Source organism: Rhizobium sp. Rhizsp82 (genome assembly GCF_047325115.1).
In the GTDB taxonomy this organism is placed as follows: domain Bacteria; phylum Pseudomonadota; class Alphaproteobacteria; order Rhizobiales; family Rhizobiaceae; genus Rhizobium.
In genome coordinates this window covers 1,452,659-1,565,788 of sequence record NZ_CP168571.1, presented here as the reverse complement: position 1 = coordinate 1,565,788, position 113,130 = coordinate 1,452,659, and the positions used below count along the sequence as shown (strand labels likewise).

Sequence of the window (113,130 nt, the reverse complement as noted above, 5' to 3'; positions counted from 1 at the left end):
CGAGGAGCTTTCATGCGCTTTGCGGCTTTGGCTTTCCTTTCCTTCGTCGCCACGGCGCCCCTTGCCGCTGCCGGCGAGGCCGTCACCTTTTCGGGCACGATCGGCAAGCTGCCGATCATCGTCGAGCTCGCCAATGGCGCCAGCGGCCAATACGAGGCCGGGCGTTATTCCTATATGGCGAAGGGCGCCGACATACCGCTGCATGTTTCCGCAAACGGTAAGGGCAGCGTGACCCTTGAGGAGGAAAAGCCCTGCACGCCGAAGCTCTGCAAGAAGGCGGATGACAGTCAGGTCGACGAGGCCCCGATCGGCGCCATCTGGAGCCTGAAGGCCGATGCCGCCGGCGGTCTTGCCGGAACCTGGAAGGACGCCGAGAGCGGCAAGGTGTTGCCCATAAAGCTGGAGCGGAAGGGCAGCCGTATCTTGCGCGATTCCGATGATCTCTTCGATGCGATGGATCCCGGCTACTATCCGTCCGGACATCCGGAGCCGCCGGTTTTCACCGCGAAGGACCTGCCCTACGACTTCCTCAAGGTCTCACGCCCGTTGAAGGAAGGGCCGGTCACCAATGCTGGTCAGCTGAGCTATCGGATGGATGAGGACAGCCGCGTCGGGCTCGCCTATCCCACCGTCGTCTCGCTTGGCGGCGAGGATATCGGGCCGATCAATGCCTATCTCGCCCAGCAGCGGCTGCAGTTCGAAATCCCGGCCTTCACCTGCCTGTCGCGCGCCTATCTCGGCTTTGCCTGGTCCGGTTTCGATGGCGAGGGGACGAGCGGCTTCGATGGTGGCGGCCAGGTGACGGTCGAGCATCTCAGCCCGCGTCTCATCGGTATCTCCGAGAGCGGCAGCTTCTATTGCGGTGGGGCGCATCCTGACAATTTCACCGATCACCGGCTTGCCGATGCGCGCACCGGCCAGGCGCTGGTGCCGGAAAAGCTGTTGAAGGGCTGGGTTGCCAAGGACGATAGCGGCAACATTATCGACCCCGCCACGGCGGCGAAGGATGCGATCATCACCTGGGGGCCGGATGATGAGCTTGCTGCCTATGTGAATAGCCATCGCGACAAGATGGATGCCGATAGCGAGCAGGATTGCGGCTATGACGATCTCGCCAAGCAGAACCTCGCCGTCTATTTCACGCAGGATAGCCTGGTCTTCACGCTGCAGGGCCTGCCGCATGTGATCTTCGCCTGCACCTACGACATGCTGAGTGTGCCGCTGAAGGACGCTCGGCCGCTTCTGACCGACGCGGGCGCGAAGTATTTTGCGGAGCTGGATAACTAGCTGCGCTAAGGCGAACCATCGTCGCCTATGGTCATCTCCGGCCCGCCCGCATCGGTACGGGCCGGATATTTCAAGGGATTAGAGAACCGAAACGTTCTCAGCCTTGGACTTGCCGGTCTTGCGATCCTGGCCGACTTCGTAGCTCACCTTGTCGCCTTCACGCAGCGAGCTGCCGCGCTGCAGAGCGGAGACGTGGACGAATACATCCTGGCCGCCGTTTTCCGGCGTGATGAATCCAAAGCCCTTGTCATCGTTGAAGAATTTTACGGTACCCGTAGCCATTGACGTTCCTTTTATGTCAGCTGGTCTGAAATCGACGGCAGACCCTATCGTCCGAGCCTTGATATATCAATGGCTTAGACAGCGCTGAATTGCTCTCTTTTGCGTTTCTTTCGCAATTTATCGGCAAAACCCAGGATTTGCGGGCATTTTCGGGGGATGGCATGGGCGCAAGAACCACCGTTGCACGACACCGCTGCTGCCAATATTGGACGAATTATGAGCCTTGCCAGTATCGCCATGTATGTCACGCCCGCACCTCTCGCCGAGGCGACGGAGGCCCTTTGGTCGTTCCTCCGCGAGCAGCTTCTGGAGGCCGGGCTCTCCGGCGTACCGGAGAGACTCAGCCGGGATATAGCCTACGACGAGGCGTGGCTGCGGCCGGATCTCCTGCTTTCTCAGACTTGCGGATATCCCTATGTGACGCGGCTGCGAGGCAAAGTCCGCCTGGTCGCCACGCCGGAATACAACCATCCGGGCTGCTCCGGTCCGCTGATGCGCAGCTTCATCATTGCCCGGCGCGACTCGCCGTTCGGCGGTATCGAGGACCTGCGCGGCAAGATCGCCGCCATCAATAGCCCGGACAGCAATTCCGGCGCCAATCTCTTCCGGGCGGCTGTCGCGCCGCTCGCCGGAGGGCGGCCGTTCTTTGCCGGCGCGGTTCAGACCGGCAGCCACGGCGCCAGTATCGACGCGGTTGCGGCCGGGCAGGCCGATTGCGCTTCGATCGACTGCATCACCTTCGGCAATATCAGGCGGTTCGATCCGGCGAGGCTGGAGATGATTCGTGTCATCGCCAAAACACCGGCGGGGCCGGGACTGCCGTTCATCACCGCTGGCGACGCAAGCGATGAGCAGGTCGCTCTCCTCAGAGACGCATTATCGGTAGCAATCGCCGATCCATCGCTTGCGGGCGTTCGCGAGACGCTGGGGCTTACGGATATCACCATCCTGTCCGATGCCGACTACGAGCCGCTGCTTGAATTTGCCCGCCAGGCCGAGGCGCTGGGTTTCCGGGATTTCGGCTAAGGATTCCCTTATTCGCTGACGCGGATGATCAGCTTTCCAAAGTTCTTGCCCTGCAGCAGGCCGATGAAAGCCTGGGGTGCATTCTCAAGCCCATCGACGATGTCCTCGCGGAATTTCAGGCGGCCGTCTGCGATCCATGCCGACGCCTCGGTGAGAAAGTCGGGCCTCTGGTCCACGAATTCGCGCTGGATGAAGCCGCGCACCGTCAGGCTCTTGCGCAGCACGGCTCGCATGAAGCCGGGGAGGCGGTCGAGGCCTTCCGCGGGCTCGTTGTTGTAATGGGCGATCAGGCCGCAGACCGGTATGCGCGCGAAATCGTTGAGGAGCGGAAAGACCGCCTCGGCGACAGCGCCGCCGACATTCTCGAAATAGACATCGATCCCATCGGGGCAAGCCGCCGCGAGCTGAGCGCCAAAATCCTTGGCTCGGTGATCGATCGCCACATCGAAGCCGAGCTCGTCGCGGATGAAGGCACATTTCTCCGGCCCGCCGGCAATGCCGACAGCTCTGGCGCCTCTCAGTTTGGCAATCTGTCCGACGACCGATCCAACGGCACCGCTCGCAGCCGCGACGACGACGGTTTCGCCGGGCTTCGGCTTGCCGATATTGCGAAGTCCGGCATAGGCGGTGAAGCCCGGCATGCCGAGCACGCCGAGCGCCGTCGTGACCGGGGCCTGTGCGGGATCGAGCTTCCGCAAGCCGTCGCCGTTGGACGTGGCATAAAGCTGCCATCCCGAATGGGAGAGCACGATATCGCCGGATGCGAAATTGCTGTTGCGGCTGCTGACGACGCGGGCGACCGTGCCGCCCTCCATGACGCCGCCGAGCGCGACCGGCGCCGAATAGGATTTGGCGTCGTCCATCCGCCCGCGCATATAGGGATCGAGCGACAGGTAGAGGATCTGCAGCAGCAGTTCGCCTTCGCCGGGTTCCGGCGCGGCGGCCCGCTCGAGGCGGAAGTTATCAGGCACCGGCGCGCCCGACGGCCGCGATGCCAAGGTGATCTTCACGTTTTCGACAGGCTCGGGCATCGCTTCCCTCTTTAATTCGAATCTGGCGTACCCGGCGCGATCGGCAATGCGCTAGGTCGCCGAATTGTTCGAGGCGGTCTCCTCGAGCACCTCTTGTGGGGTGCCAACGAGTTTGACCTAAAAACTAGAGAAACGCTGTCTTCTCATAACCAATATCCGCTTTAAAGTGACCTTATTGTCAGCTTGGATTGTCCCAACCGCCGGCGCAAGCCCCGAAATAACAATTTCGGGCATTCTGCCGCGGCCGTCCGGCAGCGAGTTGGCGTCGAGTAAGAGGAACCCGATCGCGTTCGCAGGCGCTCATGACCGACGAAGCGGCCTCATCCGATGGAGAGGTTCAGGGGCTGTTCGATGGATGATCGAGTACGTCTAAGCGAAGTGACTAATGGGCAGGATTGATGTGAACCAAGAGGCCGCAGCCGCTCCTTAGTCCCCATTTTACTTTCGTCGGCGCAAAGGGCGTTGCCTGTGACGCTCTCAGTAGATACAGGCATGAGGACGCAGGAAAGAACATTTACCGACGCACTCGAGGATTACGTCCATGGCATGCTGCTGACACAATCGAGCGGCAGAGCTTGGCGTAGTGTCTCAATGCAACTTCTGTTGCATCGCCCATCTGACAGCAGGCTGTTGGTCCCGGCCGTTGCCGAACCGCTTTTGGTCTGGATCATCTCGGGTTCCGCCCGAGTGGAAGAGAAACTCGGGGAGCATGGCAGGCAAATGAGGTCTCAGCTGGCGATTTCTATCTTTCCAACACGTCCTCGCCCTATGAAATGCGCTGGACCGTGCTGTCGCCCGAACCATTCCTGCCGCGCGTCGTGGGGACCGGCTTAACGGGCTCGTTTCGAAGATCAATCCGATGGAGGTCAGGCGATCGCCGACAAAGCCCCGGTCGCCAAGGGCGTCGAGACGTTCGCCAGAGAATTCGGCACGGTCGATATCGTATTCAATAACGCTGGACTAATGCTTCTGTCCGATATGGATCTGCTTCAAACTGACGATGGGACCGAATGATCGACATCAATACAAAGGCGTGCTCAACACAACTGCGGGGGTCTTGCCGTTCATGATCAAGCAGAAATCCGGCCATGTCGTGAACACGTCCTCAATTGCTGGACTAAAAGTCTTCCCGGGTTTATCGGTCTATTCCGCTACCAAGCATGCGGATACGGCGCTGTCCGACGGCATGCGCATGGAATTTTGCCAGCCGCGAAGATACGTGGGAAAGATATAAACTCACCGCGCCCTCATTTGCCGGATTTCCCTGCTGGAACCTTCTGCGCAAAGGACGCGTTAGATGACGGTAACGCCTATGACGGCGTGATTGAACCGCTGCGGCGCACGAAATAGCACGCCGCTGGCGTCAACCGATCCCGAGCTCATGATCGAGGCTAGCGCAAAGCGGCTTATCGCCGATGGAAGCTCAGACGTATTAGCAGGACAAAAAAAGTCACAAAACCGTTCCCGCCGACCAATCCGTATTACAGAATCGTATTGAGGCAAAAAGAGTGTAGCATATGAGTGAAAGCGAAGATAAAACTATTCGGGCAAGAATTGGTCCCACGACGTTCACGCAGGATGATTACCTCCGCTGTCTTCGCAGGGTAGCCAAGGCTTGGACAAAGCGTGATGAGGAAGGCCCTGAGATTACCCGCTGGCGTGAAGAGACCCATTCGTTATTGGAGCAATCATGCCGGAACGTCCCTAGCGCCACCGGCCTAGAATTACCATTCCGACCGGAGCGAAAGCCGGAACGAGATGCAAAATTGCTGTTCGTTGGTGGGATGCTTAACGAATGCGGTAAGTTGAGGCTCGCACTGTTGGCCGAACTCCTACATGGTGAATGCACAGATGCGCAGTTTGTAGAAGGCGGGAGCATACTCAAAAGCATAGGTGGGACGCTGCTGCAGTTGATGAACGTTTTTTCTGACGCACCGCGCAAATAAATGATCAGTAAGGCGCAAATTTAAGGAATGCGCGTTAGTAGTGCGGCTACTAACAGGAGCACTCTATGAGTTTCGAAGAAATCTATTTGCTGTTGGCCGGCTACGATGGCTCGAGAAAATCCGAGGCTATTGCGACGTACAACGATGTACGCGAGCTGGCCACCGCAAACGCACTCTCGCTATTGGGTGCGGCCGAATCAAAGGCACGAGACCAGCAGCTCGAGGATGCTTGCGAGCTGCTGAGAGCAACAGAAGCTCTCGGGTACGTATTTTTGCATTTCCACGGCCACGCCATCGATGCTGGCGGCTCGCAGGCTCAGTCGCTCGAAAATCAGTATGAGCCTAGCTGGTCCCGATCGAGTGCAATGAGCTTTGGCATCCCGGCCCAGGAAAGCGGCCCGCGCACACCGATCATTTTGGAAGAGCCAGACTGGGTCAGTATTATGCATGACCTGAAGATCCGCTTTCCGGACCTCGAGCAATGGATGCGACCCATGTGAAGACGTCCGAACCTGAAATCGTGTTGGCTAGATTAGCTGGTAACTTGCATGGACGTTCGCATCCTGAGGGCCCGTACCTAGCTCAACCCAAATTGCCCTACAAGCTTAAAGGTACTGGAAGAGTCGAGATGTCTGTTGCGTAATCACGATCGGCGTTTTCGAGTCGAGCGCGATAGCACGAGCACCGTAGACTCGCTCATCAGAATTGCTGCCAATTCAGAGGGTGTCGCCGCGGATTTCTCTAACGGGAGCGCAATGCCCATCGACCTGAGCGGTGTGATTTTCTTCAGGAACAATGACGGTCTCGATCTTGATTTCGATCGCCCAGGAGACCTTTCTTGGCTGTTGCAACATGGTACGAGTTTCAACTAACCGGGCGCCCAGCGCGGATCTTTCTGGGTAGCGAGCGCTGAACAAGCCTTCGGAGAGGAGCCAAAGGTTGAAAGGGTGGTCCCAATCTAAAAGACTGCCCGCGCCGTGAATGTGCTCGTGATCGATAGCCTTGATAACTCTGATCAAAAGGCAGCAAAGCCGGCGTAACTCATGATCATCAACGCCGGCGATAATATCACTGGCGAGTGTCTGGAGTAGAATTCTCATTGGTGAAAAGTCTCCGCGCTCTTCGCAATCCTCGATGGCCTGAATAGCGACCAAAACCATAGACCTATCTACGGGCCCCCTCGCGTCAATTGCGTGCGTCGCATTTTCTCTTCTGTCGACTCTCTATACTCGTCTGAATTTTTGTCGGCCGCAAACGAGGAAGCGCCATTTCCGTGGAATGAATGTAGGAGTGGCACGGCAAACTCCTTCAACAGTAAGGTTCACTGTCCTTGGGGAAGTGCGCACTCGGTCTCCTCGACTTTGCTCCCCTTTTTTCGTCACCTCGCTATCGAGGCTCGCCCACCCTCCCCAGACCTTCAGCGAGAGCCAACGATCCGGCAGTTGCATAACTCTGCGCTGAAATGGATTGACAACCCAACTGGCGCAGACAACCATATCGGCATCCTAATAGAGTTCCGACATTGCGTCACTTTTCGGTCCCGCTGGAGGTGGAAGCCAGCGTCTACATCCAAGCTCGCTCCCTCTCCGAAGCGCAATCCAAACTGAGCGCTGTAATCTCAAGAACCATCGACGTATGCGACATGCATTGGTTCACCAATGGGCCATTCGGTTCACGATACCTGCCTGAGTTGGCGTTCGGTACAGAGATTCGCGTGCGCCATGTTCAACCGGATGAGCGCTTAGAAGAGATCGAGGAACACGACCTTTGGGGTCTGGTGCGGTCGCGTGAGGAGAACTCCAAGCGCTGCGTCCTACCCACGTCGCGAGACTGGTTTGGTGAAGGAAAGCTGCCAATCTACGCCGCCGATGTTGCTTTGCGGACAGCATGCTACGTGAAAGCCAATTCGTTGGAAGCGGCGCAGGTTTTCGTGGAGCATCTGAAGAACAAGCGATTGGACCGCTACCAGGAGGATCGGATCTTTTGGGACTACGGTCTTTTGGGAGCGTCCCAGATAGTTCTGTCGCCAAACATGCTGGTCGACAGAGTGTTGGACTCTGACGTTTCCGGTGAAGAGCAGTTGAGATTGATTTCTATGGGAGACCCGAGCGCAGTCTTATCTAACTTCCCGGACGGCTCAAGCGCCCAGGACAGAGAGTTACACTCGGTTGCTGCCGTCGTACGTGGATTGCTCCGGCACATTGATGGCTTCGATATGATAGCTGACCAACACGCGCATGAGATTGCGTCGTTTTTGATCGACTACAGAGATAAGACGATTGGGATGCCATTGGTTTATGACTGGGATTATTGAGCCCGTCTCATCGAGGCACATCTTGGCGTTTTATGCCAGGTGCGTCCACCGAAGTCTCTTTATGTCCCGCAGGTAGAGCTCTCAATCTGGCCGGATTTAACAGCTCACTGTCTCGGTGGGGTTCGTACTGGAATGGTGAAAGACATCTCAATGGCGCGATTTATTAGATCAGGGCGCCACCAAACTGTCACGCTTTTTGCTGACACGGCGCATCTGACCAACCAGCCATTTAGATGTCCCAAGTCTATGGGATCAGACTCTTTCCACGCCAAAAAAAATGGCTCGTAACCGTCGCGAGCTGCCGAATGTAAGCATCAATTGACGGCGAGGAGTTTTACAGGGGAGACGATCTTCAAGCACTGCGAAACGGAGATCAGCAATATCCCAGAGCCCAAGTTCGGTCCATGATGCTATTCTCTTGAAACCGTTTTGCGTTCTCAATCTCCTCGAGACCGATATGCTTAGCTGGTGAGTGATTGAGGCGATGGCGATAATTTGTCAAACAGCCTTTGCCGTGCACATTTTCGATCTCTTTCCATCGTTCAAGAATGTATTCAGCTGCTTGGATAATGGCCTCGTCATCCCCGCTAAGATCGATATCTTCGCTCTGCCGCACTCTAGCGATCCAAAATTCTAGCGCTTTCGTATCTCCTGGCTCGACGCAGCAGACCACGGTAGCAACTCGGAACATTCGTTTTGACTGTTTCGCTGGATTTATAAGGCTTTCGGCCCTGTCGGAGATAGCATCTTCATTACTCGCAGATATTTCTCGCGCATGGTGATCTCAATAAAAGCACTGCGGTGATTCTTTATCTTAATTTTTGTCGGCGCAACCACCTCGCTTGTGTTGTACGTGAGTTCCAAAATTGTAACGCTTTCCGGCTATAGGATCCGTTAAAATGCGACGCGGTCCAATAGGCTTCGGCAAGATGGCCTTTGCTCGCAGGCTGCATCCCGTTCCGCGATTCCGAAATTTGATACCGAATCGGCCGGTGAAGTATGCAGTGGATCCTCGTGGATGGATAGAGGTCGCGCAAGGACTGCAAATTATCTCAAGTACAGCGGGATTGACTACCACGGGATCTCGTCACTAGGGGACACCATGACACCCTTTGGAGCAGTAGGCTCGTTTCGTTCGAGCGCGTTAATGAACGGATCGGAACGATAGGCAGATTGATACCCAACGCCTCGCACAGCGTATTCAACCAAAACACTTTTGAGCGATTCCCTGTGATGGCTGGCGATGGAGAAAAGCCATGCCAACGTGTCACCCTCCGAAAAGTCGTGCGCATAGGACGGCTCCGAGCGCTCACGCTCACCGATCCAATCCTCAATCGGGGCTGTCACGATCTCAAGTCCCCAATTCGAAATACGTAGCGACCAGGAACTAATCGACGAATTCGGATCACCCCCGACGAGGCTCAGCGTTTGTTCGAGAACGTCGTCTATCTCTTGGTCGGCAGCGGCGTAGACTTTATCGAGAGCACGGTGCAGAATATCGCCGCTCTGCCAGAACTTGAGACAACGGGTAGGCGCTTTCCGGGCATTGGTCTGGGGCATCATTTTGGATCTGATTGCGATAAAAATATGAGAGCTCCATTTTCGTTCACTGTAAAGCGGATCGAGTAAAAATCATCGATAGTAGGGGCGGGCGTCGAAAGTCGCGAAAGGCCACTAGCTTCGGCAATCAGTCGATTTCAGAGGGCCGAGTGAAAGAGGTCAGCCCTCTGCTGTTGCTGCCGCATAGCGCTTACGACATCGCCAATGTTTCGGCTCCGGACCGAACAGGTCCCTTTCGTGATAGAGAAAGGCTACCCCGCCATTCCGGGATCGCCGTCAACAATATTGTAAAGCCCAGTATGGGTCCGTGATGTCGCGCGGCCTATTGGACTGGAACCGGGTAGCGTTCTCGATCCTCGTAAGCCCAATGAGTTTCGATGGTGAATGAGTCAGGCAGTGCCGGTAGTTCAGCAATGCGCCTTCGCCATGTGTCCGTTCCACCGTTTTCCATGACGAAAAAATGTACTCGGCTGCGACGACGACGTTCATATCTTCATCGCTTAGTTCCAACCTTGAGTCGCTGCGAATTCTTTCAAGCCATGTCCCAAGACCCTTGGTGTCTCCAAGTTCGGCGCAACGAACAAGAATACCTATGCGAAACTCGGTTAGAGACCTGAACCTTTCTGTTTGACGAGCCGCCGCTATTGCGTCCGACATAATTGTGATGAAACGTTCTCGCAAAGAGTTCTTCTCACATTGAAGACCTTAATTGTCGACTCGTTTTCTGTCGGCGGCAAGACGCTACATGATGCGGTACGATCGGTCTTGCTCGCGCCATGGCCCCGCCTGTTCGAAATTCTCGACTTCTCCATTATTGGTGAAGCTCGCGACTTGCGCCGACCAGAATCACAATCAACAATACGCAGAGATTTTGGAGTTACAGAATGAAAAGCCGAATACCATTACAAGGCATCAAAACGATGTTTCCAGCTAAAGGAGGAGCAATCGTTGGGCCGACCGCGATGCTCGTCTTCGCCGGGTCATCCATTACCTTTTTTCTAAATACAACCGGGCGGTTTGCGTTGATTGCGCTAATTGCATGGGGGCTCGCGTGGTGCGGCTTGTTCTACGCAATGCATTTTAGGCGGAAAGCTCTGCCGAACCAAGGCACGGCAAAGCGGCTGCGTGGATATCGGACCTTCAATTGGCGGCCATTGCCAACGAGCGACTCAAAATCCTGAGATAGAACTCCACTTAAAGTATATGGCTAGATATGCGATGAGCAACGTTAAGCCAAGCCAAAAGAAGAAAGTGACAAACGTCGGCTCGTAGCCGACGTTGCGCTCCCCACGCCAAAAGCCGACCAGCAGCGAGACGAGAGGGATCGTGCTCGGGAGCGATGAGCTTCAATCGGCCAGCAGAATCTCACCGTCCAAGTTCAAAAAAGCAGATGCGTCCTCTCGTCGGTAAATTGCTTGCGACCCCTTTTCACTTGGATATGTCGGCAGAATACCATTCCGTCTCGCGATGTGGGTCAGAACCCTCACTGGTAGTCCGCTAATCTCATGGCACTCGAAAAGTGAGATGAAGTTTCGCCTGAACCTCTCAACGTCGCCGATATCTACGGCCCAATTCTTCGCTCGTGGGTAGGGCAATTTGAAAGCCTTGACGGCTCCTTGTTTCAGCAAGGCGACGATACCGTGACTGCTAAGATGCAGGGCACTGGCGGCGCGGAGCATTGGCATGGTGCCAGGCGGGAAGTAGCACGCATTGATTTCATCGACATCCACTCGAAGCGAAGGCAAGATCGGCATACCGGGTACTGAGCCGACTGAGCGGAGTTTGCCTTCCAGGATCAATCGGACAATTTCTGCGTACCCAGTCTTGCTTGTCCAAGCGGCTTTCTCGATCGGCACATGGGAGGCTGTTGGTTCGGTATTGGCAATGGAGCGCAGACGCAGCTCTAAATCTAGAATTTGCCGTTTGTCACACGTGTGGCAGGTGTGTCCCGGCCCTTTTTCGATAATACCAGCCCTACGCAGAGTGCCTGCTCTATGGGCATGGCATCCCAAATAATCGGCCGCCTCTGAAAGCAACCAGGCGGAATTCAGATGTTCCTCAATCTCATGCTTGAGATTGGTTCGAATGACACCCATTCGGTCAGCCAGCGCTTCGGCCTTGCCGCGCCGTTTAATTGTCGCTCTTACTTGGGCGGTCGAGACGCCAAGCTCGGACGCGACATCACGCAGCCGAACTGAATTTCCGGCCGTGAAAGAATCGAATAATTCAGTTCCTTCCAGAACGGTTCGCTGGAGCGCGTGCTTCTTGATGAGGTCTCTGAACTGATGGTATTCGGTTGACTGGTGGCTCGTATTTAGCGCTGCATAAAGCGTGCCATAGCTGCCACGCGCCGAGTATGCGGGCTTACCAGATTCCTTTGATAGCTTTTCCAGCACGGTGAACGCACCGCTCTCGCCGTTCCGCAGGTGCTGAAAGCCAACATTGCGAGCAAAATTCACTTGCTCTCGCTGGAGTTTTCGCGGGTTTGCCTTTCGGCCGTACATAGCGGCTAGACCGAAGCGCAAACACATGTTGAAGACTGCCTCAAGGCTGAGGTCGTCCAGAAATTTGCACGAACCAGTATCGCCTGCGAGCCTCGCCGCAATATACCTTTCGCATTCGGTAGGCAGCAAGTCGGTGGATAGAGCTGTCAGCGCAGGCACACCGTCGGGAAGATTGCCTAATAGGCTGCAGAAGTCATGGCTAGCATTCTCAAGACTTCCAAGTTGCTCGATCTCGATAATTTTCTTGTTGTGAACGAGGCAAGTTTCCACCTGCGGCAAGAACCAGATAGCTCGATAGTAAGTTTGGCTACCCGGAAACGGGGAGGGGGAGGCCAGATCGTCAACGAGGCAATGCGGGCATAGACGAAAGTATTCCCGTTTCAGATTGTGACTGTTGAACTTGTGCCCCCTCAATTGGACAGGTTTCCCTATGCGGGATACGACGGCAGCATCGAGGAGACGTTGAGCTGGCATCTCAACAAGCTCCGCAAGCTTGCGGACCTCATCCTCGTCGCCATATTTCAGCTTGCTGCCATTCAGACCAACGTCCCGGCAAAATGTCCGCATGCGATAAGTTCCATGAGCATACGCTAGGCGCGATACATAGCTGTTCAGGACTTCGTCATCGTGCAGAGGAATACTAAGCATGATTGTCACGCACCTTTCGACGCGCCTTTCTCTCTGCTGATGGCGATGGGCCGCTGATCGTCGCCAGCTTTTTGTCGGGTGTCACCTCGCGCTGAATCTCGTACCATCGGTCGCTGAGGAACACGTTGGTATCTGGCTTGCAGTTGGACAGCATCCGGTACCCGGTGACGAAGTGTTCGTACCGAAGCTCATGCAGGAAATCCGGGCTTTCGTATTCCTCGCTAAACAAGACGGATTCGATAGTTAATTTGATGAGCTGGATAGTCATGCCCCATCGGCTAGCGCCGCCGTGGATGAGGCGGTGAATAAACTCCCGCTCCAGAGCAATCGCGATCTTAAGTCCTGCGACGTCTGCCAACGTTTCCAACACCGCGATGACGCTTTCGACATCTCCTTCGCTATCGTTCGTCGCAAACTCGAGTGAATCGATATGCAGCACCGGCGCCCGCCTGCTCATTTGATCCCACTTGTCGCGCTCGATTAGATCCTGGACCTGGGGGACGCCGCTAGCGATCACCCAAATGGGCCACGAAGCGTCTTGCATCAGAGTTTTGACGGTATCTGTGACGTGGCCGACGCCCTTGCTCGTCGGGGCCGTGAGAGCGTGTTGGAATTCGTCAAAGATGATGACCTGATAGCGCTGCTTGAACAGCATCTCGGAGACCTGCCGCCAAATCGCAACATCTGAAAGCTCGCGTGCAAGTCGGTAGCCGGTGCGTGCGAGAATTGCTTCACCCAAGCTCTTCATAGTGCAGCCTGCGGGCGTCTGTACGAACAGAGCGCGGTTGATGTCTCTCCCATGCTCATCTTTGAAAGTTCGAAACGCCCGATGTTCGGAGACGTGATGCTTGATAATCGTTGTCTTGCCAGCGCCGGACAAACCCGTTACCACTAGGGCATATCCTTCCTGTACGTCTTCCACGCTGAGATGCGCCACAAGTCGGTCGAGCTCGTGCTTAAACTTTTCGTCGCTCGAAGTTTCGACATGAATGGCCCGAAGCTCTTCCAGAATACGTCCACGTCTCAGCAGCGTTTCGCCGGAGACAGAAATAAGTTGTGAGCGCATACTGGCCCGTACGGCTGCTCTTTGCTCGTCGATCATTTGTCAGTTTCCTTGTTCTTGCGGATGATCTTGATGCTCCGGCTCTTCGGTTGAGCTGGAGGCTGGACACTTGCAGTGGCGTCGGTTCGAGGAGGTGCTGGCGGCTTGTCCTTCGCCTCCGCAGCCTCCACCGCCGCCATGCGTGACTGCTGTTCAGGCGAGGGGTCCAGCGGATCGAAATCGTCGTCGATGTCGGAAGCCGCTTCGGTACGGTCCGGGGGAATGACTTCCTGGCCCGTATCCACGACTAGCTCGGCGCCGTCATCACCGACCAGGAAGTCAATTTCCTCGGGTTGCTCGCCGGTATCGAAGGGGATCTTCTTCGAGAATTGGATCTCCGCCGTCTCGTTTTCTTCGACGCGCCGTAAATCGGCTCCATTCATTGCATGGCTGCGGATACCATGTTCGAGCTCCGCAGCCTGTGCTGACTCCTTTACGACCTCGATGGCTTTACGGGCCACTTCCCAATCGAGGGCTCCTTCCGTCTTGAAACGACGCTTGATATAGCGAACAGCGGCAATCCACTCGGCGATCGTGACGCCTTCGAGACCCTCAAAGACTGCAGGAACTGTCATCCAGCGATCCAACCTCAAATGTTTCACGGAGATTTCGGAAAGGTCCTGATCATTCACGCGGATGAGCAGCGTGGACCGCCGCCACTGCTTCCTGAGGGCCCGGAGCTGCGGGCTGACGAAGGGTAGCCCGAGGATCTCGATGCCATTGTCGCCGATAACACGAGTATCGGTGATGCCAAAAATATCGCGGTACTTTGCCGCCGGGGGCACCGGTTTGATGGCCCCGTGCGCGAGCTGGCTACCACGATACCAAATCTGCAACGGCGTCGCTCCAAGGAGGGCGCGATGCGGGGTGTTGTGATAGCAGTCAACGATCAATCGAATCAGGAGGTCGTTCAGGAGCTCCGTGGTCATGCTCGCATGCGCTTCGGAATCGTACTGATCCCTTAGCAGGACGTTAGAGAAAGTTTGGCCGCTGAATAAATGCATGTACCTTTGGTTCAACGTGCGGAAGAAGCGTTCCACTCGTCCTCGAAGGTTTGGCCGCTTTGCAGGCAAAATCGCATGCCGCCCGGTTAGCGAATATGCGGCTGCCTGGAATTCGGCGCTGACGTAAGCGGAACCGGCGTCTGTGTGGATGATTTCAGGCGTCCCGGACTGAGGCCAGTCGGTGTTCGCGCCGAGAGACTTCGCGTATGCCGTTTTGCTGCGAGCCACCATTGCTAGCGTAGCCACGGCGGTGGAGGCATCGGGGGTGCCATAAATAAGTTTCGCTGCGCAGATCGATCGCGAGTAAACATCGATTGCAACGGAGAACCACGGGCGTCGGTTCTTCTCAATACGAGCCTGGATTTCTGGATGCAGATAATCCCAGATGCCATTTCTAACGAGCAATCGCACTAGGTCGACGCGGTGCTCGTCCATTTCGACGATTTCCAACGGCTTTGAGGCGAGAAGCCCCTTGCCCGCCATCGCGTACTTCCGTAGCACGCGCATCTTATTCTCGGTGCGGGCGTATTCGTTCTCAAAATCGCCGAAGCTTCGGATAATCCGCTGGAACGTTCTGAGTGAAGGAATTTTCAGCTCGGGCTGGCCTCGTTCCTTTCTTCTGGCTTGTTCCGCAAGCAGGTCTTCGTAGCAAGCCTTCTGCGTTGGTCGCTTGGTGGATTGGTAGGCTCTCGCGAACCGCAGATGGTATTGCATCTCCTCTGCGGTCCATTTCGTGTCGTCCGTTTTCCGACCTTTATACCGGGGCGTAAGGGACGCGGGGATGAATGCACCTTGCTCGAAGCGTTGCAGGAGGCGTCTGAACTGACGCGGACCCACCAGACCTTTGTCCCGGTAGCTGGGGACCTTTTTGCCGCCGCGGGGCTTGGGGAGCAGATCCGTGTTCTGCTTCTCGAAGCGCTCGATGAAATCGATAATGTTCTTGTCGGAACGCCCGAGTTTCTTTCCGCCGGATAGAGAGTTCTGCTCTTCCTCGATGAACTGGCCGACCATCCGCGACCGGAGGATCGTGTCTGCAGCGAGGTCAGTCGTCTGTAGCTTCTTGCCCCGCTCCAGAGCTTTCAGGCCGTCGTAATAACCGCTGTCGACTTCAAGCTTTCCGAGACCAATCAAGCGGTCCAGCTCCTGGAAGCTGATTGTGACCGTGCGTCGGGTTTCCTCTTCAGCGCAGGTTTTAATTGCGATGCCTTCGTCATCCATTTGCTCGACATCGAAGAACAGGTCCTGGTACCAGATTCGGTCTTCGAAACCGATGAGGTGTTTGGTGAAGCTCTGATTTTCGAGTGCGGTGTTAAGCTGCGCGTGCTGTGTCATGCTTCTGTCCTTTGGCAAAGCTCACCCATGACCGCGCTGCGATAGAAGCAGCCCCGCCTGAAGGGTGATCGTGATTGATGAGACCGGTTCCCATGAGCTGGTGGATCGCTGTCCACCCGTCTGCGTAGGTGTATCCGGCAGTGAGATCAGTTAGCAGCGTGTGCACGGTGGCACGGCCGCCATTGGCTTTAAGCTTGGTTACGATGGCATTGTTCAGCACCGAATTAGACACTTCGAGTGAACGCATGAATTCACGAGCCAGGTTAACCTGAGGTTTCGGAAGCATGTCGCTCGTCACGTATCGTGCAAAACAGCGTGAGGTTGCAAAAACTTGGTTATCAATTAGTTCAATCTCGTGCTCTACGAGATGCCCATCTCCCTCCTTCTTGATTGCGTAGTAGCCAGTGCGGCCGTCCGCATAGGTCAACACCAGGTCAAACCAGTGCTTCTTGTTCACGGAGCCAATTGTGTATTTGACGAGGACCTGCGTCTGGACGCGCACGACGGGAGAGCGTCCCTTCCGCATCGAACGGGCGACAAGGACGAGCAATGCATCGGCTTCGAGCATGCTCTCTGTTGCGTGCGCGGTCTTAGTCGTGGGAATAGTCTGGACGACACGAGCTGACGCTGTCGTCATGACGTGACCGTTCTCCGCCCCGTCCTTTTCGGCGCGGGCAGAAATATTACGGCCAGTCTCAATCTTCTCCGGCTGGCAGCGCCAGTGAACGGTCAGTCCGCTATGTGATAGCTCCGTCCCGTGGTGTCGACGACACCGCCCTCGCGTTCAGCGTCGATCGGTACCGCGACCACATCGGTGTTCGGATCGATCTTTGCGTAGTGGGTTTTGCGTTCCCACGGCATGCCGATGGTATCGATACCCTGACGGGTGTCATGGATCGCATTAATTACAAACTGAGCTACCTTCATATGCCCCTCCGTTGCGCATCGCGCTTACGTTTCCAGAGGCAGCCAAGCCTCAGGGATCAGACGGAAACCGGGGATCGCGCGGAAACGACCTCGGTTATGCTGGCAAGCATATGTCCAGGGGAGTGCAAAGATGATGAGGTGTAGCGAAGAGAAGCATAACTCGGATCCAAATGACGAATGACATGAAGCAGTCGGCAATGCCAACCTGGCACCTTTATAGGTGTATAACCCTGTCATAAGCTGTCATGATCAAGCTCCTGCGTTCGATCGTTAGACAACTGCCACTGTCGAAAAAGGTTGTCCAGCGACCGGCGAAAACTTTGTTAAAATATGGTTAACACGGGTGCGCGGCGAGCCTGATGGCACCGGTTTCCGCGTCTGGCAAAAGTCCCAAATATCCCTTTAAGGGTATAATCAAGGCGTGTTATATCGCATACGAGATAAGAGGATCTGCTATGATATTTTCGGTCGATCTGACAATGTTCAAGGTACTTCGGTTGGCGCGAAATAAGAGCCAGGCGGAAGTCGCTGACTTGGCGGGCACGACACAGGCGAAAGTGTCGGCCATTGAATCTGGTAGAGCGAACCCGGAAACGGCAACGCTGAGCGCGTTATGCGGCGCGTTGGATGCTGAACTTATACTCGTACCCAGGCGGATTGGCGGGGACGTTCGGCGGCTGGTGGATCTCCACCTCAATCGACGTCGCGAGATTAGCGGCAGCCCAATGTCGGTCCGAGACGAACTGTTCATTCCTGATGGCGACGATTAGAAGTGCGGCAGCGTGTAAAGCGTTTTTTGGGTTATGGGGACAGGTTAGAAAATCGCGAGATATCCGTTTGCTGGGACTGCCTGAGAGCTTAAACGCGGGCCAGTTTAGGTCTCCCGAAAAGGGACCCGCCAAGAGAATGATTACGGCGCTCTTGCAGGGCTAACGCAGTCGGCGCACACACATTTTCAGTCATTGGTTGAGCGCTCCAACGGCGCCGCAATCAACCTTGACTGCAGGAGCCCGCTCGCCTATCATTTTGCGATACTGGTGGAGACAGCACATGTTTTTTAAGATTTTCATGAAATCGACAAAACCGAAGGTGCGCCGGCAGCTTACGACAAGTTTCTTAAGCAGTCGAATTCCACAGCCAAAGCACAATCCATCGTGAAGCTGGCGCTGGCGGATGCGCTAATAGCTGTCAGTGCGAAAAATTCACTAAAATAAGTTGGTCACTCAGACGGCTTCAGACCCCATTCTTCCTCGAAGTCAGCCACCACTTCTTCGAGGGATGCCGCCTTTGTCAGACTGACGGCAGTCCGCTTTGGTCCTGTCACGCGCAACTCGAAATGCAAGCGGTCGCCAGATTTGAGAGTGGGCAGTTTCGATTGCTCGACTGCCCGAGCGGACAAGTAGATATCCGGCCCTCCGGCATCTGGGACTATGAAGCCATAGCCCTTGCCCGCATCAAAAAACTTTAATCTACCAGTTGGCACCCACGTTCCCTATCAGCGTACCTATTAATCTGTGTACCCAGATTAACTCGTGGTTTGTCCGGTGCAAGCCCACAGCCACCGCGTCAGCAGGTCATCAGGAACTTTAGTTCGCGGCGCGGCTCGTGGTTGCTGTTTGCAGGGCCTAGCTGCGGCGGCGTTATTTCGGTTCGTTCCAGATCGGCCTTTGCGTGCCAGATACCCGTTGCGGGATCGTAGATGCCGGGCAGGGGGTAGTGTTCGTTGATCAGGACGAAATCTCTAACGTTGAACGTAGCGATCGGGATGCCTGATGCCAACGACGCTGCGGCGATGTGCAGATCTTGGCCTCCCCGGGGCCGGCCTTGTGAATATTGATTAATCGTGAGTGTATGGAGCCGTGGATCTACGGCGAGCACAGCCCACTTGTCGGCAACATCCGGCCCGCTCGGCATGATTTCGATCTCGCCATTTGTGAGCTCGCTGTACCATATGCTTAGCTTCACGGCCTTAGTCGGGTTCGTCACTGCGACCTTCTGGATCCCCATCTGCATTTCGAGCAGCGTTCCAAGTGGAAGGATGAGTGTCTCTGCATCTTCCAGAAAGTGGATCACCTCAGGACGAGGATATTTCTTGCTGGTCTCACTAATGACGCTGGTATCAAGCAGAAATGCACCGTCCATCACTGCGCTCCTGTGCTGACAGGAGCGTGGAGCGGTTTGGTAAACGACTGGTTAATGCTTCCGATCTTTCGTGAGCAATCTGTCAGATAACCTGGTTCGCTGAGCATACACACGGTCACGCTCCCTTGAAAATGCCGTCTTGGACTACGGCAGGATCGACGAGATGCGGAAAAGCCACGCAACAAATGGCAAACCGCAAAAAAACGTCTTCCTTAAGGCTCCGCCAAGACGCAATATTTCTGCAACGATTCGATTAGATCCGATGCCTGGAAGCAGAATGACAGGACGAAACACGCGACAGAAACTTTCTGGCGCATACTTCACGCCGCCGCAGGTTGCCGCAAGCTTGGTGAAGTGGGCAGTTCACAAGGACGACGACAGGCTGCTTGACCCTTCCTGCGGTGACGGTGAGTTCATTTCACGTCACCGGAACTCCGTTGGCATTGAGCAAGACGCGGAGAGTGCACGCCTAGCAATAAACCGTGCGCCGTGGGCGCTGGTTCATGAAGGTGATTTCTTTGCCTGGGCCTCTGAGACGCAGGAACGATTCGACTGTGTAGCAGGTAATCCACCCTTCATTCGATACCAAACATTTACAGGCGATGTTCGGTCACGTGCGGCCAACCTATGCAGCAAACTAGGTGTCGAATTATCGGGACTGGCGTCTTCGTGGGCTCCCTTCGTGATTGCGGCAGCGAGCGTCTTGCAGCAGGGCGGACGCATGGCGTTTGTCGTCCCGGCGGAAATCGGGCACGCGACATACGCCAAGCCTCTTCTAAGATTCTTGACGGACAGCTTCGCGCTTGTACAAGTGGTGGCGATCCGGAAAAAGCTCTTCCCTCAGCTATCTGAAGATTGCTGGCTGCTCTACGCGGATGAGTACGGCTCATCGACGAACGAAATCGCCTTAAGTGTTGTCGAGCAGTTCGATGCAGGCGAAGTGCCGCCGCCCGTTACGCGAATGGTATCCGTGCAGGAGCTGCATTCCAGGTGGTCCGGAAGGTTGCGCCCGTATCTCCTGTCCGACGACGCACGCGATCTCTATCTCGACCTCAAGTCACTCTCAGACACAGTTTCGCTGGGGGATATCGCATCAGTCGGAATTGGTTACGTCACAGGGGCAAACGATTATTTCCACTTGCGGCCAAGTGAGGCGGCCAAGGCGAGCATCCCTTCTCAATTTCTTCAGACAACAGTCCGTAATGGACGCTCACTTCCCTCGGGGACCGTTTCCGATGAGGATGTTCGGCGTTGGTTTGAGAGCGACGAGCCATTCCTGCTGCTTCGTCTTCCAAAGACGTCGGATCTTCCCGCGGCGGTCAAATCCTACTTGGAAACCAGCGAAGCCAAGCAGGCAAGTTCCGCGTATAAGTGCAGAAGTCGCGATCCTTGGTACTCGGTACCAGATGTTAACATACCCGATTTTTTCTTGACATACATGTCTGGTGTAACACCGAATCTCGTTCGCAACGATGCCCAATGTTCTTGCACAAATTCGGTCCATGCTGTCCGCTTCAAGTCGAAGAATGCCGTTCGCTTTATGGATAGATGGAATTCGGATGCCGTGCAGCTGAGCGCCGAGCTGGAAGGCCATCCGCTCGGAGGTGGAATGCTAAAGCTCGAGCCAAGGGAAGCAGCTCGTTTGATTCTTCCGAATAAATCGAATGCGCAATGTGCGGTTCTAGAGGCGGCTACCCTCGAACTCAGGTCCTGGCGGCATCATGCCTAAGACAACGTCGCCAGTGTGTCAGTGGACTTCCGAGGCTGAGGCTTTCAAAGCTTTTGCTACACACACAGGGAAGACCCAATCCGCTGGACACATCAAGCCTATCCACTGGTATGTAGCATCGCGTCTTGTCCTGGAGGGAGGTTTTGACCCTGAGTGGATCACGCCAAGGCCGCCGTTCAGGCGGGTTTCGACAAAGAAGAAGGGCGTTTACAAACATTTCCTCGAGTTTGCGCCGGAATTGGCAACAGGAAACGAGCAGACAATTCTCGGCGGGCTTAAGACGAAGAACGTGGATGTTGTTGTGAGTGCTCCCGGCCTGGGTCCAGTTCTGGCGGTTTCGTGCAAAGGGGTTACGAAAGCTTTTCGGAACCTTTCCAATAGGTTGGAGGAGACCATAGGCGAGTGCACAAACCTCCATATTACGTATCCAGCGCTCGTGCTGGGATATCTGGCTGTTCTTCGCGCAAACCGCGATGATGTTGATGTTTCCAGCGCTCCAAGACTGCCCGCCAAAGATGATGCCGCCGCCGAGACCCCAGAATCTGCGGGTGATAAGGTCAGGGGCGGGATGCGAAAGAAGAACGATCTGGCGTTCAAAGGAAACAACGAAGTAAATGACGGGATCGAACGGTTCGCCCGCGCGTTGTCGGAAATGACCGGACGCCGAGGCGTACGCGATGAGATCAGCCGGTACGAAGCAATCACATTGGTGATGATCGAACCGCGCGGCACCGCTGCCGGTAGCGTTTTCGAAGCGTTTCCGGAACCGAACAGCGATCTCCACCTCTCTAAGTTTTTTAAAAGTCTTTATGATCAGTATTCGGAGCGGTTCGTGACAAGCGCTCCTCTTCTCAGCGACCAAACATTGAGAAAGGCCTGGGAGCGAGAGTCCCAAGTCTTCAAGGATTTTCAGGCAAAGATTGTTGGCGGTCTCGGGTATCAGCCTAACTTACAGCGATGATTTGCATGGGCGCGTCACGCCCAAGGGCATACAGATGGCGGATTTTTCACTATTCCGGGAAAACTGCCCGTGGTAAGGAAATCTCAGCCAAAATTGATCGTCTGACTGATGCGCTGCAACGACGTAATAAAGATAGACGCGAGCAACAAGGAGTTGACAAGTTTCCTTGAAAGGTTGCGCTTGGCTGGCGAGCTCCGCGTTGAGTTAAACGGCGAATTGTTCCGAATTTCCTTTGCTAAAGCGACGTCCGAGAAAGGCCGCAAGTTCCTTGCCAAGGGCGGCGTGCTCGACGACGAATAAATTTCTCCGCACGGCCGATCACGACTTGCGGTCCGGCGCGGTTGGCGCAACAATTCTCCTAGCGCAATTTAGCAGCACGCATGAGTACCTACACAGTCACTAGCCTCGATGGCACCTTGCGATCGAGTGCGGTCCACGTTGAAGACGCGGTCAATGAATTTGCCATGACGCACCTGGCTGCGAAGGATGTGGTGGTCTGGACGACCACGTCTAAAGCTCGGGAACCAAGCGACTACCCGGGGTCTTCCGAGGTCTTACTTTACGAGGCCAACGGTGACGTCGATCCCTATCATCTAGACGCGCCGCGTTTAATCAGGCTGTTTGATCCCAAGCGGCGCTACGAGAAAATCCTGACTTCAGTCAAACAAGACCAGCTCAGTGAGCGTGGGCTGAATGAAGCTTTATTAGAAATCGCGGTGCTCGTTCCTGTAATAAAACACCTCAGCTTTGCAGCTGCCGTTGCGCAGATCAATGACGTGCTCCCCGCCTATCTCAGATGCCATGTCAGCATGTGACAGTTATGGTCCCTTGCAACTAGCAACGCTTCACCTTGGGCATTATGTCTCCAGCCTTGCTTTGGGGAAGAGTCCCCACCCGGAAACCAATTAATGAAACAGCCTACAACTATCTCATCGCAGGAAATAAAAAATGATGCGGCATACCGCTTGGACATGACGATCCTTAAAGGGAAGGGCGTTTTGCGCAGGCCTCTCAAAGAGCTCCTGAAGGTAGTGTTGCACCGATTGGGCGTGGTTTACTCACTGGAAGCGGTGGGAGAGAAGTGGAAAGCACACGGCAAAATCCGTAAAGCGGGTCGGACTCTGGCACTGCCACCTTCACTTCACGACACCAAGGAGCAGGCCGAAGACGAGTTCTTCTTCGCCGTGAGCGGCACCCTTCCTCAAAAGATTCTGTCAGCCCTTGTAAGAGACTGAGTTTCGATCGTCGTCTCCCGCCAGCCCGCCTGCGCGAAGGGTCGCATACCTAGTATAACGCTGCTTTAAATTTTTGCTGGTCCTGAGCATCCATCCAGTTGAATGCGTTGCCGTCGGCGAAGCTTTTTAGAATTTCAATCTCGCCCTTATGGACCTCAGCCTCTTCGCTGGTCGCCGCGAATACACCTAGCGGCTTTACCTCATCGCCAAACCGCTGTTTTGCAAAGTAAAGCGTGGCGCCCTTTTCACATGCCTTTGCATGCACGGCACCCGAGATGCCCCTCAGTTCCAGCGTTGAGACAACTTTCAATTTGCCCGACTTGTAGGCGAAATCGGCTACGATATCTTTCTCTTCAGAGACCGTGAATCTCGTAATGACTTTGCCGTCTTCGAGCTTCTGTCCGCGTCGCGCAAGCACGCCTACCTGACGAAGCATTGCGGTTATTTCGGTATTGATCCTCTGTTGCCTCTCGGTGCGGGACAATGTTGGCTTTTCAACAAATGTTGTTAGGATACGCTTGACGGCGAGTTCATACTCATCTTCAGACTTAGCTCTGATCTCGCCCGGTCTGCCGAGAATGAAAACCTCGCTCTGGATAGAGCGCCGCGAAAGGCCGGTATCGCCCCGCAAGTCATCGATAACCTGATCAGCAGTCCTTTCCAGGCTGTGACGGTATGCGTCGGCAATCTTTTCCCAACGGTGGCCGGTCAAATGCGCAAGTTTACGAATTTCGGGCATGCGCACCTCCAGGCCACGAGGACCGTGCACTACGACGCCGACGTTCACACGCTCGCCACGCATTGCATCCGGGCGAGCCTGGATGACCGAAAATTTATAAGAAGTCGCCATTTTGAAGCCCAGCCCTAATTGTCTCAACCCTGGCTGTCGCCATTCCTGAAGTCCACCATTCGATGATCGCATCCTCGTTTGCTTGGGTCAACCAATCCCTGGGATGGTCGCCGATGATCCGCCTTATAGTGGCCTCATCGATCCCCGCGATCCTGTCCAGGATTACGTTCGCGACGTCCATGGAGATGAATGCTCCAAAGTTAGAAAGCAACCATGACTTGATGTTGACTGTCGCGATATTGGCATCGCTCATGATTGCGTCAGGAAGAGGAAAGCCGTTCACAAGCCAAGCTCGCGAGTAGTCGAAAGAGTACACGCGGTGACCTTGCCCTTCAGGGACGACCATAAAGTTATTAACGTGCCTATCTTCATTATTGATAAAGAGGTCAAACACGTAGATTTTGGCAAGATCGTCGGCAAGCGAGGCAAAGTCTATTGCTCCGGCGAGAGCAAGCGTCCACCAGTCAGGTGTTTTGCCCTTCATCCACAGAGAGCCGAAATGTAAGCTGCCATCTGTGTGCCGCACGAGACTATATGGGACCTGCGGCACACCAACTATCTGCGCGAGCGACGAGCAAAACCATTCGGAATGCGGGATGTGCGGATCTGTTGTGGCGCCCTTGATTACAAAGGCACCGGCGTCTCCACAAAAGCAGCCTTCTGAGGCATCCGCGCTCCCGAAATCTGCCGCGCCGCACCAGATGGCATCCAGCGGGACCAATTGAGGAACATTAACCTGTGTCGCGGGCGGTCCCATATAATTGCTCTGTGGGTGGATGACTGTTCAAAGCTTGTTACCATGTGAATTGCATAATGCAAGTCGATCGTTAATTTTGCTGTAGACGACGCCGTCATCCATGACAGATTCCATTACCGATTCCGACAGGCTTAAGTGCCGACTGCATAAAATGTTGCACTCTGACTTGACGGGGCAACAAAATCGGAACCACACTTGGGTATCGTATCGGACCGACAGCGTTGTCGGCATCTTCATGACATCCAGGAATTCAAAGGTAATCTCTCGTCGCCCCCGCACCGAGAAAAAGTCTCGTCGTCTTACAAAGAGCGAAAAGCGTCTAATTGACCTGCTGGAAAACGCTCCGGCATTTCCCCTGGCGAATTCCGGTGAGATCAGAGGCCAAGGCGTTTACGCACTCGTCTACAGAGGACAGTTTCCGACATATGCACCTATCTCTGTAGCAAACCGAGTTGGTGCGCGAGTCTACCCCATTTACCTTGGAAAAGCGTGGGCGTTGAAAGTTGGCGGGGAGGCGCGGGCCGGCGCCGAGCGCGTTGGCCGCCACCGTCGATCAATCACCGTCTTGCGCGACCTCGATGTAAACGACTTCGAAGTGCGCTTTATCAGACTGCCGTGGGGAAAGGTGGAGTCGGTCGAACAAGCGCTCATCAAACTCTATGCTCCCTTATGGAACGCTGCATTGCCTGGTTTTGGCAACAAACAGCCGGGCAATACGCGCGAGACGCAGCGGCGCTCAGCTTTCGACACCTTTCATCCGGGGCGGGCCTACACGGATGCTCTCCAGCCAACTGATCGCAGCCTGAGCGATCTCAAAGACGCCGTAATCAAGCATATCCTCAGCTGGGCGGAATGTGTCGTGGACAGGATCGCTGAGGAGAGCCGAAACACGAGCGCAAAAGCGCCAGCAGCGCCACGAGGGATCAAACCAATTCCTAAATTCGCAGGAAAGACGTACGGAGCGTCTGTTCTCAGATAGAAGGACCGCCCTGGGGGGCGTGGTCAAGCGACGCCGCCCAAAGTTCATCGAAAGCCCAGCCAATTCCATCCTCGCACACCAACAAGATCTTTCCGTCTCGCAGACGAGTTTCCTGAGTGACCCAATGGACTTCGGTATCTCCCAATATGTTGGAGTTCGGGTTCCCGGGTCGATGTCAGATATCCACGCCATGCTACGAATAGTTTCGGCCGTGCCGACGATTGGGGAATTGGTGGGCGAAAGGTATTTAATGTCACTGGTTCTAGACGCGATATCTAGAGCATGCGCTCAATTCGCCGTCAGCCGCAACTCACCGCCCCCCAAGCAAGGAACAGGCGAGAACGGCGATTTCGTGATTGACAAATTGATCGGTGTTCTTTATCTGTTCCGCCATGACCCAGATCGCTCGCACCTTCATACGAATAGCACGCTGACATCCCTTTTTGGGATCTAGTCACTGTGTCTTTTCAGAGGGTTCATGATGAGCATCCTTTCAACGCGCTCTCCAGCGCAGTCCACACCTATTCAAGTTCTTTACCCGCTGAGCACAGTTCGATGCGTCGGACCGGTGTTGTTTCGCGACCAGCTTGCTCGCGATATTGGGTGCCTGTTAGACGTCGATGACGACGTGGTTTCCTGGTCATGCCAGTCACATGCGCTGACGAACGGGAAGCTGTTGTATCGACCCGATTTCCTGGTGCGCCATGCAGATCGAGCATTTTTAGTTGACGGGTTTCGCGAAGAAGGTCTGCCAGATTGGGTACGCTCTAGCTCGGCCATGGACGGGCTGACCTACGAGATCATCGATCGCTCAGCGCTACCTTCAGTCCGCTTGAAGAACGCCAAAGATCTCCTGCGCTACGCCCGCCATGATGCGGCGTTGTCTGACCGCATTCGTTTGCTCGCAGCACTCGACGAGTATTCCAGCCTCACCGTTTCGGAAGCTCTCATGATCTTCCGCGAAACCAAGCCCGTCGCGGGCCTCGCCTCGCTTTTCCTCCAGCGATTTATCGCGATGGATCTCGACGATCGTCTGATTGGACCAGAGACGATAGTTCGTCGCCGCCGCGACTGATCGATCACAAATTTCCCTGCCTTTTTTGACGCTGCTCCCGGGCAGCGGAGGACACGTCATGCCTATCGGCACCAAAAATGAGAAGATCAATTCCTTCGTCAAGCATTATGCACTCTACCGGACATTTGAACGAGCACTCGACCAGACGCCTGTCTTCAAGGAAGGAGGATCTGGCGTCATCGCTCTAGTCGTACCGCCTGGCCGGAAGGCCGAAGAATATAAAGCCTGCGCAGTCGCATACCTCTTTGGGGAAGTTGATCGAGACGGTTGGGATAAAGTTGGCTATGCGATCGTCAGCGCGAGTGACAAGGCCGATCGTGTGAAAGCAGAGTTCTCGGAGAAATGCGCCGGGAGAGATAGAGCGATCGTTCTCACCGAGGTCAAAACGCTGCCATCGATTGTCTCGGTGACTCTGGACGCTGTCATCAAAATCGATCCCGTCACAGAAGATGACCTTCGAGAAGCGTGCTTGCACGTACTTAGGATCAGGGTCACCGCGAAGCAGGCTAACAGGCTGCTGAGCTTCCCGTGGGAGCTTATGCTCGCGGCTCTCCGACGCGCAGGCTCGGCCCCCGACGCCATCCGGCGACTGGAGGCAGTGTTGCCTGAAGCTCCTGAAAAGCGCCCAATCGTCGAGCGTGGCTTTCGGCTCGATGAACTTCATGGTTACGGTCCGGCCAAAGAGTGGGGCGTACAGCTGGCATCAGACCTAGAAGCGTGGAGAACTGGAAAGCTGAAATGGTCAGACGTTGATCGCGGACTTCTTCTCAGTGGGCCGCCCGGTGTGGGGAAGACGATCTTCGCCAGGGCCCTTGCCGATTACTGTGGCGTCAATTTTTTAGCGACGTCGGTCGTTCAATGGCAGGCAAAGGGTCATCTCGGCGACCTGCTTAAAGCGATGCGAGCAGATTTCTCTCTAGCCATCGACATGGCGCCTACGATCCTGCTGCTGGATGAACTCGATTCCATCGGAAATCGTGAAACGTTCTCCGGCGAGTACGCTTCTTACTCGATCCAGGTCGTGAACGCGCTGCTAGAGGCATTGGACGGGTCCGCACACCGTGACGGCCTAGTCGTCATCGGGGCTACAAACTACGTCGACAAGATCGATGCCGCAGTCCGCCGACCAGGGAGGCTCGATCGCCACGTTGCGATCGGGATGCCAAATGAGGCGGATCGCGTTGCCATCGTTACTCAGATGCTGGCTGATAACACACCCTCCGACCTTCATCTGATTGGTCCAGCCACGGAAGGAATGGTTGGAGCAGACCTTGCGCGTATGGTTCGAGATGCGAAGAAACTGGCCAGAAGAGAAGATCGCGCTTTGGGGCTCTCCGATCTTATGTCTGAACTGCCGCCGTTGATTCCTGTCGAAGGGGTCTTTCGGCGGAATGTCGCGATCCACGAGGCCGGTCACGCTCTAGTCGGCGTTGCCGTGAAGATCGGAGAGTTCGACAGTCTTTCAATCTCGCGCCAGGTTAACCCGCGTTTTGCAGTTCAGTCTGGTGGGCAGGCGCGGTTTTTCATGCCCGCGCTCAGGGTGCGAAACTCGCAGCGACTGCTCGACGACATTTGCTTCCGGCTTGGTGGGATTGCAGCCGAGCGGGTGATTGTTGGGAGCCATGGGGACGGTGCTGGTATCGGACCGACAAGCGACCTCGCCGTCGCCACGGACCTCGCACTGCAGCTGGAGACCCGTTTCGGGATGGGTAGCAGATTGCACCATTTTGGAAGTGAGGCTTGGCAAGCGTTCGGGGCTTCAAGTGCCTCCTGGCCGATTTCGCGTGTGGAAAAAATCCTTCGGCAGGAGCTTGCCCGCGCCGAGAAGATCGTCACCGTGAACCGCGCTGTGCTTCTTGCTGTGGCCAGCGAGCTGGAGCGCGTTGGTTTCGTGGCGGCCGAGCGGTTCAAGGAGTTATGCATTGAAATGGAGCTCGACACGCCAGCTGCCAAGATGAGTTCGCGCCATTCCAGGGATGTCCAATTTAACGGCCGCGATATCAACAACGCTACGCCAGAAAGCCCGTCGGAGGTGCGGCAATGAAGGCCTGGATCATTAGTGACATTCACTCCTCTCGGCTGGATCTGCTGCACCGACGGCCGCTGATCATTCCAAGGGCTGATATCTGCATCTGCGCTGGTGACATCTCCGACAACGTGGAGCGGTCAATCGATTTCCTTCACAACGAAATCGCGCCCCATATGCCCGTGGTCCTCACGCTGGGCAATCACGATTACTATGGTTCGTCCATCGACAGCGCCCTGGAATACGCACGAAAGTGGACTGCGGGAACGAATGTCCACCTTCTCGAAAATAGCACCTTCGAGAAGAATGATTTACGCGTCATTGGCAGCACACTGTGGACGGATTTCGAAATCGTAGACCACGAGTATGGCCATCTGCCCGTGGACGAACGTCGGCGATTGGCGATCCAGGAGTCTATGAGGTACCTATTGGATTTCCGGCTCATTCATCGCGTCGACCCGTTGCTAGGCGTAGATAGTCTCCTTGAACCCGACGAGATGATCATTCGCCATTGGGACAGCCGAGCTTTCATCGATGGGGAGCTTGGGAAGCCTTTCACTGGGACAAGCATGGTGCTCACTCATCATGCGATTTCCCGGAGGTCGCTCGATCCACGCTTCGCCGGACAGGTTACCAATGCGGCTTTCGCCTCGGACCTGACCGAAATCATTCGGCGGAGAAAGCCTCACTTTTGGATCCATGGTCACATCCATCGCCACGCCGACTACGTTGAGGGCGATACCCGCGTTCTGTGCAACCCGCGGGGATACCTTCACGAGGGCAGCAACGGCTTCCGTCCAGGCTTTGTAATTGAAACCTCCGTTGCAGACACCGAGGAGAGAAGCGATGGATAGATCTGTTATTTATTTGCGGACCGAATGGGATAATGGAAGTCCGACATACGTCGTGACGCTGCCCGACATCTCGGACGAACAACGCCGGGGCATCGAAGGTGTAGTGGATGAAGAGGGCTTTGTTCGAAACGGTGTATGTTGGCGGCCAGCAGGCGACGCGAAGCTCTATAGACTATTCGAAGCGGTTCGTTCGATTGGTTTTGATTTGAATTTTCAGTCGGACCCGGATGGGCCGTTCAACCTGCATCGCCTTCATCTGCGGCCAGAAACACGATCCCGGCTGGAGCAGACTGAAAGCTTCAGGTTAGATGAGCTTGCGGGATTTTGCCCGGTTCAGGCGGAGGGCGAATTCGACGGCCTCTATTTCTATTTCCGTGCCAGAGGCGCCCACTGGCGGTTCGAGGCAGGCGGCGACGCGATAGGTAATAAATGTGCCGTTTGGTGGTACGAAGAGGCTTGGCCGAGCCCAACTGGCTTCGAAGCCGGGTACATGAGCGATGATGATGCGATCCAATGCATCCTGAAAGCGATTGATTTCCACAGATTTACCGACCGCAGCCGTTTTGAAAAGAGCCACCCAGACTACGAGAGAACGACTCTTGAAGGCTGGTCTCTTGGAGCCTTGAGCCTGGCGAACGTGCTGGAACGTTTAAGCGTAACGGCCGAGGAGGTTATCACGAGGTTGGATGTGTATGGGATCGAGCGGCCCTACTTTGCCGATCTCGAACTGAAAGCGATAGCGACCAAGACAGGAGCTGATCAGGTTGCCGCGAACATGCCTGGCGTCTCGCCGGACCATACGGGGGAGGATGATTGGTGATGAAGTTCCCATTCGACATCAATATCAACACCTTGGAGGGGCAGCTAGAGGTTCTCCGTCTTTGGAGTGCAGCAGACATCGACCTTTCGACAGCGGCTCTTATTCTGAAGTCTACGACCCGGGATGTTCTGAGCCTGGCCGGACGACACGGATTCGCTCCACCAGACGAACTGGTTCGACGGCGCCGCATTCGAGAACTTGAGGCACGGGTTCGCCCCCAGCTCCGCAGGAGCAAACGGCAACGGGGGGTACGGAATTTCGATTGCCTCTGGACGTCGATCGCAGAACTTATGGATCTCGTCGCCTCAATCGCCCTTGAAGCGAATGCATATGGCGACAAAAGCGCTCACCAATGTTACTCAGTTGCCCACGCGCAGCTACGATTGCTCATGGATGAATTGGCATCCGCCAACGAGCAATTCGAAGCGGCTCGTCGCCTGGAAACGGAAGACGGCGGCTTTGAGTATAGCGATGCAAACTTGGCTGTTTTGCGAGGTCTGGATCAGGTTATGCCGCGACCGGACTATTACCTGATCGGCGATTACAATCCAATCGCGCCGGTGACAGACTATGATGTCTTGTCTGCTTGGTCAGCGGGCTTTTTGACAACGGCGGCAGCGGTCGAAATGCTCGAACTTGAAGAAGGGGATACAATCGAGGAGATCGCGTTGCAATTTGATGTACCGCTGCCTTACGAGGTAACCCTTTCTCCGTTGGCGGCGGCTATGATCTTGGGGGACAAGCCGGTTCGAGGCGATCCAACTTTCAATGTACGAAGGCGTATTAGGGACGGGCGTTTGGCGTCCTATTCCCCATCTGATGTAGAGGCATGTCGTGTACATGAGGCAAGGGTTGAAAATCGCTCGCCAAACGTTAACCGGGATCAAGCATCGCGGCACGAGACTCCTCGGTGAACAGATTAGCTGACCGCTTTGACTGGCGACCAGGCATTGAACACTGTCCGAAGTTCAAAGCAGGGCGAACTACCCCTTCGCCGAGTGTAGAGAAGTCGAGATCGATTCCCCGAGATCTCACGGGCTGGGCCTGCCGGTAGAGCGGCGATGTCATGGTGTCCCCGTCACATTACGGTCGCGTTAGCAGAAAACTTTGCGCTCGGTCCGAACGGCAGTGCTATTCTTGCGCGAATTAACCACGCGATACCAATTGGTCGACTCAGACCTGCACGCGCTCCGTTCGAAATCGCTGCCGAATTTGAGCGTACTTGAAATCAACGTCTTCAGTGATTGGTGTTTTGACTCAGGGTCGGCGGACTGTCGGTTCTTTGTATGGAAACACTCATCGGCCGTTTTTTTCATCGACTGCCGCGGGGAGACCCGAAAGCGTGACCGGAATTCTGCAGCAAATTCGACAGCTTGGTTCCGTTCCGATCTGACGAACGAGATCTCATCCGTCATCCGTTTGTCCCTTGCATAGTCGAGAAACCAGACTGAAGGAATTAAAAGCGAGATTACGTCATGGCCTTTCAATTGCGTATCGAGGAGATCATCAGCGCTCTCCAGGAAATTAACCACCCAAAAGCTCGTTCTCTTACGATTGCTCTTGAAGAACTAGGAACGATTGCGGTCAGAGAACTCTGCTCGTCACTCAATATCGTTCCGGGCGAGGCGACGTTTGACCTTGGCTTTGTAGCCGCCCCAATTTACGCCAGCGAGGAAGGCCAAGCGCTCCCGGCCGTCCTCGCTCACTACGACGATCAGGACGAGTGGAGCGTGCAGCTGCCGATGCAAGGGCTGTTGATCTGAAACCACCGCCGTAGATGCCTCCCAAGTTATGCTTCTGCGAATGTGGTTGGCGAATCAAGCTGAGATTGAGTAATGATCGGAAAATATTGAGGGAAGCAACCGTCGCGATTGTTGTGCTCCCCCATGAGGAGCGACGATGCGAACATACCTTCTTAAAATCAATTGCGAACTTCACTTGGGTGATGCTGAACCGCGACCCGTTGATGCCTCGCAATGGGAAGGAATTCGCGTACGTTTCCCAAACCCATCATTGATTGCCGGCGGCAAAGGCTCATCGGTCTCGAACGGCGATGCCCTTATCATTTGGTGTCATGAGGATCCGCTGTTTGGCGGCGGTCTTGGCCTCACGGCGGAGGGATTTGCATCGGATGTCTCAGTGGGTGAGACCGAAACAACTGCGATCCTTATGAATGTTCGTCTCATCAAGCCACACTATCGGCTCCGAGGTTGGCCGGGTGGGTCGTCAGGCAGCGATGTTATCGACCACATACTGAGCCACCGGCACCTACGAAGCTACGAACTGACCGCGCCTGAGCTGCAGGAATTTCGCGATGTCGTTGCTGCGTACGTCGTAAATCGCACAGCCCTGCTCGCCACGACGCAGTACATGTCTACAGAGGAGCGGGCTCTTGAGAGCGATCGAGCTGCCGTGCTGGACGGATTCCAACGCCGATTCATGATGCAGGAAGCGCGACCAGAACAAGCGGCATTCCGTGCCGAGTTGATCAAGCTCTATAAGGGGCGGTGTCCAATCAGCCGCTGTAGCGTGCAGGCGGTGCTGGAAGCCGCTCATATTGTGCCGTTCTCCGAAGACGTCGCTCTGAGAAACGAGCCCACAAATGGTCTGATACTTCGCGCCGACCTTCACACGCTTTTCGACAAGTTTCTGATCGCGATCCACCCAAAGACCAGCAGAGTGCTGGTGGCGACCGAACTCGAGAGATCGACCTACGCAAAGTTCGCGGGATGCGTCATCGAGCACCATGCATCAGCGGATCTGCTTAGAGCTCACTACCTCTTCTTCAAAGAGACTCGAAGCTCGTTGGCCGCTGCGTCCATTCCCAAGTAGCGTCAGGATTAGATCGCGTTGAACCGCACCGGGTTTGCCGGAGGCCATTTGGTTTGAGTTATGCGGCCATAGCTGGTTCGTCCAGCATGGCGTAGTAGCGTTCTTCAGCCTCGGCTGGCGGTATGTTTCCGATAGGCTCCAGAAGTCGTCGGTGGTTGAACCAGTCGACCCATTCCAAAGTGGCGAATTCCACCGCTTCGAAGTTCCTCCATGGTCCGCGCCGATGAATGACCTCGGCCTTGTAGAGGCCGTTGATCGTTTCGGCGAGGGCATTGTCGTAACTGTCGCCGACGCTTCCGACAGAAGGCTCTATGCCAGCTTCGGCCAACCGCTCGGAGTAGCGGATGGACACGTATTGAACGCCCCGGTCCGAATGGTGCACGAGCCCGCCGCCATGAACGGGACGCCGATCATGAAGTGCCTGTTCAAGGGCATCGAGGACAAAGCTCGCATGTGCCGTCCGACTCGCCCGCCAGCCAACGATGCGCCGAGCAAAGACGTCGATCACAAAGGCCACGTAGACGAAACCTTGCCAGGTCGCGACATAGGTGAAGTCCGAAACCCACAGCCTGTTTGGTGCTGGGGCTTTGAACTGGCGGTTTACCCGGTCAAGCGGGCTCGGGGCTGCCTTGTCCGAGAATGTCGTGCGGACCGGCTTTCCTCGAATAATCCCCTGCAGGCTCATCGACCTCATAAGCCGAGCGACCGTGCAGCGGGCGATGTCGTAGCCTTCTCGTTGCAACTGCCGCCAGACCTTGCGAACGCCGTAGACCTGGAAGTTCTCATTGAACACCCGGCGTATCTCGATCTTCATGCCGATATCGCTGCGGGCGCGAACCGACAGGCGGTCCACATCCAGGCGCTTGGCAACGTTCTCGTAGTAGGTTGATGGGGCAATCGGCAAAAGCCTGCAGATCGGCTCGACCCCGAACACGCTACGGTGTTCGTCAATGAACGAGATCATCGTTTGAAGGGGCGGTCGAGCTCCGCCATCGCGAAATAAGCAGACGCCTTGCGCAAAATCTCGTTGGCCTGACGAAGCTCGCGGTTCTCCCGCTCCAGAGCCTTCATCTTCTCGGCCGCGTCGCTTGGCAAGCCTGCTCGTTTGCCGCTGTCGACCTCAGTCTTCTTCACCCATTCATGCAGCGTGGCTGGCGAGCAACCGATCTTGCCCGCAATAGATGAAACGGCCGCCCACCGCGACGGGTGCTCTGCCTCGTGATCCAGCACCATACGGATCGCACGGTTGCGGACTTCAGGTGAAAACTTGTTCGTTGTCTTGCTCATATCGGCTCCACTCTCTCAGAAGTTGGAGCCTCCGGCAAACCCGGTGCGGTTCAGTATGACATATGAGTTCGGAGGACTGCGTCTAATCAATGGAAACCCTAATCCGAGAGCTTGTAAACCCATTTTTAGTTTCGCTATCCTTTCCTTTTGCACCACGATGTCAGCGGTAGAGGTGCAGCCAACGTCCGCTCGGTGCCAAACCCACGCAAGCTCTGTTTGATCAACAGAGCTGACGAGCAAAAGAATATTGGCCATGCTCTTGCCATCGCGGTTTTCGCTTCGCTGCTCCGCGATGACTCGATAACGAATGACGATACCCACGCGGCCCAGCGAGTTCCCAACCTGCCCGACGAGATACGTCGTGGGAAACGACCGTACCCGGGAGGTTATCGGCCAAGATGGATCTGCTGTGTCCTTAAAAGCGCACCTTGTGGAAGCTAGGGTTTTCCATGAAATTGCTTGAAAGGCAGAATTCCGTTGAAAAGCGAGAAGCCCCCGTTTGCTGATGACATGCTCGTAATGAACTTACAGACTGGCGGTAGTTACCAGACTTTAGGAAACAGCAGAAACGGCCACTTCAACCCGACATCTGATGACAGCGTCCCTTCTTTGCACATAAGATGAAACGCCGCAGACGCGTTGTTTCAACGGGGACGCTAGTTGCCGCCAGATGGGGCTGCAGAAAACTTCGCGTTGCGGAGCGTGAGCGAAATACACCCCGGCACAAACTGCCGGGGTGTGATTTCAAGCTTGGATTTTTTGTTCGACAGCCACGACGCGTTTTGTGACCTCGCCTAATGTGAGACTGGTTTGCAGGTTAGCTTGCGCGGCGCTTAAGATCAGGTTTTGAACGGCGACTGCCTCTGTCTCCGCCGCGCCGATTCTGTCGAAAGCTCGTTCGACCCGGACTTCAATCTCGTTGAGCCTTTCAAACAGTGCGTCAGCCCTTAGATCAAGCCCGGTTAGAGACTGTTGCACTTGGCCGAACTTTAAAGTGATCATGTCCCTAACGCTGACAATTGATCGGTGCTGGCTGATCATCTCAGCTTCCACCGACCTGATCGTATCGATCTGCGAGTTCATTCGCTGGCCTAAAACCAGCATGTTATCGATCGCGTTTTGGATCTGGCCGAGAAGATAACTTGGATTAAAGTGTTCCGTCATTCGACAGGTCTCTGTTGCAATAACTAATGCTAAGATCGAAACGCGGATAAGCACAAGCCCTCAAGACAGAATTTTGCTTTCGGATGAGGGGCGGTCGCATACCGCCGCGATCCGAGGCGAACCAGTGGGTGAATATGTGTACGGGCATGGTTCATTTTCCGACGCGCACCGAACGATCTCAGGGTTACGAGATGGTCGCGCTGCGCTCGCTTGAATTTCGTTGGAACCTGGCTTCGTCACGAAGTTCGATGGCCACATGAGATCGAATCTTCCTCCCAATGCTTTGTGCGATCTCTGCATATGTCTTGGCTTCGGCTTCCTTGTTTGATCTCGTAGAGTGTCCACAAGCGTCTGTAGTTCTTTGCGGCCGCGGAACCGAGCTGGACGCTGTCAGGCACACTGGGTCACACGGACTATGCGGAGAGCTCGTACCAATAGTCGTTGAGTAGCTGATTTGCCGACACGCTTTCAAACGTCTGGCGGACAATCATGTGTCCCGAGTCTTTCGAGCTCAGAGCGTAGCTGACGCGGTCAATGGACTGCTTCTTGTTTGCTTCCGACATAAAGTAGGTGGTGCCGTAGACGCGTTTCTGGGTGCCGGTGTAGTTGACCCGCAGCAGCTCCATGTTCATGCGGGCGTAGGCGAAGCCGAGGTAAATGATCGTTGAGGCATCGCTGACGGTGTTCCGCATCCGGCTGAGCATTTCCTCATCGTCTACCCGCTCTGTAAACGTGCGAATTTGGCGGGCGGTGTTAGAGATGTTGTATTCGCTGAGCTGTTCTCCAAAACCAACACCCACGCCATCGTCGGTCTGCCACGGGAGTTTTCCGACCTGCCCGTAGGGATGGAATATTTGAAGCTTGTTACAGATGCGGCAGGCTTCCGCAAAGGATATGCGCATATAGGTCGACAGCCATACCGACATGTAGTGTTCGATGCACCGATCGTAGTTGAAGCTGATGAAGGCTACGTTGTCGAAAATCTTTTCGACCTCTTGCCGCTGGACATTTTCCGTCAGCATCTTGCAGAACGTGTTGTGCCAGCTTTTGACAGCGCCAAAATCGATCGAGTAAACACCGTGTTCCTGGCGGTAGATCCGGCTTGCCTGTTCGGCCTCGAGAATACTGGCAGCGATACCCATTTTACCAAGCGCCACAATGTCGGCATCATCGGCATGGGTATGGAGGAAGTTGTCGATGGAAATAGCCTGGGGCATAGCGCGGCTTATTTCCTGCGCGGCATCGGAGAAGCGGTTCATTGCCTGTCCGTAGCTCCCGGTCGCTTGAGCCATGGCCGCCACAGCCCGCAACAGGCTCTTATCCCCGTGGACGTCCCAACTGCCGTTGTTCTTGATGTCGAGCTTCTGCGCGATGATGCCAGTGAGGTCAGTACCCACGGGAAGGCCTATCTCGAAGCTAGCGCCGGCTCCCACAATGAAAACGGTCTTGTTATTGAACATGCAGCCTCCAGCCCCGTCACCGCGCAAGAATAACAATGTTCGGGGGCTGGGGATAACTTTCAGTTGCCGAATCCACAAGCTGATCCATCCTGAAACTAAGGGAGCAGCTCCTATGCTCGGCGACCCTCCGGTTTCAGGAAGCGTAGGGGAGTAAAACAATGAAGGCATAGGAAAACTCAAGTGGGCCTAAGTTTCTGCACAACCTTAAATATTTCTGGTCAGGGGTAGAGGTCATCTGACGGTGTCTAAAACCGAGCGCCCGCTGGTGCGAGTCACTCAAGCGGATCAACATCGCGCTCTCGATCTACCGCATCGATGAGGTCGCTGGCATGCAAACGGAACTGGCGTGGAAAGCGCGGCTTGGCGTCCTGGATTTCCGGCCGGTGCCCATCTTCAACATCATAAATCCAACGTAACAGGCGAGACTTCAGATCATCTGATATCCCACGGAACGAGGTCAGGCCGACCAGGTTGACCATTTCATATGGATCGTTGTCCAAGTCATACAGATAGGCCTCCTTATAGACATCTGACCGTGGTTCGTCCTTGTCGTAGGCTGACGTCACTCCGTACTTCCAGCGATGCGTGCGCACGGCTCTGCCGGTTTCGGTTTCGGACACCTGGAAAAAGATGTCGTCCCGCCACTTCGCCCGGTGGTCTCGGATTACGGGCATGATCGACTTGCCGGTCATGGCGTCAGGCACCTGAAGGCCGGCGGCGTCGATAAGGGTGGGGGCAACGTCGATCGTCGAGAAGAGCGCACGCACCTGACCGCCAGCGGTGAAACCAGGGCCTACAATCATGCTAGGAACGCGGACCGCACTTTCGTGGCAGGAGCGCTTGTATTCGCTGTTACGGGTCTTGAAGTGGCAGGCGTGGTCGGACGTGAACATGACGATGGTGTCGTCCAGCAAACCCAGGCTCTTTAGTGCGTCTATGAGGCGGCCGAATGCCTCATCTAGCCGCTTGACCATCCCATAGTACCCGCCAAGGTGCCACGTGCTGGTACCTTTTAGTGTCGCGAGGTCGGGCGGCGTCCAGGTCTTCGCATCCATCATCTCGCGGTAGCCGTCAGGCGCGGGGTAAGCATCCGTATGGTTCTGATGATGTGGCTCCAGGAATGAAACGAACAGGAAGAACGGGTCGTTTTGGTGATCGTCGCAGTAGCGGATGGCCGCGTCGGTCAGCGCGTCGACGCGGTAGCCGGGTAGCTTCTTTCGTTGATCGTCGACATCGTAAACTACGGTATCGTAGGCATCAGAGGTAAACTCCAAAAGGTTGGCAGCGAGCCAGCTCTGATACCCGCCCCGCTCCTCTTTTGGTACCGGATCCGACCCGCCAAGATGCCATTTGCCAATGTATCCGGTTTTGTAGCCATTGTTTGCGAAGACCCTGGCAATCGTCTCGGCGTCATCGGCCAAGGGAATGCCGTTGCGGAAGACGCCTGTTTCGGTAGCAAATTGCCCAGTCTGCATCGAGGACCGAGCAGGGCCGCAGAGAGGTTGGCTGGTGAACGAGTTATAGAGATGTGTACCAGAGGCGGCCAGGCGATCGAAGTTCGGCGTCAGCCCCATGGGATTGCCGTGGACGCCGGTGGTGTCATGGCGCTGCTGGTCCGTGAAGAATACAATGACGTTGGGTTTACGCATCCGAGATACCTCGCAATTCGAATTTTGCGGGACCGTAGGCGCTTCAACGAGCGAGAGGAAATGACTTCGTGGCCACTGATCCATAACTCGCAGGAATAGCCATTGTTTCGCTGACGAGCTGAGGCACTAGATCCAGAGCACGCCTCATGATCGGATATTCTCGCGACGATGCCCGAAACCAAGCTCCCGAGCCAAAACTCCAAATCGGCGGGGAAAGGCGAAGCGGCACAAGACCAAATTCGGAGGCCGCATTGGTCAAAGACAAGGGCGCCAAGGTGAGCTTTTCTGAGTCCGCGACGATCCTAAAGGCTGCGGCGAGCGCTTCGACCTCGATGGCGACATCCGGCGCGGGCAGGCACCGATCACTGAAATAGCTAGTCATCCGGGCGACGATCGCTTCGTCTCGACGGGTAATCCACCGCCGACCACTAATGTCGCTTGCGTCGACCGTTTCCAGATCCGCCAACCGATCTGATTTCCGGCAGTACGGCACGATCTCGACCCTGAACATCTCGGCGGTCTCGATCCCTTCCGGAGGCCGGTCCTGAATTGCTCCCAGCATCAGATCGACGTCACCGGACACTAGTCGTGGCAACGTTAAATCGGCATTGTTGAAGTCGAGCCGCACTTTCGTCTCGGGAAACTCGGCGCTGAGAATGCGCGTCAAATCAGGTGCGATCTCCATGTGGTAGGCAGCTCCGGCTTCGATGGAGAAATAGGGCAGGGTGCCTGTGATCATCGAACGGATCTCTTCACGGGACTGCCGGTAATGTACCTCAATCCTGCGGGCTCGATCCCTGAGCTTGGCTCCGGCTCGCGTCAACGTCATCCCGCGCGGCGTTCGGTCGAAGAGAATGGCGTCATAGTCACGCTCGAGCCGCCGGATCAGTTTTGTAAGTGCCGGTTGCGTCAATCCAACCCTACTCGCAGCTGAAGTCAGGTTTCCCTCGTCCGCGACGACTAAGAATGCGAGCAGCGTTCTGTCCAAGGTATTCCTCCCAGTTATCGAGAACGAAAGATAGCATTCGCACCGCTGCAAATCAGCGTCGGTCGTTCTTCGCAACGGCGCACGAATAGAAAAGGCTTTCTTTAACACGACTAAATTTGTCGGCTTACTCTAGGATAATAAAATCCATGGAGGAAGCGATGAAGTTCAGGACAATTGCAATGCTAATGGCAACCAGCGTCGCGGCAATCTGCGGCACGCAAGCTGCAGCCGAGGACAGCTTTTTGGATGTCGGCGACCAGGAGCCGATCACCATCCTGATCAACGCGTCCCCTTGGTACAAGGGTTTCGAGAATGTCGTTGCACTCTATGAGGAGCAGACTGGCAACAAGGTCGATTTGGAAGTCACCCCGTTTGACGGCATGCTGGAGAAGGCGCGTTCCGCCGTTCGCAGCGGCGACACCAGCCCCTACGACCTCGTGAACGTCAACGGCAACTCGACAGTCGAGTTCTATCAGGGCGGCTTCTTCGAGCCTTTGAACGAGATCGATCCCGAGTTTCAGGTGCCGAAGGCAGTCTATGCCTTCGGTGACAGCGGATGCTGGGACGACGTCAAGAAGTTTCGGACTTGTACAACCGGCAAGCTGATGGGCTACTCGCCGAACGGAAACGTTCAGCTCTTTTACTATCGTGGTGATGTCTTCCAGGAGAAGGGCCTGAAGGTTCCCACAACCTTCGACGAGGTCCTTGCGAATTGTAAAGTGCTTCAGAGCCCACCGGAAAGCTACGGCTATCTTCAGCGCGGCGAAAAGGGCGACTCTATCTACTACGACTTCATGGCTTACCTGCTGTCCTACGGCGGATCGATCGAGAAGGACGCGGAAAACGGCGACTTCTCTGTGACCGTGAACAGTCCGCAGGTGAAGGCGGCACTCGACAAGTTCATCGAGATCTCGAAGTCCTGCGGTCCGCAGAATTTTGCATCGCTGGGGCAGGGCGACCTGATCCAGCTCATGCAGACAGGCAAAGGTCAGCAGGGCCATGCCGTGGTAGCGGCGTTCCCGAACTTCGATGACCCTCAGAAGTCGGCTGTAGTCGGCAAGATCAATGCGGCGGTCCTGCCGAAGGCCAGCGCTGATGCCCAGCCCGGAGTGGCGATCGGTAACTGGGTCCTGGCTGTACCGAAGAACGCTTCAGAAGATGGAAAGAAGGGTGCGATTGCTTTCTCCAAATGGTTCCTGACCTACAAAGCCCAGTATGCTTACGCGGAGGGTGGCGGCATTCCGGTGCGTGAGGACGTCTTCTCGTCCGACCTAAAGGATCGACCGCAGTTTCGCTGGATGCCTGCCTACCAGGAGGAAATCAAATACGGCAAGCAGTTGCTCGGCTATTCCGAAGGCCCCGCCGTCAATCAGGCGTTGGGTCTAAGATTGAACCAGGCGCTCATCGGTGAGCTGTCGTCGGCAGCTGCCCTTAATCAAGCTGCGAAGGACATTGAGGCCATCTTCAAGAAGGGAGGTCGGAAAACCGGCCTGCTCGAACCTCTCGCCGAATAACACGATGAGAAGGAGCGACCGCTTTCGGGGCGGTCGGGCGACCATTCATGACGACAACCATCAAGAGGACGCGTCCCCTCTCTGATTTCGTGGACCGCCATTTCTTTTGGCTAGCGCTCATCCCGGCGGCTCTGTTTCTTGTATTGCTGACTGTTTATCCCGTCCTCGAGCTCGTGGCGATGGCGCTGTCGACGATCACGTTCGAACACGCCGCCGAGGTCTGGCGCTTTTCGGCTGCCGACAATCTCCAGCAGCTCATCGACGATGACATCTTTCGCATCGCCCTCAAGAATACGCTTGTATTTGCGCTAGTCAGCGTCATCATCGAAGTGTGTTTCGGCCTCGGGCTGGCAATCCTGGTTTCATCTGCGGGAAAAGCAAAAGGCGCTCTCCGCACCATCCTAATCATCCCGATCCTGATGCCGCCGGTCGCCATCGGCTCCATGTGGAAGCTCATGTACAGCCTCGACTTCGGCGTTCTGAACCAGGCGATTACCGCGGTTGGTCTACCGGCAGTCAATTGGTTGGGGTCAACATCGCTAGCGCTTCTTTCCGTGGTCATCGTTGATGTTTGGCACTGGACGCCCTTCGTCTTTCTCATCCTGTTCGCCGCGGTAGAAGCCGTGCCGGGCGACGTTGTCGAAGCGGCCCGCATCGACGGTGCTTCGAACCGGTCGATCGTGTTTCGGATCCTCATTCCCCTGATTTGGCCGACGATCGTTGTCGCGCTGTTCTTCCGCACGATCCTGGCATTCAAGGTGTTCGATCAGATTTTCCTGCTAACATCGGGAGGTCCCGGGACCTCAACCGAGGTCGTTAGCCTGCATCTCTACAAGGTCTATTTCCAGCAGAATGATCTTGGCTATGGCTCCATGCTGTCGCTCGCCGTGATTGCTGCCACTCTTTCATTCCTCTTTGTCGCTCACCGGGCAGGGCGCTTTGTGAGGGCCAAGGATGCTTGATCTGCGAGGTCCCAGCCGCGTTGCCGGCCATCTGCTTCTGGCGCTCGGTGTCTTCATTATTCTGGCGCCTTTCCTCTGGGTGTTCCTGCAATCTTTGAAATTCGAGATCGATATCCTTCAAGGATCATGGATCTTCAAGCCAACGGCGTTCAACTACGCGGACGTCCTCTATTCGCGTCGATCGGATTTTCCTGACAACGTTTGGAACAGCCTCGTCGTAGCGTCGGGCTCGACAGCCGGCGTCCTCGTGATCGGGACCCTTGCGGCCTACTCACTCGTGCACTTCAAGGCCCGGGTCGCCATTTCGCGCCTGTTCCTCGGCTGGACTCTCATATTCAACATGATTCCACCGCTCACCCTGGTCGGCCCGTGGTACTTGATCTTCCGAGGGGTCGGGCTTTCGGGAACGCTGACGGCCGTTGTCTTGACGCACATCGCCCTTAACCTGCCGATGACCATCTGGATGATGATGGCCTACTTCAAAGAGATCCCGACCGAAATCGAGGAAGCGGCCATGGTCGACGGCTGTAGAAGGCCGTCGATCTTCCTAAGGATCGCTCTGCCGCTCGCTGTACCCGGGTTGATCGCTGCAGGCGTCCTTGCTTTCGTGTTCTCCTGGAACGAGTTCTCAGTCGCCTTGACCCTGACGAGCAGACATACGGCCACCGTCCCCGTCGCCATTTCGCGGTTCGCGCAACAATATGAGGTTCAATATGGCCAGATGGCTGCGGCATCCGTGCTATCGACCATTCCGGCCCTAATCATGATGTTCATCGGACAGCGCTACATCGTGCGCGGTCTCACCATGGGCGCTGTAAAGTGACCCCGCTTTCTCATAAATATCGGGAGATCAATCCGTGAAGACGGTCTTCGTCCTTTTCGACTCGCTCAATCGCCACATGCTAGGTGCCTACGGCGGCACTCGCATCCCAACGCCGAACTTTGATCGGTTAGCCGCGAGGTCGAAGGTCTACGACAAACACTATGTCGGCTCTCTTCCTTGCATGCCCGCAAGGCGTGATCTTCTCACTGGGCGATTGACATTTCTCCACCGGAGTTGGGGGCCCCTTGAGCCGTTTGACAATGCCTTTCCAGAATTGCTGAAGACGAAGGGCGTCCACTCACACCTCATCACCGATCACTATCACTACTGGGAGGACGGCGGGGCGACTTACCACAATCGATATTCTACATTCGAGTTCGTACGTGGGCAGGAATCCGATCCCTGGAAGGCAATGGTACAGCCCCATTGGGAGCGCCTTCGCGAGAAGTATCATGCCGCTCAGACCGAAGGAGGGCCAGTCAGCAAATACGGGCCGCACATAGTCAATCGCGAGTTCATCAAAGAGGAAAAGGATTTCCCCTCTGTCCAATGCTTCGCGCACGGATTGGAATTTCTCGATGCCAATCGCAATGCCGACGACTGGTTGCTGCAGATCGAGACCTTCGACCCACACGAGCCGTTCTTCGCTCCGGAACGCTTCAAGGAGCCCTTCAAGACTGGGTGGAATGGTCCGATCCGCGACTGGCCGCGTTATGGTCGCGTCGATGAGCTTCCGGAAGAAGCGGAGGAACTCCGTGCGAACTACTACGCTATCGTTTCGCTCTGCGATTTCCTCCTCGGACAGCTACTCGACTATTTCGATGAGCACGACCTCTGGAAGGACACGGCGCTCGTGGTCACCACCGACCACGGCTTCCTGCTGGGCGAGCACGACTTTTGGGCGAAGAACCGAATGAACATGTACGAAGAGATCGTCCATATTCCGCTCTTCGTCCACGATCCGCGCAACCCGGGACGAGGCCGTGTGGGCCGCCTTACACAGTCCGTGGACGTCGGGCCGACATTCCTCGACCTTTACGGCGTCAATTCGCCCGAGGAGACTGAGGGGTACTCACTACTCAGCGATCGTAATCGCGAGGCGGTACTATTCGGATATTTCGGTGGTGCCGTGAATGTCACAGACGGTCGCTACACCTACCACCGTTTTCCTGAAAACCTGGAAGAACAGGAAATCTTCCAATACACGCTGATGCCGAACCACATTGGGCAGCGCTTCACACCGGAGGAGCTAGCGGGAAGCACCCTCGCACCCCCGTTCAAATGGACGAAGCAAGTTCCGCTGTTGAAGGTCCCAGTAACCAATCGATCTCCGATGTATTCCAACTATGGCCCTGGTGCGCTGCTGGAAAAGGACACACGGCTATACGATCTCCAGCGTGATCCGGCACAGGCGGCTCCCATATCGGATCCGGAAGTCGAGCGCTGGATGGTTCAGCTACTGAAGTCGTTGATGACCGCGAACGACGCGCCGCCGGAGGCTTTCGAAAGGTTGGCTATCTGAATTCGCTGTAACTGCAATTTGAATGCTTCAGCGGTACCACGAAGGGGGCAATCGGAAAAGCCAAGTGACGATCGCCGCCACGTGGTGTCAGTCGCAGGGAGCTCAAGCATTTATTAACCTTGCTTCGGCACTCTAGCTTCGTCAAGAAAGTGAGTTGTCTTGACGAATTACCCAGACCCAAGAATGCTGATATGGTCCGCTGCTCCCCAAGGCAGCGGACTTTTCCTACGGTCTGGACAGCTGCTAATGAGTCCCAAACCAAGGTTCCGAAACATGGCAAAGTCTCGCGGTATTGTCGCAGCATCGCTTTTCACGGCCTTGGTCGTCCTGGTCGCTGTAAACCCGTTCGGGCGGAACCTCGTCGACCCTCGGCCGACCTCTGCGATCCCGACGGCACCCTGACTGGACTAAGCGTTTAGCTGCGTGAATCTGAAATCTGCCTCGCGACGTCAAGCCGAGGTTCGCGGACCTCGGGTAAAGCACTAGGCCGACTTTCGACGGTGACAGCGAGAGCCACGGGCTGCGGCAATCCGCCTTGCAGCGCCACAGGGCGTGTTAGCAATTCGGGTAGATAGCATACTCTGATTAATTCAAGTCCGCATTGCGCTCCTATCCGTCAGATATGGGACATTCCTTGCGGCGTTTTCAAAAAAGGAGGCACTCGGAACCCTGTCATCGGCTGTCAGACGAATTTTGCAGCTTCTACAGTAAAATATGATATACCAGTCAAGATGGTATTTTGATCGAAGGTTGGCAATTTGAAGCTTCATGGAGCGACGGATGCAAAGCAACGAGTTCCGTATATTCTGTTCTTACTCCCGTGAGGACAGAGGATTATTGGAAGCCTTTCTCCATATGTTTTCGGATTTGCGGAATGATCTTGGCGCTGATGTCGAGATCTTCAATGACGGTGATCTCAGGCCCGCGGAGATTATAAAGGAGGCGATTTCTTTAGAGTTATGGAAGGCGAACATCTTCTTGTTGCTCTACACCGATACCATGAAGAACGCTTATTCCTATACGGGTTGGGAACTAGGTAAATTCGAAGGATTCATAGAAAGTGATGAACACGCGAATGGGGCATCAACACGAGAGATTGTAGCGTTCTTTCTCTGGGAGCCTCCACCGATAATGGCCGCATCTCTTGGCATAAAGATTGGTCCATTGCAGAGCGATCTCGACCTTGGGAGCGAGGGCTACCGGAAAAAGCTGAAGGCGATGTCACATCTAGATATCGCGGCCGATCCCGTAGGAAGATTTATGCTTTCAATCGTCGAGGGCGTTCAGCCAGACCAGAAATTGAACGACGAAGAGAGAACGAAATTCAAAGTCATATACGAAACCTTCAAGGTCGAGCTGTACGAGAAGGTCAGAGGGCTCGTTGAACGCGCGGACGGCGAGCAGCTGTCCATCAAGTTCGAATTGCCCAATCCCGCAAATCGGGAGCCGGACGCAATTATTCCGAACCAGACTTTGCTGACCTTTAATTCGAAGACCCGTCGGGAGTTTGGACACATCTTTGGCGATGTCGACGAGCCTATCTCGTATGAGGCTTTCAAAAACGGAATATCGTTACGCGATCAGCCGTTTGGCAACGTTATTTGGGCCATGGAAAAGGCGGTAGAGAGCGCGATCCGCACAGATCTAGCTGTAGATAACGACCAGATTATCAAGGCGCCCGGGTCGGATGGCCGGCTCTTCCGAGTAATCATTACTGAGCAGGTCGAGTTCTACGACGGCCGCCACACAGTCTACATGTGGCTGGTGCCGTTCTACAGCTTTCAGAACTTCGGCGATAAGCGAACGAGTATCCTGCTGTCGTTCATATTGCTGTCCTCTCGGTTTCGCTTTCTGTTTTTGGAGAAAGAGAGCGAATTCGCTTTAGCTAGGATACGAGGCGTTAGCGAAGCAGAGGAGCTGAGGGAGCTTGTTTTGGCCATCCTGCGCGAGTTGGTCCTCATAGAGGAGGAGTCACGTGCATGGAAGCTGAACACAGTCGATGCTTTTTTCGAAATCGTCTCGCGAAGGGCGAACAGTCTTCGTGTTCAAGCGCACTCAAAGAGTTACAAAGAGGCGCGGGAGGCGGTGGAGTTGGCTGGCAAGCGCGTCATAGGTCCCGCGCCGGGATCAGTTCCGGCGGCCGACGTCGTCGAGGAATGGTGGCTTGCGCTGGAGAGGTTCATTTCGGTGTCGCGGTTGATGAATGGCACGTACACGACGTCCGCGCTCGAAAACCTTCGCGCGAGGTTTTACGCAGATAGTATCGAAAAAGGGAGCTGGTGGCGAAATCCGCTGGGAGGCGGTCTATTCCTCGGGCGGTAGCGCCCATGAAATCTAGTTACTTGCAATAGCGCCGCGGTTCCATCAAACCTCGGATCTAGACAGTATGTCAGATACAGTTTTTGGTAACGAGCCTTATGAATACGGCGAGATCGACCACAGGAATGACGATACTGTCCGCTTCGAAATCGCCTCTGACTTGCCCAAACGCAACGCCGAGATTTCTCATCTTCAATATCGTCTCGACGACGTCGCTTGTTAAGTCGACTGTCCGATAAGTGTATCTTCCATCAGATCGAAACGAGAATCGAAGGAAAGGGCTCGAGCCCGAAGCAATGCCCATCTTCTCGTCTATCGATTTAAGCCATACCGACGCTGAGGCGCTGTCATCCTCTTTGGTCCACGAAACGGGTTGAGCGATCATCAGCCGAAGCCGCCGCTGGCTGCAAAAGAGGGTAACCGTGCTATTCTTATCTGCTGTCGCTGCGACAGCTACCAAGCCATTCTTGAAGGGTTCAAGATGGAAAGGATCTGCAAGGGCGGGGTTCCAAGTAACTCTCAGCGCACGCAGCTCCTCGGCAGTGAGGTATCTCATTGAGTCTGAGGGCTCCTCCGACGCCATTTGCACAATGATAGGATCGACACCCATTGCCTGGGCATGACCTAGCAAGACGCCCGATAAAATCTGCACGTTGGTGATATCGGCTGCGGAGTACACCGGGTCGTTACCCTCTCGGGCTTGAGTGGCGAAAGAGTGTATCCCGAACTTTGAGCCTTCTGGAACGGATCGCATCTCGCCGCCCATGAAAGCGTACGTACATGCCGACTCGCATATCCCCGGTTGTTCCGTGAACGGACCATCGTTCCCTTCACGCACGGCCCGGAGAACTTCGATGCGAACACCCTCTTTGCGGAATTCGCGTCCGAGGACGATCGCTCCAAGAACGCTTCCGCCGTCAGAGTTGATCAATATCCGCCCGCTTTTGTTGGACTTTCGGTAGTCGTCGACCGTTTTATCATCTATTGTCCCGTCCGCGATCGTGAACTCGCAATCGTTACAATTGCCTCCACTCCAGCCGTCTGTAAAAGTCATGCGGTGGGCGTTTGCTTCAGATTGAAGGAGGCAGGCCAAGACAGCAGCGACAGCGAGACGCTTTTTCATGGTGCCTTCTCCAACTCGACAGTGTAGTCAGCGGTTTCGCCCTCTGTATCAATGGTGATCAGGCTATTCACAAACCCACGTTTCCTAAGCAGGACGGTCGGTGAACCGAACAAGTTTGCCGGATTGACAGGGATCGTGAACCGCGCGTTGGTCGAAAGTGGATATTTCTGCTCATTTACCCATATCTCAGCGTTTTGCGGAACTGTATTTATTGTGACGGGGAGACCCCGCGATTCCTCCAACTTCAGCGACCAGTTCGTGGCCCTAATTGGAGCAGAAACACGCTGCACCGCGATGTCACCCTTAGCGGGCTCCTGGATTGAAATAACAAATCCGCGGGCTTTGGAATTGATCGAAATAGGCGCTCTCGCCAGCGGTAGCCTCTTGTCCGCCCAAATTACGGAAGTGAATCGAGCCTTGCTATCCAATTTTACGATGGTGCCGTTCGTATCGACCTTTATATCAAAAAACAGCACTTGATAATCCGACGGTACGTCGGGGATCAACTGTATGCGATAATCGCCCGGCGTGATGTCTAGCGCATCCCCAAAGAAACCGCCCAGCGCATCGGAAAGGACGAATGAAGTTTCAATACGCTGAATTCGAAACCGACCGCTGTGTGCGGAGAACTCGACCTGCACGGGAGTGGCGCTGGCCGGCGAGCAGTAAGAGGCGCCTGCTAAGATAATTGCCAAGAGCAGCTTAGTCATTCGCGAACCTCCAGAGTACCGCGATTGCGACGGTCGCACCCTGTGTAACAGTCATCCAGTATTGAAACGATATCAGTTGGCCGGATTGAGGATTGAAGATTGGGTCCTGTCCAATGGCAATGCTGCGGATGACGACTTGGTGTAACAGCTGACCGAGGAAGAGCGACGCCAGTCCCGCAAGGCAGACTAGAACGAACGATATGCTCATGTAGACGTGCGTCTTTCGCTCCATGCCGTGCAGCATCACGTACCAGCCGGCCGCGATCAAACCGATTGACCAGCTCGAAAAAAACGTCGATTGCTCCAGTAAGCCCGTCACGGCAACTTGGTAGAGCCCTGGGAGGAGATCATCTCGAAGAGACTTTACCGGCACATCCTGAATGAAATTTGGTTCGGAGAGCCCAACGCCCGCGATGAAAACAATAATGATAGACGACGTTGCTATAAACTGGACGAATTGTTTGGACGCCATGCATGACCCGACCGGTTGTCAAAAACACTTTAATTGTGCTTGAGGCTGAAAATAAAGCCTGAGCGGACTGGTTTAGCAAGATGATTGTTATCGAGAGCCGCTTAGCTTAATCGACGGTCGCAAAGCAGCCTTCTCGAACTTGGACTTGGCCGGGAGGGGCGGACTCGCCAGCCTGCTTCAGCGGGTTCCTTCCCCAAGATCGCAGCGCAATTTCGGCCTGGAGGCTCGAGTATTTCGTTTGAACTCGCCAGCGGGTAGCGCAGCGCCCTGTACGCACCTACATGTTGCCACGACACATATAGAGGTAAGGATTTGTATTTACGCGAGTCAACGGTTCGAAAAGCGGCGCAATCGGACGTGAGAATTGTAACGAAAAGTTTGGATGCGGCGAGAATACTAAAAGAATCCGTTGAGACGGCAGCCGCAAACCAGAGGTTCGACGTTTTTCTCTCGCATTCGATCCGGGACGCTGAGATTGTCCTGGGCGCAAAAAAAGTGTTAGAGGATCGAGGCCTCACGGTTTACGTGGATTGGATAGTCGATCCAAGCATGGACCGATCCTATGTCACGGCCGGGACCGCAGAGACGCTCAGAATGCGGATGAAAAATTCGCGCGTTTTGCTTTACCTCTACTCGCAAAATTCGCGCCGTTCCCGGTGGATGCCCTGGGAGCTAGGCTATTTTGACGGGTTTCGAAGCACGGTAGCGATATTGCCAGTGCTTCCTGATAACGGTGCAGTGGATTTCAGCGGCGAAGAGTACCTTAATCTATATCCAAAGGTCGAAATTATCGGGCGGCATATCTATGTGAACCGGACCCGAGGCGATACGATACCGGCCAACGACCGCGAAAACTGGCGCGTCTTCGAAAATTGGGCGCAAGATCCTGAGCAACTGCGAATGCTATGATCGACGATCAATGGACTTTCGTCCACTGGTCGATAACATCGACCGCCTCGCGAGCGATGTCTTCTGCTCTGTCATTGTGCGCCAGGCTTTTCAGTTTACCGAGTAGCTCGCTCGGGATAGCCCCCTTGAGCTCGGCAGCCTCATCGAGGCCCCGCTGGTAGGTCGGGTCTTGTTCGCCCCTCGGAACGCGTTCCGCCGCATCCATAAGCCCCCACTCGATCGCAAGATCTCGTGTGGCGCCACCGTATGCCCCAAGCGGAACGACCGGCTTTCCCTCTTTCATGACGTAGATGGCTTCCTCGATTATCCCGGGAAGTTTGCCCTTATAAAGGTCGCTCTTGTTTGCAAGTACGCCCATTTTTCCGCCGATCGTGATGCATGCATTGACGAAGTCCGCGGTGGTGGCTCGGGCGATCGACATCTCGTCATCCCTCGCACGCTGTCGGAGCTCTTCTTGCCAATCAAAGAACTGAGCTCTTTCAGCGAACCGCTGACTATTGCTTCCTTCCCCAAAGCTGATTGATTTGCCGTCGAGATAAACGGGAACCATCTTCCGGTCCAAGCAGGCAAATGTGTCACAAGTGCCTTGGCGCTCTTCGAGCGCGTTGCTGAGGACATCGAACTCCATCAAAAGGAGCGATGGCATGTAGATCACGTGTATGAAGGGAACGTCACCTCGGCTGGCGTATGATTGAGCGAGATGTCGAAATATGCGGAACGTATACCCGTTTGGGCGTAGGTCGCCGCCATAAACTACCTTTGCGCCAGCCCGGACCAGAGCCATGCAAATAGTAAGCATCGCCCGATCAAACTCGCGGGTCGGGATCGATAGTTTTCTATGATCCGGCGCCTCGCTCAGCGAAATTTGCACACGCTTGTTGTCGAGTATCATGTCAGCTCGCTTAGGGTTTGTAGCTGGGACTTGAATTTGGCTTTACTCATCGCGCGAGCGATGATCTCGTTTTCTGGCAAGCCAAGCGGCGGGTCCGGATAAACGATCTTTGTTGGTTTGAAGTCACACTCAATGATATCGAACAGTTCCGGGGGACGAGGCAAAAGCAACATCTTCTGACGGTCCTTTTTTCCGACACGTTCGGTCACCTCTAGAGTGAACAGGTCGCACCGCAGGCCCTCAGACAGACACTGCACCAAAAGGGGTTCTATCCATTCTTCGTCGGCACTGTCCGCGTTGACCCTAACTCGCGGCAAATTGGCGCCGTAAGGATAGGTGCGGCTAATCCTGACTTTTCCGACGTCAGCTAGAACGATTGGGCGCTTGGCTCGCTTTGCAACGGTGAGCTCGAAGATACACCAAGGCCTGCTGTCGTAGACGTCGGACACGATCGCTAGGAGCGTTCCTTTTTTAATCTCTCTTGTGAACTCTTCGATGAAAGAGTCTCCAGGGGACAATTCCTTGGCATCGTAAAAAGCGTTTAGTGCAACCTTATTTTTTGGGTCCTTGATATATGCGACGATGGCCGCTGCAGCCACGTCGCCATCGAGCTTGGCGTGGCTCACAAAAAGGCGTTCAGATTCCGTAGTTCCGGCTTGTTGAGCCAAGGATTGCCTGATCGTCAACACCACCTGGAGGAGAAGGCGGGTAACGAGCGAATCTGGACTGCGAAACGATGCCCGGTCGAGTGCGGAACACAGAATGCCACGACGTGTGTCGCATTCAAGTCTGCTGCTGTTTTCGGTCGTCGTGAAGGGAATGTAGAAGTCGACACGGCCACGCTCGGCCATCTTCTGGTGCAATCTGTCGACGTAGTCACTCCATGCCTTGCGGGCGGTCGGGGACGACATATTTCCATCGAACAGGAGTACAATCACATTGTGTTTAGCGCGTTCAAGGTCGACCATCTGCGGTAAGGCTCCGCCGTCTGTCCACGGTTCGCTCCAAAATCGGACGGGAACGCGATATGCTACCCCGTCGCGTTCCATACCTATACCATCAAAGTGGGCGGATAAGCGCTCTGCCAGTTCAGCCGGTGTTGGCCAAGAAGACGTAGAAACGTCGCCCTCTTTTGAGGGGCTATTTGCCCACAAGACGTGGATTCGGAGTATCTCCATCAAGCTTCCGCGCAGCCCAAACCGCCGTCGGCAGTCCTTCTGGCTGCCGAAGCAAACGTCGTCAGGGATGAATCATACTACAAGACAGAATGGTTGAACACATCCAACGCGGGGAGCAGGCCGATTGCGCAATTTTTGGTTACATGCCTGTGTATAAATTGCCACCTTGGGGCTGGCCGGCGTTCCAACGAGAGATGACGTTGACCACGGCTTGAGAGATCTCAGCTGCGGTATGGGGCCCCGCGGCCAGCTGGAGATCTTGCCTCACATGCTCAGGAATTTTTCCTGACACGCTCACTAGTGCCGTCATGGCTTGCTCAAAGCCAACTTGGTGCTGGACTTCGGTTCCTGAACTGTCACGGATGATCCGTAGCGCGACGGCAACATCATGAGCGCAGCCGCCGAGGCTGGCCACGGGTACTACGGGTCTGCCAGCGCAGAGCGTGTAATAGACTTCTTCCGCGATGCCGGGGAGGCGGCCAAAAAACTTGTCTGCGCTGTTACCAACAATGCCTGTCTTTCCCCCGATCGCCACGCAAGCATCCACGATGTCAGCTTTTGCACGTCGTGAGTTCGTGTATCCATCTTCCGGCTGAACAGCGTAGCGTCGCTGAAATGCGTCAAACTCTGATCGATCCAAAGTTTCAGTAGTATCTCGGCCCCGGTCGAAGGAGAGGCGTCCACGCCGCCAGCCAAGAGTCAGAACGTTGGTGCCGAGGCACACTTGTGTTTCGACCAGTTTTTCTCGAGAGCCAAGGAGCTCCCCTAATTGCTCGAAAGAGCTGGCAAGGAAAGTCGGCTGGTCGATGATGTGAATGAATGCGGACTTTGGACCTAAGTGGCGGTCTGCCATTTTACGTTCGATCTTGAAGGTGAAGCCGTCTGGATCGAGGTTTCCGCCGTAGGCGATGCGTGCCTGGTGCTTGGATAGCTTGTCACACAGCGTTAGAAGTGTTTTTTCGAGCTCTGCTGTCTTCTCCTGCGAAGAAGTCGCGCTGACGGAGATCAGCACGACCTTGTCTTTCAAAACCATACGCAATCCATCCCTTTGTCGAGCAGTGGTGTGCCGCCATGCCCACGTAGACCAAGGTGGGATCGTGCATCGGTTCCACGAAAAAATCAATTTATTCGCGAGTTGCCAGTATAGTGCATTTTCGCCGGAAACGTGCAACAACTTCATGGAGCTTTCGCATGGGCAGGGGACGTCGAAGCTGGGCTCAAAGCTTCATTGGGTGGATCGCGACTATGAGTACATTAGAGACGTTCATGTCGGTCTTGGGCAAGGTCGATGGGTTCAACGACGCCTTTGGCGAGCAGTTTCTGAAAGTTCATGGAGCCCGGCTGTGGGACATGACCGATGACGACAAGTTGGCTGCCCATGAGTTTCGCGTTCAGCTCTATTCCAGAATCTCAACCCAGAAACTCAATTACGGCGATGGCGTTGAGAAGGCAGCCCTAACCAGCGTCTACAAGCTGTTCGATTACGCCCGGGAAGCAAGCCAGAAACATATCGAGAGCCAAAATTTCGAGTTGATCGTATGGCATGTGCTCAACAATGAGGTGAGGCCGTTCACCGCCAGTTGGCATCTTAGGTCGAATGCTGGCGCTCTTAAAGCTCTCGATTCATCAGACGAGTTCCGAGAGGATCTTGCGAACCTGCAGCCGAAACTCGTGGTTCTCGACGCCGTTTTATCCTTAATTATCGGTAGGCCGGGCTACAACATCAGTCAGCCGGCGGACACGCGCTTGGCGGAGATCGCGGCAGAAATGGACCAGCCGGTCGCATGGAGACCTGCCGGAACCGATCCATTGCAGCGGCCGCAGTACGCTCAAGATGAAGTCCGAGATGTTGAAGCGCGTCGAGCAACGTATGGCATTAAAAACAGAGACTGGGCTTCAGGGCTGGCCTTATCGGGAGGTGGCATCAGAAGTGCGACTTTTTCGCTAGGGGTCATAGCATCTCTTGCCCGGCGTGGCATACTTAAGGAGATCGATTACCTATCGACTGTGTCCGGCGGGGGATACACTGGCGGTTTTCTAACCAACATCCTCGGCGGACGGATTTCCAGCGCCGATGCGGGTCTCGAAGCTAACGATGAGCCTTTCAAACATGGCGAACGAGAGTCCGATCTGCTTATGGGTCTGCGCCAAAGAAGTCGGTTTCTCTCTGCGAAGTTTGGTGAGCGGACTATCCTGGCGATGCGAGCGACGTGCGGCGTTTTCATTAACGTTTTTGTGGCAATGACCGTGATCGCGGTGTTTGCGTGGCTTAACTCAGTGCTGCGGTTCGACAACACTGACGAAGGTCGATACGTAGCTGCGGCAATCTCCGTGGGTCTACCTGTCCTCTCGCTGGCCATATTGCAATTTGGCTATGGGCGAATGCCGTGGCTGGGCTGGAAGTTGACAGTGATGCAGTGGGTTTTGGGCGCCCTGTTTATCCTGCCGCCGCTGTGGTTTTTCGTCGGCTACTCGCATGCCCTCGTAGAAAGCCTCTTCGCAGCAAATACGGACGACAGCGTGGGCTCTACGTCGATCATATTGCTGGTCGTGTTCGCCTGCTTGGTGGCAGTTCTGGCATCTTTCAGCACTGCATTTGTCAGGTTGAAAGCGCCTATTATCGCTGCGGTGACGATATTGCTGGCAATAGTCGCTGAAGGTGTCTTCGCCGCCGTTATGAGTAATCTCACTGGATCGACGCTGCCATTTGGGCATGCCGTCGCCGTACCGCTTGGGATGGTGGCTGGAGTTTTTATCCTGGCGTGGCTGGTCGATATCAACTCGCTCTCCCTCCATGGGTACTATCGAGCGAAACTCGCGCAAGCGTTTTTTGGCGTCACGCGGAATCAGGATGTTATGCGGCTGAGCGAGTTCAAGCCAGCAAAGGCGATGTATCCGATCATAAACTGCGCACTCAATGTTCCTGGATCACAGCAGCCCGCAATGCGCGGTCGTTTGTCCGACGTATTCTCGTTCACGCCCGCTGCTGCTGGATCGACCGTGGTCCCTTACCAGTCGATGAGGGATTGGGAGCAAGCGAACAAGAGCCTGGATATCGGAAACCTGATTGCCCTTTCGGGTGCCGCTGTCTCTCCTCAGATGGGACTACGGACTACGCGTTTCGGTAGCTTCTGGATGACGCTGATGAATGTCCGACTGGGTGCGTGGGTTCAGAAACCGGGCAACGCGCCAAGCAAGCCGCCATTCTACTATCTTGGCAAAGAGTTCGCGGCGATGGCTGATGAGAATGCACCATTTCTCCATCTGTCCGACGGCGGGCACATCGAAAATCTCGGCGTGTATGAGCTACTGCGCCGGCGCTGCAAATTTATCATCGCTGTTGATGGCGAAAGCGATCCGGCAATGACCTTCCACGCTCTAACCAATCTTCAACGGCTGGCGTCGATAGATTTTGGCATCCAGATTGACGCGGAATTGGATGACCTCCGGTTAGGTGAGGGTGGTATCAGCCGGTCCCATTTTCGGTTTTGCCGGGTTCGGTATCCAAAGGCGAACGGAGGTGGGTGGGAAATCGGCTATCTCCTCTACGTCAAACTGTCGTTGACCGGAAATGAAGGCGAGTTTCTGCGGCGGTACAGGCTGGACGAACCCTCGTTTCCGCATCACACAACCGCCGACCAATTCTTCTCTGAAACGCAGTTCGAGGCTTACAGGTCGCTTGGCGAACATATCGGCGACAAGCTTTTCTTGAAGGCGGTTCTTGGCAACGTCGGGCCAACACCGTCGCTCGAACAATGGATGGCTGCGCTCGGGCAGGGTTTTCTGCCGTCCAGAACGTAGGCCAGAGGCGCTGGTTCTAAGCTAGATTGCGCACGAGCCGGTCTCTGCCGTTCATTATAAAGACCCTGTTACGGCTGGCGGCTGCCTCAATCAATCCAGCGCATCGCTGAGGGCTTGAGGTGATGTCCGCCCACGTAACCCAAAGAGCGTAGCCTGACTGAATGTTGTCGTGAAGCCTACCAGGCACGCTGTACAGACCGTTCGGCAGCGGTCTGAGTGAGGGCAGTTGGACGCCAATCAGGCTGTGCTGTCGATCGAGCGTTGCTTTAATTTCCCAGTCAACGTAGCGCCGCCCCCAGGTCTGGTTACCAACCAGAACGATAGTGCAAGAGCTACCGGTTATGTAGTTCTCGCGAATATTGCGCATTACGTACTCTGCGTCGTCGCTATTAACGCGCCGTTCCAACGAGTTATCCGATATCACATCGTAATTATCGTGAAACCGTTGCGAGAACGCGTTGTAATAAGCCTGATCTCCCGCGTGGTGATAGCTGACGAAGACCTTTCGCTTCACGTTGCCAAAATTTGAACCATAGTAACCGACGGACAACTGCATCTCCTGCGGGAAAGTGGCCGACAGAAATGCATCCAGCATCGGGAAAAGGTCAATCGGGGAATTCGCGTCGTCAACACATTCGGGTTCGGGCATCCCTGCAAAGTCAACAGTCCGCCAGAAAGCGGCAGGCGCTCGATCAGTTCGATGTTTGATTTTTCGAAAGCGATGTCAGAAGATTGTTGGCAAGCTCCTTGCTGTGTGGATCCTTAAGGCCATCCTCGAACCTCTGAACAAGCCTTTTTCGGAGCTCTGGCTTTTCGGCCGCACGTAACGCTGTTTCCTGAAGTTTCTCGCGGCGCTCCACCTCGTGTTCGGCACCTTGTGAAGAGAGATAATCGTACAAGAGGATAGCGAGTGAAAAATTCAGGTCAGGACCTGACCGCTCCCCGTCAGTTACGGGCCATCTGTCAATCAGGGACAGAAGCGCCGATCGCTCGGCCTGTGTTTGCGGTTTAGCTTCGGAGATCGCTGATGCCAGCGTCTTATTGTCGTCGCGGTGTTGGCCGGCGACCAGCATAGCCAACGACTGCGTCAGGGCGTTCGTCAGGAATAGCCGGGTTATGAGGTAGATGCCGAGGAAACCCAAAACAAAAAAGTACGCAAGAATTAGAAGGAGTGGCCCCTGGATTTGCCCCTCGGACGAAGTCAAATATTGAGCGAACGATTTCAGCGCGGGCACTATCGCACCAAGTTGTACGAGTGTTGCGCCGATTAATAGTGTCGTCAGCCAATCAGATACGCGCTCAAGGTTCGTGTTGGAAGCTAGGACGACGTCGGTTTTGCTTGAGTTTCTTCCGTCAGCGTCCGCTACAGCTGCCCGAGCGGCTGGATCAAGCGTGCGGGGAATTCCGAACAGAAACCCGAGCAACGCCCCCAGCGATCCGCCCGTAGCCGCAGCCAACAAGTTCGTTCCAAACAGCTTTACAACGTTGCTCGACGGACTATCGGAGATGCCGTACGCCGCCAGAAAGGCTGCGATGATGCCAAAAATGGCAAATAAAGCAGTGACCGACCCTATCTTGAAAGACGCTTCGTTTATTTTCAATTCAGGGCCAGAGTACGTGCCTTTCACTTTCGATTTTATCGCAATATAGACCGCTGTGCTCGAAACCAGAGCAAGCGCTAACGCCCAGATTAGCGGCCAGTAAGTCTGTTGGAGCACCACAGCCTCGGCGGCCCCCGCGGAGCTAGTCGCACTGACGGCAGCCGCAACAGACGCGATTAGTAACCGGAGCACTTTATCACCTCTAAAGAGAGACAACGCCGTCGTCGACAAGTTGCTTCAGGATGGTCGCCGCGCCGGGCTGCTTTGAAACGGCGTCGTCGCTCCAAACGCGATCCGCAACGTACTTTCCACGCTTGTAGTGATTGGAATAGGACCAAAGGTAGGCCGTCGCATGGCCCTTAGATCGAGGACCAAATCCATTGTACTTTTCGAGGAGGTTCAGCATTTTAGGGAGACTCCAATCAGATTGTCCATCGTACCCTTTGATCTCCAAAGCGTCGCGAGCACTTGCTTCCCAGGAAAAATTCGACCCCGTCTTTGACGGGCGGTCCTTTGGTACGTGAACAGTGGGCCGAACTAGCGGATCTCCATTATGAAGATGCGTTCGAAAAAGACCAATGTCACCGGAAGCCTCCATCGCATGCATGAGCGCAACAAAATACCAAGGCATTGCCTCGCCGGGCTTACCACGGAAGCTACTTACCAGTCGCTCGTATCGCTCACGATTGCTTGCGATCCGCCGAGCGAGGGCGGCTATCTCATTTTTGCGATCCTGCACAATGCAGCTATTGAACAGCTCTTCATATTCACCTTTGAGCGCGTTGAAAGCTGAGCTCACATTGACCACCGCACCGAAATCGTCATGTGAGATTGTCTCGGGACCTGTTGCCTTCGCACCGGACGCATCCTGCTTCTTGCCACCTCTCGTCGTGTCCCAATAGGGAAGTCCCAGTGCCGAGCCTGTGTTTGGCCCGACCTCACCATCTGGCAGCAGCCCTTCAGTGAGCTGGTATGAATACACAGCTGCCTCGGTAATTGGGCCGAACTGACCGTCGACCCTGCCCGGGTCAAAGCCCTTTGTCTTCAATGCCAGTTGAAGCTCCACAACGTGCTCATCGAAGAGTGGCTCATCTTGCTGGCGGAGAATAAGCAGCTTCCCCAGATCGGCCACCTTCTCGATCTTGGAAGTAGATGCGTGCGAGGCATATTCCACTCCGGGGAGAAGGACACCCAGATCCCAACGGCGGCCCTCGACGGGTCCAATCCGCACACCCAGCTTTGCCCCCGCGGCTTCGTAAACGCGGCCATCGCCGATCGAGATCGCTACGTGTCCAATGCGATTGGTGGGGGCCGAAACAGGCTTACGGATGAGAAACGCACCAGGCGTCCTTACGGCATCGGTGACCGAGATCTTGCGGTCGCTTTTCTCTGCTTCGCTAGCCCAGTATCCTGAATATGGGTCCGCGCCACGCACGGTCTTCGTTCCGCAACCGAACACCACGCCATAAGTTTGATAAGAAAGCCAAGAACAATATTCTGCGCAGTCCCAAGGTCCGCGCCACCCAGCGTTATCAAGGGGGGCCCGCGCACCCAGGATGTACCGTTCGCCTACATGCGCGGACGCTTTTTCAAGTATATCATTGCCGTGCATACACGACCTCCCCTCTGCGGTACTGCAGCCGCGAGTACCGTGACGCCAAAAATGAACCGATATTCAAATAATAAGCCCTGCCGGCCAACAAAATACGCTCGCGCAACTTAAACGCAAGGAAATTTATTGGTACTTGTTCTCAAAGTAGCGGTTGACGTTCACGCTGAGGCATCCGACAAGTTGCTGTAACGAGGGAATGACCATGGGTTCGATCTTCATCAGTTACGCTCACCCGAATGCGGCAGACGCGGTTTTGCTGAAGGAGTGGCTCCTTAACGAGGGTTGGAACGACGTTTTTCTCGATCTGGACCCGAAACGCGGCTTTGCAGCTGGTGACGAATGGGTTGCAACGCTCACAGCTGCGATTTTCCAGGCGGACGCGTTCATCTGTGTCTTAAGCAAGAACTGGGTCGTGTCCGAATGGTGCCCTAAAGAGTTGGACATCGCCTACGGGGCTGGCCGAAAAATTTTCCCAGTCATTATAGATGACCTGGCTGAAGGCCAGATCCCTGCGAAGATTGCGGCTAAGTGGCAATACATCAGCCTGAGCGCTGGGACAGATCATGAGTTGCTGCGTGCAGTTCACCCGGATGGACGAAGTCTTGCGCGAAACTATTCGCGTTCGGGTCTTGAACGACTGCGCTCAGGCTTGATCAAAGCAGATATTAGTCCGAACCACTTTAGATGGCCGCCAATCTCGGATCTGAACCGCGAGCCCTATCGCGGTCTGCAACCGTTTGAAGATGAGGACGCCGGGATTTTCTACGGCCGGGATGCGCAGATCACCGATGTTTTGGAACGGCTCAAGACAGGCCGCGAGGTAAAACGATCTCAAATTTTTACGATTGTCGGTGCTTCGGGTTCGGGGAAGTCCTCTTTCTTAAGGGCTGGGATTTCGGCCCGGCTCAGACGCGACAAAGCGGGATATGCCGTTCTTCCGGTTATTCGACCAGGTGCGACTCCAATCTCTGGCCGACATGGGATCGCTCCCGCCTTGGCTGAGTTTTTGACAAATGGTAGTGCTGCTTGGTCTTCGGCAGATGTTGAAGGTCTGATGAAGAGCGGATCGCATGATAAGTTATGTGAGGCCATTTCGGGAAAGATCATGGAGGATTCTAGCGTCAATTCCAGGGCCCCTTCGACCTTTGTTCTTGCTATCGACCAGGCCGAAGAGCTGGCTCGCACAGTTTCTCCAGAGCGCGACGCTCTTCTTGATTTTGTTGGGTTCCTTTACGCCAATCTCAGTCCAGGTTTCCTACTCCTTACCACGATACGTTCGGACTCTTTTCACCTACTGCAGAACTCTCCGGTCTTGCGGGAAAAGCCAATGGACGTCTATTCGCTACCTGCCCTGTCGAAGACCGCATTTCGCGATTTCATAGAGGGGCCGTCTTTAGCGCTAAGGGACACCGACCGCGAATTCGACGTCGAGCCTCAGCTAGTAGATAGACTGCTTGATGACGCATCTCATGATGGAAGCCGAGATAGCCTCTCACTTCTAGCTCTGACGATGGAACGTCTCTATCGGCGGCATGGCGGCAAAGGGAACATCACACTCCAAGATTATCTCGCCGAAGGCGGCCTCGGCGGAATGGTTCAATCATCCATCGCGTCGTTTGAAGCGTCCATAGGCGTTGATGACCCCGTCGACCGCAACCAGCTCCTGCAGAGATCGCTATTTCCATGGCTTGCCGGGTTTGATGCCGATGCCAACTTGCCCGTGAGGAGGGTGTCGGAGTTGTCAAAGATGCCGGCAGACGCCCGGGCAGTTGTCGATAAACTGGTTGAAGAGCGCCTAGCAGTCCTGGATAAGGGGCCGGATGGTGAGCCAACAGTCGAGTTCGCTCACGAAGCTCTTCTTCGGCAGTGGCCGGCTCTTGCTCTGTGGCTTCAAGATCGATCGGTCAATCTTAAGCAGGTGGACGAGTTTTCGAAGGATGCCGTCCGATGGGACAAGAACGGGCGGCCGATCAACAGACTGCTTCACCTTGGCGAACGCCTGAGGAGCTTGCAGCACGCGCTACAATCTGGCGCCGCGAACAACTTGGAGCAGGTCCAAGATGAATACCTGGCAGCCTGCATCAAAAAGGATCACGATGAGACCCTTCTCACCAACAAGAGTAGAAGGCGTTTCAGGGCTGTAGCGGCAGCTGCAGCGGTTGCCGCCGCAGCATTTTTGTTAGCGATCAGCTATTACCTGTACGCCAGCAGCCAGCAGTTACGGCACAACGCAGCCAAGGTAGCTATAGAGGTTGCTTATACCCTGCTGGACAGCGGTAGGTTGGACGCAGCAGCGGCCGTGTTGGTCAGGGCAGGGGAAGTCCTCGGCCCACAAGCCAGTGATGAAATTCGCCCGGGCCTGAAGCGATACGCAGACTATTCCAGAGTGACAACGACCTACCCCGCGCCTCAGGGAGAAGTATGGCCAACCAGTCGAACAAGTCTCTATTTCTATGACCGGAACAGTAAGGCGGTATCGGCCTTCAGAGAAGGCGTTTCAGTTCCGATAATTGCGGCGTCCGATTCAATGGCCAATGTGGTTCTAATGGAAGAAAACCCCGATGGCTCGTTGCTGTTCATCGTACGGGAAGACGGATCGTTGGAGGCCAGAAACAGTTCTGACGGGTCCGTCGTTCTGGCCAGCAAGCTTAAAACCTACTCAGAGCCCGCCACAGCTAACAACACGACACTCTTTAAGGACGGCAACGTCATCTACAGCCACAGCGTCGGAGACGGTCAGGTATCTTACGAGCTTATGGACCTGAAGTCTGGCAAAGGTGTGGTCCGCAAGACCGGAGATTATCCTACGCTGCTTAAAGCCAAAGATTTGCAGCTGTATGTGCTGGAAGGCGATAGAGGAGTTTTTCGCGTGCAGTCCGGAACGGCAGGACTGAAGTTATCAAAAGCCACTCTAAGTGAGGAACAGATAAGCTCTTTGCGGGCGGAGAATTGTTTTACCACACTCGGCCAAGTCCCGCCTGACAACCTCACTGATTATAAGCTCGACGTCGGCTTCACCCAATCTGAATGCCGATCCTTCGGCGAGGGCTTCATTTATACAAGGACAGAGAACACATCTGCTGGCGGAGTGCGAAATGACTACGCATTGTCGCCCGATGACAGCGAACCAAATTCCGACAACAATCTGAAGGTCCAGATCATCTCTAATTTCGCCGCCAAGTTCGGTTCGGAAAACTCGACATGGATGGAGCTTAGTCCCGACGGCTCGATCGGGGTGATCGTCAACAGAGATCTATATGTATTCAATACCGATAGCGGCATCTATTTCCATCAACGCCAAGCCGGGGGGCCCACATACGCAGTTTTTGAAGAAAGCGGCTCGATTGCTCTGTTAGACCCAGCTTTGAAGGTGATAAAGAGCTATCGTCTTAAGCCCTCAGAGACGCCGGCGCAGACGGAGCCGACGCGACCGACTAGTTTGTGGACATCGTGTAGTGGCCTCGCCGTGGCACAGAAGCCCGAAAGCAAAGTTTCCGATAGTGTCGGGTTGGTCGCGTTCGCGCCGGATCCTAAAGGTGGGACGTCACTCACCATAGCGAATCGAGAAATAAAGGGTTCGGAGGCGGATCAAGCATCAGAGCAATCCTGCCTGGCGTTCTCTAACGACTTGCGGTTTGTCTTAAAGTCCAATTTCGAGGAGGACTGGATTACGGTATATCGCCTTGCGGACCTGAAGGCGGCCGGTAGCTTTGCGAACGCCGCAGGGTTCAGATTAATCGGCAATTTTCGATCGGCAGTTTTTACACCGTCCAATGATATCCTCGCCACAAATTACAGCCCGAGCGCAAGCCTTTACCGCTGGGACAAATCGTTCGGTTGGTCGCTCGATCCTGAGCCAATCTTCTCCAGTGACAGCAGCATTGTGGGTGCCGAGTTGAGCCCTGATCAACGCAATATTCTTGTGACCTTCGACAATGGGCGAATGATGATGTCCAGCCACGTCTTCACCATGGATAGTCCGCACCGCGACTGGGGTTCATTTGGCACGGAGTACAAATGGCTTAGTGCGGCCTTCGTGGACGATCGCACGGTCTCAGTACAGAAGGGTGAGACCTGGCGAGAGGAGGTTCTACCTAGCTGGCAGCAATCCGTTGACGATGCAAAATCCTTTCTTTCCGAACGATGCCCTGGGCTGCGGGGGATGGACGTACCGGAGTGCTGGCCAAAGGAGATAGGATCCTTTTAAGGTCGCCGAAAGGGTGTGGTCGAAGGCATTTCGGTGTTGTTGTCAGAACCTTGCTTGGCATTGATCAAGTTTCAGGACGTTGCGACCTGCAAGAGCGCAATACTTTGCTCCAGACCCTAAATTACTGCTGGTGCTGGGAAGCGCTCTTTAATCTTCTCCTTCAAGAAAGCCCTCAAATCGCCCGTTCTAAGCTGGTGCCGAAGATCGTTATCTAGCAACATGACCATTGGCTTTGCGAGGTCATCGGCAACGGCGCCTTCAAAGTCCGTCCACTTTCTGCTGATGCTGTCATCACCCGTCAGAGAGATAAGAAGGGCCGATTTTGCCACCGCCCTGGTCAGGAGCTCTTCGACTAGGGGGTCGGGCTCATTTTTGAAACGTCGCGGGCCCGACCAGCGGTCGACCCAGACACCAAATCCGAGGTCTGACAACAAAGGAAGCAGTGTGCTAAGCAGGTCTGTAGACCGCGACCAAGAATAGCTCAAGAAAGCAACCGGCCGCATGCGAAGGGCTTCAGCAAAAGATGTCACGCTCTCAGCCGAAGATGACGATAGAACCTTCGTTGTTTGTAACTGCTGGGCTAACCGACGGGGTCGCAAGGGCAAATTCTCTGAGGCACCGAGAGATTGGATTGAGCCAATGATTGGGCCAGCATCGTTCCAGGGTAACCAGAAACTCTTGTCGGATGCTTTGAACGAAACCGAGTTCCCTTCGCGCGTCTTCGCCTCGATGTCGATCCTACCGATTAGACTGGCGGCGACGGGAGATAGCAGCTGGTATCTACCCATGATCCATATCGTATCACCTACCTCCAAAATACCATCCAGGCGTTGTTGACGAGTGGCGTGCCCGAATGGCCGCTCTGCTCGGCCGACGATGGATATTCCGGCCCCGACTTCCGGTGCCGACGAAGATTTGGACGCCTGCCATGTTAATGCGTGAGTGACCATTTGCTCCTCCCAGGGCCGCGCGATCCTGTTGGAGAAGTCGCCGCGTGTCTAGTGCAAGCACTTGTCGGTTCTCCGGCTACCTGCGGTGAGAATGCTGTTCGAAGCCCGTACCCAATCTCCAATCAAGTGTGGCCGGAACGGCGTCACTTTGGCAAAGCCGCACGCAGCTGTCAGTTCCTGCGCCCAACCAATCTTGGGCTTTCACGTCTAGCCAGGGAAAAGTGCTGGAGAGTTATCGTGGGTAGGCTGCGCCTCTAGCGAATTTACCCTCGACAGCTCCATATCCCGCATCATCCGATTTCTGGATCGGCGCTCAACACACAGCGCATGACTAAATGGCGCAGATAGCCTGGGTTGGTCACTCCACCGCAATAAAGTTGGCTTGCTTCTCAGCGACTTGGATGGAGAGCTTGGGATCATTGTGACGGTCGAGCCGCCGCGGGTGTTGATGCAAGTTTCCGGGTTCGACGAACTCCCACACCGAAAATCCAGGAATAGTGGGTTGGCAAACCAAACCCACAACGGTATCTTCCGGGCGTCGAAACAATTTTCATCACGAGCAATCGTCAGGAGCCATCATGTCAGAAACCCAAAATCGCGTTGCGCTGGTCACTGGAGCCGGCCAAGGCATCGGAAGAGCTATCGCTCTTCAGCTCGCGTCGGACGGATTTGATGTCGCGATTAATGATATCGCAAAGTCAGCCGAGAAGGCTGAAGCGGTAGCAAACGAAGTCCGAGCGCTTGGCCGGAAAAGTACGGTCGTCCTCGCTGACGTAACAGTAGCTGAGCAGGTATCAAAAGCTTTTGACGATGCGTTTGTGCAGCTTGGAAATTTGACTGTTGTTGTAGCCAACGCCGGCATCGCACGTGTTGAATCTCTCCTGGATCTGTCGCCCGAGGCGTGGGATCGCATGTTCGAGATCAATGTGAGAGGAGTCTTTCTCACTTATCAGGCGGCCGCACGGCAATTTATTAAGCAAGGCACTGGTGGTAAGATTATTGGCGCGGCCTCGCAGGTGGCTCATCGTGCCGCCGGGGGATTCGCTGCCTATTCGTCCAGTAAGTTTGCTGTTCGAGGGCTGACACAGGCTGCTGCTCAGGAGTGGGCGGCCCACGGGATCACTGTCAACGCATATGCGCCAGGCGTTGTCGACACGGCACTTTGGGACACCGCCAAAGACATTCAGACATCGCTCGTGGCGAGCATCCCGCTTGGTCGCCTACAGACCCCCAAGGACGTCGGAGAGACGGTCTCGTTCCTCGCGTCCTCAAAATCTGACTTCATGACAGGCCAGACAATCATCTCAGATGGCGGCATGGTTTTCGCTTGAGCGACAGTAACACCATTGTCCGGGAACAGAAAATGCCAGTTAGCTACGAGCCGTCTGCATTACAAGCGCTGAGCGATATCAACTGCAACGACAATTCCGTACAAAATGGCGACGTGACGATTCACTACCAGTCGTACGGCGCAGGCGAGCCATTGATCTTCCTGCACGGTTTTCCGGACAATGCCCTCACGTATCATCAGCAAATTGCTGAATTCGCCAAAGATCATACCGTCCACGTGCCGACCATGCGCGGTTACCCGCCGAGCTCAGTCCCGCTTGACGTTGAACGCTACCAGATCACCGAGCTTGTAAGCGACGTTACCGCATTGCTCGATCACATCCAAGCAGACAGTGCGCATTTGATCGGACACGATTGGGGTGGCGTGGTGCTCCAAGCATTTACGCTCTTTCATCCCGAGAGGGTAAAGAGTTTGGTCCTCCTCAATTCACCCGTGCTGCAGCCCTTCCTTATGCTGCTGCAAGCGGACAACGAACAGCAGAAGCTTGCACGGTACACACTTCCCTATCACCAATACAAAGCGGGCGATCCGAAGAAGGCCGATCACATCGTTCGTCATATTCGCGATCCAGAGTGGAGGCGATATATCGCCGACTACCTCAAAGCCTCGCCTCTCGAGGGAATGCTCAACTACTACAAGAAGATCTATCCGGGCCCACCGTACGGGAATCCGCCACCTGATGACGTGACGGCGTTCATCTATAAAGTTCCGACGTTGATCTTGTGGGGCTTGGACGATCCGTACTTCTCGCTTAGACACTTGAGCAATCTCTGGGAGTGGTTCGAAAACTCCTACCGTTTCGTTTCGATTCCCGATGCCGGTCATTGGGTGCACCATGATGCGCCGCAAAAAGTGAACTACGAGATCCGGTCATGGCTCGCCGGCTTCTCCGAGCCGGGAAGCAAATAAGCTTCCCGGCCCGCTTCACGAATGTTCAAACCCACTGGAAGGAGAAATCACGTGACCAACTTCAAAGCAGACTCAGCGCAAACGCAGTACATCCAAGGCGCTCTGGCCAATTACGGCTATCGTGAGATAGGTGGAAGTGAAGGAACTCCGATCATTTTGCTGCAGCGCTACCGCGGTACGATCGACGACTGGGATCCTGCGCTGATCGAGGAGCTTTCGAGAGATCGAAGGGTTGTTGTTTTCGATAACGTTGGCATCGGATCAAGCGACGGCGTCGCTCCAGATACAGTTGCCGGGATGGCCGAGGGCGTGGCGGATTTTGTGCGCACTCAAAAGTATGGGAAGGTCGACATTCTTGGCTGGTCAATGGGAGGCTTTATCGCGCAAGTACTGGCACTGGATCACGCGGACATCGTAAACAAGGTTGTGATCGCGGGCTCCGGCCCGGGTGAACCAAGCGTGCGTCCGACCGAAGATCCTAAGTCTGTCGAAATTCGTCAAAAAGTCGAGCCGTCTCTCGACGACATCATCTACATCTTCTTCTCACACACGGAGACTGGAAAGGCAGCGGCCGGCGCAGTCTTGTCGCGGTTCTTCCATCATGAGTCCGGCCAGGTATTCACGGTGAAGCAGGAATCATGGGAGCAGCAGGCAAAAGCGATTCAGAATTGGAACAGCGGAAAGAATTCGGCTTGGGCTCGGCTTGATGAGATCAAGGTCCCAGTGCTGGTCGCAAACGGATCGCACGACATCATGGAGCCGTCTATCCAATCGTTCGAAATGGCGCGAAAGCTGAAAGGCGCCATCACGACCTTTTACAGCGACAGTGGTCACGCCTTCCTCTTCCAGTATCCTGAGAGGTTCGCAAGGCAGGTCGTCGATTTCTACGCGTCTTAAGTTGCCAGCAGGTGTGTTCGCGCTCGGCGGAGAACACACCTGCTCTCTTTGCCTTCGTACCCGCGACGTGGTTTTAACGCGCGTCCAAGCTAGATCGCTGACATGATAGAAGAACGGAAAGATTTTCTGAGATCCCTCTTTGACGCTGCCGTTGCGGCGGCCGATCCTTCCGTGGGGATGAAAAGGCATCTCCCCTCGAAACCCAAAGGGCGTACAGTTGTGATCGGCGCTGGCAAGGCGTCAGCACAGATGGCCAGGAAGCTCGAGTTGCTTTGGGACGGACCGCTGACCGGCGCGGTAGTGACCAGGTATGGGTTCGGTTGTGAAACGAAATCGATCGATGTTCTGGAGGCGGGTCATCCAGTACCCGATCAAGCAGGGTTACACGCAAGCGGAGTTCTATTTCAGACCATTCGAAGCCTAACGGCTGATGATCTGGTGATTGCGCTCGTGTCTGGAGGCGGCTCGGCCTTACTACCCGCGCCGCCTCCTTCGCTGACGTTGGCTGATGAAATTGAACTGAATCGCATCCTTCTCGCTTCCGGCGCGCCTATTTCTGCAATCAATGTTATACGCAAACACGTCTCTTCCATTAAGGGCGGGCGCTTGGCGGCAAGTACCAAAGCGCGGGTTGTGACCTTCATTGTGTCAGATATCCCCGGCGATGATCCTGCGCTCGTGGCAACGGGGCCGACGATACCCGACGGCACAACTCGACAGGACGCGCTCGATGTCATTGGACAATATCGGCTGACATTGCCACCTGCTGTCATCGCGCATCTGAGGTCAACTGCTTCTGACGCACCAAAGCCAACTGACGACGCCTTTGTGAGAAATGTCCATCACGTGGTTGCATCATCAAAGCTCTCCTTGGCTGCTGCATCAACGGTAGCTGAAAGGGCCGGCGTCCGTGCTGTCATCCTTTCGGATGCGATCGAGGGGGAGGCCCGCGATATAGCTTCGATGCACGCGGCGATCGCACGAGAGATTGCTAATAATGGCCAGCCCTTCGAGAAGCCAGTGGTACTTCTCTCGGGAGGCGAAACGACGGTTACACTGGGCTCCGACGCGGGCAGAGGAGGGCGGAACACGGAGTTTGCGCTGGCCTTCGCAATCGGGCTTCGCGGTTCGAGGGTGGACCTGCTTGCAGCGGATACTGATGGTATAGACGGTACCGGCGATAACGCGGGTGCCTTTGCAGACGGCGAAACTCTCTCCCGCATGATCCGGAGCGGACTAAACCCGTCGAAACTCCTTATTGAGAACAAAAGCTACAGCGCCTTCGAAGCGATAGGTGATCTGTTTCAACCAGGGCCGACGGGTACTAACGTCAACGACTTCAGGGCACTATTCATAAGGTAGCGCCTCGAAGCGGGTGGGTCTTTGTTGCAAACCCACTTGGGGTGATGTACTTAAAGTGTTATGCGCAAGCCACGACTGGTAGATCCACGTATATGTTCAATCGATGCCGCTCTCAAAGTAATCGGTGAGAAATGGGCGCTGTTGGCGATCCGGGAGTTAACATTCGGCTCAGCCAAGTTCGATGAAATCGTGAAAAACACAGGAGCGCCTCGCGACGTCCTCGCGGCAAGGCTCAAGGCGCTTGAGAGCCATGGTGTCATTGCAAAAGAGAAGTACGAAAACAGGCCGGTTCGATATCAATATCGACTCTCTGAATCGGGTACGCAGCTGTTTGCGATATTGCACGCCATCAGAGATTGGGGCGACAGGTTTGTTCGAGACGATCCGGAGAACGTCGTAGTATTTAGGCACTCGTGTGGTGCAGTACTCCACCCTAAATTTGTTTGCTCCGACTGCGGCGAGGAACTCAAGGCAGGTAGTGTGCACTCGGAGCGAGACATCCATCGCTCTGATCTGGAAGTTTGATACCCAGTCCGACCAGCACGCTTCTTTATCATCGATCGCTAGACCGAACGATGGGTCGACCCTACGGCCGACCCTGTTCATGTTAGAGGCTGCGCGGTCGGCATCCTATCGACCCGTAGAATGCGATGTAGAGATAGCAGACAATTGGCATCGTGAATGCCATGTGGATACCGATGGTGTCAGCGAGAGCGCCCTGAACCAACGGCAACAGTGCGCCGCCGACGATTGCTAGGCAAAGAATCCCGGAGCCCTGACTCGTGTGTCTTCCCAAACCATGGAGCGCAAGGCTGAAGATTGTTGGAAACATGATGGAATTGAAGAGGCCGATCGCTAGAACGGACCACATTGCTACCTGCCCGGTTGTCAAAACGGTAATCCCGAGCAGAATAGCTGAGATGACTGCATTGAATGCCAGTGCCCTACCGTCGTCGACGTATCGCATGACGGCGGAGCCGATGAACCTTCCGACCATCGCTCCACCCCAGAAATACGAGACGTAGTGGGCAGCATCGGCCTCGGGCAAATTCGCGATAGTTGGCTCGGACAAAAAATTTACGAGGAAGCTGCCCACACTGACTTCAGCGCCGACGTATACAAAAATTCCGATCGCTCCGAGAACGAGGTGCCGGTAGCTCCATGCAGACCTGCCCGGAAGCTGCTCGCCCTGCTCCTCGTCTTCTTTAACGCTGGGAAGCTTGAGGGCCGCGAACACCAATGCAAGAACCAGAAAGGCCACCGCTAAAATGAGATAGGGAAGTTTGACGGCGGCTGCCTCCGCAGTACGAATCGCATCAAGCTGCTCGGGAGAAGCGTCCGGGGCGGCAACTGTCGCGGCTGACAGAATGAGGAAAGCGCCAAAGAGAGGGGCGAGCGTTGTTCCAAGCGAATTGAAGGCTTGCGTCAGGTTCAGCCTGCTTGCCGCCGTATCGGGTTTCCCAAGGACCGTCACGTAAGGGTTCGCCGCCACCTGAAGGATCGTCACCCCTGTTGCTAGGACGAAGAGTGCGCCAAGGAAGAGCGCATAGACTCGGTATTCTGCAGCTGGAATGAATAGTGCGCACCCGGCCGCGGCAATCGCAAGGCCGCTGACGATGCCCCATTTGTAAGAGATTCGTTTAACCAAGGCTCCTGCGGGAAGCGAAATTATTGAATAGGCGCCGAAGAAACACAGCTGAATAAACATGGACTGCGTGTAGGTGAGCTGGAAGACGCTTTTCAAATGAGGGATCAAGATGTCATTCAGGCAAGTTATGAAACCCCACATGAAGAAGAGTGTGGTGAGAGCTACGAGCGCCCAGACGTAATTCGCGTGGGTCTTCGTCTCGGCAGCGGCGCTAGCTGGCGATGGGGAGGTTATTGATGCCATAGTAGAGCTTTCGAATTATTGAACGCGATCTGAATGCGCTGATGCGCTATCGGTAAGTAATTGTATTACTTTTTGCGACGACCCCCAGAAATGAGGGATTGCGAGGATTTCTCTGCGCACCATTAGCAGAGCGCATCGCCGCCGTGCGACAAAGAAGCTTAGGAACCCACAGGGGGATCGACATCGTGAGTGTGCGCTATTGCGATGTCGGAAAGGCGCAAAGCGCCGAGCGCTGCGATCAGCTCTTCTTCGGCGGCCTGGTAGGCAGTCGCAATGGCCTTGTTCGTGCTACTTTCGATGTCGTTGCCTACTAGGTTTAAAGACGCCGGCGTGGCAAGTAGCGGGCCAATCTGTAACGCACGCTGTACGTCTAGCGCGGTAAGGTCGCTCAATCTTCTAGTGAGTTTCCAGCCCCCGTTCTTTCCTCCTTCAGAGGAAACGATGCCGCTCTCTCTTAGAAATCCCATCGTTCGCCGCACTGCTGGCGCGCTTGTCCCTAGCATTTTAGCGATTGTCACCGATGTCTCGCGGCGATTACCAACGCCCATATGAACAAGGACATGCAGCATGCGATTAAGACGAAGATCTTGCGGCAAGGAAAACCTCGGTTGAAAAAGCTCATGCTCCAAGCATGTCAGTCATCATGCTTGGAGTCCATATGTGTTTCCTGCGCGGGAACCGTTTAGCCGCGAACATGATGTCTCACCTCGGAGTGGGGAGCCACGAAACGACCGCAACGCTGTCCTGCGTTAATAACTTGGTAACGGCATGTGAAAATTTGTTGCAATGCGGCAACACCCACATGCATCGGTGTTGCAGCTACTGTTCCTCCACTTGATACAGTTGCCCTCATGTGCAATTCAACACTGCGCGGGTTGCCGCTCCTTCCCCGAGGGGAATCGTAAACAACTGGGATGGGTTAACGCTGATTTTTCGGCGCGATGCTCTGCGCCCTATTGATAAAGGAACTGCTATGAACATTCGGTCTATTCTGCTTGGCTCTGCAGCCGCTATGGCTTCCATGACCGGCGCACACGCAGCCGACGCGATCGTCGCTGCTGAGCCGGAAGCTGTCGAATACGTACGCGTTTGCGACGCTTACGGCACGGGCTACTTCTACATCCCGGGCACGGAAACCTGCCTCAAGATCGGCGGCTATCTGCGTTTCGACACCAGCTTCGGCGCTGGCGATGGCTATGACGATAACAACAACGAGGACTGGGGTTCGCGCACTCGTGCGAAGGTCTGGTTTGACGCCAAGAGCGACACTGAATACGGCACGCTGCAGAGCCGCATTGTTCTCGAAGCCAACAACCGTCCGTCTGACGTCGGTTTTAACGGCGTAAGCACCGGCTACTCTACGGACCTTGGTGGCTCGCTCGGCGGTGCCAAGATCGATGAGGCTTACATCGACATCGCTGGTCTGCGCGTTGGTAAGTTTGTCAACTGGTGGGATGACGACTTCTCTGGCGAAACCGATGCAATGGCGAACGCTACCAACTTCAACGCCATCCGCTACCAGTATGATGCTGGCGACTTCTACGCAGGTGTTGCTCTCGAAGAACTCGGCGGTAACGATGGCGTCGTTGATGACTTCCAGCGCACCAGCCTATTCCGTGCTGGCACTGATACGAAGGGCAATACCCTTGGCTACGACGCGACGGTCGGTGGCAAGTTCGGCAACTTCACGTGGGCAGTCTACGGTGGTTATGACGGCGGCAACCAGGAAGGTGCTGTAACGGCACGCATCGGCGCGGATCTCGGCCCGGGCAAGGCTGAGTTGGCTGTAGTCTGGTCGAGCGGCCTCGGCGATGCCGGTTACGGTGGCAACGCATACTACAACATCGGCGAATGGACCGTTGTTGCCCAGTACGCTCTCAAGGCAACGGATAAGTTCACGATCACTCCGGCTGCTCAGTACACCGACAACATCGTCACCGATTCCAACGGCAGCTGGGACGACGGCAACATGTGGCGTGCTGGCGTGACGCTCGATTACGAAGTCGTCACCAACCTGAACGCAAAGCTCGCTGCCACCTACGTCAAGGAAGATTACGGCAACCAGACCGTCAACGGTAAGGGTGATGCCGACTGGGTTGAAGGCTTCTTCCGCCTGCAGCGCGACTTCTAAGAAATTGGTGCGTGGTTAGAGACACGCACCAAGCAGAGATCTGGTTGACCTCCGATCTCTCGAAGAGGCCCGGCATTCCCTCCGGGCCTCTTTTCGTTGCTGCGATACCTGGGCGAATTGATGAGCCGCATGTATCAAGGGGGCCGTTATTCCCCGGTCACCTGGTCCAGGCGCAACTGCTTGCGCAGCATCCCATCCAGGATAGAGTCTGGAATGATCTTACGTGCGACATTGAGCTGCCGAGCCGTTTTGCCTGCAGGGTAACGAAGCTGAGGTGATCTGGCTGACGCTGCTTTGATAACAACCCTTGCGATCGTTTCTGGTGCATCGCCTTTAATAAGGGCTTCCTCGATGAGTTTATCCGCACCCGCTCTGGCCCCAGAGTACCACTGCTTCGGCTCATCTGGTCTCATGATATTGGTGTCGAAAGCTGTCTTGGTGTAGGCAGGTTCGATCAGAAGCACACGAATGCCGGTGCCTCGAACCTCATGATCTAAAGACTGGCTGTATGCTTCCAATGCGTGTTTTGACGCGGCGTATGAGGCGGAGAACGGGGCAGGAATAAAACCAAGGACGGAGCTGATGTTGATGATGCGGCCGTTCCGTCGCGCTCGCATGCCAGGCAGAACCGCTTTAATCATCCGGATCGCGCCGAATACGTTTACATCGAAAAGATCCTGATGCTGACGAACAGAAGAGTCTTCCAGAGCGCCCAGCATTCCAACGCCAGCGTTGTTAACGAGAAGATCGATCTGTCCTGCCGTATCTATGACGTATTCAACAGCATCGTGTACGGAATCTTCCGAAGTGACATCACAGGTGATCATCGTTACACCGTCGACTTCGCCTGAACCCTTGCCTCGGGTTGTGCCATAAACGTGATAACCTTGATCTGCGAGAGCTCGGGCGGTAGCCCGACCAATGCCGCTGGAAGCACCAGTCACGAGCGCGACGGCGTGTTTACGTTTCATTTCAATTCTCCTTGTTGAATTACGACCATAATGGCATATTATATTCGTAATTCAATAGGGATTGTGGTATCAATACCCGATGCGATACATGAAAGACCAAAAAGATCAGTCGCGCGCCGAAATTCTCGCGGCCGCCAGTCGTAGGTTCCGAGCCGACGGCATATCTGCAACCGGAATTGCAGGGATCATGCAAGAAGCCCACAAAACGAACGGCGCATTCTATGGGCACTTCGGATCCAAAGAGGATTTGGTATGCGAGGTGCTGAAAGACGCGTTGCAGAGACAGGCCGAGGATCTCTCTGCGTCAGCGAGTGAGGGAACACTCAGAACAGCGTTAGCGAACTACCTGTCGGTGGCACACCGGGATCACCCAGGGGAAGGCTGCCCATCCGCGGCGCTGCTGCCCGAAATTTCGCGTCAACCGCTGGCGACCAGGCAGGCCTACGAGGAGAATCTAAAGTCGATCCTGAAAAGTTTGTCGGTGGGGCTTGGTGGGGGACAACACCAAATGCGAAAAGCCATGGCAATCTTCAGTATGGCAATCGGCGCCTTGCAATTAGCAAGGGCGGTGCCATCAGCGGAGTATGCGGAAATTTTGCTGAAGTCAGCACTGGATGAGGCTGAAATGATGCTGAAAGATCAGGCTTGATCCGCGCGAAGCATTTCGTCGCCGTTCACGATCGACATCAGAATCTCTCTCAACTTTTCGGTGTTCGCGACGCCAATCAGTTCTTCGAAGCGCTTCTGCGAATCTTCCCAAAGTGGAAGCCCCTTGATCAGAACGTCGCGCCCACTGGTAGTGAGGTGAAGACGGCGCCTACGTCCGTCGTGTCTATCGCGTTCTTGCAATACGTACCCGTCGCGCTCGAGTAAGAGCATATTTTGGCCCAGCGTTGATCGGTCCATGGTCATGGCCTGTGCTAGCTCGAGCATCGTTGGGGGATCCGATTGCCTGCGACCCAACTCGGCCAGCAGTGAAAACTGCGTGCTTTTGAGACCCGTTGGTGCGAGAACGGTGTCGTAGAGGTGGGATATTTTGCGGGAAGCCATTCTGATTGCTGTGGCGTTACAGATGCCTCGTGCAGGGATCTTTGGCTTCTTTTCCGACATTGATACCTCGGTTTGGCCGGCCCGCCAACGTAGCGGACCGTTTCCGAAATGAGATACATCGTCGCCTACAAAATATCTAGCGTCGGGAGGCCAGGCGAATCTCGCGCCAGGCCCTCATGTAATTTCCGCCCCAGAGTTTTTCGATCTGGCCCTTCGTGTATCCGCGGCGGAGTAACTCCGCTGTGACATTCGGGGTTTCCCCAGAGTTCATCCAACCAAGGACGCCGCCACTGTGATTGAAGTCAGAGGAAATCCCAACGTGATCGATACCTGCGACAGAAACTGTATGGTCTATTGCATCAACGAGGTCTCGAATAGACGCGTCCGGCCTCTCGAGTTCCAGCACGACATGGAACTCATGAAGGAACTCCTCATACTTATCGCTCGGCCAGTAGCGCGTCTCTTCGTCGTTGATACTCAGCGCTCGCGAGAGGTCTCGCGGTTCCTCCAACCCATATTGCTTCCACAACGTAGCTACCGCAGCACGCATTTTAGATGAAAGCGGTTTGAGATAGGGGCCGAATGCGACTACTTGGACAACACCGCGCTTGTCAGCGATTGAACTTATTTCGTTGTCGGTCAAGTTGCGGTCGACATCAACGAGGTGACGGGGAGCCGAATGGCTCGCGATGATCGGTGCATTGCTCTCCTCCAGGATGTCGCGCAAGCTTTCGGCGGAGACTTGCGAGACATCAATGATTACTCCGAGTTCGTTAAGTCGTCGAACAGCCCGTCGGCCAATGGCACTCAAGCCGCTGGATCGAATTCCTTGCCCGATGTATGGGTAGGGGCGAGCGGAATCCGCCCAGAGATTGTTCCCTATAAATGTAAAAGCAAATTGTCTGATGCCACGGGCCTCCCACTTATCAAGTTCTGTGAGATCCTCCGCGAACGGGTGTGCGTTTTGAAAACCTATCACCACAGCAAGTTTTCCTGCGTTGGTGATCTCGAGGAAGCGGTCTGGATCGGGGGCGAGCTCTACCCTATCGGAAAAGCGCGATAGAAAATCGCTGATCAGCTGAAATTTGTTCTCTGCGATCTGCCGCGTTCTCACCTGTTCACTGTCCGATACACGGCCCGCCCCGGTAGCTACGGTTAAAACCACTCCGCGTATGCCGCCGCGCCTTACTTTAGCGAGGTCAAATTGTGTCGATCCATCTGTATCGAATGTGGCCGTGTCGGCCGCGAATGTGGGGAGGATATCGACATGGCTGTCGAAAACAACGATCTCTTCATGCAGTTTTTCCGCATGCTTGCGGTAGTCCAGGAAAGTACTCGCGGGATCGGTCATTTCAGGTTCCTTGATCTATATGAGGCTGGCAAGGGTCAAGTTCGCATAGGTGCCGGTGAGCAGCTCACTCTCGAGTGTTGGCCGGGAAGGGTGCCAAGCAAGACACCGTTTGATCTTCGTCGCCGAGAGCACTTGATTGATGCTGCCAATCGCAGCTAATTCGCCTTGCTCCGCGATTGCGGCGCTTAAGGTCACGCTTTCCGGTTTGATTGAACTGCGAAGGACGTCTGATATGAGTTCCGCGAACCTAAGTCGCGACAATATTTCGGATGAGGCAACGTTGAAAACTCCTGCGGCATCCGGATGCTCGATTACACCGAGATAAGCATCGATTAGATCCTCTATATGAACTGTAGAGAAAAGCTTCGTGCCCTCATCGACATAGACCGCACGGCCATTGTGGGCGGCGTGCTCGATCCTTGAGCGAACAATTCCCTCGCCGTATCCGTAGACTGTTGACGGTCGAATGACAGAGCTGCGTATTCCTTCGCTTATCAGGCTTTCGACCCGATTGTCGTGCTCGACCCGCCAGGCACGGGACGGCAACGGGGACCCGATAGGGCCGTTTTCCTCGCGAGGTGCGTCACCAGTATCGCCGTAGACCACGGATGCGCTTGTGTACACCAGCGCTTTGCCGGACCAGCTGAGTGCTTCAGTGATCGCAGCAATAAAGGCTGCGTCGGCGCCGCTCATATCGCCGTCGTGCTCGGCGGCGGTATGAATTACAGCGTCGCTCCACCGTCCGGAACTGACTATGGCATCTCTGTTACGCAAGTCGGCTGTGACATATTGAACTGCTGGCAAATTCTCTAGTTGGGGGCCACCGGCACGCGGGCGGACCAGTGCCTTCACTTGATGTCCAGTGGCAGACAGCCGACGCAGGACTCTGGAGCCGACATAGCCCGTTGCGCCAGTCAGGAAAAATCTCATTCAGCACCTATATTTTACGTCGCAGCTGCCCTAACGGCAGACGTCAGCCTATCTGCTCTACGCCTCGCGACAGCGTGCCGAAGCGTTATCGCCAAGAGCCAAAATATGGTCCCGGCGGTTAGTACCACGACGGATACGGCAGCTAACCGGGGCGTGATCTCTTGACGAACATCGTCCCACATTAGGAGCGGAAGCGTTCGCGTGTTCCCGGAACTAAGGAAAAGCGAGACGCTGAGGTCATTGAAACCCACAACAAATGAGAAAAGGAAACCGCTTAGAACGGAGGCGGACAGCAACGGAAGTGTCACCGTTTTCAGGATAGTTGAAGGCTTTGCACCAAGCGACGCGGCCGCCCGCAGTAGCGCTGGGTCCAGCTTGGTGAGCGCGGCACCAATAATGAGGACCGGGAACGGTAATCCCATAAGCGCATACGTCCCGATGAAAACGACTGGGTTGCCAATCAGTCCGAGCAGTGCGGAGATGTAGAAAATCGACACCGCCAGCACCATAGGAGAGATCACCAGAGGTGCACTAGCGACAATAAGTGCGATGGATCGGGCGCGCGGGGGAAGGGCACCAAGGTTTAGCACGCAGAGCCCACCGGCGAACGTTGCAATCGCAGCAGCGGCGGCTGCAAGCTGGATGCTTAAAGCAGTGCCTTTCGTCCATTCGTCGGTTTCGAAGAAAGCGATGAACCACCGGAATGAAAAACCAACGGGCGGGAACGAGAGATATGAGGCCGAACTCAGAGAGAGGGGAAGCAGAATTATCAGCGGTAAAAAAGTAAGCACAATGACGAACGTCGTGAGGGAACCAACGATCATCCAGCGCCACGCTGAAGCGGATCGTGCGATTTTTTCCAGCAAGATTTTTGATCGTGGTCGTGGGGCTTCGAAGGGGAGACTTCTTTTCAGACCCGCAACTGCCTTTCGAAGCAATATAGTGAAGGATAGTAATAAAACTGTAAGCAGCAAAAGAACGACGGCTTGCGCCGCAGCTCCCCCTTGGTCGCCGAGACTGTTGACGCGCACCTCTATCGATTGGCTGACAAGGTAGGCACCAGGCGGCCCCAGAATGGCGGGGGTCTCGAAAAACCCAAGTGAACCAATGAAGACAAGCAGTGAGGCAGCCCCTATGCCAGGCATTGCTAGCGGCAAGAAGGCTGTGAAAAAGGCGGTGATCGGATCCGCCCCCAAGGACTGCGCCGCCCGACGAACACGAGGATCTATCCGACGCATCACGCTGTAAGCAGGCAGTATGAAGAGCGGAAGTTGGACTTGGACCATAGCCGCAAACATACCAGTTTGCGTATAAGCCATTTTTATCGGTCGTTCGATCAATCCAATATAAAGAAGAAACTGATTGAGCAAGCCGCGGTTCCCAAGGATTGCCACCCAGGAATAAGACCTGATCAAGCTGCTGACGAACAAAGGAATCGATAGGGCGAAAAGTATGACAGCAATTATCTTCCCCTCGACCCTGGCTAGGGTATAGGCTGTGGGAACGCCTAAAAAGAGACAAGCCAGCGTGACGGCTGCACTATCTCCGAGCGTCGCTAGCAGGATCTTCGGAAACGTATCTCCGAACAAGGAGCTATAGTTCGCGCCGCTCCACGTCGATCCGGCCTGCAGGCTGCTGATCACGGTTGTGATCAGCGGTATCCATAGAAACGCGGCGATCAACAAGGCCGCAGGCACGAGGTTGATGCCGCGGCCGCTTGCGGGAGTGGTCGAAAGGTTACTGATCGCGAGGCCGGCCGCTGACATTTCTATCTCTCAAGCCTTCTTCAGCCATTGTTCCCACAGCTGGGTGGCCTTGGCCTCGTTAGTAACTCCTGAGGACGCCTCGCTGGCCCACCATTCGAAGTCCGTGATCACAAGTTTGTCTTTGACAGCCGGGGACGTCGGAAGTTTCGCTGCGCGTTCAGGGGTCAGCAGATCGTACGCACGAGCATTGGTCGGCCCGTAGTCAATCAACTTTGCAAACTCCGCCTGACGATCAGCTCGGGTAGCATACGCGATGAATTTGAAGGCGTTTTCGACATTGGTTGCTCCTTTGGGAACGACCCAGTGGTCCCATCCCAAAACAGCTTGATCCCAAGTGAAATCTATAGCTGCGCCGTCCGATTGCGCGGAGGTGACGCGACCGTTGTACGCGCTTGCCAGCGTAGCGCTCTGGTCGACAAGCAACTGAACGGGCTCGGCGAAGCCTGTCCAGAACTTCGAGATATTTGGGCGGATGCGATCCAGGCTCTTAAAGGCCCTTTCCCAGTCGATTGGATACAATTTATCAGGTGATACGCCGTCGGCCAAAAGGGCGATCTCGAACGTGTGAGCTACGGTAAGCGTCCCACCATCAGCAAGGCTTCTCGGTCCGGGAAACTTTTCTGCGTTCCAGAAGTCCGCCCAACCGGTAGGTTTCGAACCTTGATATGCATCCTTTTCGAAAGCCACAACGATTGCGCCGAAAAGTGACGGGATACCAAATCGATCTGCCTTAATTGGGAGAAGGCTCTCTAGATCGCTTGCAGCAAAGAACTTCGTGTCGATTTCTTCGAGCAACCCGGCGCGTGCAAACGATGGCAGTTGCGACCCGGAGAGGTCTGCGACATCCGCGACCGGTGCGCCAGCCTCGATACTAGCTTTGACCTTACCCGGAAGTGCGTATGGGACGAGAGACACCTTGATCCCGGTCTCTTTCTCGAATGGGTCAAAGTAAGCGGCTTTCTGCGCGGCTCCCCAAGCCCCGCCGCCATCTGTGACTATTACCGTGTTCTCGGCGCTGACAGCTCTCCCACCCAATATGCCGCTAGCGGCAAATCCCAGGGAAGCGGATGCTGCACCTTTCAGAAGCGTACGTCGGTCGATGGCTGTTTTGAACACTTCACTCATAGCGTAGTCCCCTCAATACGAAGATCGGAATCAAAAATTATGGCGTCGCTAGGGTCCCACGATATGGAAACTACCTCACCGGTAGAACGGTCGGACCAACCGGCCTCTCTAGCTGTAATTGGAATTGCGCCACCGATTAGAAGGTGGACGATAGTGCTGTCGCCGGTGTACAGTGATGCTGTTACCTGAGCCGGGATGCTGTTTGGTTCTTCTCGGGCGATCCTCACTTTGGCTGGGCTTATGGAAAGTTGGGCCGGCCCCTCAAGAGGTTTGCATGAAGAAGCCCACTGACCAGGTAAACGCAGCCCGTTGCTGGTCTCTAGTATCCAATGGCCACCTACTTCTCTCGCTAATCCCAAAATTAGCGTTGAGCCCCCGATAAATCGCGCGACGAAAGAAGATGCAGGATGATCGTAGATCTCGCGAGGTGTTCCAATCTGTTCGAAGCGGCCGTTGTTGAGCACACCTATCCTGTCTGCAAGCGCCATCGCCTCACGCTGATCATGGGTTATATAAACAACCGTTGTACCTAGCCTTTTTTGCAGGATCTTCAGTTCAACCTGGAGCTCATCACGGAGCGCTTTGTCCAATGCGGCCATTGGTTCGTCCATCAACAACACGTCCGGCTCCGCAATCAGAGCTCGAGCTATCGCCACGCGTTGCTGCTGGCCACCCGAGATTTGCGAGACTGCAGCGGTTGCGAGCGGTTCCAGCCGCATGAGTTTTAGCATCGCTGCGATTCTTCGTCCGGCCTCGCCTTGATCGAGGTGCTTGCGGGTAAGCGGATAGGCTAGGTTTTCGGATACGTTGAGATGCGGAAACAAGGCATAGCTTTGGAACACTACACCCACACGCCGGGCGTGCGGCGGCAATCTAATAACGCTGCGACCGCGGATCAGCAGGTCGCCCTTCGTCGGCTGCTCGAAGCCGGCGATTAGGTTGAGAAGAGTGCTCTTACCCGAGCCACTCGGTCCGAGGATGGCAAAGAATTCACCTGGAGACAAGCTGAATTCTATGTCGTTCAGCACTGAGTGAGAGCCATAGCTCTTTGAAACGCGTTCGAATACGATGTCAGGAACGACGCGGCTCACATGTCCTGCCGGCTCTAAGGGTTCCGTCTCAGTGACTGTAGGAGACAAGTGGACTGCTCCTATATGAACCCATCGTGAGGTCTTCCAGCAATGTGGTCCCTCCCGGCCGCCAGCCCAATTCCTGATAGGCACGTTCTGACGAGATGCGCTGTTCCAGGGCCATCATCGGCATTAAAACGCCCAGTCGACGGACCGCGTCCGCCTCCAACCACTCACTACGCCCGATTTCTGACCCGAAGGTTTTAGCGATACCATCCGCAATCTCGCGCATGCTCACAGTGTCCAGGCTGCCCGCGTTAAAAACGCCGAAAGCCTGTTGATTGACGAGAGCGCGAACGTAAAGATCTGCGAGATCGTCAACGTGAACGGTTGACCAACGGTTAAGGCCATCACCAATCGTATTTGCGACTCTATCCTCAATCGCCTGGTTGATTAGTGTGACCAGAAATCCTCCCGAGCGCCCGTAGACGAAGGGGGGACGTATCACCACGCCGCGAATTCCTCTGTCTTTTAAGCCTGTAACACGACGATCATGCTGGAGGCGAAATAGTCGGGCGGGATATGGATTGTTAATAGGCTCGTGCTCGTCTCGAGGCATCCTTCCGGTGTCTCCATAGACGGGCGAAGCGCTGGTAGTGATGAAGCATTTATTCGACCCCACGAGAGCTTTCTCGATCGCCTTTACAGCCGATGAATCCAACCGCTCCATGCTCTCGTCGTGCCGTGCCGCAAGGTGAATGGTGGCGTCCGCTGAACGAGCTCCTCTTCCCACCAAGTCGGCATCGTCGAGTTCACCATAAAGCCACCCCAGGCCGTCGCGACGCGTGACATGTTCGCGACGCATAGGGCGGGCCAGCGCTAGAACATCAATGCCCGCTAATAATAGCTTTTCCAGGACTACAGTGCCCATGTAGCCAGTTCCGCCGGTAAGAAACACGCGCATCCATAAAACCTATAGAAATAGTAGGATATCCCCTTAATATGTCGATGCCGGAATAAAGCAAGCGAAATCTTCGGCTGTTGCTGACATCATGGCCGATTGCTATTTTGACGGGCGCAGGTGTTGCCTCCGCTGCTGTAACGCGAGCGTTCACGTTATTTCAGTTGAGGTCGACGAACACAGTCTGCAGCTCGCTGTCTTTATCTGCGAACCATCGCCCCGGAACAGCCACTGACTTTGTTCGTCCCGCATGGCTGGCCGTTACTTGAACTGATCCTAATGCGGGGGCACTGATCTGGCAGGGCGTCGCCGCACATGTGAGCCCCCTATCCGTTGTCACTGGCAAGCCGGACGGGTTCGATGTAACCTGGATCTGCCTGCTATCTTTGTCAGTGGATGCGCAAGCAGAGAGTGCGAAAAGTAGGATGCTTGCGACGGTTATTTTGTGAAGTTGGGTGTTCATGGGTTTCTCTATTGTTGCATGTTCGGTTCCCCGCGCGGACGGAGATTGAATGCTTGCGGAAGATCTGAATTTGATTGCGGCTACTGCACCAGTAGCCACGTTGCTGGCCTTGTAGTTTTGCCGCGCGGCGTCTGCGACAAAGACGCGATGATGTGTTCACCGCTTAGCACTGAGACCTCGTGTCATGAGCTTCGAGTCCCTCGCGCCGTCTATCGAGCAGCAGTTGTGAAGACACTGATTATCTGCGCTGCTATATCGGAATGTTGTTCTTCCAGCGCAAAGTGGCCCGAATTGTAGTGATGAACTTGTGAGCCAGGGACGAGAGCGCCGATTGCGTCCGCGGCATGGGGGGTGAATATTGGATCGTTGTCCCCCCAAACGACCAGCGTCTTTGGCTTCTGCTCGGCGAGATATTTTGACCAAGCAGAGTAGAGTTCGAGATTCGATCCGATATCCAACTGGAGATCAGTCATTACTCGGTGCGAATCTGGGTTGGTTATCGCGAAAGCGTCATTGGTCCAGGAGTCTGGATTGAGCGCGGTCGGATCTGCGGCGCCATGCTTGTAAAGTGCGAGATCGGTCGTCATCGAGACACGTGCACCTGCTGCAGCTCTTTTTTCAGGCGTTACTGGACCGCTGTTCAATTTGACTGCCTTCAAGCGAGTCTGATCCCATCCGTCCTCTGTGATTGCGATGTTCTGAAAGACCAGGCCACCCACAATATCTGGATGACGAGTCGCAATGCGCATGCCGATTGGACCGCCAAAATCCTGCATGTAGAAAATCGCGCTTTTTGTTCCAAGCTTCTGAAGTAGCTGTTCGATCACCACAGACTCGCTGTCGAATGTCACAGTCGTTTCCGGCGCCGGGGCTTGGCTCTGTCCCATTCCCGGATAGTCCGGCGCTATTACATGAAAACGCTGCGAAAGTTCTGGAATCAGGTCGCGAAACATGTGCGAGGAGGAGGGGAAGCCGTGTAGCAGAACAATGGTCGGGTTCTGCTTCTCGCCGGCTTCGCGATAAAACACCTGTAGGCCCGCGATTTCTGCGGTGCGATAGGCGATGTTCGCTGCTTGCGCTGTACCGCTAACCGCAAGAAGCATGAAAGCTGCCACTGAAATAGGTTTCAGTCGTTTGGATTTATAAATCATCATTTCTGTCTCGTCTAAAGAGTTCGCAACATGCATATATGGGCATATGCCCGTAAAGCAATGAGTAGCGGATCATCGAGTCTCTTTTCGTTGACGGCTATGCGGCAAGAACGCCCACTTGTCGCTGTAGCCGCAATTCCTGCATCTCTTTGATAAACGTTTGGACGGGCTCTCTCAGTCTTGAACGCGTGTCGTTACTCGCCGCCCAGACGCGAACTGCTGGCTTAAAATCAGGCGTATCGATAACTTCGATCTCATCTTTCCAGCGGCATTGGTTCAATCCGGAGGGCGCAATAATTCCGATTCCGTGACCGGCAGCGACGAGTGACATTTTTATCTCGGCGCTAAGAACCTCGATTGCTACGTTGAACGGAAGGCGTGCACTTTCAAAAGTGTGGCCGATATAGTTTCGAAAGCCACATCCATCGTTGTTCAAGACCCAAGCGAATCGCGAAAGGTCGAGGATCGTTGCTCGTTTGGGGACGCCCAGGGTTGGCGACGCGACCAATGCGACCTCTGTTCTACCAAGGTCGGTCGTGGAGATATTCCGAGCTGGCGCTTCGCCATCGGCCAGACAATAGATTGCTAGATCTAAGTCGCCGTCAGCAACCCTGCTTTGAAGGGACGGTGACCAGTCCGATGTCAGTTTAATCTTGAGGTTGGGAAACTCGGCCCTGACCTTCGCTATCGGGATGGTCACAGCATCGTCCGCGAGTTGTGGCATAATACCTATCGAAAACTCCCCGCAAACCTCGCCTTGAGAGCTTGTGAGGTCGACGCGCAAGTCCCGAACGCCCCTGAGGATTTGCCGCGCATAGTCATAAACTCGCAATCCGTCGAGCGTCGCTTTATGAGGCTTCGACGCCCGATCGAGGAGGGCAACCCCTAGCGTCTCCTCAAGTAGCTGTATCCGTCTTGTCAGCGCGGGTTGCGTCAGATTAAGGCGAACCGCCGCCGACCCAACCGAGCCAGTTTCGATAACGGCAACAAGTGCCTCAAGATCACGAATGTTCATGCAAGAAATCTATGAAGATTATTGGAGTTATTGATTTGTAGCATAATGTTCGGGTGCGGTAAATGCTGGTGATCTTTCGCGGGGCACCTGGGCAAATGAGCGCAATCGACGACATATTAAGCGCCGACGACGAGTCGACAGCAGGTTTACATCGGGTCCCGGTGGCGCTGTTTGCGCTGGCGGTCGGTGTTATGGTCACGAACTTGTTCGCCCCGCAAACGATGCTTCCAGGTATTGCTGAAAGCTTCCAACTCAAAGGCTCTTACACCGGCTTGATCGCTATGGTCACGCTGCTCGGCTACTCGGCAGGCCTATTTCTTCTAGTTCCTTTGGCCGATCTCTACGAGAACCGCCGCCTTGTACTAGTGATGCTCAGCCTGGCATGCGTAACGGCGGCTATCATAGTCGTCGTAGACAATGTCGTCGTTCTCTTTCCGCTTCTCTTCCTGCTCGGTGCTGCATGCTCCGCCATCCAGATCCTAGTGCCCATTGCAGCCTCTATGACAGCCCCCGAGCGGCGCGGGCGGGTTATCGGCGACGTTATGGGAGGACTGATGGTGGGGATACTCCTCGCCCGTCCAGCCGCTAGCTTCCTCGAAGGCCTATGGGGCTGGAGGGCATTCTATGTCGCCAGTACGGGCTTTACTGCCGTTCTAACCCTACTGCTAGCATTCAAACTGCCTCAGCGATGGCCGGAGAAAACGCTCGGATATCTCGGTCTGATACGATCTCTTTTCAACTTGTTCGCAACGCAGCCGGTCTTGCGCAGACGAGCCATCAGCGCCGCGATAGTGATGGCTGCGTTTAATCTTTTCTGGACATCGATCGCGACCATTTTGCAATCTGAGGCTTTCGGCCTATCGGCCGATGGGGTCGGGCTATTCGCCTTGGTCGGCGCTGGTGGTGCAGTCGTGACGCCATTGTTCGGACGAATGGCAGACGGTGGGCACTCCAAAGCGGTAACGAGTTCATCACACGTGCTCTTAATTCTCGGATTTGCCGTCGCCGCTTGGGCTGGCACATCCCAGTCCGAACTGAATACGGCCTTACTTTGTCTCTTGGGTTTAAGCGCTGTTCTCCTCGATGTGGGTGTGACTGGCGACCAGACGATCGGCCGACGTGCCATAAATCATTTAAAACCTGAGGCGAGGGGCCGCATCAACGGATTGTTTGTCGGACTCTTCTTCCTAGGCGGGGCCGCGGGGTCGGCAGCTTCGGGTTTCCTCTGGACGTGGGGTGGCTGGAGCCTGACCTGCATTGTGGGGGCGTTGCTCGGGATATCGGCGCTGATCCTTGGATTGAAAGCAAAATAACGGTCCCACCTGACACAGCTTTTGAACTGTAAGGAAATGCACATGAAGACAAAGACATTTGGAACCACCGGTCTTATCGTCTCAGAACTGGTTCTCGGAACCGGTAACTTTGGCACTGGCTGGGGCTACGGAAGCGAGCGTCAGGAGGCTACCAAGATATTCAACGCGTACGCGGATGCAGGCGGCAACTTTCTGGATACAGCTGACTTCTACCAGTTCGGGCAATCAGAGGAGATACTCGGTGATCTCCTCACCGGACGGCGCGAAGACTTCCTGCTTACCTCAAAGTTCACCTTGGGTGGCGCGAAAGGGCTCGGTAGCCTGAGAACCGGAAACAGCAGAAAGGCAATGATTGCCTCTGTTGAAGCAAGTCTACGCCGTCTAAAGACCGATAGGATCGATATCTATTGGGCTCACTATGCGGACGGCGTAACGCCGAGTGAGGAGTTGGTGCGTGGGTTTGATGACCTCGCGCGAGCGGGCAAGATCCTCTACGGAGGACTCTCTAATTTCCCGGCGTGGCGCGTCACACGAGCCGCTACCCTTGCTGAAATGGGCCGGGAAATTAGGGTTGCAGGTGTTCAGGTCGAACACAGCCTAGTTCATCGCTCGCCAGAGCGGGATATATTCCCGGCAGTCCGGGCACTCGGCATGGGCCTTGTCACCTACTCGCCGTTAGGTGGTGGGATGCTCACTGGAAAATATCGTAAGGGCGAAGGCGGGCGCGAGCTGGGTCTCCATGGTCGGGCGTTCCGTCCAGAAAACAACGCTGAAAAAGCGGCCGTCGTTGACACGCTACTCGAAATTGCGGCAGAACTGGCAACAACTCCAGATAGAATTGCCATCGCATGGGTTATGACGAAAGGCGCAATCCCTATGATCGGGCCGCGTACATTGGAGCAGCTAAAGAGCAATCTTGCCAGCCTTTCGGTTGCACTTAGTGAGCAGCAGCTGCAGAGGCTGGATAGGATCTCCCATGTCATGCTTAACGACGACACTGATGCGCTCCAGGGTGTCGAAGGTCGAGTGAGTACCCCTCCCGCACCAGTCGCCTGACGTGCCTGAGATATAATAAACCCAACTACAACCGAATTTGCAGCTAGGAATTCGCCATGAGCAATGACCCAATCAAGAACAAAGCTTTGGTTCTCGAAGCATTCGAAACGCTGTTCAACAAGCGCGATTACGATACGGCACTTAAATACTGGTCAGCGAATTATCTCCAACATAGCGCCCACATTGCGCCAGGCCGAGAAGGGCTGTTCGATCTGGTCCGTGCGGCTCCAGCTGACCTCAAATGGGAATATCAGCTGGCGCTTGCGGAGGGTGATTATGTGATTGTACACGGTCGCTTTTCCAACACCGGCAGGCCTGCGGCATGGATTGCGGCTGACATAGTCAGGATGGAAAACGGCCTGCTTGCCGAGCACTGGGACATGCTGCAGGACGAAGCAACCTCAAATGAGTCCAAAAGCGGGTTACCCATGTTTGGTGAGGCTTTCCCGGACGGAGGTTAAAACGGCTCCTTGAAATCCAAGATCCAAAGAGAGCAGTCATCTGCTCGGGAAAATCGCGAAGCCGTTTGCCCGCTAGATGCGGCAATCGATGTTATTGGAGATCGGTGGAACCTAGCCATATTGCGCGACATTATCTTTGAAGGCCGTCGGCACTTTCGAGAACTTCTGTTGGGTTCACGAGAGGGTGTCGCAACCAACATCCTAACAGACCGGCTCGAGAGGTTGGTCGATAGAGGGCTTCTTACCCGCGCTACCGACCCCGGTCATAAGCAGCGGGTTATATACAGCTTGTCCGAACGGGCAATTCAGCTCGTGCCTGTGCTATCAGCGATGGCGGACTGGGCTCGCGCGGGCAATAACGAAACAGAGACCGACTGCGCGATGGATGAAGGCGCGAATGCTGCGTCACTCGACCGATTAATGACCGCTCTAAGGCGTGACCACCTTGGTCCCTGAGCACCGCCGCTTACCAGCAGACCAGCCGATCTGTTCAAAGGAAGTTATAATGCAGCTCGATCCATTCCTCGATCCCATTGCAGTCCACCGATCATTCCACTTACTTGATGCTCGTGACGCGGAAGAATTCGACGCCGCTCACGCACCGGCAGCCGTTCGTGTCCCGTTCGATCACTGGGTGTCGGCTGCTAAAGACGAGAAATTGTCGTTCGATAACGTAAGCTTTTGGGAAGAAACGATCGCACAGCTCGGGATCTACGAGGGAGCAATCGTTGGTGTTTACGACGATGGGCGGATGACCGAGGCGGCAAGGGTGTGGTTTATCTTGCAGTACTTCGGCGTAAATGCGTTTATCATAAATGGTGGCTGGCCAGCTCTAAGAGAGCACGTTGCCCGTTTACCTTCGACGCGAGCTACGGATGCGGCTTCGCCTTTCGTGGGCCGTCCCCGTTCCGGCCCGGTAGGTCTTGTTTCACGCGACGGACTAAAAGCCGTTCTGGGCCAAGGCTCTCGCATCCTCGACGCGCGAACCGCAGAAGAGTTTTCTGGCGAAGACCGGCGAAGCAATGTGAGAGGCGGTCACTTGCCAGGCGCAACGCTAGTCCCCCATTCGAGCCTGCTGAACGATGGAAGCGTCAAGTCATCTGAAGTCTTACGCAAGATCCTCAGCTCCGCTGGCTTCAGGTCTGAAGACCATGTCGTAACACATTGCGATGGGGGCGGCCGCGCGGCTCTAGCCGCAGCAGCCTCTGTCAGGGCTGGTTATACCGACGTGGTTGTATATTATTTGAGTTTCGCTGATTGGGCGCGGGATGAAAGCTGTCCCGTGATCTGACTGCCTGAGGAGGTGGTATAACCGCATCCACCGCGCCAGCGGTCATGCTATGATCTCAACACTTGAAAGTGTGTAAATACACATATACATTTTACGGGTTGCTGCGGATGCGCGGCGACTAATTTGAAATTTTCAGGAGATGGAAATGGTACACAAGATACTGGTGACAGGCGCGACCGGCGAAACCGGCAAATACACTGTGGCCGAGCTGTTGAGCAAGGGCAGGGCAGTGCGTGCGCTCGTGCGCAAGGAGGACGAGCGCACAGAAAAGCTTCGGCAGTCCGGTGCAGAAATCATTGTCGGCGACATGCTGGAGCATGATGACATTATTGCCGCGACCGACGGTGTCGACGCTGCATATTTTTGCTATCCGGTACGCCCAGGTCTGATCCAGGCAACTTCTTACCTTGCCGACGCGGCACGCCGAGCACGCCTCCAATTGGTCGTTAATATGTCCCAAATCTCGGCACGCGAGGACTCCGAGAGCCACGCCGCCCGCGATCACTGGATATCCGAGCGCATCCTGGATTGGTCTGGCGTACCTTCCACGCATCTAAGACCGACCTTTTTCTCCCAATGGTTCCTTTATCCTCATGCGCAGGCATCCATCACGAAGGAGGGCGTCATCGATCTTCCGTACGGGCACGGCCGTCATGCGCCCATTGCAGCGGAAGACCAAGCTCGCTTCATTGCAAAAGTACTCGATGAACCCGCTCGGCACGCCGGCAAGACCTACCCGCTGTTCGGGCCGGTGGAATTGTCGCAAAGGCAAATTGCAGAAGAGATCGGAAGTGCCCTCGGCGTCACTGTAAATTACGTCCCAACGACCATTGCAGAGTACAAGGACAGATTGGAGAGCCAGGGATTGCCTCCGTTTCTCGTTCAGCACTTCTGCGCGATCGCGATCGATTATCAGAACGGAGTGTTCAGCGGGCAAGACGAAGTAATAAAGGCCGAAACAGGTGCATCCCCGTTGACCGTCCGCGAATTCATCGACCGGCATCGGTCGGAGTTTCACTTTCCGGGCAAGTGATTGAGGCGCGGGGCCCTCGCGCCCCCCGAATTCCAAAACGGAGTACCAGAACATGGAACGGTTCAAAGACAAAGTTGTCGTTGTCACCGGCGGAGGCTCGGGCATCGGCTTCGCGGCCGCTCGTCTGTTTGCCGGAGAAGGTGCTAAAGTTATTATTATCGGACGCAATGAGGCGGCGCTTCGCGCGGCGAGCGAAGAACTGGTTGGTGACGTTGACGCTGTCTCAGGAGATATCTCAAAACTCAGAGATCTCGACGCGTTGGCATCGTACATTGGTCGCAAGCACGGGCGCATCGATGTGCTCTTCGCTAACGCGGGGGGCGGAGCGCTTGGCCCGGTTGAAGGGGTCACGGAAAAGGATTTCGATCGAACGGTAGCTACCAATTTCAAGGGAACGTACTTCACCGTGCAGAAGCTCATTCCCCTTTTGCGTGAGGGAAGCTCAGTAATCTTAAATACCTCGGTCGCCGGTTCGAAAGGCTTGCCCAATTTCAGTGTCTATTCAGCCACGAAGGCAGCGATCCGGTCGCTTGCCCGTACATGGACAACCGATCTGCGCGGACGCGGTATCCGTGTTAACGCGATCGCGCCGGGACACATTGACACCGACATTATGGTGAGAAATGGCATCCCCGCCGAGAGGGTGGAGTTGATCAACGACGAGGTTGTCAAGCAGATTCCCCTTAATCGAATGGGAACCCCAAAGGAAATCGCGGCTGCTGTAGCTTTTCTGGCTTCTAGCGACGCTTCGTATATCACCGGGATCGAGCTGACCGTCGACGGTGGCTGGGTACAGGTTTAGCGCCAACGCCGGTGGCCCCCACCGGCGTTCAGCCTCCTGCCAAATGGGCTGGGGATGTCGCCTCATCATTTAATGGACATCTCATGAGATGCAAGCCTCTCGCCCAATCTGATCACGGCCTCCTTTGGCTCTTTCTCGCCTTAACAATCACATGGCTAATGATCCTTGGCGTGTTCTTCTGGTTTCCGCAGTTCGACATCGCGATATCGCGTGCGTTCTATACTGCTCGACCCTGCGATGAGCGACCGCAAATGGTATGCGGTGATTTCTTGCAAACGAGGAGCTCTTTGCTGGTAGGTCTACGCTGGTTCCTATACGGTCTACCTTCTGTTGGCGTTGCGCTTCTCGCGATCGCAGGTCTCGCTCCGATGCGTGCATGATCCGTGAGCGTGTCGCATGAGTTCGGCTTGTGCTCATGTGTTCTTGCACATGATCTCGATATGCGTCAGTAGAGAGGAAAGTCGAAAGCCGATTGGAGAGTGAAAGTGTCTAGCCAGATCGCAGCAAACCATCCGCCCGTCAGCTTTGGCAAGGTGGGCGTGCTGCTCGTCAATCTAGGCACGCCGGATGGCACCGACTACAATTCGATGCGCCGCTATCTCCGGGAGTTCCTGACCGACAAGCGCGTCATCGAATGGTCCCCCTGGAAATGGTACCCGATCCTCTTCGGCATCGTCCTCAACACCCGCCCCCAAAAGGTCGGCAAGGCCTATGAGACGATCTGGAACAAGGACAAGAACGAGAGCTACCTGCGCACCTACACCCGCAACCAGGCAGAACTGATGGCTGCGCGGCTGAAGGATCTGCCCAATGTCGTCGTCGACTGGGCGATGCGCTACGGCAACCCCTCCATCGCCTCGAAAATCGACAGCCTGAAGGCTGCGGGCTGCGACCGCATCGTGCTCTTCCCGCTCTATCCGCAATATGCGGCAGCGACGACGGCGACCGTCAACGACAAGGCCTTCCAGAAGCTCCTGACCATGCGCTGGCAGCCTGCGGTGCGCACCGTCCCTGATTATCACGACGACGAGACCTATATCGAGGCGCTCGCCAACTCCGTGCAGCAGCACCTCGCAACCCTCGACTGGGAGCCGGAGATGGTGCTCGCCTCCTTCCACGGCATCCCGATGTCCTACTTCAAGCAGGGCGACCCCTATTATTGCCAGTGCCAGAAGACCGGACGCCTGCTGCGCGAGCGCCTTGGCCTGTCCAAGGAAAAATTCATGGTCACCTTCCAATCCCGCTTCGGGCCGGAAGAGTGGCTGCAGCCCTATACCGACAAGACCGTCGAGAAGCTGGCGCAGGACGGGGTCAAGAAGATCGCAGTCCTCAACCCCGGCTTCGTTTCCGACTGCATGGAGACGCTGGAAGAAATTGCCGAGCAGGCGGCACATTCGTTCCACGAGAACGGCGGCGAGAAGTTCGCGCATATTCCGTGTCTGAACGACAGCGAGGACGGCATGCGTGTGCTTGAGAAGGTGGTCCGCCGCGAACTGCTCGGCTGGGTATAGTTGGCAACCAAGAGATAACGCGCTTGCATTAAAGGGCATATGCCCATATATGGCTCTCTCGATTGAGGCTCAGTTTATGATGGCAGCTAACGAAAACACCGAAGATAGCCTGTTAGCGAATGGAAGTAGGTGCGTCTCCACTGCAATCAGGAAGGCAGCTCGCCGCGCTACGCAGTTCTATGACAAGGCGCTCGCTGGAACAGGCCTTAGGTCCACGCAATTCGCAATCTTGGCAGAGCTAAAACGCGCCGGAAACATCTCCTGCTTGGGAGATCTAGCTGATTTGCTAGTGCTGGAACGATCGGCACTGGGCCACAGCCTGCGCCCGTTAGAACGTGAAGGTCTTGTTGTTATAAGAGCTGACGGCGCTGATAAGCGAAAACGAATCGTGGAGATGACACGGGAAGGCCTTATGCGGCACGCTGCGACAGAGGTGAAGTGGCGATTGGCGCAAGAGTCTTTCGTTGATGTAATCGGCCCTAGCAGGCCGTTGAAAAAGGCGCTGGCACATATGCTGTTGTCGTGATTCACTCGCTGTATGGCGATTTGGAGCTGATGGATGCGCGGCGGCGATGTGAGGACAGGCGAACTCTTCAGCTATGTGGATCTGGAGGCTCGTGTTCGAGAAGATCATCCCCTACGGGCCATCCGGCAGATCGTGAACGAAGCGCTCGTTTTATTGGAACAAGAATTTGCAGCGCTTTATTCACCGATCGGGCGACCGTCGATCGCGCCAGAAAAGCTTCTGCGCGCCATGCTTCTGCAAGCCTTCTATTCGATCCGTTCTGAGCGACTTCTGATGGAGCGGTTGGAATACGACCTTCTCTTCCGCTGGTTCGTCGACATCGGCATTGACGATCCCGCCTGGGACCATTCAGTGTTTTCGAAGAACCGCGACCGATTGCTTGATGGTGACATCGCTGCGAAGTTTCTGGGTGCAATTCTTTCCCAGCCCAAGGTAAAGCGGCTGCTGTCAACAGACCATTTCTCTGTCGATGGCACACTGATCGAAGCCTGGGCGTCGATGAAGAGCTTCAAGCCGAAGGACGGTTCGGACGAACCGCCATCGGAGAGCGGTCGCAACGCAGAAGCAGACTTCCATGGCGAAAAGCGTTCCAACGAGACGCATGCATCAACGACCGATCCGGATGCAAAGCTGTACAGGAAGGGAAAGGGCAAAGAGGCCAAGCTGTCCTTCATGGGGCATGGTCTAATGGAGAACCGCCATGGTCTTCTGGTCAACGCTTATCTGACAAAAGCAACCGGTTATGCCGAACGCATCGCGGCTCTTCACATGATTGAACCCTTCTGCGACCGGCCACAGGCAATCACGCTTGGTGCCGACAAGGCTTATGACACGAAAGACTTCGTCAGAGATTTGCGGTCGATGAAGGTGACGCCCCACGTGGCACAGAACGTCAATGGTCGCCGCTCGGCTATCGACGGACGCACGACACGCCATCCCGGCTATAAGGTCAGCCTACGCATTCGCAAGCGTATCGAAGAGGCGTTCGGCTGGATCAAAACCGTCGCCGGGCAGGACAAGACAAAGTTCCGCGGTCGCGACCGGGTGGGATGGGCTTTCACCTTCGCGGCCGCCGCCTACAATCTGGTGCGGCTGCCGAAGCTCATGACGGAGACAGGCTGATGGCGAGAGTTCCTGCTTTCGCCAAGGCCTTCGCCGGTCGTTGGCGCATCGTCGAGATGGACAACTGGGACAATGACGCCCTCGATCTCGTCGAAGAGGCGCATCTAACATTCCAGGGCCCAGCCGACGGCGAAATCGCATTCGTTGCTCTCAAGGGCTTTCTCGATGTCCGCTACGGCACGCGCAGTGGATCAGCCTGTGCGGAGTTCTCGTGGGAAGGACAAGACGAGAATGACCCGGTCTGTGGTCGCGGATGGGCAGCACTTGGCTCCGCTGGACGCCTTGTCGGGCATATCTATATCCACAACGGAGACGATTCCGGCTTCGTGTGCGAACGCGACTGACTTCTTCAACACCCTGCTAGCGCCGCCACAATCATTCGAGAGCAAATGCTGCAAATTGCCAACAGCCCTGAACTGTCGACTGAGACTTGAGCGAATACCCTTTGTCGCGGTGACCTTCGCACTCGCGACGCCCACCGCCGCCGGCCGGTTCCTCCCCCTTCTGGCGGTGGCGGTGGTTTCTTTGAGAGAAGGTAGGCTACCGGGGCTTCCAAGCTGGGAAAAGCCCTGCTTTTCCATACGCGTCCATGCAGCGATCAAAAATGGCTATGTCCGCGGATCCACGTGCAATAAGCTGCGCCCCTTCGACCGCCGCAAAGATTGCCTCCGATCGACTGTCTACATCAATTTGCTTGAGATCTAGCGCCCTCAAAAAATCGGACAGCCATCTAATGTTGGTTGCGGAGAATCGATCAACTTCGGTTTTCACGATCTCAGGAAGTTCATCCCTTTCCGCAATCATGATTCCGCAAAGACACATCCGGTTTTGTCGTTCCAAGGCGGCTCGAAAGGCATCCGTATACGTTCGCATGGTGTTTGCAGCGTCCGACGCCTTCAAAGAAAGACCATTCAGGAATTTTTGCGCGTCATCTGAGTACTGCTTGGCGAGCGCCGCCCCCAAGTCGCCCTTCGTGGGAAAATGATAATGGACGCTGGCGTTCTTAATGCCAATTTCTTTGGCCAACTCGCGGAAGCTAAGTGCTGTGTAGCCATGCGCTTGAACCGTCAGCCTGGCGGTATCCATTATCAACTGACGTGTATCTTTCGTCATCTCGCTTACCTCTGCGCTAATATCTATACCTCATAAACCTAACGGTCAACAAAATACCTACCTAGCGCTTGGTAGGGCTATTGACATAGGGGCATATCACAGCATATTGACTGACCTAGCGCTAGGTCAGATTGTCTGTCCAGCCAAATGAAGGATGTTGAAATGAAAATCTACGACCGTTCGGGCTTCCCCAATCCAGCCCGTATCCGAATCGTTCTTGCGGAGAAGGGCCTGGACAGCCAGGTCGAGTTCGTTCCAGTCGATCTGATCGGAGCGGAGCATAAGCAGGAAGCGTTTCTCGCGATCAATCCGTCGGGCGTTATTCCAGTGCTCGAACTCGAAGACGGCACCCTCATTTCCGAAGCCACCGCGATCACCGAATACCTCGACAATCTCGATGGCAATCCGACCCTCACCGGTAAGTCTCCAAAGGAAAAGGCACTTGTCCATATGATGCAGCGCCGTGCTGAGGCATTTGTTCTCGACCCGGTCGGCATCTACTTTCACTTCGGCACGTCCGGCCTCGGTCCGTTGCTTCAGGCGTTTAAGAGCCCTGAGTGGGAGGGTCGCAAGGAATGGGCTGAACGCAATCGTTCTACGGTTGAGGAAGGTTTCCGCTACTTCAACAAGATCCTGGGCGCCTCGGACTTCCTCGCTGGTGACAATTTCTCGATGGCTGACATCACGCTGTTTGCCGGTCTCGCGTTCGGCGACGCTGCGGGCGTCCAAGTTCCGGCTGATCTCGGCAACCTTCTTGCTTGGCGGGCGCGAGTTGCAGAGCTTCCGAGCGTAAAGAACCGCTCGGGCCAGGCGTTCCTGCCGGAAGATGCGAAGCGTCTCGGCTTTTGATCGACGCCATGTTGGCGCGATGGTCGCGCCAACACCCCTCTGTTGTAAGTGAAGGATTTAGAGAAATGACCACTGAACACAAAATGGCGGCGTCGCGACGCAATCTCCTCATTGGCGCTGCATCAGCAGTAGCGGGAGTTGGGCTGGTAGCCGCAACCGCGTCTGCGAGCGCCGCTAGCAAGACGGCAGCTGACATCAAGGTCGTAGCGAAGACTGCGAACACAGTCACTACTAAGGATGGGACGCAGATCTACTACAAGGATTGGGGGCAGGGACCGGCTGTCGTTTTCTGTCACGGTTATCCGCTTTCGTCAGACGCCTGGGAAAACCAGATGTTCTACCTTGCACAGAATGGTTTCCGGGTAATCGCTCATGACCGCCGAGGGTTCGGTCGCTCCAGTCAGCCAAGCCATGGTTACGACTACGATACGTTCGCTGATGATCTTGCAACCGTTCTCGAGGCGCTCGATGTTAAGGACGCAGTCCTTGTCGGTCATTCCATGGGTGGCGGCGAGGTTGCTCGCTATATTGCGCGTCATGGTGAGAAGCGTGTGAGCAAGGTGGTTCTCGTAGCTGCAGTGACGCCGTTCCTCCTGAAGACTGACACCAATCCGGGTGGGGTGCCGAAAGAGTTCTTTGACACGTTCCGGGCAGCCGTGACGACAGACCGTTCCCAGTGGAACAAGGATGTCTCGATGCCCTACTACAATTACAACCGCGCGGGCGCCAAGGTGTCTGAGGGCGTACGCGAGGAATATTGGCGTCAAGGCCAGGCAACCGGCTTTATGGCCGCGTTCCATGCTCTGGGCGCGTTTTCGGAAACAGACTTCCGCGACGATCTCAAGAAGGTCACAGTCCCGGCACTCGTCATCCACGGCAGCGATGACCAGATTGTTCCGATTGAACTCTCCGGCAAGCTCGCGGTCACCTACCTCAAGAACGGAAAGCTCAAGGTCTACGAGGGCGGATCTCACGGCTTGATCGTAACGGATAAAGAGAAGCTGAACGGCGACCTGCTCGCATTCGCACGCAGCTAAGCGCCCACTCCGCTGTGTGCAGTTGAAGGGCCCGATCTGGCGATCGGGCCCTTCTCATTGCTGTGGCGGTTCCAGTTCACACCCACGTAAGGGGGCTTAATGGACGAGGCAACCGGAACATTCCGAGAATGCTTGATTAGCAGGCCGTAGCGGGGCGGGAGAGGGTGGAACAAAGCGGAACAAATCGCAGAGATTTACCCGCTTTCGAGCCACTTTCGCGCCAGCTATTTACACGGCCAAGCCTCCGAAAGGGCGGTCGTCATTTGATACATCGTGGTCAGATGTCGGTTCTGAGGATGCTCCCGCAGGAAGATGCAGACGGTATCTACGCCTTGCGCCAGCCGAAATCCGCTTGGCAGGCAAATGTTGGCGGTGATGTCCTTGGACAGCGCATCGTTGCGCTCGTCGCGCTTCTTCTGCTTTAGGAAGTCCACTTGAACGGCACCGTTGTCGTTCGCATACTTGTCCAGCCACCCGGCAACGTACCCGGTGGCATAGGGCTTGTTGTCCTGACATAGCTCCCACAGTGCGTTGCCGTCGTAGACCATCTCCGCATGCGCTGATGTTGCTGCAAATAAAACGACTGTCGCCAGAATCGCGCGCATGAAAATCCCCCATTGATTGGGGGATGGTATCCAAGCGGCGGGCGGAATCAACTGGCTGGCGGTTACTCGATAGGCGAGGCCGTTTGCAGCGTCTTGATGTGCTTCTGCACTATTGACCCGCGAACGACATCAACTTGGAATGCATGGTCAGGGGCAGCTAGGATTTTCTGCGCGAGTTCAAGCCGGAAACGGTGGAATGACCGCAAACGTTCAATCATCTCTGACGCAGGCACTTCCCCCCATTCCAAAATACCGCCTTCACCAGAGCCGGCGTTGGGAAGACGTATCAGTGTCATCTTTTCGCTCATCGCCTAGCCCTCCTGCTTCTGTTGGGCGAGGGCAGATAACTGCGGCGGCAATTCCCAGAGCTTTTGGGCGGTCGCCAGACGTTCTTTATAGCGCCGGATGTTCGCGCCCAAATTCGATAGCTGGAACGACTCGTAGTTTCCGCTGGCCTTGAGCGCGTCGCGCTTATGCTCAAGGTCTTGAACGCGCTGTGTCAGCAATTCCAAGCTGTCCGGTGTATCCAGATTGATTTCGTAAGCAAGGCGGCTCTCAATCGTTTCGGCTCGCTCAAGTTGTCCGTCAGCCTTGCGCGATGCTTCCACGCATTTTGCCATGTGGCGGTTGGCATCTTCGAATAACTTGCGGTGGCGTCGCTCGCTGTGGTGACCAACCTTGATTGGCTCGCCAAGGCTTAAAAAGTCGCGGTGTTGATTGCTCTTCGCATAGTGGCTGTCTGATAGCTCGTTTTGCCGAGCTGCGGCGTTTTGCAGTTTCTCGACTTTGCGGGCCTGCCAAGCCTTACGATCCATACCATCTTCGCGCACGTAGCTGTAATACGTCTTACCCGCTTTGGTGAGGAGCTTCTTCCATATCATCACTGCGACGTTCTTCCCGTGGCGCGTGGTGACTTCAACAACTGAACCGTGCGTTAAATCGTCGGTCTCGGTTTCGAGGCAGTAAACACCTGTTGTATATTTTTTGAACTGCACATTTATGGCTTCCGTTGGTTTTCTTTCATCCGCCGCACGTCCTCGCGCGTGAATGGGGTCATTTCGTTGGCCGCTAGGCCAGCTGCCAGCAGCTCCCATGGGTAGGGCGGTTTGGGCGGCTCCGGCGCGAGCGTTTCGAGGAAGGAAAGCTGCGCCGGTTCCATGTTACGCTTCGATGTAGCGTTTCTGGTCCTCATCCCACTCGGCGCAGAACACGCACATTTCATCACCGTCTTCATCGAATTCCAGAACGTCCAGTTCCTCGCCCTTGAAGGCCGTGATGGCGAGGAGGGCGGCCTTGGCGTCCGCCTCGGTGGTGAAGATCTCGTCCAGAACATCATCGATCCAGACGCGGGAGCCTTTGGTCTGGTAGCTGCATACCTTGAAGGTGTGGGGAGCGTGGTTGGCCGGGTTGCGCGGGTCGCGGTCGGCGAAGTCGGGGCTGTACATGGTGCTTCTATCCTTGGTGAAAGTATCTTGACGCAACACGTTAAGGTTGTAAATAACTTTTGTTATAAACTTATCCCCAGCTTGAAATCATTAGGATAAAGGGTATGAATCCGGCAACCACGGGGGACACGATGGCCGCGAAACCCGACCTTGAAAGCCTTTCGCTCGAAGAGCTTCAAATCCTGATTGCCGATGCGCAAAAGGTGCTGGCGGCGAAGGTCGATGCCGAGCGGTTAACCCTGCTCCAAAAGCTTTCCGCGCTGGATGCCATCTCGAAGCCTGCCCATCCGCTTCCCAAGAAAACCCGTGCGCCGCGCAAGAAGCAGTTTCGCCATCCGGACGGGCGCGAGTTCGCCAAGACGTCCGATAACATCCCGGCGGCCTTCAGGGAGCTTGGCGTGTCGGACTGGGCGGAGATGGAAAAGTACAGAATCCCGGAATAGGGCTAGAAGTCGTAAAAGGCGAGAGTCACGATGCCGTGCTTCATAACCAGCTCGGTCATGGCTACGGCCTGACTGGAGGACACCTTGGCGCCTTCGTGCTGCACCAGCACGCGCAGAACCCTTTTCTGGCGCCTTCTCCCATGCACATGGCACATCACGCCGTCAGCGTTCAAAATCATGTCGTAGTCGGCTGCGGGCGGTGCGCCTGTCTCGCGGAAAAACTCGATGAGCATGACCCCTCCGTTGGTTCGGGCGGGAATATGATTCATCGGAAAGACGATGGGAATCCGGTCAGGGGTTGAAATTACGCTAGTGCAGAATCTGGCGTTGTGGTCGCGTGTGGTACCATGGGCTCTGGCCTCATAGCGCCCGAAAGGGTGGTTGATGAGTGGGCTTCGGAGAAGCGGGTGCAAATAAAAAGCCCTCGAAGGGGCAACAGTCGCTCGCTCGGTTGCTAGCTCGATTAACTGGACTTGCTCCAACCCCTTCGCGCTGAGGCGCCAGACACTAGTAAGCCTGCATGCACTGGCCGGTCGTTACTCCGGCTTGCTATCTCCTGCTGGGCATCGTCCTGCGGATGATAGCTCGTGATACCCCTAGCGCTTCTACTTTCAGCGCCGCAGTGCATGAGGATTCTGGCGGATGACACAAATGTCGTCCACAAAAATCGACAACGCCTGCTCCACGTTGAATTGCCCAAGCAAAACCGCTAGTTGGTAAGCGTTGCTGGGAGATTTGCGATGGCGCCAAAGGAAAAGAAGCCGGTCTGTTTCGTTGTGAGCCCGATCGGGGAGGACGGAAGCCCCGAGCGTATCCATGCCGATTGGCTGTTAGAAGGCATCATTCGTCCCGTCTTTAAGGATCACTTCCCGCAATACGACATTGTTCGTGCCGATAAGATGGCGGCGCCGGGGCTTATCGATACGCAGATTATCGAGCATCTGCTGGATGCAGAGTTGGTCATTGCGGACATCACTACCCTCAACCCCAACGTCTTCTATGAGATTGGCATCCGTCACGTGTCAGGTGGGCCTGTGGTCCATATGGTGAGGGCAGGCGATCCAATACCCTTCGATTTAAAAATCTTCCGGCACATTCCATTTATCGTTTCCACGCATCAGGGACTTGAGAACGCCAAGGTATCATTGAAGCAGAGCCTCGATGCGGTACACTCCGAAGACTTCAAGCTCGATAACCCCGTAACTCGCACCCGAGCGCAGGTCGAGTTTGAGAAGAAGGCAACGGCATCCGAAAAAGTCCTTTTAGACCAGATATCGGACCTGAGCTCGCGGCTAGCTGCCTTGGAAGGTCGGAAACGAAAGTACGACGTCATTGCCGCGGGGGAGTCGCGTATTTATCATTCGTTTGCGGACGTTGATTTCGCCGGTAGAACCCCGAAGACTTCCATAACAATCACCATCAAACACCCGATGGGCCTGTCCGAGGAGTATTCCGAGATCGTAGACGGCGCGATGGCTAGCCACTTCAGCCTCTATGAAGTCGCGCATGGATCGACGGAATCAGTTTATTCAGTAGCCCCAACGACCGCCAATTATGTTGCGGCCGAAGCGGTGACAAGCTATCTCGCCCAGCACGCAATCGGTGCTGAAATTGTCGTGCCCTTCACCCTAAAGAAAAAGCCCCTGTGAAGGGGCTTAGAGGTACTGGCTCACCGAGTATCCCTGTAACGGGGTCGGCTGCGGGTTTTTCGTAAACAGGTAAGCTGCCGTCGCGCCGTTCATGGTCACGAGAAAGCTGATGGCGCACCGCTGCTGGTAGTTCGGGCATTCACCGACCTGTTCCAGCACGACTTGCATCAGATCCTCGAAGCCTTCGCGGGGCTGCGGCTCCATTCCCCACAGGTTGCCTTGCGCGTCGATGTAGGCTTCGACCAGGGGCGGGTGTGGTGCGCCGGAGGCGTAGAGTTCGATCATCACGGGAACGTCCTCCGCCACCATGCGCCGGAGGCGTCGAGGGCTGTAGGCTGGTCCGGCCGGAAGGCATAAAACACCTCATGCTGCACCAAGCCGATCATCAGCTCGATCGCCTGCTGCTGGGCTGATGAGGGCAGGGCCTCTCCGTTCTCCAGCATCACCGCAATCCGCCGCTCTTCGGGAAAGAAGCTCGGCAGTGCCGGCGTTACGTGTCCATTTTGGTCGATGTAGTAGTCGTACTCGGCCGGAGGCCTTTGGTCGCTGCGATAAACAAAGAGTTTCATGGGTCGGGCTCCAAAAAAATAGCCCCTGCAAATTCTCGCATGCAGGGGCCAAGTTGCCGCCACGGGGAGGTGGCGCGGCGGGGGTGGAACTGGTCGGAGAGAGTGACGCGATCTCCGTGGCGCGGCAGGTTACGGGATTGCCCTATGGCCTTTCCCTGCTTCCCGAGATTGGGTCACGCTCCTTTCAACGCTTCGGCTTGAGGCCGAACAGCCTGCGACATTCCTCGCACGCGCCTTCCTTCGGCTCGCACGTGAAGTCCCTGGCTCGGTTCTTCGTCATCGGTGGGGGTAGGTGGGGAAGCTCGAATTGAGCCTCCAGATCATCGCGGATGTCTTCGCGGGAAGGGTGCATGATGTCGCTCCTTAAAGGGATACGACGGAATCATGCTCCGGCCTCTAAAGGCCGTCAAAGTATACTTTATAGCTTTAAGGGGCGTAGCGGTTAATGGTTGGGCTTGCCGAACTTTATCCGGGCTTGGCTGCGTGCCATTGCGAATCCCACCACGATGATCAACCAGCCTATGGTTCCAATCAAGAACGCCGCTGCCGAAAGCATTTGAATAGCTGGTGACCAGCTCGGGCCAGTCGAGCTGTTGACAAGGTACATAACCAGAAGTGGACACGACACTCCAACGAGCATCACAGCCAAAAACATACGATTGGAAATCGATTGAGATGGCAGAGGCTCCCGGATCGGACCGGCGGCAGAAATCAGATCGCCCTCAACACTAAGGTCACGGAGGGTGCCCGTGTGCAGAACATCAAGGATGATACCCTGCTTCGCGTCGATGTATTCGAAGTCCAAACGGATAGAACCCTCGTCCTCCCAATGTAGGCTGGCGTCCATGGCATGGCTCGCCATGTGTGTGACCGCGAACTGGAGGATATGCTGGCCGCCCGGCACCGTAAGGCAGAGTGGGCTCTTTGGTGCGATGTCGCTACGGCGGATAGGTTGAACGCCCTCGTTCCAGATGGAGACCTGTGACAGCGTCGCGCGCGGGATTTCGGCGTCTTTGTAGAGTACCTTTATGTGGGTCGAATACGCGGGGTCAGTTTCGCTTGTAACGACGGAACTACTGACGTTGTAGCAGATCCGTGGCTTCGCGGGGCGAATATAGACCCAGTAGGTCACAGCAAGCCCGAGCAGTGCGGTCGTTATTGTTGCCGGGTTGAATCCCCAGTTATTCGAAAAAGTCTGCCAATCCACCAGCATCTCCCGTCGCGGACCGATACTGTTCTAGCATGTCGCACGATGTTGCGGGGACTGGGGATAACTTTCAGTTGCCGAAATCCACAACCTGATACAGCGTGAAGGCAAGGGAGCGGTACCTATGCTCTGCTCCCCTCCGATTTCTGGAAGCATAGGCGGATGAAATAATGAAAGCATAGGGATGTGGATCATTCCATCAAGCACGACGATTTAATGAATAAGCTGGCGGCTCATCTGCGTGCCAACGGCGACCGCATGGTTTGGGAGGACATGCAACTCGGCCCAAGCGGCAGTCCTCGGCCCGACGTCTATACCCTCATGAAAAGCTACATGCACCCTCTGCCTACGGCATATGAGTGCAAGATCAGCATCGCCGATTTCCGTTCAGACGTTACAAGCGGTAAGTGGCAAAAGTATTTTGAGTTCGCCGGCGCCGTATTTTTCTGCACCCCGAAGGGGTTGGTGCAAAAATCGGATATTCCCAATGGGTGCGGTCTGATCTGGTTTTACCCAGATAGTGGCACCTTTAAAACGATAAAGGGACCAACCTTGGGCAGGGTGACGCTACCACAAGCCGCTCTGCTGAAACTTCTTATTGACGGGCTTAAGCGGCTGCAGGTCCCCGAGCGGCGTTCATGGGAACAAGAGCACCGGATGATGCAGCAGCTTCGCAGGCGCATAGGTGACGAAGTAAGCCGACTACCTCCGGAACAAGCGGAACGCTGAAGCCCGCTTGGACGACGCTGATCGCATGCTGAAGGCTAAGCAGACGAGAATTAACGAAATTGACGCCGCCTGTGCTGCGAAAGAACAAGACGCCTTTGAGCGAGGGTCCAAGCGGGCAGAAGTAAGGATGGAGGAAGCCAACGCTCGGTGGGGCGAGCTATTCGACGTTCTGAACCTTCCGCGCTCTTCTAGCATCTACGATGCCGGAAACGCAGTCGCTGAGCTTCGCCGGGGCTTGAGTTCCGATAGGGAGGTAGCAAGGCTGAAGGACGCCATCAACTCCATTGGAAGAGTCGTGAACAAAGCGGCGGCGCATCCATCAGGAACTGTCTCCCTTCTGGAGATCGAGCATTGAGCCGCGTCTGGACGTGGCGCCAAGCCATTTTTGAATCGAAGCTCCAAGTCACCACGAAGCTCGTGCTTCAGGCCCTAGCCAGCCACCTGAACGATATGGGCGGCCCGATGTTTCCTAGCCAAGAGCGGCTGGCGAAGCTCTGCTCCCTGTCGGAGCGTTCGGTAATCACCCACCTGCAAATCGCTGAGGATGAAGGCTGGATCGTTGCCAGCAAGCGGGAAATGAAGGGCAGCAAATGGGCGGCAAACGAGCACGTAGCTCGCTGGCCTGATGGGGTGAAGGAGATTCACCCCGCGACAACATGTGGGGTGAAGGACGTTCACCTCGGGGGTGAACCTGCTTCATGTGGTGGGGTGAAGGAGGTTCATACTAACTCTCCATCTGAACATTCCAATGAACCCTCCAATAAGGCGCGGGTCGAAACTGACTTCGCTGAGTTCTGGTCCGCCTATCCGAATAAGGTCGGGAAACCCAGGGCGCTGTCAGCATGGAAAACCAAAAAGCCAGATCTAAGCACCGTGCTTGCATCGCTCCGGCGATGGAAGGCCTCGGATCAATGGACCAAGGACGACGGGCGCTACATCCCGCACCCGACGACCTGGCTAAACCGTGAAGGCTGGAACGATGTCATTCCCGGCGAGAAGGCGGCGCCGTCAGTTGACGAGATGAAAGCCGCGGCTGACCGTATAGAGGCTGCACGACTGGCAAATGCCGAGCGTGACCGACAGATGGTCGAGGCGCGGCGGCGGCAGTTGGGATTGACGGCATAGCTCGACCCGCCCCGATAGCGATGTGTCGCTGCAGATAAATACAAGAGAAAATCCAATGAATGAATTTAACAAAGGTCACAATTGGTAGCTGTGAGCTTTACCATGCCGATTGCATGGAGGCGCTGAAACATATCGCACAAGCCGATCATGTCATCACCGATCCGCCGTATGAAGCTGAAGCTCATACCAAGGTGCGCCGTCTCCTCGGAAAGATGGATAAGAGGGTAGGGCGAAACCGACGTGTAGACCATCTTCCAATCAACTTCGATCAAGTGAGCGATGACTTGCGGGCTGGTGTTTCGGCGGAGATCCAACGCGTGTCTCGAGGTTGGAGTCTCGTGTTCTGCCAAGTCGAAGGCGTCCACAAATGGCGGCAGGTGATGCATGGCGCCAAATACAAGCGCACTGGCATTTGGGTTAAACCAGATGGAGCGCCACAGTTTACGGGTGACCGGCCGGGGATGGGTTATGAATCCATTGTAATGCATTGGCATGGGCAAGGCCGGAGCCGATGGAATGGTGGCGGCAAGCACGGCGTCTTCGTCTGTCCGAAGAGTGACGCTGGCTATGGTCACGGTGGCCTACTAAATGAACATCCGACCAAAAAGCCGATCCGACTGATGAAGCAGTTAGTGGATCTGTTCTCGATGCCTGAGCAAGTTATTCTTGACCCATTCATGGGCAGCGGAACGACCGGCGTAGCATGCGTGCAAACGGGCCGTAAGTTCATCGGCATCGAAATGGACGCTGGTTATTTCGAGACGGCTTGCCGCCGGATTGAGGAAGCTCACCGCCAGCCGGACCTGTTCATCATTATGCCGATTCCGATGAAGCCGCCCCTTTGTTCCGAGATGATTGCGCCCCGTGATTCCGGGATGATCTCGCCCCCTTTTCGAGGAGGTTTGCAGGCAAGTATTGTTTTCAGTTCGTTCAGGCTTGGTGTCAAGCGCTGCGCGGCAGGTTTCGGCGCATACTATCGCCGCTTAACTCGACGCGGTGGGCGTTGTGGACGAGGCGATCCAGGATAGCATCGGCATAGGTCGGGTCTCCGATGACGCCATGCCAGGCGGATACGGGGAGCTGGCTCGTAATGATCGTTGACCGGCGGCCATAGCGGTCCTCGAGTATTTCCAACAGATCGTGTCGCGCCTGTTCGTTGAGCGGTTCGAGACCCCAATCATCCAGGATCAAGACCTGGACATGACCCAGTGTCCGTTGCAGCCGGACATACCTGCCGTCGCCGCGAGCAAGCGCGAGCTGGGCAAACAGCCTTGGGACACGCTGATAAAGAACAGAGCGATCGTCACGGCACGCCTTGTGACCGAGTGCGCAAGCTAGCCAGCTTTTTCCGACACCTGAGGGGCCGCAGATTGCCAGATTGTCGTGAGCATTAATCCAGTCGCCCCCGAGAAGCTTCATGAAGAGTGCTCGATCGAGGCCGCGTGCACTGCGATAGTCGACATCTTCGGGGGTCGCCTGGTGGCGCAGCTTGGCGAACCTGAGCCGGGCAGCAAGCTTGCGATCGTAGCGGGAACTCCATTCCCGTTCGAGCAGCAATCCCAGCCACTCAGCGTGCGAGAGCTGTTCGGCTTCACCGTTGGAGATGAGCTCCCCAAAGGCCTTTGCCATGCCGGCCAAGCCCATGGCGTTGAGTTTGTCGAGTGTTGGATGAGCAAGCATTCTTCTTTCTCCTTAGTGGTAGTAGCGAGGTCCGCGGATGTTTTCGTGGTGGATAGGCTCATGCGAGGCTGGTCCATTGGTGGTGGCGGCTCGATCGAGATGATTGTCGAGGATGGAGCGCACCGAACCGTAGGTCCGGGCTCCGATCTCCAGCGCACGGCTGCAAGCAGCATTCACTCTGTCGCGCCCAAAGCCCTTGTTCAGACGGATAATTCCCATGCAGGCTCGAAAGCCCTGCTCCGGGTGCGGCCGGTCGGAGAGGATCTTTTCGCATAGCAACGCAACCTCCGGCCCGATGGACGTGGCCTCGCGTTGAATGCGTTCGATCGTCCAGTCGGCAAAACGGCGGTGGGCCGAGGGCATGTGATCGGGGGTCGTCGTGTGCTTGCCGTTGCCGCTGGAGCGGCGATGAGCGGCTATCCGTTCGCCTTTGTGGAAAATCTCGATCGTATTGGCGGTGATGCGCGCCTCGACTTGCTCGCGAGCGAAGCGATAAGGGACGGAGTAATAATGCCGCTCGATCTCGACGTGGTAATCCAATCCGGCACGCCGGATACGCCATTCCGCAAAGACATAGCGTTCCACAGGCAATGGCCTTAGAGCAGGCCGGTCAAGCTCTTCGAATAATTGGCGGCGCGTGACGCCGACCCGACGGAGGGCCCGCCTGTCGTTGAGATCATGCAGCAAGTCGGCGATCGCGGCGTTGACCTCGGCGAGATTGTAGAAGGTGCGATGGCGAAGGCGGCCCAACAGCCAGCGTTCGACGATACGAACCGCGGCCTCGACTTTCGCCTTGTCACGAGGGCGTCTCGGCCGCGTCGGCAGGACGGCGCTACCATAATGCGTCGCCATCGCGCTATACGTCCGGTTGACCTGAGGATCGAAGTGGCACGCCTTGATGATCGCCACCTTGGCATTGTCCGGAACAAGCAACGCCGGCGCGCCGCCGAAGAACCCCAGCGCCTGGATATGGCATTCAATCCAGTCGGGAAGCGTTTCGCTCCAGCGCGCCTGGGCGTAGGAGAGGCTCGATGCACCCATGACCGCAACGAACAGGTGGGCCTGTCGTGTCATGCCAGACAATCGGTCGACTACGACGCTAACGGTGTCGCCGGCATAATCGACGAACAGCTTGTCGCCGGCTGCATGATCCTGCCGCATCGTGACCGGTAGCTTCAACGCCCAGCCGCGATAAAGGTCGCAGTATCGACTATAGCGATAACCATCCGGATGAAGACCGATGTATTCGTCCCATAGGATCTGCAGCGTCACATGCTTGCGCTTCAGCTCGCGGTGGACCTGCGCCCAATCTGGTTCCGGCGCGCGGCGGTGTCCTATCTTCGTCCCGGCCCCCCTGTAGAGCGCCGCCTCCAGGACTGCATCGCTGACGTCGTCACCAAGGGGCCACGACAGGCCAGCAACCGCTGCACGCCGTAGCGTCTCGCGCACCGTCGACGGCGCAGTCCCAACCCGCACCGCAATCGACTTGTGCCCAAGTCCTTGCTCAAACCGATATCTCAGTATCTCGCGGACACGCCGCATCTCCACCTCTCTCCGCAGGCATTGCGTTCCTTCCTCCTCGACCTCAAGGGAAGAAACTTCACACCTGCAGACCACCCTTGAAAGATGCCTCAAAAGGGGGCGGCATCATCTCGGAACGAGGGGGCGACTATTTCTCGGAATCAGGGGGCGACATCATTTCGGAATCAGGGGGCGGATTACCTCGGAATTTGCACATCATTATGCAAGGGCAACCTAGTGTTTGACCCTGCTTACGAAGCCCGCCTGATTGCTGAGTATTGCGGCGATGATGCCCTGCTTCAAAAGCTGTTGGCCGAATCTGGCGAAAATGATGCATACATCGCCAAACTTGAACGCGAGTGGGGGATTGATGGTGGCAAACGGAAGACTGGCTCTCGAATTCGCCATGCTGGCCGCAACCGTCGTATCGGCGGGGGTCGCGGTATGGCAGGCCTACGAAGCGGCCTCGTCGAGTGATTCCGCGCAGCAAGCCGCCATGCTTTCCCAGCGGACGCAGCTTTGCCTCGCAATGAATGAGGACGTGGATAACATCATGGGCGCTCCGATGTGGAGCTTGGTGATGAAGAAGCCCTACACCGCAAACAAGGATCTGAAGGTACTCACTGCCAAGGTCAAGCTTCTGGCCGAGCATGCCCGGATATTCCGGCAGACCACGCCGACCGAAGAAGCGAAAAAGTTTTGGGACACCTCGACACGGCTGGGGTTTCAGATGGGGGACATGATCCTCGACGGCGGGGATTACCTGACAGAGGAGGAACTGACCAACGGCCTCGCCGATCTGTCCATAAACCGCCAAAACATGTGCGATCGCCTGTATACCTCGTCTTGACTTGAGTGAACGTATCGTGAACATACGTCGCCATGTCCCGACGCAAAGGCGAAATCACCCCGGCCACGATTGACCGGATGTACCCCCATCAAGTCGCTCTGCTCGCCGAGCTGTCCCTCGGCAAGCTTGGCGCGGAGCAGGACGCTTTCTGCCACGGAAAGCGCCTGCTTCGCTGCGAGCGAATGCACTTCATCTTCCATGAGGACCGGCACTACAACGTCCATTGCTTTGCCACGAAGGCCCATGCCGAGACGTTCATGGAGAAGTACGGCGGGGAGCCATTCGATCCGAAGGAGCGGGGGAAGGGCGTCAACTGGAACCGCTGGTATCGGAACCAAGCGAAACCTGAGTGAAGGGCGGCCTTCTTGAAAAGCCATGCAAGACGGTTCGGACTTTAGGCGCCAATTGATGAAAGCCACCCGTCAATCGCGGGCTTCACAATAGTTGAAAATTTATCGATTGCGAGAAGCCCTGTAGCCAAGAGAGCGACATACAGAGGACCCGGGGAGCCTAGTGACACTCGCCGTACAGTTATTAAAATGACGGCGGCAATAGGAACGAAATCAAGGCTCGCAAATACAGACGGGTCAATCGCCGGAGTGCCACCAAGAAGTCTGTCGAGCATAGTGTATGGATCACCGTAAAAGTACTGAAAAGCAGCAATAATTACGCTGAACAATATCAGGCTACGAGTTAATTGGTCGAATTTACCTGTATCATTAGGAAATATCGAGTATAGGCATGCTGCTATCAGATAAAATACTGAAATAAAGATGAGGGTATAATTATTCAAGGCGGGATGAAGGTATAGTGTCAGGAGATATGTAAATATCAATGACAGTGTTATCAGGAGTTCGCCTTCTTTGTGTCGCTTGAGCGAGGCGGATTGGAAAAATACTGGAATAACCAGCAAACAGAACATGGTTAGGCTGGCCGGAGCGAGCGGCAGCCTGAAGTGTAGCCAGCCTTCCAGTGCATGCCATAGCGAATTCGTAACGGTGCGAAAATTCGCGGCGATGCGTGTAAGGAGACCGGACAGGTCCAGTTTGTCGCTGAATTCTCCGACAACACTTAGTGCGCCTGGTCCGGCGAGCGCCAAACCGCCCAGTTTCTTGAGCGAAGCTGCGAAATCCGACTTGTTGTTTGATTGTATCTCAGTAATCAACAGAAACCCGACATGCGTTATTCAAGTGCAGTTTGGCTTGTTTCTATCTAATATTCGGCATGAAGTCTTTTATCGCTTTTATGCCATTCCCGCCCTCGGTCAACAGCCTGTTCATGAACGTCGCGCGCGGCGGGCGCATTAAAACAGCCAAATATCGCACATGGGAAAAGGAAGCAGACGCATTCCGGCCTTCCGGAATCATCCGCCTGAATGGTGATGTCGTCGCTTGCTATACCTTCGGGCGTCCGGACAAGCGGCGGCGGGACGTTGCGAATCTAGAGAGGCTGTTGGCGATACGCTGACGCGTTGGGGCGTGCTGGAAGACGATCGCCAAATTGTCGATATCCGGCTGCGCTGGGGGCAGGCGGACGAAATAAAACCCGGTGAGTGCCGGGTGGAGCTGGTTGAAGCCGCTTAGGCTGACTTAAGGCGCTTTTGCTTCTCGTAGCGCTCTCGACAATAGGCTGTATGACAATCACGGCATTTGTAGCTGACGCCCCGGGCAAGGGCGGCAACCTTGTAGAAACAGCTTGCTGGCTTCGTTTTGAGACAATGGGTGCATGCGCTGAACCCTGTCGGCGTTTCCGGCACCAATGTTCGCGGCCGGGGCGGGGGAATATCGGATTTCCTTCGACAGGCTGGCGGCCGGAGATTTCCGTGCGCACCTGTTTATACTTCTCTGCCGCAAAGGCTCGCTCAATTTCGGTGGCAGGTTTAAATCCTCGTATCAGTTCCATTGTCTTGTTCTTACGTTTCAGGTTTGTCGCCTTGGAGCGCCTTTGCATAGGCGTCCTTAGCGCGTTTCTCGGCGTCTTCCGCAACGCGGAGGGCCTTGGCCTCGTCGGATGTCCGGAAAGTGTCCATAAGGGCGCGGTAAGCGTCCACACGGGCCGTCTCCGCTGCAATCCAACATATCATAGGAATTGGGCGATCAGTTGGTACATTGCCGGGGTGGTGTTTCTGATGATGGTTCTCGGACTTACCAGTTACTCGATATGGACAGTCTTGACAGCCGCGCCAGCAGTGTCTCAGGCTTCGTACATTCTTCCCATTTCGCTCCTTATCCTCAACATCGTAATGATTGGCGTCCTAGCGGCGCTCGCGAAATATGCGTACTCGCTCGGCAAGTCCTACATGAGCGAATCCCTGAAGTCCTCCGACCGCATTCATGCGATCCAATTCGGCAAATTCTTCCTTAGGGCGTACGGCGACAGGCTTACGCCTTCAGAGGTCAAAGAAGCATTCCAGCACTGGAATATCGACCGCAACTCGACCTTCTCCACGCTTGATCCAGCGCACATCGACCCGCAGATCTATTCGCTGATCACTCAGCTGGTCAGCGCCGTAAGGTCCGGCAAAAAGGCCGATTGAAGTCAGGTTTTCTTCGTCCGCCGCGCTCGCGGTGCGGGCTTGGCCGGTTCGGGCGGTTCAGGCTGAGCTATCGGCGGCGTGGGCGCGTCAAGGTAACGCCGCCCACTGTAGTAAAGCCTCCTGCCTAGCGGGGTCAGCTCCATCCGGGCAATGTCCATAATGAAGGTGGACATGAAGATGGCGAGGAGAGAGGCTATCGTGACGGCGAGCGACCACGTCCACAACCCCGATGCGGATTCGCTCGAAGGAAATAACAAGGCTTTGAAGTAGGGCGCTCGACTTGCAAGAAGCCCCGATGTACCGCCCACAAAACTGACGGCCAAGATCAATGTGATCCGCTCGACCGCCATCCTGCGGCTTATGAGCCCCCATTGCTTAAAACGTTCGATATAGGGCGGCCCGATGTCGTTGCGGTCCATCTCGCGAAAGAGAATGAACGGCTTGCGGTGGTAACGTCCGTTCAGGAACATCCGCGCATCAGCCCTCGTCATATTCTTCAGGATGCTCGCCAGCTCGTCCGCGTAAGGATCGTTGCGGTAAATGTCACCAAGCAGGGACTGCCACAATGCCGCAAGCTCCGGCTCGGCTTCGGGGTCTACCGTTTGCGCCTCCGCCGTCCACTCCACCAACGCCGTAAACTGCCGCTCGGTTGGCCCGTTCTTCGGTGGATCGATGTGCTCGATGGTCTTCATCTTCGCATAATGCGCTTCGACGTTCTTGGCGCGCCGCTCGTCCAGCCCGTCTACCCACTCCTGGGTGCGCTTGCCCATGAAGTCGCCAAGGACCTTAGAGGCGGGGAGAAGCAGCGCTTTCCATACGCCAGCCTTCTCCAAGGCCTTCCCAGCGGATAGTGCGGCTCCCTCAAGCATATCGTCGTCCCCGTCCATATCCTTCTTCGGCTTCCTCGGCGCCATAGCAAACTCCGGCTCAACTTAGGACTGCCTGTATCGCGGGCAAGTTGGAAGTATAGCCATCTGGTTCTTCAACGAAAAAGTTGATATTCTGCGGCTCGTTTCGCGTTTGGAGTTTAATTCATGTTCACATGCTGGAAAGCTGCGGACCCGTTTGCCCTTGTTGCCGAGCTAGCCAAGCTTGGCTTTGTCGGGTGGGTAGGCAACGACCGCCTTGTTTATGTTGATGGCACGCACGCGTCTGTGTTCCTGACCCTCCAAGACGTTCATCAGCGCATCAGCTAAGGTTGGGACGGTACCCTGCAGCGCGAAGAAGTTTATCTGTTGTACTTCTCGCGAAGCTCGGCTGCGTAATTGGCAATTATCTCGCCATCCGAGAGTCGCCTTTGCGGGATGGCGGCGATCTTCGCTCTTGTGGCCTCAAGGTAGTTCCAGAACAGTGGCCCGCATCCAACGCGATCAACACCAGGGAACGCTTTAAGCTCCTCGACGGTCTTTGGCATAGCTGCGACAATGCCAAGAATCTGCCAGTTCGTCATGCCCACGAGCACCCCGTAGTTCTCGGCCATCTCGTCAGCCGCGGCGCGAAGTTCCAAAAATAGGTCGTGCTCAATATCCGACATACCGTCCGGCCGGACAAAGGGTGGGCGTTGAGCCTCTGGGGTCGAGTTTGAGCGCGGCTTTGTGTAGCCGTCGATAATATTTGCCGCATCGGCTCCGGCACCAAAAGTTCTCTCGAAGTCACCCATCCCTGCCTCCAGCCATTCGTTGCTCTATGCATATCAGTGTTGCCAGCAGATACAACCTGCGGCAGGATTCGGGTGTGAGTAAGAGCAGCGGCAAAGCAGCGGCCAAGCGTCCTGACGGGATGCCTGTCGGCACGCCGTTCCAGTCCGGCAACCCGGAGGGCAAGAAGCCCGGTACCCGCAATATCAAAACCATACTTCGCGACCTCCTCAACATAGCCGATACCGTTGTCGATAACG

General features: G+C 55.4%; 114 protein-coding genes, 1 pseudogene and 1 other annotated feature (1 of these 116 running past the window's edge). Of the genes and pseudogenes, 58 read left to right on the top strand and 57 right to left on the bottom strand.

All coding sequences use genetic code 11. The features are described from left to right. Positions 1-12: 12 nt before the first annotated feature. The gene (locus ACEN84_RS31450) at positions 13-1,287 is read left to right on the top strand and encodes a hypothetical protein (RefSeq protein ID WP_413711862.1); all 1,275 of its coding nucleotides are present in this window, start codon (positions 13-15) and stop codon (positions 1,285-1,287) included. Positions 1,288-1,365: 78 nt separating this feature from the next. On the opposite strand, the gene ACEN84_RS31445 is transcribed toward ACEN84_RS31450, so the two are convergent. After that, on the bottom strand, positions 1,366-1,569 hold the full coding sequence (locus ACEN84_RS31445; protein WP_112712366.1) for a cold-shock protein: 204 nt from the start codon (positions 1,567-1,569) through the stop codon (positions 1,366-1,368). 216 nt (positions 1,570-1,785) lie between these two features. On the opposite strand from ACEN84_RS31445, the gene ACEN84_RS31440 reads away from it, so the two are divergent. Continuing rightward, positions 1,786-2,595, top strand: coding sequence for a phosphate/phosphite/phosphonate ABC transporter substrate-binding protein (locus ACEN84_RS31440; RefSeq protein ID WP_413711861.1), 810 nt, complete (start codon positions 1,786-1,788; stop codon positions 2,593-2,595). 8 nt (positions 2,596-2,603) lie between these two features. On the opposite strand, the gene ACEN84_RS31435 is transcribed toward ACEN84_RS31440, so the two are convergent. Continuing rightward, on the bottom strand, positions 2,604-3,626 hold the full coding sequence (locus ACEN84_RS31435) for an NADP-dependent oxidoreductase (protein WP_413711860.1): 1,023 nt from the start codon (positions 3,624-3,626) through the stop codon (positions 2,604-2,606). Positions 3,627-4,626: 1,000 nt separating this feature from the next. Between ACEN84_RS31435 and ACEN84_RS31430 the strand changes: the two genes are divergently transcribed. From ACEN84_RS31430 to ACEN84_RS31420, 3 genes are all read left to right on the top strand, one after another. Then, positions 4,627-4,860 (top strand): SDR family oxidoreductase, encoded by a 234-nt coding sequence (locus ACEN84_RS31430; protein ID WP_413711859.1) that lies wholly within the window; start codon positions 4,627-4,629, stop codon positions 4,858-4,860. A 283-nt stretch (positions 4,861-5,143) separates the two neighbouring features. Beyond that, complete coding sequence (locus ACEN84_RS31425) at positions 5,144-5,572, top strand: hypothetical protein (RefSeq protein WP_413711858.1); 429 nt, start codon at positions 5,144-5,146, stop codon at positions 5,570-5,572. 65 nt (positions 5,573-5,637) lie between these two features. Continuing rightward, positions 5,638-6,072: a hypothetical protein gene (locus tag ACEN84_RS31420; RefSeq protein ID WP_413711857.1), complete on the top strand. Its 435-nt coding sequence runs from the start codon at positions 5,638-5,640 to the stop codon at positions 6,070-6,072. Between the two features lie 216 nt (positions 6,073-6,288). Here the strand turns inward: ACEN84_RS31420 and ACEN84_RS31415 are convergent, their stop codons facing one another. Next, a complete protein-coding gene (locus ACEN84_RS31415) occupies positions 6,289-6,732 on the bottom strand; it encodes a hypothetical protein (protein WP_413711856.1) in 444 nt (147 codons plus the stop codon). Positions 6,733-7,094: 362 nt separating this feature from the next. Between ACEN84_RS31415 and ACEN84_RS31410 the strand changes: the two genes are divergently transcribed. Continuing rightward, positions 7,095-7,886 carry a hypothetical protein gene (locus tag ACEN84_RS31410; RefSeq protein ID WP_413711855.1) on the top strand — a complete coding sequence of 264 codons (792 nt, stop codon included), beginning with the start codon at positions 7,095-7,097 and terminating at the stop codon, positions 7,884-7,886. Between the two features lie 373 nt (positions 7,887-8,259). On the opposite strand, the gene ACEN84_RS31405 is transcribed toward ACEN84_RS31410, so the two are convergent. From ACEN84_RS31405 to ACEN84_RS31375, 7 genes are all read right to left on the bottom strand, one after another. Next, on the bottom strand, positions 8,260-8,502 hold the full coding sequence (locus ACEN84_RS31405; protein ID WP_413711854.1) for a hypothetical protein: 243 nt from the start codon (positions 8,500-8,502) through the stop codon (positions 8,260-8,262). Between the two features lie 455 nt (positions 8,503-8,957). Then, positions 8,958-9,449: a hypothetical protein gene (locus tag ACEN84_RS31400; protein WP_413711853.1), complete on the bottom strand. Its 492-nt coding sequence runs from the start codon at positions 9,447-9,449 to the stop codon at positions 8,958-8,960. 1,343 nt (positions 9,450-10,792) lie between these two features. Continuing rightward, positions 10,793-12,598, bottom strand: a complete 1,806-nt coding sequence (locus ACEN84_RS31395; protein WP_413712528.1) for a TniQ family protein — start codon at positions 12,596-12,598, stop codon at positions 10,793-10,795. Next, positions 12,591-13,700, bottom strand: coding sequence for a TniB family NTP-binding protein (locus ACEN84_RS31390; protein WP_413711852.1), 1,110 nt, complete (start codon positions 13,698-13,700; stop codon positions 12,591-12,593). Before ACEN84_RS31390 ends, ACEN84_RS31395 begins: the two co-directional genes overlap by 8 nt. Next, positions 13,697-16,036 carry a transposase gene (locus tag ACEN84_RS31385; protein ID WP_413711851.1) on the bottom strand — a complete coding sequence of 780 codons (2,340 nt, stop codon included), beginning with the start codon at positions 16,034-16,036 and terminating at the stop codon, positions 13,697-13,699. Before ACEN84_RS31385 ends, ACEN84_RS31390 begins: the two co-directional genes overlap by 4 nt. Continuing rightward, positions 16,014-16,673, bottom strand: a complete 660-nt coding sequence (locus ACEN84_RS31380; protein ID WP_413711850.1) for a hypothetical protein — start codon at positions 16,671-16,673, stop codon at positions 16,014-16,016. Before ACEN84_RS31380 ends, ACEN84_RS31385 begins: the two co-directional genes overlap by 23 nt. A 92-nt stretch (positions 16,674-16,765) precedes the next feature. Further along, on the bottom strand, positions 16,766-16,963 hold the full coding sequence (locus tag ACEN84_RS31375; RefSeq protein ID WP_413711849.1) for a hypothetical protein: 198 nt from the start codon (positions 16,961-16,963) through the stop codon (positions 16,766-16,768). Between the two features lie 359 nt (positions 16,964-17,322). On the opposite strand from ACEN84_RS31375, the gene ACEN84_RS31370 reads away from it, so the two are divergent. Further along, a complete protein-coding gene (locus ACEN84_RS31370) occupies positions 17,323-17,733 on the top strand; it encodes a helix-turn-helix domain-containing protein (RefSeq protein ID WP_413711848.1) in 411 nt (136 codons plus the stop codon). A 449-nt stretch (positions 17,734-18,182) separates the two neighbouring features. Here ACEN84_RS31370 and ACEN84_RS31365 read toward each other — a convergent pair whose 3' ends face one another. Next, positions 18,183-18,446, bottom strand: coding sequence for a cold-shock protein (locus tag ACEN84_RS31365; RefSeq protein WP_413711847.1), 264 nt, complete (start codon positions 18,444-18,446; stop codon positions 18,183-18,185). Between the two features lie 83 nt (positions 18,447-18,529). Continuing rightward, entirely contained in the window at positions 18,530-19,105 is a 576-nt protein-coding gene (locus tag ACEN84_RS31360; RefSeq protein WP_413711846.1) for a PIN domain-containing protein, read from the bottom strand. 163 nt (positions 19,106-19,268) lie between these two features. Between ACEN84_RS31360 and ACEN84_RS31355 the strand changes: the two genes are divergently transcribed. The 4 genes from ACEN84_RS31355 to ACEN84_RS31340 all read left to right on the top strand — a co-directional run bounded on the left by ACEN84_RS31355 (position 19,269) and on the right by ACEN84_RS31340 (position 23,030). Beyond that, positions 19,269-20,834 (top strand): Eco57I restriction-modification methylase domain-containing protein, encoded by a 1,566-nt coding sequence (locus tag ACEN84_RS31355; RefSeq protein ID WP_413711845.1) that lies wholly within the window; start codon positions 19,269-19,271, stop codon positions 20,832-20,834. Beyond that, positions 20,827-21,795, top strand: a complete 969-nt coding sequence (locus ACEN84_RS31350) for a hypothetical protein (RefSeq protein ID WP_413711844.1) — start codon at positions 20,827-20,829, stop codon at positions 21,793-21,795. Before ACEN84_RS31355 ends, ACEN84_RS31350 begins: the two co-directional genes overlap by 8 nt. A 380-nt stretch (positions 21,796-22,175) precedes the next feature. Continuing rightward, positions 22,176-22,610, top strand: coding sequence for a hypothetical protein (locus ACEN84_RS31345; RefSeq protein ID WP_413711843.1), 435 nt, complete (start codon positions 22,176-22,178; stop codon positions 22,608-22,610). 93 nt (positions 22,611-22,703) lie between these two features. Then, positions 22,704-23,030 carry a hypothetical protein gene (locus ACEN84_RS31340; protein WP_413711842.1) on the top strand — a complete coding sequence of 109 codons (327 nt, stop codon included), beginning with the start codon at positions 22,704-22,706 and terminating at the stop codon, positions 23,028-23,030. Between the two features lie 49 nt (positions 23,031-23,079). On the opposite strand, the gene ACEN84_RS31335 is transcribed toward ACEN84_RS31340, so the two are convergent. After that, complete coding sequence (locus ACEN84_RS31335) at positions 23,080-23,880, bottom strand: hypothetical protein (protein ID WP_413711841.1); 801 nt, start codon at positions 23,878-23,880, stop codon at positions 23,080-23,082. Beyond that, complete coding sequence (locus ACEN84_RS31330; protein ID WP_413711840.1) at positions 23,864-24,637, bottom strand: HipA family kinase; 774 nt, start codon at positions 24,635-24,637, stop codon at positions 23,864-23,866. Before ACEN84_RS31330 ends, ACEN84_RS31335 begins: the two co-directional genes overlap by 17 nt. A 100-nt stretch (positions 24,638-24,737) precedes the next feature. On the opposite strand from ACEN84_RS31330, the gene ACEN84_RS31325 reads away from it, so the two are divergent. The 8 genes from ACEN84_RS31325 (at position 24,738) to ACEN84_RS31290 (ending at position 33,223) form a co-directional block, all read left to right on the top strand. Beyond that, positions 24,738-25,616: an Eco29kI family restriction endonuclease gene (locus ACEN84_RS31325; protein WP_413711839.1), complete on the top strand. Its 879-nt coding sequence runs from the start codon at positions 24,738-24,740 to the stop codon at positions 25,614-25,616. Between the two features lie 478 nt (positions 25,617-26,094). Next, positions 26,095-26,691, top strand: a complete 597-nt coding sequence (locus tag ACEN84_RS31320; RefSeq protein ID WP_413711838.1) for a hypothetical protein — start codon at positions 26,095-26,097, stop codon at positions 26,689-26,691. A 58-nt stretch (positions 26,692-26,749) separates the two neighbouring features. Beyond that, positions 26,750-28,735 (top strand): AAA family ATPase, encoded by a 1,986-nt coding sequence (locus ACEN84_RS31315; protein ID WP_413711837.1) that lies wholly within the window; start codon positions 26,750-26,752, stop codon positions 28,733-28,735. Beyond that, positions 28,732-29,571 carry a metallophosphoesterase gene (locus tag ACEN84_RS31310; RefSeq protein ID WP_413711836.1) on the top strand — a complete coding sequence of 280 codons (840 nt, stop codon included), beginning with the start codon at positions 28,732-28,734 and terminating at the stop codon, positions 29,569-29,571. Before ACEN84_RS31315 ends, ACEN84_RS31310 begins: the two co-directional genes overlap by 4 nt. Then, complete coding sequence (locus ACEN84_RS31305; RefSeq protein ID WP_413711835.1) at positions 29,564-30,391, top strand: hypothetical protein; 828 nt, start codon at positions 29,564-29,566, stop codon at positions 30,389-30,391. Before ACEN84_RS31310 ends, ACEN84_RS31305 begins: the two co-directional genes overlap by 8 nt. Then, on the top strand, positions 30,391-31,305 hold the full coding sequence (locus ACEN84_RS31300; RefSeq protein ID WP_413711834.1) for a hypothetical protein: 915 nt from the start codon (positions 30,391-30,393) through the stop codon (positions 31,303-31,305). The genes ACEN84_RS31305 and ACEN84_RS31300 overlap by 1 nt, the downstream gene beginning before the upstream one ends. A 561-nt stretch (positions 31,306-31,866) precedes the next feature. Next, positions 31,867-32,154: a hypothetical protein gene (locus tag ACEN84_RS31295; protein WP_413711833.1), complete on the top strand. Its 288-nt coding sequence runs from the start codon at positions 31,867-31,869 to the stop codon at positions 32,152-32,154. Positions 32,155-32,290: 136 nt separating this feature from the next. Next, complete coding sequence (locus ACEN84_RS31290) at positions 32,291-33,223, top strand: HNH endonuclease (protein ID WP_413711832.1); 933 nt, start codon at positions 32,291-32,293, stop codon at positions 33,221-33,223. A gap of 58 nt (positions 33,224-33,281) precedes the next feature. On the opposite strand, the gene ACEN84_RS31285 is transcribed toward ACEN84_RS31290, so the two are convergent. From ACEN84_RS31285 to ACEN84_RS31260, 6 genes are all read right to left on the bottom strand, one after another. Next, a protein-coding gene (locus ACEN84_RS31285) for an IS3 family transposase (protein WP_413711831.1) occupies positions 33,282-34,510 on the bottom strand; the annotation gives its coding sequence in 2 pieces (ribosomal slippage) (positions 33,282-34,216 and positions 34,216-34,510; 1,230 coding nt in all). Then, positions 34,113-34,229 (bottom strand) — a sequence feature (AL1L pseudoknot). (Overlaps the previous gene by 117 nt.) 15 nt (positions 34,511-34,525) lie before the next feature. Next, on the bottom strand, positions 34,526-34,831 hold the full coding sequence (locus ACEN84_RS31280; RefSeq protein ID WP_413711830.1) for a hypothetical protein: 306 nt from the start codon (positions 34,829-34,831) through the stop codon (positions 34,526-34,528). A gap of 423 nt (positions 34,832-35,254) precedes the next feature. Continuing rightward, positions 35,255-35,674, bottom strand: coding sequence for a hypothetical protein (locus ACEN84_RS31275; RefSeq protein ID WP_413711829.1), 420 nt, complete (start codon positions 35,672-35,674; stop codon positions 35,255-35,257). 413 nt (positions 35,675-36,087) lie between these two features. Then, a complete protein-coding gene (locus tag ACEN84_RS31270) occupies positions 36,088-37,134 on the bottom strand; it encodes a hypothetical protein (protein WP_413711828.1) in 1,047 nt (348 codons plus the stop codon). A 272-nt stretch (positions 37,135-37,406) separates the two neighbouring features. Further along, positions 37,407-38,783 (bottom strand): sulfatase-like hydrolase/transferase, encoded by a 1,377-nt coding sequence (locus ACEN84_RS31265; RefSeq protein WP_413711827.1) that lies wholly within the window; start codon positions 38,781-38,783, stop codon positions 37,407-37,409. Between the two features lie 43 nt (positions 38,784-38,826). Continuing rightward, a complete protein-coding gene (locus ACEN84_RS31260; protein WP_413711826.1) occupies positions 38,827-39,771 on the bottom strand; it encodes a LysR family transcriptional regulator in 945 nt (314 codons plus the stop codon). A gap of 146 nt (positions 39,772-39,917) precedes the next feature. Between ACEN84_RS31260 and ACEN84_RS31255 the strand changes: the two genes are divergently transcribed. The 5 genes from ACEN84_RS31255 to ACEN84_RS31235 all read left to right on the top strand — a co-directional run bounded on the left by ACEN84_RS31255 (position 39,918) and on the right by ACEN84_RS31235 (position 46,914). Beyond that, positions 39,918-41,285, top strand: a complete 1,368-nt coding sequence (locus tag ACEN84_RS31255; RefSeq protein ID WP_413711825.1) for an ABC transporter substrate-binding protein — start codon at positions 39,918-39,920, stop codon at positions 41,283-41,285. A gap of 47 nt (positions 41,286-41,332) precedes the next feature. Continuing rightward, positions 41,333-42,247 (top strand): carbohydrate ABC transporter permease, encoded by a 915-nt coding sequence (locus tag ACEN84_RS31250; RefSeq protein ID WP_413711824.1) that lies wholly within the window; start codon positions 41,333-41,335, stop codon positions 42,245-42,247. Then, positions 42,240-43,070: a carbohydrate ABC transporter permease gene (locus ACEN84_RS31245; protein WP_413711823.1), complete on the top strand. Its 831-nt coding sequence runs from the start codon at positions 42,240-42,242 to the stop codon at positions 43,068-43,070. The genes ACEN84_RS31250 and ACEN84_RS31245 overlap by 8 nt, the downstream gene beginning before the upstream one ends. 34 nt (positions 43,071-43,104) lie before the next feature. Continuing rightward, positions 43,105-44,592, top strand: a complete 1,488-nt coding sequence (locus ACEN84_RS31240) for a sulfatase (protein WP_413711822.1) — start codon at positions 43,105-43,107, stop codon at positions 44,590-44,592. A gap of 780 nt (positions 44,593-45,372) precedes the next feature. After that, entirely contained in the window at positions 45,373-46,914 is a 1,542-nt protein-coding gene (locus ACEN84_RS31235; RefSeq protein ID WP_413711821.1) for a hypothetical protein, read from the top strand. 67 nt (positions 46,915-46,981) lie between these two features. On the opposite strand, the gene ACEN84_RS31230 is transcribed toward ACEN84_RS31235, so the two are convergent. From ACEN84_RS31230 to ACEN84_RS31220, 3 genes are read right to left on the bottom strand one after another with little or no spacing between them, the layout of a single operon-like run. Beyond that, a complete protein-coding gene (locus tag ACEN84_RS31230) occupies positions 46,982-48,034 on the bottom strand; it encodes a hypothetical protein (protein WP_413711820.1) in 1,053 nt (350 codons plus the stop codon). Then, on the bottom strand, positions 48,031-48,744 hold the full coding sequence (locus ACEN84_RS31225) for a hypothetical protein (protein ID WP_413711819.1): 714 nt from the start codon (positions 48,742-48,744) through the stop codon (positions 48,031-48,033). The genes ACEN84_RS31230 and ACEN84_RS31225 overlap by 4 nt, the downstream gene beginning before the upstream one ends. Beyond that, a complete protein-coding gene (locus tag ACEN84_RS31220) occupies positions 48,737-49,216 on the bottom strand; it encodes a hypothetical protein (protein ID WP_413711818.1) in 480 nt (159 codons plus the stop codon). The genes ACEN84_RS31225 and ACEN84_RS31220 overlap by 8 nt, the downstream gene beginning before the upstream one ends. A gap of 312 nt (positions 49,217-49,528) precedes the next feature. Between ACEN84_RS31220 and ACEN84_RS31215 the strand changes: the two genes are divergently transcribed. Further along, positions 49,529-50,125, top strand: a complete 597-nt coding sequence (locus tag ACEN84_RS31215) for a toll/interleukin-1 receptor domain-containing protein (RefSeq protein WP_413711817.1) — start codon at positions 49,529-49,531, stop codon at positions 50,123-50,125. 7 nt (positions 50,126-50,132) lie between these two features. Here the strand turns inward: ACEN84_RS31215 and ACEN84_RS31210 are convergent, their stop codons facing one another. The 3 genes from ACEN84_RS31210 to ACEN84_RS31200 all read right to left on the bottom strand — a co-directional run bounded on the left by ACEN84_RS31210 (position 50,133) and on the right by ACEN84_RS31200 (position 53,228). After that, positions 50,133-51,017: a hypothetical protein gene (locus ACEN84_RS31210; RefSeq protein WP_413711816.1), complete on the bottom strand. Its 885-nt coding sequence runs from the start codon at positions 51,015-51,017 to the stop codon at positions 50,133-50,135. After that, positions 51,014-51,985: a TIR domain-containing protein gene (locus tag ACEN84_RS31205; protein WP_413711815.1), complete on the bottom strand. Its 972-nt coding sequence runs from the start codon at positions 51,983-51,985 to the stop codon at positions 51,014-51,016. Before ACEN84_RS31205 ends, ACEN84_RS31210 begins: the two co-directional genes overlap by 4 nt. Before the next feature lie 349 nt (positions 51,986-52,334). Continuing rightward, a complete protein-coding gene (locus tag ACEN84_RS31200) occupies positions 52,335-53,228 on the bottom strand; it encodes a hypothetical protein (RefSeq protein WP_413711814.1) in 894 nt (297 codons plus the stop codon). 233 nt (positions 53,229-53,461) lie between these two features. Here ACEN84_RS31200 and ACEN84_RS31195 point away from each other — a divergent pair, with 233 nt between their 5' ends. Further along, on the top strand, positions 53,462-55,996 hold the full coding sequence (locus tag ACEN84_RS31195; protein WP_413711813.1) for a hypothetical protein: 2,535 nt from the start codon (positions 53,462-53,464) through the stop codon (positions 55,994-55,996). 16 nt (positions 55,997-56,012) lie between these two features. On the opposite strand, the gene ACEN84_RS31190 is transcribed toward ACEN84_RS31195, so the two are convergent. The 3 genes from ACEN84_RS31190 to ACEN84_RS31180 form a co-directional block, all read right to left on the bottom strand. Further along, positions 56,013-56,645: a TIR domain-containing protein gene (locus tag ACEN84_RS31190; RefSeq protein ID WP_413711812.1), complete on the bottom strand. Its 633-nt coding sequence runs from the start codon at positions 56,643-56,645 to the stop codon at positions 56,013-56,015. A 43-nt stretch (positions 56,646-56,688) separates the two neighbouring features. Then, positions 56,689-57,714 (bottom strand): hypothetical protein, encoded by a 1,026-nt coding sequence (locus ACEN84_RS31185; protein WP_413711811.1) that lies wholly within the window; start codon positions 57,712-57,714, stop codon positions 56,689-56,691. A gap of 85 nt (positions 57,715-57,799) precedes the next feature. Then, entirely contained in the window at positions 57,800-59,209 is a 1,410-nt protein-coding gene (locus ACEN84_RS31180) for a peptidoglycan-binding protein (protein ID WP_413711810.1), read from the bottom strand. A 202-nt stretch (positions 59,210-59,411) separates the two neighbouring features. On the opposite strand from ACEN84_RS31180, the gene ACEN84_RS31175 reads away from it, so the two are divergent. Continuing rightward, positions 59,412-63,416 carry a TIR domain-containing protein gene (locus tag ACEN84_RS31175; RefSeq protein ID WP_413711809.1) on the top strand — a complete coding sequence of 1,335 codons (4,005 nt, stop codon included), beginning with the start codon at positions 59,412-59,414 and terminating at the stop codon, positions 63,414-63,416. A 116-nt stretch (positions 63,417-63,532) separates the two neighbouring features. Here the strand turns inward: ACEN84_RS31175 and ACEN84_RS31170 are convergent, their stop codons facing one another. Further along, positions 63,533-64,366: a hypothetical protein gene (locus ACEN84_RS31170; protein ID WP_413711808.1), complete on the bottom strand. Its 834-nt coding sequence runs from the start codon at positions 64,364-64,366 to the stop codon at positions 63,533-63,535. Between the two features lie 578 nt (positions 64,367-64,944). Between ACEN84_RS31170 and ACEN84_RS31165 the strand changes: the two genes are divergently transcribed. The 5 genes from ACEN84_RS31165 to ACEN84_RS31145 all read left to right on the top strand — a co-directional run bounded on the left by ACEN84_RS31165 (position 64,945) and on the right by ACEN84_RS31145 (position 69,410). Further along, on the top strand, positions 64,945-65,697 hold the full coding sequence (locus ACEN84_RS31165; RefSeq protein ID WP_413711807.1) for an SDR family oxidoreductase: 753 nt from the start codon (positions 64,945-64,947) through the stop codon (positions 65,695-65,697). Positions 65,698-65,729: 32 nt separating this feature from the next. Next, on the top strand, positions 65,730-66,626 hold the full coding sequence (locus ACEN84_RS31160) for an alpha/beta fold hydrolase (RefSeq protein ID WP_413711806.1): 897 nt from the start codon (positions 65,730-65,732) through the stop codon (positions 66,624-66,626). A gap of 51 nt (positions 66,627-66,677) precedes the next feature. Beyond that, positions 66,678-67,523, top strand: coding sequence for an alpha/beta fold hydrolase (locus ACEN84_RS31155; RefSeq protein ID WP_413711805.1), 846 nt, complete (start codon positions 66,678-66,680; stop codon positions 67,521-67,523). 102 nt (positions 67,524-67,625) lie between these two features. After that, entirely contained in the window at positions 67,626-68,885 is a 1,260-nt protein-coding gene (locus ACEN84_RS31150) for a glycerate kinase (protein WP_413711804.1), read from the top strand. A 60-nt stretch (positions 68,886-68,945) separates the two neighbouring features. Continuing rightward, positions 68,946-69,410: a winged helix-turn-helix transcriptional regulator gene (locus tag ACEN84_RS31145; RefSeq protein WP_413711803.1), complete on the top strand. Its 465-nt coding sequence runs from the start codon at positions 68,946-68,948 to the stop codon at positions 69,408-69,410. A gap of 82 nt (positions 69,411-69,492) precedes the next feature. On the opposite strand, the gene fucP is transcribed toward ACEN84_RS31145, so the two are convergent. Next, positions 69,493-70,776: an L-fucose:H+ symporter permease gene (gene fucP / locus ACEN84_RS31140; RefSeq protein WP_413711802.1), complete on the bottom strand. Its 1,284-nt coding sequence runs from the start codon at positions 70,774-70,776 to the stop codon at positions 69,493-69,495. Positions 70,777-70,934: 158 nt separating this feature from the next. After that, positions 70,935-71,372 carry an Rrf2 family transcriptional regulator gene (locus tag ACEN84_RS31135; RefSeq protein ID WP_413711801.1) on the bottom strand — a complete coding sequence of 146 codons (438 nt, stop codon included), beginning with the start codon at positions 71,370-71,372 and terminating at the stop codon, positions 70,935-70,937. 377 nt (positions 71,373-71,749) lie between these two features. Between ACEN84_RS31135 and ACEN84_RS31130 the strand changes: the two genes are divergently transcribed. Then, positions 71,750-72,907 carry a porin gene (locus ACEN84_RS31130; protein ID WP_413711800.1) on the top strand — a complete coding sequence of 386 codons (1,158 nt, stop codon included), beginning with the start codon at positions 71,750-71,752 and terminating at the stop codon, positions 72,905-72,907. Positions 72,908-73,053: 146 nt separating this feature from the next. Here the strand turns inward: ACEN84_RS31130 and ACEN84_RS31125 are convergent, their stop codons facing one another. Continuing rightward, on the bottom strand, positions 73,054-73,878 hold the full coding sequence (locus tag ACEN84_RS31125; protein WP_413711799.1) for an oxidoreductase: 825 nt from the start codon (positions 73,876-73,878) through the stop codon (positions 73,054-73,056). Between the two features lie 88 nt (positions 73,879-73,966). Between ACEN84_RS31125 and ACEN84_RS31120 the strand changes: the two genes are divergently transcribed. Next, positions 73,967-74,527 carry a TetR/AcrR family transcriptional regulator gene (locus ACEN84_RS31120; RefSeq protein WP_413711798.1) on the top strand — a complete coding sequence of 187 codons (561 nt, stop codon included), beginning with the start codon at positions 73,967-73,969 and terminating at the stop codon, positions 74,525-74,527. Here ACEN84_RS31120 and ACEN84_RS31115 read toward each other — a convergent pair. The 9 genes from ACEN84_RS31115 to ACEN84_RS31075 all read right to left on the bottom strand — a co-directional run bounded on the left by ACEN84_RS31115 (position 74,518) and on the right by ACEN84_RS31075 (position 84,760). Further along, positions 74,518-74,988 carry a MarR family winged helix-turn-helix transcriptional regulator gene (locus ACEN84_RS31115; RefSeq protein WP_413711797.1) on the bottom strand — a complete coding sequence of 157 codons (471 nt, stop codon included), beginning with the start codon at positions 74,986-74,988 and terminating at the stop codon, positions 74,518-74,520. The genes ACEN84_RS31120 and ACEN84_RS31115 overlap by 10 nt on opposite strands. Positions 74,989-75,064: 76 nt before the next feature. Next, positions 75,065-76,279 (bottom strand): membrane dipeptidase, encoded by a 1,215-nt coding sequence (locus ACEN84_RS31110; RefSeq protein ID WP_413711796.1) that lies wholly within the window; start codon positions 76,277-76,279, stop codon positions 75,065-75,067. 15 nt (positions 76,280-76,294) lie between these two features. Continuing rightward, entirely contained in the window at positions 76,295-77,209 is a 915-nt protein-coding gene (locus ACEN84_RS31105) for an NAD-dependent epimerase/dehydratase family protein (RefSeq protein ID WP_413711795.1), read from the bottom strand. A gap of 14 nt (positions 77,210-77,223) precedes the next feature. Continuing rightward, positions 77,224-78,975: an ABC transporter permease subunit gene (locus tag ACEN84_RS31100; protein WP_413711794.1), complete on the bottom strand. Its 1,752-nt coding sequence runs from the start codon at positions 78,973-78,975 to the stop codon at positions 77,224-77,226. Between the two features lie 9 nt (positions 78,976-78,984). Further along, positions 78,985-80,100, bottom strand: a complete 1,116-nt coding sequence (locus ACEN84_RS31095) for an ABC transporter substrate-binding protein (protein ID WP_413711793.1) — start codon at positions 80,098-80,100, stop codon at positions 78,985-78,987. Continuing rightward, positions 80,097-81,191, bottom strand: a complete 1,095-nt coding sequence (locus tag ACEN84_RS31090; protein ID WP_413711792.1) for an ABC transporter ATP-binding protein — start codon at positions 81,189-81,191, stop codon at positions 80,097-80,099. Before ACEN84_RS31090 ends, ACEN84_RS31095 begins: the two co-directional genes overlap by 4 nt. A gap of 28 nt (positions 81,192-81,219) precedes the next feature. After that, positions 81,220-82,101, bottom strand: coding sequence for an NAD-dependent epimerase/dehydratase family protein (locus ACEN84_RS31085; protein ID WP_413711791.1), 882 nt, complete (start codon positions 82,099-82,101; stop codon positions 81,220-81,222). 702 nt (positions 82,102-82,803) lie between these two features. Further along, positions 82,804-83,748, bottom strand: a complete 945-nt coding sequence (locus ACEN84_RS31080; RefSeq protein ID WP_413711790.1) for an alpha/beta fold hydrolase — start codon at positions 83,746-83,748, stop codon at positions 82,804-82,806. A 94-nt stretch (positions 83,749-83,842) separates the two neighbouring features. Beyond that, positions 83,843-84,760 (bottom strand): LysR family transcriptional regulator, encoded by a 918-nt coding sequence (locus tag ACEN84_RS31075; protein WP_413711789.1) that lies wholly within the window; start codon positions 84,758-84,760, stop codon positions 83,843-83,845. A 62-nt stretch (positions 84,761-84,822) separates the two neighbouring features. Here ACEN84_RS31075 and ACEN84_RS31070 point away from each other — a divergent pair, with 62 nt between their 5' ends. From ACEN84_RS31070 to ACEN84_RS31020, 11 genes and pseudogenes are all read left to right on the top strand, one after another. Beyond that, entirely contained in the window at positions 84,823-86,073 is a 1,251-nt protein-coding gene (locus tag ACEN84_RS31070; protein WP_413711788.1) for an MFS transporter, read from the top strand. Between the two features lie 42 nt (positions 86,074-86,115). Then, positions 86,116-87,129: an aldo/keto reductase gene (locus ACEN84_RS31065; protein WP_413711787.1), complete on the top strand. Its 1,014-nt coding sequence runs from the start codon at positions 86,116-86,118 to the stop codon at positions 87,127-87,129. A 56-nt stretch (positions 87,130-87,185) separates the two neighbouring features. Next, entirely contained in the window at positions 87,186-87,590 is a 405-nt protein-coding gene (locus ACEN84_RS31060; protein WP_413711786.1) for a nuclear transport factor 2 family protein, read from the top strand. An 84-nt stretch (positions 87,591-87,674) separates the two neighbouring features. Further along, a pseudogene (locus ACEN84_RS31055) lies at positions 87,675-87,915 on the top strand (winged helix-turn-helix transcriptional regulator); the annotation flags it as partial. Positions 87,916-88,095: 180 nt separating this feature from the next. Further along, a complete protein-coding gene (locus ACEN84_RS31050) occupies positions 88,096-88,881 on the top strand; it encodes a sulfurtransferase (protein ID WP_413711785.1) in 786 nt (261 codons plus the stop codon). Positions 88,882-89,026: 145 nt separating this feature from the next. Beyond that, complete coding sequence (locus ACEN84_RS31045; RefSeq protein WP_413711784.1) at positions 89,027-89,914, top strand: NmrA family NAD(P)-binding protein; 888 nt, start codon at positions 89,027-89,029, stop codon at positions 89,912-89,914. A 52-nt stretch (positions 89,915-89,966) separates the two neighbouring features. Beyond that, positions 89,967-90,716, top strand: coding sequence for an SDR family oxidoreductase (locus tag ACEN84_RS31040; protein WP_413711783.1), 750 nt, complete (start codon positions 89,967-89,969; stop codon positions 90,714-90,716). Between the two features lie 485 nt (positions 90,717-91,201). After that, positions 91,202-92,227 carry a ferrochelatase gene (gene hemH / locus ACEN84_RS31035; protein ID WP_413711782.1) on the top strand — a complete coding sequence of 342 codons (1,026 nt, stop codon included), beginning with the start codon at positions 91,202-91,204 and terminating at the stop codon, positions 92,225-92,227. A gap of 49 nt (positions 92,228-92,276) precedes the next feature. Further along, positions 92,277-92,753: a MarR family winged helix-turn-helix transcriptional regulator gene (locus ACEN84_RS31030; protein WP_413711781.1), complete on the top strand. Its 477-nt coding sequence runs from the start codon at positions 92,277-92,279 to the stop codon at positions 92,751-92,753. Between the two features lie 33 nt (positions 92,754-92,786). Further along, the gene (locus ACEN84_RS31025) at positions 92,787-93,875 is read left to right on the top strand and encodes an IS5 family transposase (RefSeq protein WP_413711780.1); all 1,089 of its coding nucleotides are present in this window, start codon (positions 92,787-92,789) and stop codon (positions 93,873-93,875) included. Continuing rightward, on the top strand, positions 93,875-94,219 hold the full coding sequence (locus tag ACEN84_RS31020; RefSeq protein WP_413711779.1) for a hypothetical protein: 345 nt from the start codon (positions 93,875-93,877) through the stop codon (positions 94,217-94,219). The genes ACEN84_RS31025 and ACEN84_RS31020 overlap by 1 nt, the downstream gene beginning before the upstream one ends. 196 nt (positions 94,220-94,415) lie before the next feature. On the opposite strand, the gene ACEN84_RS31015 is transcribed toward ACEN84_RS31020, so the two are convergent. Then, on the bottom strand, positions 94,416-94,988 hold the full coding sequence (locus ACEN84_RS31015; protein ID WP_413711778.1) for a TetR/AcrR family transcriptional regulator: 573 nt from the start codon (positions 94,986-94,988) through the stop codon (positions 94,416-94,418). A gap of 162 nt (positions 94,989-95,150) precedes the next feature. Between ACEN84_RS31015 and ACEN84_RS31010 the strand changes: the two genes are divergently transcribed. Continuing rightward, a complete protein-coding gene (locus ACEN84_RS31010) occupies positions 95,151-95,837 on the top strand; it encodes a glutathione S-transferase family protein (protein WP_413711777.1) in 687 nt (228 codons plus the stop codon). 65 nt (positions 95,838-95,902) lie between these two features. Beyond that, positions 95,903-96,874: an alpha/beta fold hydrolase gene (locus ACEN84_RS31005; RefSeq protein ID WP_413711776.1), complete on the top strand. Its 972-nt coding sequence runs from the start codon at positions 95,903-95,905 to the stop codon at positions 96,872-96,874. Between the two features lie 224 nt (positions 96,875-97,098). On the opposite strand, the gene ACEN84_RS31000 is transcribed toward ACEN84_RS31005, so the two are convergent. The 5 genes from ACEN84_RS31000 to ACEN84_RS30980 form a co-directional block, all read right to left on the bottom strand. Further along, the gene (locus tag ACEN84_RS31000; protein WP_413711775.1) at positions 97,099-97,479 is read right to left on the bottom strand and encodes a Rap1a/Tai family immunity protein; all 381 of its coding nucleotides are present in this window, start codon (positions 97,477-97,479) and stop codon (positions 97,099-97,101) included. Between the two features lie 62 nt (positions 97,480-97,541). Further along, entirely contained in the window at positions 97,542-97,787 is a 246-nt protein-coding gene (locus tag ACEN84_RS30995) for a hypothetical protein (RefSeq protein ID WP_413711774.1), read from the bottom strand. A 3-nt stretch (positions 97,788-97,790) separates the two neighbouring features. After that, positions 97,791-98,474, bottom strand: coding sequence for a DUF3560 domain-containing protein (locus ACEN84_RS30990; RefSeq protein WP_413711773.1), 684 nt, complete (start codon positions 98,472-98,474; stop codon positions 97,791-97,793). A gap of 2 nt (positions 98,475-98,476) precedes the next feature. Further along, positions 98,477-98,638, bottom strand: a complete 162-nt coding sequence (locus ACEN84_RS30985) for a hypothetical protein (RefSeq protein WP_413711772.1) — start codon at positions 98,636-98,638, stop codon at positions 98,477-98,479. Position 98,639: 1 nt separating this feature from the next. Then, entirely contained in the window at positions 98,640-98,924 is a 285-nt protein-coding gene (locus ACEN84_RS30980; protein ID WP_413711771.1) for a hypothetical protein, read from the bottom strand. Positions 98,925-99,028: 104 nt separating this feature from the next. Between ACEN84_RS30980 and ACEN84_RS30975 the strand changes: the two genes are divergently transcribed. Continuing rightward, entirely contained in the window at positions 99,029-99,367 is a 339-nt protein-coding gene (locus ACEN84_RS30975) for a hypothetical protein (RefSeq protein WP_413711770.1), read from the top strand. A 2-nt stretch (positions 99,368-99,369) separates the two neighbouring features. On the opposite strand, the gene ACEN84_RS30970 is transcribed toward ACEN84_RS30975, so the two are convergent. After that, complete coding sequence (locus ACEN84_RS30970) at positions 99,370-99,600, bottom strand: hypothetical protein (RefSeq protein ID WP_413711769.1); 231 nt, start codon at positions 99,598-99,600, stop codon at positions 99,370-99,372. A gap of 507 nt (positions 99,601-100,107) precedes the next feature. On the opposite strand from ACEN84_RS30970, the gene ACEN84_RS30965 reads away from it, so the two are divergent. After that, a complete protein-coding gene (locus ACEN84_RS30965; RefSeq protein WP_413711768.1) occupies positions 100,108-101,016 on the top strand; it encodes a hypothetical protein in 909 nt (302 codons plus the stop codon). Positions 101,017-101,022: 6 nt separating this feature from the next. On the opposite strand, the gene ACEN84_RS30960 is transcribed toward ACEN84_RS30965, so the two are convergent. The 3 genes from ACEN84_RS30960 to ACEN84_RS30950 form a co-directional block, all read right to left on the bottom strand. Then, on the bottom strand, positions 101,023-101,301 hold the full coding sequence (locus ACEN84_RS30960; RefSeq protein WP_413711767.1) for a hypothetical protein: 279 nt from the start codon (positions 101,299-101,301) through the stop codon (positions 101,023-101,025). After that, on the bottom strand, positions 101,301-101,585 hold the full coding sequence (locus ACEN84_RS30955) for a hypothetical protein (protein WP_413711766.1): 285 nt from the start codon (positions 101,583-101,585) through the stop codon (positions 101,301-101,303). Before ACEN84_RS30955 ends, ACEN84_RS30960 begins: the two co-directional genes overlap by 1 nt. Before the next feature lie 442 nt (positions 101,586-102,027). Continuing rightward, positions 102,028-102,792 (bottom strand): hypothetical protein, encoded by a 765-nt coding sequence (locus tag ACEN84_RS30950; RefSeq protein ID WP_413711765.1) that lies wholly within the window; start codon positions 102,790-102,792, stop codon positions 102,028-102,030. A 186-nt stretch (positions 102,793-102,978) separates the two neighbouring features. On the opposite strand from ACEN84_RS30950, the gene ACEN84_RS30945 reads away from it, so the two are divergent. The 4 genes from ACEN84_RS30945 to ACEN84_RS30930 are packed head-to-tail and all read left to right on the top strand — an operon-like array spanning position 102,979 to position 105,674. Then, positions 102,979-103,521: an MmcB family DNA repair protein gene (locus ACEN84_RS30945; RefSeq protein WP_413711764.1), complete on the top strand. Its 543-nt coding sequence runs from the start codon at positions 102,979-102,981 to the stop codon at positions 103,519-103,521. A 25-nt stretch (positions 103,522-103,546) separates the two neighbouring features. After that, positions 103,547-103,876 (top strand): hypothetical protein, encoded by a 330-nt coding sequence (locus tag ACEN84_RS30940; RefSeq protein ID WP_413711763.1) that lies wholly within the window; start codon positions 103,547-103,549, stop codon positions 103,874-103,876. Continuing rightward, positions 103,873-104,646, top strand: coding sequence for a helix-turn-helix domain-containing protein (locus ACEN84_RS30935; RefSeq protein WP_413711762.1), 774 nt, complete (start codon positions 103,873-103,875; stop codon positions 104,644-104,646). Before ACEN84_RS30940 ends, ACEN84_RS30935 begins: the two co-directional genes overlap by 4 nt. Positions 104,647-104,705: 59 nt before the next feature. Beyond that, positions 104,706-105,674 carry a DNA-methyltransferase gene (locus ACEN84_RS30930; protein ID WP_413711761.1) on the top strand — a complete coding sequence of 323 codons (969 nt, stop codon included), beginning with the start codon at positions 104,706-104,708 and terminating at the stop codon, positions 105,672-105,674. Here ACEN84_RS30930 and istB read toward each other — a convergent pair. Next, positions 105,589-106,326, bottom strand: a complete 738-nt coding sequence (istB, locus tag ACEN84_RS30925) for an IS21-like element helper ATPase IstB (protein WP_413711657.1) — start codon at positions 106,324-106,326, stop codon at positions 105,589-105,591. The two genes, ACEN84_RS30930 and istB, sit on opposite strands and share 86 nt — an antisense overlap. A 12-nt stretch (positions 106,327-106,338) precedes the next feature. Next, positions 106,339-107,868 (bottom strand): IS21 family transposase, encoded by a 1,530-nt coding sequence (istA, locus tag ACEN84_RS30920; protein WP_413711658.1) that lies wholly within the window; start codon positions 107,866-107,868, stop codon positions 106,339-106,341. Positions 107,869-108,115: 247 nt separating this feature from the next. Between istA and ACEN84_RS30915 the strand changes: the two genes are divergently transcribed. Beyond that, the gene (locus ACEN84_RS30915) at positions 108,116-108,697 is read left to right on the top strand and encodes a hypothetical protein (protein ID WP_413711760.1); all 582 of its coding nucleotides are present in this window, start codon (positions 108,116-108,118) and stop codon (positions 108,695-108,697) included. Positions 108,698-108,729: 32 nt separating this feature from the next. Continuing rightward, positions 108,730-109,050 (top strand): hypothetical protein, encoded by a 321-nt coding sequence (locus ACEN84_RS30910; protein ID WP_413711759.1) that lies wholly within the window; start codon positions 108,730-108,732, stop codon positions 109,048-109,050. 41 nt (positions 109,051-109,091) lie between these two features. On the opposite strand, the gene ACEN84_RS30905 is transcribed toward ACEN84_RS30910, so the two are convergent. Further along, positions 109,092-109,862, bottom strand: a complete 771-nt coding sequence (locus tag ACEN84_RS30905) for a hypothetical protein (protein ID WP_413711758.1) — start codon at positions 109,860-109,862, stop codon at positions 109,092-109,094. A 59-nt stretch (positions 109,863-109,921) separates the two neighbouring features. Between ACEN84_RS30905 and ACEN84_RS30900 the strand changes: the two genes are divergently transcribed. Both ACEN84_RS30900 and ACEN84_RS30895 read left to right on the top strand, forming a co-directional pair. Further along, the gene (locus ACEN84_RS30900) at positions 109,922-110,164 is read left to right on the top strand and encodes a hypothetical protein (RefSeq protein WP_413711757.1); all 243 of its coding nucleotides are present in this window, start codon (positions 109,922-109,924) and stop codon (positions 110,162-110,164) included. A gap of 661 nt (positions 110,165-110,825) precedes the next feature. Continuing rightward, positions 110,826-111,233 carry a hypothetical protein gene (locus tag ACEN84_RS30895; RefSeq protein WP_413711756.1) on the top strand — a complete coding sequence of 136 codons (408 nt, stop codon included), beginning with the start codon at positions 110,826-110,828 and terminating at the stop codon, positions 111,231-111,233. 2 nt (positions 111,234-111,235) lie between these two features. On the opposite strand, the gene ACEN84_RS30890 is transcribed toward ACEN84_RS30895, so the two are convergent. Together ACEN84_RS30890 and ACEN84_RS30885 are read right to left on the bottom strand one after the other, a co-directional pair. Further along, a complete protein-coding gene (locus ACEN84_RS30890) occupies positions 111,236-112,147 on the bottom strand; it encodes a hypothetical protein (protein ID WP_413711755.1) in 912 nt (303 codons plus the stop codon). A gap of 314 nt (positions 112,148-112,461) precedes the next feature. After that, positions 112,462-112,893, bottom strand: coding sequence for a hypothetical protein (locus tag ACEN84_RS30885; protein WP_413711754.1), 432 nt, complete (start codon positions 112,891-112,893; stop codon positions 112,462-112,464). A 26-nt stretch (positions 112,894-112,919) separates the two neighbouring features. Between ACEN84_RS30885 and ACEN84_RS30880 the strand changes: the two genes are divergently transcribed. Further along, positions 112,920-113,130, top strand: the beginning of a protein-coding gene (locus ACEN84_RS30880) for a DUF5681 domain-containing protein (protein WP_413711753.1). Its footprint extends 221 nt past the window's final position; 211 of the gene's 432 nt are visible here — the first part of the coding sequence; the start codon lies at positions 112,920-112,922; the stop codon falls past the right edge of the window.

Bases quoted from the DNA above. Each gene is read 5' to 3' on its own strand.
- ACEN84_RS31450 (WP_413711862.1), top strand. From the start codon at position 13: ATGCGCTTTGCGGCTTTGGCTTTCCTTTCCTTCGTCGCCACGGCGCCC.
- ACEN84_RS31445 (WP_112712366.1), bottom strand. From the start codon at position 1,569: ATGGCTACGGGTACCGTAAAATTCTTCAACGATGACAAGGGCTTTGGA.
- ACEN84_RS31440 (WP_413711861.1), top strand. From the start codon at position 1,786: ATGAGCCTTGCCAGTATCGCCATGTATGTCACGCCCGCACCTCTCGCC.
- ACEN84_RS31435 (WP_413711860.1), bottom strand. From the start codon at position 3,626: ATGCCCGAGCCTGTCGAAAACGTGAAGATCACCTTGGCATCGCGGCCG.
- ACEN84_RS31430 (WP_413711859.1), top strand. From the start codon at position 4,627: ATGGGACCGAATGATCGACATCAATACAAAGGCGTGCTCAACACAACT.
- ACEN84_RS31425 (WP_413711858.1), top strand. From the start codon at position 5,144: ATGAGTGAAAGCGAAGATAAAACTATTCGGGCAAGAATTGGTCCCACG.
- ACEN84_RS31420 (WP_413711857.1), top strand. From the start codon at position 5,638: ATGAGTTTCGAAGAAATCTATTTGCTGTTGGCCGGCTACGATGGCTCG.
- ACEN84_RS31415 (WP_413711856.1), bottom strand. From the start codon at position 6,732: ATGGTTTTGGTCGCTATTCAGGCCATCGAGGATTGCGAAGAGCGCGGA.
- ACEN84_RS31400 (WP_413711853.1), bottom strand. From the start codon at position 9,449: ATGATGCCCCAGACCAATGCCCGGAAAGCGCCTACCCGTTGTCTCAAG.
- ACEN84_RS31395 (WP_413712528.1), bottom strand. From the start codon at position 12,598: ATGCTTAGTATTCCTCTGCACGATGACGAAGTCCTGAACAGCTATGTA.
- ACEN84_RS31390 (WP_413711852.1), bottom strand. From the start codon at position 13,700: ATGATCGACGAGCAAAGAGCAGCCGTACGGGCCAGTATGCGCTCACAA.
- ACEN84_RS31385 (WP_413711851.1), bottom strand. From the start codon at position 16,036: ATGACACAGCACGCGCAGCTTAACACCGCACTCGAAAATCAGAGCTTC.
- ACEN84_RS31380 (WP_413711850.1), bottom strand. From the start codon at position 16,673: ATGACGACAGCGTCAGCTCGTGTCGTCCAGACTATTCCCACGACTAAG.
- ACEN84_RS31375 (WP_413711849.1), bottom strand. From the start codon at position 16,963: ATGAAGGTAGCTCAGTTTGTAATTAATGCGATCCATGACACCCGTCAG.
- ACEN84_RS31370 (WP_413711848.1), top strand. From the start codon at position 17,323: ATGGCACCGGTTTCCGCGTCTGGCAAAAGTCCCAAATATCCCTTTAAG.
- ACEN84_RS31360 (WP_413711846.1), bottom strand. From the start codon at position 19,105: ATGGACGGTGCATTTCTGCTTGATACCAGCGTCATTAGTGAGACCAGC.
- ACEN84_RS31355 (WP_413711845.1), top strand. From the start codon at position 19,269: ATGCGGAAAAGCCACGCAACAAATGGCAAACCGCAAAAAAACGTCTTC.
- ACEN84_RS31350 (WP_413711844.1), top strand. From the start codon at position 20,827: ATGCCTAAGACAACGTCGCCAGTGTGTCAGTGGACTTCCGAGGCTGAG.
- ACEN84_RS31345 (WP_413711843.1), top strand. From the start codon at position 22,176: ATGAGTACCTACACAGTCACTAGCCTCGATGGCACCTTGCGATCGAGT.
- ACEN84_RS31340 (WP_413711842.1), top strand. From the start codon at position 22,704: ATGAAACAGCCTACAACTATCTCATCGCAGGAAATAAAAAATGATGCG.
- ACEN84_RS31335 (WP_413711841.1), bottom strand. From the start codon at position 23,880: ATGGCGACTTCTTATAAATTTTCGGTCATCCAGGCTCGCCCGGATGCA.
- ACEN84_RS31330 (WP_413711840.1), bottom strand. From the start codon at position 24,637: ATGGGACCGCCCGCGACACAGGTTAATGTTCCTCAATTGGTCCCGCTG.
- ACEN84_RS31325 (WP_413711839.1), top strand. From the start codon at position 24,738: ATGACAGATTCCATTACCGATTCCGACAGGCTTAAGTGCCGACTGCAT.
- ACEN84_RS31320 (WP_413711838.1), top strand. From the start codon at position 26,095: ATGATGAGCATCCTTTCAACGCGCTCTCCAGCGCAGTCCACACCTATT.
- ACEN84_RS31315 (WP_413711837.1), top strand. From the start codon at position 26,750: ATGCCTATCGGCACCAAAAATGAGAAGATCAATTCCTTCGTCAAGCAT.
- ACEN84_RS31310 (WP_413711836.1), top strand. From the start codon at position 28,732: ATGAAGGCCTGGATCATTAGTGACATTCACTCCTCTCGGCTGGATCTG.
- ACEN84_RS31305 (WP_413711835.1), top strand. From the start codon at position 29,564: ATGGATAGATCTGTTATTTATTTGCGGACCGAATGGGATAATGGAAGT.
- ACEN84_RS31300 (WP_413711834.1), top strand. From the start codon at position 30,391: ATGAAGTTCCCATTCGACATCAATATCAACACCTTGGAGGGGCAGCTA.
- ACEN84_RS31295 (WP_413711833.1), top strand. From the start codon at position 31,867: ATGGCCTTTCAATTGCGTATCGAGGAGATCATCAGCGCTCTCCAGGAA.
- ACEN84_RS31290 (WP_413711832.1), top strand. From the start codon at position 32,291: ATGCGAACATACCTTCTTAAAATCAATTGCGAACTTCACTTGGGTGAT.
- ACEN84_RS31275 (WP_413711829.1), bottom strand. From the start codon at position 35,674: ATGACGGAACACTTTAATCCAAGTTATCTTCTCGGCCAGATCCAAAAC.
- ACEN84_RS31270 (WP_413711828.1), bottom strand. From the start codon at position 37,134: ATGTTCAATAACAAGACCGTTTTCATTGTGGGAGCCGGCGCTAGCTTC.
- ACEN84_RS31265 (WP_413711827.1), bottom strand. From the start codon at position 38,783: ATGCGTAAACCCAACGTCATTGTATTCTTCACGGACCAGCAGCGCCAT.
- ACEN84_RS31255 (WP_413711825.1), top strand. From the start codon at position 39,918: ATGGAGGAAGCGATGAAGTTCAGGACAATTGCAATGCTAATGGCAACC.
- ACEN84_RS31250 (WP_413711824.1), top strand. From the start codon at position 41,333: ATGACGACAACCATCAAGAGGACGCGTCCCCTCTCTGATTTCGTGGAC.
- ACEN84_RS31245 (WP_413711823.1), top strand. From the start codon at position 42,240: ATGCTTGATCTGCGAGGTCCCAGCCGCGTTGCCGGCCATCTGCTTCTG.
- ACEN84_RS31235 (WP_413711821.1), top strand. From the start codon at position 45,373: ATGCAAAGCAACGAGTTCCGTATATTCTGTTCTTACTCCCGTGAGGAC.
- ACEN84_RS31230 (WP_413711820.1), bottom strand. From the start codon at position 48,034: ATGAAAAAGCGTCTCGCTGTCGCTGCTGTCTTGGCCTGCCTCCTTCAA.
- ACEN84_RS31225 (WP_413711819.1), bottom strand. From the start codon at position 48,744: ATGACTAAGCTGCTCTTGGCAATTATCTTAGCAGGCGCCTCTTACTGC.
- ACEN84_RS31220 (WP_413711818.1), bottom strand. From the start codon at position 49,216: ATGGCGTCCAAACAATTCGTCCAGTTTATAGCAACGTCGTCTATCATT.
- ACEN84_RS31210 (WP_413711816.1), bottom strand. From the start codon at position 51,017: ATGATACTCGACAACAAGCGTGTGCAAATTTCGCTGAGCGAGGCGCCG.
- ACEN84_RS31205 (WP_413711815.1), bottom strand. From the start codon at position 51,985: ATGGTCGACCTTGAACGCGCTAAACACAATGTGATTGTACTCCTGTTC.
- ACEN84_RS31200 (WP_413711814.1), bottom strand. From the start codon at position 53,228: ATGGTTTTGAAAGACAAGGTCGTGCTGATCTCCGTCAGCGCGACTTCT.
- ACEN84_RS31195 (WP_413711813.1), top strand. From the start codon at position 53,462: ATGTCGGTCTTGGGCAAGGTCGATGGGTTCAACGACGCCTTTGGCGAG.
- ACEN84_RS31190 (WP_413711812.1), bottom strand. From the start codon at position 56,645: ATGCCCGAACCCGAATGTGTTGACGACGCGAATTCCCCGATTGACCTT.
- ACEN84_RS31180 (WP_413711810.1), bottom strand. From the start codon at position 59,209: ATGCACGGCAATGATATACTTGAAAAAGCGTCCGCGCATGTAGGCGAA.
- ACEN84_RS31175 (WP_413711809.1), top strand. From the start codon at position 59,412: ATGGGTTCGATCTTCATCAGTTACGCTCACCCGAATGCGGCAGACGCG.
- ACEN84_RS31170 (WP_413711808.1), bottom strand. From the start codon at position 64,366: ATGGTCACTCACGCATTAACATGGCAGGCGTCCAAATCTTCGTCGGCA.
- ACEN84_RS31165 (WP_413711807.1), top strand. From the start codon at position 64,945: ATGTCAGAAACCCAAAATCGCGTTGCGCTGGTCACTGGAGCCGGCCAA.
- ACEN84_RS31160 (WP_413711806.1), top strand. From the start codon at position 65,730: ATGCCAGTTAGCTACGAGCCGTCTGCATTACAAGCGCTGAGCGATATC.
- ACEN84_RS31150 (WP_413711804.1), top strand. From the start codon at position 67,626: ATGATAGAAGAACGGAAAGATTTTCTGAGATCCCTCTTTGACGCTGCC.
- ACEN84_RS31145 (WP_413711803.1), top strand. From the start codon at position 68,946: ATGCGCAAGCCACGACTGGTAGATCCACGTATATGTTCAATCGATGCC.
- fucP (WP_413711802.1), bottom strand. From the start codon at position 70,776: ATGGCATCAATAACCTCCCCATCGCCAGCTAGCGCCGCTGCCGAGACG.
- ACEN84_RS31130 (WP_413711800.1), top strand. From the start codon at position 71,750: ATGAACATTCGGTCTATTCTGCTTGGCTCTGCAGCCGCTATGGCTTCC.
- ACEN84_RS31125 (WP_413711799.1), bottom strand. From the start codon at position 73,878: ATGAAACGTAAACACGCCGTCGCGCTCGTGACTGGTGCTTCCAGCGGC.
- ACEN84_RS31120 (WP_413711798.1), top strand. From the start codon at position 73,967: ATGAAAGACCAAAAAGATCAGTCGCGCGCCGAAATTCTCGCGGCCGCC.
- ACEN84_RS31115 (WP_413711797.1), bottom strand. From the start codon at position 74,988: ATGTCGGAAAAGAAGCCAAAGATCCCTGCACGAGGCATCTGTAACGCC.
- ACEN84_RS31110 (WP_413711796.1), bottom strand. From the start codon at position 76,279: ATGACCGATCCCGCGAGTACTTTCCTGGACTACCGCAAGCATGCGGAA.
- ACEN84_RS31105 (WP_413711795.1), bottom strand. From the start codon at position 77,209: ATGAGATTTTTCCTGACTGGCGCAACGGGCTATGTCGGCTCCAGAGTC.
- ACEN84_RS31100 (WP_413711794.1), bottom strand. From the start codon at position 78,975: ATGTCAGCGGCCGGCCTCGCGATCAGTAACCTTTCGACCACTCCCGCA.
- ACEN84_RS31095 (WP_413711793.1), bottom strand. From the start codon at position 80,100: ATGAGTGAAGTGTTCAAAACAGCCATCGACCGACGTACGCTTCTGAAA.
- ACEN84_RS31085 (WP_413711791.1), bottom strand. From the start codon at position 82,101: ATGGGCACTGTAGTCCTGGAAAAGCTATTATTAGCGGGCATTGATGTT.
- ACEN84_RS31080 (WP_413711790.1), bottom strand. From the start codon at position 83,748: ATGATGATTTATAAATCCAAACGACTGAAACCTATTTCAGTGGCAGCT.
- ACEN84_RS31075 (WP_413711789.1), bottom strand. From the start codon at position 84,760: ATGAACATTCGTGATCTTGAGGCACTTGTTGCCGTTATCGAAACTGGC.
- ACEN84_RS31070 (WP_413711788.1), top strand. From the start codon at position 84,823: ATGCTGGTGATCTTTCGCGGGGCACCTGGGCAAATGAGCGCAATCGAC.
- ACEN84_RS31065 (WP_413711787.1), top strand. From the start codon at position 86,116: ATGAAGACAAAGACATTTGGAACCACCGGTCTTATCGTCTCAGAACTG.
- ACEN84_RS31060 (WP_413711786.1), top strand. From the start codon at position 87,186: ATGAGCAATGACCCAATCAAGAACAAAGCTTTGGTTCTCGAAGCATTC.
- ACEN84_RS31050 (WP_413711785.1), top strand. From the start codon at position 88,096: ATGCAGCTCGATCCATTCCTCGATCCCATTGCAGTCCACCGATCATTC.
- ACEN84_RS31045 (WP_413711784.1), top strand. From the start codon at position 89,027: ATGGTACACAAGATACTGGTGACAGGCGCGACCGGCGAAACCGGCAAA.
- ACEN84_RS31040 (WP_413711783.1), top strand. From the start codon at position 89,967: ATGGAACGGTTCAAAGACAAAGTTGTCGTTGTCACCGGCGGAGGCTCG.
- ACEN84_RS31030 (WP_413711781.1), top strand. From the start codon at position 92,277: ATGGCTCTCTCGATTGAGGCTCAGTTTATGATGGCAGCTAACGAAAAC.
- ACEN84_RS31025 (WP_413711780.1), top strand. From the start codon at position 92,787: ATGCGCGGCGGCGATGTGAGGACAGGCGAACTCTTCAGCTATGTGGAT.
- ACEN84_RS31020 (WP_413711779.1), top strand. From the start codon at position 93,875: ATGGCGAGAGTTCCTGCTTTCGCCAAGGCCTTCGCCGGTCGTTGGCGC.
- ACEN84_RS31015 (WP_413711778.1), bottom strand. From the start codon at position 94,988: ATGACGAAAGATACACGTCAGTTGATAATGGATACCGCCAGGCTGACG.
- ACEN84_RS31010 (WP_413711777.1), top strand. From the start codon at position 95,151: ATGAAAATCTACGACCGTTCGGGCTTCCCCAATCCAGCCCGTATCCGA.
- ACEN84_RS31005 (WP_413711776.1), top strand. From the start codon at position 95,903: ATGACCACTGAACACAAAATGGCGGCGTCGCGACGCAATCTCCTCATT.
- ACEN84_RS31000 (WP_413711775.1), bottom strand. From the start codon at position 97,479: ATGCGCGCGATTCTGGCGACAGTCGTTTTATTTGCAGCAACATCAGCG.
- ACEN84_RS30995 (WP_413711774.1), bottom strand. From the start codon at position 97,787: ATGAGCGAAAAGATGACACTGATACGTCTTCCCAACGCCGGCTCTGGT.
- ACEN84_RS30985 (WP_413711772.1), bottom strand. From the start codon at position 98,638: ATGGAACCGGCGCAGCTTTCCTTCCTCGAAACGCTCGCGCCGGAGCCG.
- ACEN84_RS30980 (WP_413711771.1), bottom strand. From the start codon at position 98,924: ATGTACAGCCCCGACTTCGCCGACCGCGACCCGCGCAACCCGGCCAAC.
- ACEN84_RS30975 (WP_413711770.1), top strand. From the start codon at position 99,029: ATGAATCCGGCAACCACGGGGGACACGATGGCCGCGAAACCCGACCTT.
- ACEN84_RS30970 (WP_413711769.1), bottom strand. From the start codon at position 99,600: ATGCTCATCGAGTTTTTCCGCGAGACAGGCGCACCGCCCGCAGCCGAC.
- ACEN84_RS30965 (WP_413711768.1), top strand. From the start codon at position 100,108: ATGGCGCCAAAGGAAAAGAAGCCGGTCTGTTTCGTTGTGAGCCCGATC.
- ACEN84_RS30960 (WP_413711767.1), bottom strand. From the start codon at position 101,301: ATGATCGAACTCTACGCCTCCGGCGCACCACACCCGCCCCTGGTCGAA.
- ACEN84_RS30955 (WP_413711766.1), bottom strand. From the start codon at position 101,585: ATGAAACTCTTTGTTTATCGCAGCGACCAAAGGCCTCCGGCCGAGTAC.
- ACEN84_RS30940 (WP_413711763.1), top strand. From the start codon at position 103,547: ATGCTGAAGGCTAAGCAGACGAGAATTAACGAAATTGACGCCGCCTGT.
- ACEN84_RS30930 (WP_413711761.1), top strand. From the start codon at position 104,706: ATGAATTTAACAAAGGTCACAATTGGTAGCTGTGAGCTTTACCATGCC.
- istB (WP_413711657.1), bottom strand. From the start codon at position 106,326: ATGCTTGCTCATCCAACACTCGACAAACTCAACGCCATGGGCTTGGCC.
- istA (WP_413711658.1), bottom strand. From the start codon at position 107,868: ATGCGGCGTGTCCGCGAGATACTGAGATATCGGTTTGAGCAAGGACTT.
- ACEN84_RS30910 (WP_413711759.1), top strand. From the start codon at position 108,730: ATGTCCCGACGCAAAGGCGAAATCACCCCGGCCACGATTGACCGGATG.
- ACEN84_RS30900 (WP_413711757.1), top strand. From the start codon at position 109,922: ATGAAGTCTTTTATCGCTTTTATGCCATTCCCGCCCTCGGTCAACAGC.
- ACEN84_RS30895 (WP_413711756.1), top strand. From the start codon at position 110,826: ATGATGGTTCTCGGACTTACCAGTTACTCGATATGGACAGTCTTGACA.
- ACEN84_RS30890 (WP_413711755.1), bottom strand. From the start codon at position 112,147: ATGGCGCCGAGGAAGCCGAAGAAGGATATGGACGGGGACGACGATATG.
- ACEN84_RS30885 (WP_413711754.1), bottom strand. From the start codon at position 112,893: ATGGGTGACTTCGAGAGAACTTTTGGTGCCGGAGCCGATGCGGCAAAT.